This window comes from Paenibacillus sp. EKM212P (genome assembly GCF_011066115.1).
GTDB lineage: Bacteria > Bacillota > Bacilli > Paenibacillales > Paenibacillaceae > Paenibacillus > Paenibacillus polymyxa_B.
The window spans coordinates 744,770-860,112 of sequence record NZ_JAAMNR010000001.1 but is presented as its reverse complement, the minus strand read 5'-3'; the positions used below and the strand labels follow the sequence as shown (position 1 = coordinate 860,112).

Genomic DNA, 115,343 nt, shown 5'->3' with positions numbered 1-115,343 from the left:
AATAAAAAAATGAAAATGATTTCCGTCCAGCTATGAATTTCAAAATTTGACGGAGGGAACGAGATGACAATGGAAGAGAGCAACAGACAGGTACCCTGGCAGGCGTATTACGGACCTAATCTAGGTTATGTGCAGGACCAGTATGAAAAGTATGTAGCGGACCCCGGAACGGTTGACCCGGCTTACCGCGAGCTGTTTGATCAATGGGGTGAGCCGCCACAATCCGAATATTCGGCTGCTTCCATGATAGACAACAAATTGCAAGGCCCCCCCACAAGTGCTTTGGGGCACCTTGATTCAAACACATTGCAGAAAGCGGTTACAGCGGGGAAAATGGTGTGGAATATCCGTGAGTACGGACATTTAGCCGCCCAAATCGATCCGCTGGAACTGGATGCAGAGCAGGATACACGCTTGCTTAATCCAGCATCTTACGGTTTAACTGAACAAGACTTGAAGGCTTTTCCAGCCTCTTTAATATGGGATAACGCTCCTGCGGGAACACTTAACGGATGGGAAGCCATTCAACGGTTACGTGTAGCATACACAGGTCCGATTGCCTATGAATTTAGTCATATTCACAACGAGGAGGAACGCCGCTGGCTGAACAGCTATGCAGAATCTGGCTGGTCCTCCAAGCCACTTACAACACAGGAACGCAAGTCGTTGCTAGGCAGATTGGTAGAAGTAGAACAGTTCGAAGAGTTTTTGCATAAAACATTCGTCGGACAGAAACGTTTTTCCATTGAGGGTAATGATGTGCTTGTCCCTGTTCTCGACGAGATTATTCGTCTAACGACAAATGCAGGAGCAAGTCATGTCCTGATGGGTATGGCGCATCGCGGTCGTTTGAATGTACTGGCTCATGTGCTGGGCAAGCCTTACAGTAAAATTTTCTCTGAATTTCATCATTCGCCGAATAAGGATTTGATCCCGTCGGAAGGTTCCACAGGAATTAACTACGGCTGGACTGGCGATGTGAAATATCATCTGGGTGCTGATCGTTTTGTAAAAGATGGGGGAGCGGTGCAGGCCCGTCTGACATTGGCGAATAACCCAAGTCACCTGGAATATGTAAATCCGGTAGTACAAGGATTTTCACGAGCTGCACAGGAAGACCGCAGTGAGGCTGGTTATCCGAAGCTGGATGTGAGCAAGGCAGCTACAATTATTATGCATGGTGATGCGGCTTTCCCAGGTGAAGGTATCGTGGCAGAATCACTTAATTTCACGAATTTGCGTGGCTTCCGTAATGGCGGCACGGTCCATATTATTGTGAATAATCGTTTGGGTTTTACGACAGAGAGTGTCGATTCACGTTCGACCCGTTATGCCAGTGATTTGGCTAAAGGCTATGAAATTCCAATTGTGCATGTGAACGCGGATAATCCTGAAGCCTGCATTGCAGCGGCACGTATGGCTGGTGAATATCGCAATCGTTTCAAGAAGGATTTTTTGATTGATCTGATTGGTTACCGTCGTTATGGTCACAATGAATCCGATGACCCGGAAACAACACAACCGCTGGTATACCGTAAGGTGAAGAATCATCCGACGGTGAGCAAATTATATGCTCAAAAGCTGATGAAGCAGGGTATAGTGGATGAAGCGTTTAGTGCCGGCCTCATTGAAAAGGTCCAAAACAGACTGAAGGAAGCGCATGAGCATGTGAAGAATCAACCGGAACAAGAGCCGGAAATGACTCCTGTGAAGGCGAAAAAGAATCAGAATTCTATGGTACGTACTGCAGTGGAATTGAAAAAGCTGCGCCAAATCAATGAAAACTTACTCAAATGGCCACAGGCTTTTCATGTATATCCGAAGCTGGATCGAATTTTACAGCGTAGAAAAACCGCTCTGAACGAGGGGGAAAAGGTAGATTGGAGCTTGGCGGAGACGCTGGCTTTGGCCACCATTCTCGCAGACGGCAAGCCTATTCGTATGACAGGTCAGGATGCGGAGCGAGCTACATTTGCTCACCGTAACCTTGTGCTGCATGAGCCTGAAACAGGCCGGACACATTGCCCGTTGCATACATTGCCGGAAGCACGTGCTTCATTCAGTATTCATAACAGTCCATTGTCTGAGGCATCTGTCCTCGGCTTTGAATACGGTTATAACGTCTATTCTCCTGAAACGTTGGTGATTTGGGAAGCACAATTCGGCGATTTTGCCAACTGTGCACAGGTTATTTTCGACCAATTTATTTCGGCGGGCCGTGCCAAATGGAGACAGAAATCCAGTCTGGTGATGCTGTTACCACATGGTAGCGAAGGACAAGGACCGGAGCATACGAGCGCACGTCTGGAGCGTTTTCTCCAGTTGTCCGCACAAAATAACTGGACTGTCGCTAATTTGAGCAGTGCCTCACAGTATTTCCATCTGCTGCGCCGTCAGGCTGCATTAAGCGAAAGTGAGGAAGCCCGCCCGCTTGTGATGATGTCGCCGAAGAGCCTGATTCGTAATAATCGTGTCGCTTCGCCTGCTTCTGAATTCAGCGAAGGAGCATTCCGTCCTGTGTTGGAACAGCCTGGTCTGGGTGCACGTCCGGATCGTGTAGAGCGCATTGTACTGTGCAGTGGCAAGATTGCCATTGATCTCGAAGAAGCATTGGAAAAGGATAAGAATGAGGCAGAAGAGCGTCTGCATATTATTCGTGTGGAGCAGTTATACCCTTTCCCGGAAGAGGAAATTAAGAATGTTTTCAGCCGCTTCCCGCATGTTAAGGAGTTCGTATGGGCTCAGGAAGAACCTAAAAATATGGGGGCCTGGAGTTACATGGAGCCTCGTCTGCGGGAAGTTGTGCCACAGGGAGCGGAAATTCGTTACGCAGGCAGACCGGATCGTTCCAGCCCGGCAAGCGGTTATCAGCAAGTACACAGCCTAGAACAACAGCGAATTATTCAATCGGCGTTGAAGCAGAATTCCAATAACAATATTACACTGGGGAGGTAGCGGCTGTGAGCGATATTATTGTGCCAGCAATGGGAGAATCCATCACGGAAGGAACAATCTCTAAATGGCTTGTGAAGGAAGGGGATTCCGTAGGACAGGGAGATGTTCTACTGGAGCTGGAAACCGATAAGGTCAATCTGGAAATTAGTGCGGAAGAAGCAGGTGTGGTCCAGAAAATCCTTCGTCAGGAGGGAGATACTGTGGTCATCGGTGAAGCTGTTGGCTTGATCGGAAGCGGCAGTGGTGGTGCGGAATCAACCGGTGCTGGAGAAGTAGCGGCGACTCAAGCGCCTGAAGCACCGTCCGTAGCGACTTCACCGTCTTCCGTAAGAGGCGGCGTTAAAGCAGAAGAAAAGTCTGCACCGCCTATTTCATCGAATGTCGACGGGAATGGCCAGACGGCATCACCATCCGCCCGGAAGCTGGCGCGTGAGCGCGGAATTGATCTAGAGCAGGTACAGGGAAAGGACCCGCTCGGACGTGTGTTTCAGGAGGACGTAAAAACGCATAACAGCGCTGAAGTTGCGCGTGCAGCATCTGTACCTGCGTCTCCCGCTACTAGCAAGCCTGCGCCTCCGTCTCCAGCTCAAACGGAGTACAGCAAGCCTGTGGAACGCCAGCGGATGTCTCGACGCAGAGCGACGATCGCTAAGCGTCTTGTTGAAGCACAGCAAACAGCAGCCATGCTCACCACTTTTAATGAAGTGGATATGACCGCCATTCTCGATGTGCGTAAACGCCGTAAAGATAAATTTAAGGAAAAACATGATGTAGGTTTGGGCTTTATGTCCTTCTTTACAAAGGCAGTGGTTGGCGCACTCAAGCGCTTTCCTACCGTGAATGCAGAAATTAACGGCGATGATATCGTACTGAAAAAATACTATGATATCGGGATCGCTGTATCTGCCAAGGAAGGTTTGGTCGTGCCAGTTGTGCGGGATGCCGATCGTCTTGGCTTTGCTGAGATCGAGAAGAGCATTGCAGATTTGGCTGGCAAAGCACGCTCCAATTCGCTTTCTCTGGCCGACTTGCAAGGAGGAACTTTTACCATAACCAATGGAGGTATTTTCGGTTCCCTGTTGTCTACGCCAATTCTCAATACGCCGCAAGTGGGTATCTTGGGGATGCATAAAATCCAACTTCGCCCGATTGCCATCGACGAGGAACGTATGGAAAATCGTCCGATGATGTATATCGCGTTATCCTACGATCACCGTATTATTGATGGTAGCGAGGCGGTTCGTTTCCTGGTAACGGTCAAAGAATTGCTGGAAGATCCGGAATCATTGTTGCTGGAAGGGTAAAATAAATCGGGCAAAAGCAGACTCTTGCGAGTCTGCTTTTTTTCCTGCATAGTTATAACATAAGGCAACTGACATTACAGGCAGTAGATGTAGAGAAGGGCGGGAACTGTTTTGGACAAAGACTTGCGCTATCCGATAGGATCATTCGTTGTTCCAGACACCATTACAGAAGAACAGCTTATCGCATGGATTCACGACATTGCTGAATTGCCTGCACAGCTGCGTCAGGCGGTCGAAGGACTGAACGAGCAGCAGCTAAATACGCCTTATCGCGAAGGGGGCTGGACGATTCGGCAGGTCGTTCATCATGTGGCAGACAGCCATATGAACAGCTATATCCGTTTTAAGCTGGCGCTGACGGAGGATACACCAACGATCAAGCCATATGATGAGGGGCGTTGGGCCGAAATACCAGACGCCAGGGAGCTTCCACTGGAACCTTCGTTGCAATTGCTGGAAGGACTGCATGAACGGTGGGTAACCGTGTTACGATCGTTGGGAGAGGATCAGCTACACCGAACATTTATTCATCCTGAATCGGGCCAGACGATCCGCCTGGAACGAAACATCGGCATCTATGCTTGGCATGGCAAGCATCACACAGCTCATATTACTTCCCTGAGAGAACGAAATGCATGGTGATTTTTAAAATTATACCCAGATGAATATAACGGAATAGAAAAGAAACCTTTAATCCCACTTTAATCGTGGTTTTAAAGGTTTCTTTTCTTATTTCCTCATAAGGCTGATGACTTGGGAGAGTTTGATTGTCCGGGTGCCTCGGAGTCTCCAGACAATGCAGAAACGGAGGTCACCCCTGTGTTAACATGACGATCGAGCCAGTCTACGATGTCACTCATCACCTCGTCGCGGTTTGTTTCATGAAGCATCTCATGGCGACCGTCAGGGTAGAGGCGATATTCGATGTCCTGAAGCTCTAGGCTTCGATACATTTCCACTAGTGACAACACACCTTTACCGAACATACCCACTGGATCACGATCCCCGGCAAAAATATAAACTGGCAGTTTGGGATTGATGTGTTTCAGCGAGGAAGGCCAGTGGATTTCTTGCAATAGCCTGAAAAAATCCAGAAAAAAGCCTGTAGTGCAAATAGCTCCGCATAATGGGTCGTGTACGAACTGATCTACTTCCTCAGGATCACGGGACAGCCAGTCAAACGCCGTACGCACCGGACGAAAGGCACGATTAAAGCCGCCAAAGACCATAGCGTTGAGCAGCATGCTGCGATGATCCATTCCTTGCAGCTTGGCTTGCAGTAGAGCAACTTGCTCTCCGAGTTTTAGGAGACCACGTCGTCCGTTGGTTCCCGATAAAATAAACCCGTGATACGTTTGCCGATCATCATACATAATTTTCTGGGTTAAAAAGGACCCCATGCTGTGACCCAGCAAAAAACGAGACTGATCAGGGAATTCCTTAGCTGCAATTTCGCCTAGCTCCAGCATGCCGTTTGCCATTCGATTAAACGCATTAGCTCCCGGCATACCTAGCTTATCAGGATCACCAGCCGTGCGCCCGTGACCGATATGATCGTTGGCATAAACGCCATAACCGCAAGCAGTAAGCTTTTCGGCCAGTCGGATGTAGCGATAGGACGTCTCGCACATACCATGCGAAATTTGGACAATCCCCTTAATGGGCAAATTCTGATCAGGCAGCCAGCGGTAGGCAAAAAGCTCTGTTCCGTCATTTTCAGCGATGGTGAAGGTGTATTCCCGCATAATTAGACATCACATCCTTTAAGCATTAAGGAAGATAAGATCTAAGTACGGTCATTCCGTCATTCAGCGTGTAACCGCTCAGGTTAGCGGGCAACAGGAAGCAATCTCCAGCTTTACAGGAAAGAGACTCGGTATTATTGTTCCATGTTATGGTCCCACTGCCTTCACAAATCACGAGAATGGTAAAGCTGTCTTCCGTTGTAGAAAGTGCCCAACTTCCATCTACGATACCCTTTTCCACAACAAAATACTCACAGGCTGCCAACTGGAGCCATTTACCAGGCTGTAAGCCGTCCGTTTTCATCGTTGTTGCGCCTGCACCTTCGTAGGAGGTTACATTGAGGGAATCCTCGATATGCAACTCACGAGGCTTGCCGTCCAGTCCGGGGCGATTGTAGTCATATAAGCGATAGGTAGTATCCGAATTTTGCTGGATTTCAGCAACGACAACGCCTGCACACAGTGCATGTACGGTTCCGGCGGGGATGAAGAACGTATCGCCTGCTTCGACTGGAACCTGGCGCAAACTGCCGAGGATATCCCCACTTTCAAGAGCTGTGCGCAGACTCTCGCGGGTTACACCTTCGGTCAGACCATAAATAATCTTGGCATCTGGCTTGGCATCAAGCACGTACCACATTTCAGTTTTTCCTAATTCTCCGGCTGGAAGTCCTGCGTAATCATCTGTCGGATGCACCTGAACGGATAAGTCATCATTACAATCCAGTAGTTTGATTAAAAGTGGGAATCGTCCGCCTTTTTCCGATACACCCTTGGCCCCGAGCCAATCCTGCCCGTAGGTCTCGCGGATTTCATCCAGTCCTTTGCCTGCCAGCTCACCATTGATAACCGTTGTTGTTCCGTTTGGATGATCGGCAATCATCCATCCTTCCCCGATATGTCCTTCTGGTGGGGTTAGACCAAATTGCTCTAAGGCCCGTCCTCCCCAAACTCTCTCTTTGAACTCAGGTTGAAATTGCAGCGGGTATGGCTTTAGCATAATTTCTCTCCTCCATAATGAGTAATGAGTGCGACCTAACAGAATAGGGAAATCAATAACGTGCCGCTGGGGCAATAAACTGGGATGAATAGTGCCCAAACGAGCTTAAAAAATAATATATGTAAGGCGGCTTAAAAAGCCGCTCATAACCTGAGTTTAAAATCCGACATTATTTCTTCTCAACCGCCACTACGAAAGGCGAAGCGGCTCGTTGTAATTGACGATAAATAATGCTTTGACCGCTGGAGACCGGGAGAGCAGAAGCCCATTGAAGAACGGCATCTGCTTCTTCACTGCCTCCGGCGTGTCCTGGATATAACACGGCAGTCAGAATGCCGCGTGGTCGCAGCAATTGTAAGGCAGCATCAAGTGCGACGAGCGTGCTGTCTGTTTGGGTGATGACAGTAGGATCGGCGCCTTCGGAAGGCAAGTAGCCCAGGTTAAACATGACCGCAGCGACTTTGCCATGCAGCATGTCCGGAACGGCCTCCTGCATTTGCTCATGACCTTGTAGCAGTAGCGATACTTCTGCTAATGAAGGAGAAGCGTTTTCTTCCAGTCGACGACGGGCGCAATGCAGTGCTTCTTGTTGGATGTCGAAGCCATAGACACGGCCCCGTTTGCCAGCAGCTTTTGCCAGAAACAACGTGTCTGCTCCTGTGCCGACGGTGGCGTCTATAGCAGTATCGCCTGGCTGCACCCGCGCAGCCACCAATTGATGAGCGTAGCTCAGGACGGATAGGAACCCCATTTAAGGTTGCCTCCAGTATTTTCCCTGCCACGTTTCACGTGACTTTAGTTCATGATCAATGGCATTAAGCACTTCCCATTTTTTAAGCGACCACATGGGTCCCATTAGCAAATCGCGTGGGGCATCTCCGGTTAACCGATGAACGATCATTTCGGGAGGTAAAAACTCCAGCGTATCAACTATCAGCTTAACGTATTCGTCCTTTTCCAGAAAGCGTAGCAATCCCGCTTCATATTGCTTGACCATGGGCGTTTTGCGCATGAGATGCAGCAGGTGGATTTTGATGCCCTGCACATCCATAGCGGCTACCGCCCGTCCCGTATCGAGCATCATTTCATGCGTCTCTTGGGGCAGACCATAAATGATGTGGGCGCACACGCGGATATTCCGCTTGCGCAGCTTTTCCACCGCATCCAGATAGCATTGAGTATCATGAGCGCGGTTAATCAGCTCTGAGGTCGATTCATGGACAGTTTGCAGACCCATTTCGACCCATAGGTACGTGCGTTCGTTTAGCTCGGCAAGGTAATCCACTACATCGTCAGGCAGGCAATCAGGACGTGTAGCGATGGACAGACCGACAACACCGGGCTGCTCCAGAATAACCTCGAAGTATTCTCGCAGTTCCTCAACCGGGGCATACGTATTAGTATAGGCTTGAAAATAGCCAATATATTTGGCGTTTGGCCATTTTAGATGCTGCCGATCCCGAATCGTATTGAACTGGGTGACCAGATCATCACGACGACGCCCGGCAAAATCACCCGATCCGCGTGCGCTACAAAAGGTGCAACCCCCTTTAGCGATAGAGCCATCGCGATTCGGACAGGTAAAACCGGCATCCAGCATGACTTTGAACACTTTATTTTGAAATTGCTCACGCATTTCGTAATTCCAAGTATGGAACCGTTTATCTCCCCACAGGAGAGGAGCAGGCAATAAATCTGTTTTCATGGGTGTACTCCTTTTTTTACGATCACCCTATTGTAACAAAAATCAGTCTTCATTGGGAATCATTTGACCGAACAAGTCAATAAAATGTGCGTATTTTATGGCGTTGCGGATTGAAAAAGGTTACACAATGTGTTATATTGTAAGCGGTACCAGACATACAATAAAAGGACTGTTTTCGATCCTGAAGATAAAAGTTATCCGTTGCTAATGATTATTCTTCAGGGAGGCAGCTATGCTGTTTCTATCGCCTGTTTTAGGGTAAGTGCACGTCGGTTCCATCACAAATAACCCGTGAGGTGATCTTTTATGAATGCGCAGGATAAGACGCGTATGGATAAAGTTACTGTTGAGTTAACCTTTGATGAGGCGTTGGCATTGACTGGTGTCCGTTTTGGGCAGGATCGTCAGATTGGAACGACCGCACGTCAAAAAATCAGAGCGGCTTGCCAAAAGACAATTGATTTTTCACCTGCTGATGGGGTAGACTATGAACAATTAAATTAGTTGGACCCCAATCCAAATATATTGAAAAAGGAATTTCATTTCCGTATCTTCAAGCGGGGGTGAAATTCCTTTTTCCTTGATAACAGAGTATATGGAGGAGTAACATGCGTTTACGCGGAAGAAAAGGAATTCGGGAAAGTCTGGAAGAACAGCAGGACCTAGTCATCTTGGAGCCAGCACAGTATAAGGGGAAATGGCAGCAGCTTTTTGGTAATGATCGTCCCATTCATGTAGAGTTCGGTATGGGTAAAGGGCAATTTATAAGCCAAATGAGCTTCCGGAATCCGGAGGTTAACTATATTGGCTTTGATATGTATGATGAGCTGGTTCGCCGTGCAACAGAAAAGTCTCGTCTGGCCTGGAGTAATTCAGAGGTTGATACGCCGCCTAATATCAAATTGGCACTGGCAAACATCGAACAGATCGAAAATGTTTTTGAACCAGGAGAGATTGAACGCATTTATCTGAATTTTAGTGATCCCTGGCCTAAAGCCAAACATGCACGTCGTCGTTTGACGCATCCGCGTTTTTTGGACAAGTACCGTCAGCTTTTGAACAGCAAAGGACAAATTCATTTTAAGACCGATTCGGAGACACTGTTTGAGTTTTCTCTGAATTCGTTTGCCGATAGTGGTTTGCAGATGACGAATATTTCGTTAAACCTTCATCGTGAGGGGATTAACGAGGAGCATGTCATGACGGAATATGAACAAAAGTTTATGGGCAAAGGTATGAATATTCATCGAGTCGAGGTGCTGATCGGCAAAGATGCTTTGGAAGAGTACGGAAAAACACGCCTTGAAAAGTACGGGAAATAAAAACAGATCAAATGGATAAAATAAGACAGGGTGCTTCCTTATTAGGAAAGCACCCTGTTCGGTTCCAGTATATCCAAAATACTCTGTGCGCTCTGAAGAGGATAATATCGCGCTACATTATGGACGTGCTCCTGTCGCTTGCGGACGATTTCTGGAAAATCGTGTAGCAGTCGGTTCATCCATTTAACGACAACATCCAGCGAAGTAATCGGTTCTCCGAAGCCTTGAGCCGTAAAGTATTGACAATTTTCCTCCTCCTGTCCAGGGAGAGGTTTGTGAAACAGCATCGGAATCCCTTTGGCCAATCCCTCGGTGCATGTCATTCCGCCGGGTTTGGTGATGAGCAGATTCGATACCTCCATTAATTTGTCGATTTCCCGTGTAAATCCGAAGATATGAATATTTGGATGATTAAACCTGGAATCCAACTGCATTTTACGACGAATTTTATCATTATGCCCCAAACAAAAAATAAATTGAATGTTATCTCTCCACTGAGTAAGCGAACGATGTATGACTTCGTCATTCATAAGGCCCCAGCCGCCACCCATAACGAGTACGGTCGGGATGGGTTTAAGTCCAAATTGTTCTCTAATTTCATCGTGCCCAGGATGTTCCCAAAAATTTGGATGAACGGGAATACCGGTCACCTGGATTTTCGAGATGGATACTCCGCGTGCGCGCAGCTTACGCATGACTTCAGGCGTAGATACAAAGTACCGGTCAACCTCGGGACTAATCCATGTTCCATGTGCATCGTAGTCTGTAATGACAGTACAAAGCGGAACATGTAAGCCTAAGCGCTTCAAACGTGAAATTACCGCGCTTGGGATGGGATGAGTACATACCACCAAATCGGGACGAAGCTGCCGGAGAATGTTTCGGGTCTGCGTGTAGAACAGACGGTGCAAAGCGAGCGTTGTAAGACGGTTTAATGATTTTTTGTACTGATGACGGTAAACCAATCCGACTAGACGAGGCTGCGATACAACAGTCTTCTTGTATGCTGTAATAATAAGCGGGGCCATTCTTGGATTCAAAAAACTCCCCAGCTCCAGCACTCTGGTCTGCACATTCGGAGAAAGCTTCCGCAAACTGCTTGAGAGCGCGTAGGCAGCTTGAGTATGTCCGGCACCGAAACCTTCCGATAATAATAACACTCGTTTTTTAGCCACTCTCATTTCACCTGTTCCTGCTGGGATGTTCTCAATCATACCATATCGGCTTTAAGGCCAGAATGCAACCGTTCCTATTGCTGCAGACGTTCCGATGACCGCTCCTGCGAGTACATCCGTTGGGTAGTGAAGACCCAGATAAATTCGAGAAAAACCAACAATTGTCGCTACAGGCAACAGCAGCAATGTTAGCATCGGTGACTGTAGCATGAAAGGCACGGTAGCTGAAAAAATAGCGGTCGTGTGCCCTGAGGGAAAAGAATGGTCCGACAAGGGGTTGCGGAATGTATTTGTACCTGGTAGCGCCAAATACGGGCGAATCCGCGGGTACAGCTTTTTAACGATAGCTACGGGGATGTGACTGACCCCGAGAGCGATGGCTCCCTTCATACCGGTATCTTTCCACGGATTCGGAGCGAGCCACCAAATAAGGAGTGTGGAGGCTATAGTAAAGGTAGCCCCGCCTAAATGTGTGAGATAATAAAGCCAGAAGTTCAAAAAACGGTTGTGTAAGCGTCCGTTGATCCATTTGAACAACTGCTGCTCCAGATTTACAAGTTTTACGACTAGACGTTGCATTTGGTTTCCTCCGGTTGCCGGTTCAGGTCAGTCGGCAAATATTTTGAGTCATTTTGACATAATCAGACCATAAGTAATTATTCTCTTGCTCTCATCATATTTTTAAACGCTGTTCATTTCAAGAATCACTAAAGATTCATAACTTACTTGGTTCAATTCTACACAAAAATGTTAATGGAATATAAGCCAAATTGTATAACTTTCTTTGCGTTCATCCGTCTAATAAGATAGAGTGTTTAGAAGTGGTTGCTAATTGGCCCACAAAAAGGAGGGACCAAAGAAATAAAAAGTTAGCAAATGGATGAAAATAAGACCTAAGCGTCATCAATGAGAAGACCAGCGCCGCATTCCCGGTTCAAACGGGAGTTTGTTGTGTTTTTTTGCTGCTGAGACCGGTTTAAGGGCTTTGACAAAAGATTGAAAACCAACGAAAATCGTAATGGCATTCCTGTGTCAGCCAAAAGGGGGCTGCGCACAGCCAATGAAGAAAGCAAGGGTCGGGTCAAAAACTACAGAAAAGGCGCGCAAAGCGCCGCAACTTGCGCTACACAGATAGAAAACAAACAAACGCAAGATTTTAAGGGGTATAAAAAAGGGGGTAACAAGAGATCATGTTAGACGCTATTTTTGTGACGCTCCAGGTCATACTGGCGGTGATCGCAGTCTATCAGTTTGCATTCTCCTTGTTCGGATTGGTTCGCAAGAAAAGGAAAGAGCACGCGGCTCCAGAAAAATCATTTGCCATTTTAGTCGCTGCCCACAATGAAGAACAGGTTGTCGGAGCATTGATGGAAAATTTGAAGCAACTTGATTATCCGAAGGAACTTTACGATGTGTTCGTAATCTGTGATAACTGCACAGATAAGACTGCGGATATTGTTCGCGCTCACGGCATGAATGCTTGTGAACGTACGAATCCAAATCTGCGTGGTAAAGGCTACGCTATTGAGTGGATGCTCAAGGAATTATGGGCTATGCCGCGCCAATATGATGCCATTGTCATGTTTGATGCTGACAATTTGGCGCATACCAATTTCTTGAGTGAAATGAACAATGATCTGTGCACAGGTGCCCGTGTTATTCAGGGGTACATTGATACTAAGAATCCTGAGGATTCTTGGATTACAGCGGCATACGGGGTATCTTATTGGTACATCAACCGTTTGTGGCAGCTGTCACGTCACAATCTGAACATGGCTAATTTCCTCGGTGGTACAGGCATGTGCTTTGAAACAAATCTGCTTAAGGAAATGGGCTGGGGTGCAACAAGTCTCGTAGAGGATTTGGAATTCACCATGCGCTGCACACAACGCAACGTATATCCAAGATTTAATTACGATGCCAAGGTATATGATGAAAAGCCGTTGACATTCAAAGCTTCGTCCAGACAGCGTCTGCGCTGGATGCAAGGTCACTTCACGGTCGCTCGTCGTTATTTCTTCCCGTTGCTGTGGCAAAGTATCAAGCATAGAAGCCTGATTAAATTCGATATGGCTCTTTATGGTCTAAACGTGTATATCGTACTGCTCACCTTCTTGATGACAGTAGCTATGTGGATAGATATAGCGTTATTTGGTGGACCTAATATCGAAAATATTTATGTACAATTCCCGGCTTGGACTGGTGTTATAGCTGTGGGTCTGAATATTACTACCTTTGTGATCGCGATGATTTTGGAAAAGGTCACGTTCAAAAAAGTATATCTGTACCTGCTGCTATTCCCGGTATATCTGGTCTCGTGGTATCCGATTACGTTCTATGCGTTCTTTACACAGAACAACAAGCAATGGAGCCATACCCAGCACACGCGTGTCGTTCGCCTGGAAGAGGTTCAGAGCAAGCAAGGTTAATTGGACGATGAAATAGGACTGAAGATCGGTGTCATTCATTTTCTATTAAAGTGTTGACACCTCGATTGCACCGTGATAAGATATTCGAGTATGTTAATTGAAAAGTATGGATTAACAAGTAGAAGGTCCGACTTCTCACCTGCCCGGTATTGCCGGCTGGTCATGATCCAATGATTTGTGAATTGAACTTTCATGATGAATTGAGTATCAGACAGGGATGTCGGCTGTGTAGTCGTCATCCCTTTTTTGTGCTTAAACACAATACAACAATAACAGGTTCTGGAGGTGGAGGGTTATTAGTAAGGAACATATGATCAATGATGAGATTCGGGTGAGAGAAGTACGTCTAGTTGGTGCGAATGGGGAACAAATCGGGATTACACCGACGCGTGAAGCTTTGCAAATGGCGATTGACGCAAACTTGGATCTCGTAAACGTGGCGCCTCAAGCGAAGCCGCCCGTGTGTCGGATTATGGATTACGGTAAATTCCGCTATGAGCAACAGAAGAAAGAAAAGGAAGCCCGTAAAAACCAGAAGATCGTTGACATCAAAGAGGTATGGTTCCGTTCCAACATCGAGGAACATGACTACCAAACCAAGTTTCGCAATGTGGTAAAGTTCCTGAATGAAGGGGACAAGGTGAAATGCTCCGTTCGTTTCCGCGGTCGTGAAATTACCCATGCTAATGTGGGTCAAAAAATTCTCGAACGTGTGAAATTGGAAGTTGCTGATCTTTGTACCGTGGAGCGCCAACCCAAGCTCGAAGGACGCAGCATGATTATGATATTGGCTCCAAAGAGTCAATGACAAATTAAGGAGGAAGTTCAATGCCTAAAATGAAAACACATAGCAGCCTTAAAGGCCGCTTCAAAATTACCGGTACTGGTAAAGTAATGCGTTACAAAGCTTACAAAAACCATTTGCTTTCCCACAAATCCAAACGTGCAAAACGCGTTCTAGGTACTAACCCTGAGATGGCACCTGGGGACGTTAAGCGTCTGAAACAAGGTCTTGCTAACCTGAAATAGCACTAGCACTGCAATGAATGAAGTATAAACATTATTTGGGAGGTCTATTGATATGGCAAGAGTAAAGGGCGGATTCGTCGTTCGTCGTCGTCATAAAAAAGTATTGAAGCTTGCTAAAGGTTATTTTGGTTCCAAACACCGCATTTTTAAAACAGCTAACGAGCAGGTAATGAAATCGCTTGTTTACGCATACCGTGACCGTCGTCAGACGAAACGTAACTTCCGCAGACTGTGGATCGTGCGTATCAACGCAGCAGCTCGTTTGAACGGTTTGTCTTACAGCAAATTGATGCACGGTCTGAAATTGGCTGGTGTGGACATTAACCGCAAAATCTTGGCTGATCTTGCAGTCAATGATATTAATGCATTCAACTCTTTGGCAACTGTTGCTAAAGGCAAAATCAACGCTTAATTATTAATAATGAAGGCGTGGAAACCGCGAAAGCGGTAAAAAGGTATCCCAAGCAGTACGCTGTGTAGGGATGCCTTTTTTTGTACATACTCAATGTTACGGAAAAGACTTCGTTTTCTCCAAAATACGAATAAATATGACGTGAGATGGAAGAATGTATGTTTTTTTTAACTTTGTAACGCTTACATTGATGAGATTTTAAAAAAAATTGACCCAAGGTTATTAATTGTCTAGATTTTAGCCGATCATAATTGTATAATCTCTAAAGTAAGTCTTCTGTACGATCTGTCTCGTCAGTAAATGACATGCAATGAGCATGTACATGTTCAAAGAAAAGAGACAGTCCAGGGATCTAACACTAAGGGGGAACAGTATCAGCATGAAGAAAATGTTCAGTATGTCTTTGGTTATGCTGCTGGCGATCTCGGTCATTCTCGCAGGCTGCGGTAACAAAAATCAAGGTGCATCCAACGCAAATGGTGGAGACACAGGTGGTTCTGCCAAAACATCGAATGTCCAAATCGGCATGGTTACAGATGTGGGTGGAGTAAACGACAAATCGTTTAACCAATCTGCTTGGGAGGCACTACAAGCCACTGAGAAAGAATCGGGCGTTAAAGTTAAATACCTGCAAAGTAAATCCGATCAAGATTATATTCCTAACCTGAACCAATTTGTTAAGGGTGATTTTAACCTGACTTGGGGAATCGGTTTTAATCTGGCGAATGCGATTGGACAAGTAGCGAAAGACAACCCAAGCAAGAATTTGGCGATCATTGACAGTGTCGTGGATGCGCCTAACGTAAAATCGGTTGTTTTTGCTGAAAATGAAGGTTCCTTCTTGGTGGGGGTTGTAGCTGGTAAGCTTACCAAAACAAACAAAATTGGTTTTGTGGGTGGACAAGACAGCCCATTGATCAAACGTTTTGAAAAAGGATTCGAAGCAGGAATTAAAGCTGTAAATCCAAATGCAAAATTGGAAGTTAACTACACAGGTGCATTTGATAAGCCGGACCTGGGTAAAGCAGCAGCTGCGACGATCTATAACAGCGGTGCGGATATTATTTTCCATGCAGCTGGCGGATCTGGTACAGGTGTATTTAATGAAGCACTCGCACGTAAGCAACAAGGTCAGCAAGTATGGGTTATTGGCGTAGATAAAGACCAATCACTTGAGTTTGGTGACGACGTAACATTGACTTCGATGGTAAAACGTGTAGATGAAGCTGTAAAACGCGTATCTAAAGAAGTAATTGATGGTAAATTTAAGGGCGGTGTCGAGACACTGGCTCTGAAGGATAATGGTATTGGTTTGGCAGACACATCAACGAAAAACGTACCTAAAGACGTGCTTGATCTTGTAGAACAATACAAGCAAAAAATTATTAAGGGCGAAATTACAGTTCCTTCGAAATAAGTTTTGGCTTGAAGAACATAGAAGTAGCGACAAGGCTGGTTCATAAGACTAGCCTTGTTCTTACGTCTGGAGTTATATGGATTATAACGGGCAAAATCAGCTCATTGGAGCACATACTATAAAGTGTATAAGGGTGATCTCATGGATGCAGCGACCCCCGTCGTTGAGTTAAAGCAAATTACAAAACGATTCCCCGGCATCGTTGCCAACGACTCCATCAGCATCAAGCTGCATAAGGGAGAAATTCATGCCCTTTTGGGTGAGAATGGCGCGGGTAAATCTACGCTTATGAATATTCTTTTCGGACTGTATCAGCCGGATGAAGGGACAATTGAAATCGGAGGTAAACCCGTACAGATTGATAGTCCAAATAAGGCGATTGATCTGGGGATTGGCATGGTGCATCAGCATTTTAAACTCGTACAGCCGTTTACCGTTACCGAAAATATTGTCCTGGGCTCGGAGCCACGTAAGGGTCTGAAAATCAATTATAAAAAGGCTGCCGCAGAAGTACAGCGGTTGTCTGAGCAGTACGGTCTTCAGGTAAATCCGAATGCCAAAATTGAGGATATATCTGTTGGTATGCAGCAACGTGTAGAAATTATCAAAACGCTCTATCGCGGTGCAGATATTCTGATTTTCGATGAGCCTACAGCTGTACTGACACCGCAGGAGATCACTGAGTTGCTGGACATTATGAAGCGCTTGGTCGCTGAAGGCAAATCAATTATTCTTATTACTCATAAACTTAAAGAAATCATGCAAATTGCAGATACCGTTACGATCATTCGCCGAGGTCAGGTTATTGATACGGTCAAGACGTCTGAAACAACACCAAATGAGCTGGCTGAGAAAATGGTGGGCCGTCGTGTGTCCTTTAAAGTGGACAAGCAGCTTGCGCAACCAGGACAAACGGTACTGGAAATGAACAATGTAATTTCTAAAAACAAGGATGGCATTAATGTTCTAAATGAGTTGAACCTGCAGGTCAAGGCGGGCGAGATTTTGGGGATTGCCGGAGTAGATGGAAATGGACAGAGTGAGCTGATTGAAGCATTGACAGGCTTACGCAGGGTGGATGGCGGAAGCATCCGTTTGCTCGGACAAGAGGTGGCCAATCAGCCACCACGCAAAATTTCAGAGGCAGGCGTTTCACATATACCGGAGGACCGTCATAAGCATGGGTTGGTGCTCGATTTTTCTATGAGTGAAAATATGGTGCTGGAGACGTATTACCAGGCGCCTTACAGTAAAAATGGCTTCTTGAACAAAGATGCTATAGAGAAACAGGCCAAAAGTCTTATCGAAAAGTTTGATGTAAGAACACCGGATATTCACACGAAGGCAAGAGCGTTATCTGGTGGGAACCAGCAGAAGGCTATCATTGCGCGTGAAATTGATAAAAATCCAGACCTTCTCATTGCAGCACAGCCTACACGCGGTCTGGATGTCGGAGCTATTGAATTTGTCCAGAAACAACTGATTGCCCAGCGGGACCAAGGTAAAGCTGTGTTGCTCATATCTTTTGAACTGGATGAGATTATGAATGTATCCGACCGAATTGCTGTCATCTATGAGGGCAAGATTGTCGGGGAAGTGCTGCCAGAAGAAACGAATGACCAGGAACTGGGACTGATGATGGCAGGAAGTGCAGTGAAGAAAGGAGTAGAGAATGGCTAATCTATTGAAAATATTCACAAAAGACTCCTTTGTACTGGCGCTGGTCTCTATTATTTTGGGTCTCCTTCTGGGTGCTATTGTGATGCTGATTGGCGGGTATGACCCTATTGTGGCCTATTCTGCTTTGTTTAGCCGTGTATACGGAGATTCTTATAACTTTGGAGAGGCTATCCGTGAGATGACTCCGCTGGTTTTAACGGGGTTGGCATTTGCTTTTGCGGCCCGCGCCGGATTGTTTAATATTGGCGGCGAAGGTCAGTTTCTGGTAGGTATGACAGCTGCTTCGATTGTGGGCATTAAACTCCATGGGTTGCCAGCTATCATACATGCACCGCTAGCTGTGATTGCAGGTGCAGTTTTCGGAGGCTTGTGGGCTGCGATTGCTGGCTATTTGAAGGCCAAACGAGGCGTGAATGAAGTTATTACATGTATTATGATGAACTGGATTGGTCTGTATTTGGCTAATTTGGTGATCAATCAGTTCGCACTTATGGATGGTGAAAATCGTTCTGTGGATATTCAGCCTTCTGCTTCAATTTCCATCGAATGGCTGTCCCAGATGATGGGGAATGCTCGGGTACATTGGGGTACAGTTATTGCAGTGCTGGCGGCAGTCTTTTTCTACATTTTCATGTGGAAAACAAAGCAAGGCTATGAGCTTCGGGCTGTCGGATTTAATCAGGATGCATCCCGCTATGCAGGTATGAATGTAAATCGTAATATCATAAAAGCGATGTTCATTAGTGGAGTTTTTGCCGGATTGGCAGGTGCCTTTGAAGTACTAGGAGTATTCCATTATCAATCTGTCATGGCAGGATCACCGGGAACCGGCTTTGACGGTATCGCTGTAGCTCTGATTGGGATGAATAACCCATTCGGTGTGCTGCTCGGTTCTGTTTTGTTCGGAACGCTTACGTATGGTTCTGCGGGGATGAGCTTTAGCGCAGATGTACCGCCCGAAATTATCCGGGTTGTCATTGGCTCGATTATTTTCTTCATTGCGGCCCAAGGTATTGTACGTTGGGTTGTGAAGCCGCTCTACTCCAAGCGGAAGAAAGAGAAGGTGTTGTAGAATGAGTTGGTTAACACTTGGTGAATTAATCCATACAACGCTCGTTTTTGCGACGGCGATTATTTTTGCGTCTCTCGGCGGAGTTTTTTCAGAAAAATCCGGTGTAACGAACCTCGGGTTGGAAGGACTTATGGTATTTGGAGCGTTTGCAGCGGGTGTTGGCGGATTTTATGCCGAGCAAGCTGGACTAGGAGGCACCTCTGCGGCTTGGGTAGGTGTGCTGTCAGCTGCGGTGTTCGGTATTCTGGTTTCGCTAATTCATGCTGTAGCCTCTATTACGTTCAAAGCCGATCAGGTAATAAGTGGTATAGTTATCAACTTTTTGGCAGCAGGTAGTACACTGTACATGGTCAAGCTTTTATTTGAGGGTGATGGTGACACGGGTCGGATTCAGGGTTTCAACGAAATATCCATCCCTTACCTTGTGGATATCCCGATTGCAGGAAAAGCCTTTTTCCAAGCCTATCCAACGACATACTTAGCCATTCTATTAGTTATTATTGGCTATTTTACTTTGTATAAAACACCGTTTGGCTTGCGTTTGCGTTCCGTTGGGGAGCATCCAGGAGCGGCCGATACAGTGGGTATTAAAGTAAATCGTCTTCGGTATATTGGTGTTATGATCAGTGGGGCGTTGGCTGGGATTGGTGGGGCTACAATCACTCTGACTACAACCAACATGTTCTCGCACAATACAGTTTCGGGGCAGGGATATATTGCTATTGCCGCTATGATTTTCGGTAAATGGAATCCGCTCGGCGCTTTTGGCGCAGCAGTGTTTTTTGGTTTTTCACAAGCCATTCGCAACTATGTGCAGCTGTTCGCATGGTCCCAAAGTATTCCCCAGGAAATTATTTTTATGTTGCCATATCTCTTGACGATTATTGTACTGGTAGCGGCTGTCGGACGTTCGCGTGCTCCGGCCGCTTTGGGTCAACTTTATGATCCAAGCAAGCGTTAAAACTTATAAATAGCTGATGTGTATGTTTTGAAAATGTACATTGGTGTATAAAAAATCTGGTATCTGCATGTGCAGGTACCAGATTTTTTTTATATTGTGCAGGCATTTAAACATACGCCACTGGCATGAATGGAATAGACTGTGCTATGCAGATTGGACGGGACGCTCGGCCCCTGTCAGCTCCGGTCTATTTTGTGGTGGTGATGAGCTATCAAGGAGCCGTTCAATCTGTCCATCCGTTGAGAAAGAAGGAGGAAATACGATGAAACAGGCAGTAACCAGAAAGCAGGTGGAGAAGCTTGTTGGCAAAGTCATCTTTGCTACTCGCAAGGATGGTTCCCAGGTCAGCGGCAAGCTGATTCGCATTTCGGGTAACCGACTGGTTCTTCAACCAAACCGCAAGAAAAAAGTAAACACGAAGGCGATTATTCCTCTGGTGCTGTTTGACTTGCTTGCCATCGGCACAGCTCCATACATTGGTGCCTATGGTGGGGGATATGGTGGCTACGGTCCAGGTTATGGAGGACCAGGATATGGTCCGCAGCCAGGCCCGTATACAGACGGGGGGTACCCCGGCGTAGGATATCCGTATTACCCTAATTTATTTTAGTCATACAAAATCTTGAGCTCGAAAAAGATACTTTTTACAGTGACTTTTCGAGTTCGTGGCATCGGCTCAGAGCTACGTAGCGCAGCATTTGATATTGATGACGTAGATAAAAATGGATCCCCCTGATATTGTCTTCGTCCACCATAACTTTAGCCCGCTTGCAGCGACGCAGTCGTCCGTAGTGTTCGGCATGCTCCAGCAGTTTTTTTCCGTATCGCATACCTTGATGAGCCGAAGAGATTGCGATCAAATCAATGTATAATAGTTCGCCATGCAGCATAACATGAATGAAGCCAACAACCTGTGCATTATCCGGTCTGCAAGCTACAAAAGTGATGCCCCGGTTTAAGCGCCGGGGTAATTCTTTGCGTATTTGTTCCATTTCTGGGGCACTTAAATGCGATAGGGGGACAAGCTCTTGCTCGATGAGACGAAAGATGATGCTGTCATCTTGATAGCTTCGTTTTCGAATCATAAACGGGCCTCCTTTTCTACCCTTTTAACAAGATAAGACGTGGCTTTGGAGGAGTGCACTGTCTCACCGTGTGGTCTTTTTTATAATATGCGGGTACCTCTTACAAGCGTGCGACTCTGAGGTGCTTCAGAAAAGAAACATGAATTTTTATGAAATATGGGTATTGACTATCCCAGATGAGAGACATATAATGTGTCTAAACATTTGAAAGAATGACATGAACTCAACGGCAATGAAGAGGACGAAGTGATTAGGGCTCTTTTGTTCAGAGAGTGAGGCATTAGCTGCAAGCTTCACCAAAATCCCTTTTTAACGAGCTCACCTTGGAGCTGTTTTCCTGAAAAGTATTTGGGCCCGATGATATTAACGGTGCGCTGAATCACCTATTAGGGAAAATCGTACGGTCTACGTTACAGACGCCAGATATGGAGATCCTTTGTGATTTCTGTACCTGCCAAGGTTCGATATTGCGAAATATCGGGCAAACACGGGTGGTACCACGGAAGCTACAGCCTTTCGTCCCTCAGTAACAGCAAGTCTGTTCTAGGGATGAAAGGTTTTTTTGTTTTTACAAATGTCAGATGTATGTAAATTTTGTAAAGGAGGATGACCAATGAGTGCACAAATTCCTGAAGTTAGGTCAACCAATGAATTACGTGAAAAGTGGATGAAGCCTGAAGTGATTACAGGTTCGGAAATTTTACTCCGTAGCCTGTTGCTGGAGGGAGTAGATTGTGTCTTCGGATATCCTGGTGGTGCAGTGCTTTATATCTATGATGCCATGTATGGCTTTAAGGATTTCAAGCATGTCCTCACTCGTCACGAGCAAGGAGCTATTCATGCGGCAGATGGTTATGCACGGGCGAGCGGTAAAGTGGGTGTCTGTATCGCCACTTCCGGACCTGGAGCGACAAACCTGGTAACTGGTATTGCGACGGCTTTTATGGATTCGGTGCCGTTAGTGGTCATCACGGGTAACGTTATATCTTCCCTGATCGGTACGGATGCTTTCCAGGAAGCCGATATCACGGGAATTACAATGCCGATTACGAAGCACAGCTATCTGGTAAGAGATGTGGAGGATCTGCCGCGAATCATCCATGAGGCATTTCATATTGCCAACACAGGGCGCAAGGGACCGGTGCTGATTGATATTCCGAAGGATATTTCTGCAGCCCAGACGTTGTTTGTTCCACAAACGGAACCTGTGACCATGCGGGGTTATAACCCGAAAGTGATACCCAACAAAATTCAACTAGACAAGCTAACTCAAGCTATTTCCGAAGCAGAACGTCCATTCATTCTGGCTGGTGGAGGAGTTGTATACTCCGGTGGACATGAAGCACTTTACGAGTTTGTTCGTAAAACGGAAATTCCTATTACGACAACGTTGCTCGGATTGGGTGGTTTCCCAAGTGGACATGAACTGTGGACGGGGATGCCGGGGATGCATGGAACATACACCTCCAATCAAGCGATTCAACAGTCAGATCTGTTGATCTGTATCGGAGCCCGCTTCGATGATCGGGTAACAGGCAAGTTGGATGGGTTTGCTCCTCAAGCTAAAATCGTCCACATTGATATCGACCCTGCTGAAATTGGAAAAAATGTTGCAGCAGATATTCCTATCGTGGGTGACGTGAAGGCAGTGCTGGAATTGCTGAATCAGGATGTGAAACGTGCGGATCGAGCTGATGCATGGAGAGCGCAAATTCAGCATTGGAAGAAAGAGAAACCTTATTCATATAAGGATTCTGAAACGGTGCTTAAACCACAATGGGTTGTTGAGTTGTTGGATGAAACGACCAAGGGCGGCGCAATCGTAACGACGGACGTGGGACAGCATCAAATGTGGGCAGCACAGTATTACAAATTCAATCAGCCACGTTCATGGGTCACCTCTGGTGGACTCGGTACGATGGGATTTGGTTTCCCTTCTGCAATCGGTGCTCAGATGGCAAATCCCGACAGATTGGTAATATCGATTAACGGGGACGGCGGTATGCAGATGTGTTCGCAGGAATTAGCCATCTGTGCAATCAATAACATTCCGGTTAAAATCGTAATTATCAACAACCAGGTTCTTGGAATGGTTCGCCAATGGCAGGAATTGATCTATAACAATCGGTATAGTCACATTGACCTGGCTGGAAGTCCGGATTTTGTGAAACTTGCCGAAGCATACGGAGTCAAAGGACTGCGTGCTACGAATAAGGAAGAGGCACGTCGGGCTTGGCAGGAGGCGCTTGATACACCCGGACCGGTCGTTGTCGAGTTTGTAGTCAGCAAGGAAGAGAATGTATATCCGATGGTGACGCAAGGTTCGACAATTGATCAAATGCTGATGGGGGACGAGTAAAATGACAACAAAAAATACCATTGCTGTACTGGTAAATGATCAACCCGGCGTTTTGCAACGTGTGTCCGGCCTGTTCGGTCGCCGAGGCTTTAACATTGAGAGCATAACGGTGGGACAATCGGAAGAAGTTGGATTATCCCGTATGGTCATTGTGACTGTAGGGGATGAAAACAACTTGGAGCAGATTGAAAAGCAGCTTTACAAGCTGGTTGATGTGATCAAGGTCATCGATCTCAGTTCCAAGCCGATGGTAGCTCGGGAATTGGCGATGATAAAGGTAAAGGCAGAACCGCCTCAGCGACCAGAGATCATGGGTGTGGTAGAAACATTCAGAGCAGCTGTAATTGATGTTGGAACGACGAGCTTGATCGTACAGGTCATTGGCGATACAGAAAAAATTGATGCCATGATCGAGTTGTTGAAGCCTTACGGTATTCGGGAGTTGACTCGAACCGGGGTTACAGCTATGATACGTGGCAATGCTTAATATGGAACTTTAACGAATTACCGCTTATAGCTTATAGCGCATTAAATTAATAAAGAACCGCCCGCATAAGAGCGGGGGCTCGAAGAGATTTTTAGATACTGATCACGAGGGAAAGTCTCTTGGGGTACCCGCTCATTATGAAGGGTCCAATTAAAAGGAGGAAATTAACCATGGCAGTTACAACGTACTACGAAAAAGATGCAGAACTCAGCGTATTGAAAGGAAAGACAGTGGCCGTTATTGGTTACGGTAGCCAAGGACATGCTCAAGCACAAAACTTGCGTGACAGTGGTGTGAATGTTGTTATTGGTTTGCGTGAAGGCAAATCAGCTGATGTCGCAAGAAACGACGGTTTTGAAGTTCTGAACGTAGCTGATGCAACAAGCCGTGCAGATGTGGTTCAAATTTTGTTACCTGATGAAACTCAAGCTTCTGTGTACAAAAATGAAATTGAACCTAACCTGAAAAAAGGCGCAGCTCTTTTGTTCTCCCATGGTTTCAACGTTCATTTTGGACAAATCGTAGCTCCTAAAGATAGCGATGTATTGCTGGTTGCTCCAAAATCCCCAGGACATATGGTACGTCGTACCTATGTAGAAGGGTTTGGAGTACCGGGGTTGATCGCAATTGAGCAGGACGCAACGGGTCAAGCCAAAGAAATCGGTCTTGCATACGCAAAAGGCATTGGCTGTACACGTGCGGGCGTAATTGAAACCTCCTTCCGTGAAGAAACGGAGACGGATCTGTTCGGTGAGCAGGCGGTATTGTGTGGCGGCGTGAGCGCACTCGTAAAAGCGGGCTTTGAAACATTGACTGAAGCAGGTTATGCTCCTGAGATGGCATACTTTGAATGCTTGCATGAGCTTAAGCTGATCGTTGACTTGATGTATGAAGGTGGATTGGCAACGATGCGTGATTCCATCAGTAATACAGCGGAATATGGCGATTATGTAACTGGACCACGCGTGGTAACGGAAGATACGAAGAAAGCCATGAAGGATGTATTGACTGACATTCAACAAGGTAAATTTGCTCGTGACTTCATCCTTGAAAATCAATCTGGACGTGCATTCCTGACGGCTACTCGTCGTAATGAAGCTAACCATCCGATTGAAGTGGTGGGCGGACAATTGCGTGAAATGATGCATTGGATCAAAAAGTAATAATCTTTTGTACTATGAACTCGACAACATGAATTATTTATAAATATTAATTACAATGCGGCCCTGCTTATTGCGTGAGCCGCATTGTAATTTAAGGGTCCTAATCCTGAGGAGGTGCGTTAGGTTGCGCAAAATATATATATTTGACACAACGTTGAGAGACGGAGAACAGTCACCTGGCGTGAACTTGAATACTCGTGAGAAAGTGGAGATCGCTCATCAGTTGGAGAAGCTGGGAATCGATCGTATGGAGGCTGGGTTCCCGGCTGCTTCTCCGGGTGATCTGGCGGCTGTTAATGCAGTAGCAAAAGCTGTGAAAAATTCGACGGTTATTGGTCTTTCGCGTGCAAGGGAACAGGATATTGATGCGGTTCGCGAGGCACTCAAGGGAGCTCAGGACCCGTGTATCCATATCTTTTTGGCAACTTCTCCTATTCACCGTCAGCATAAGCTGCGGATGGAGAAGGCACAGGTATTGGAAACTGCTCGTGCTGCCATACGCTATGGGTTGAAATATTTGCCTAAAGTGGAGTTTTCTTTGGAGGATGCAGGTCGTACAGAGCTTGATTTTGTGGTTGAAATGGTTACCATGGCTGTACAAGAAGGGGCTTCTGTCGTCAACATTCCAGATACGGTAGGTTACTTGACACCCTACGAGTATGGAAATATATTCAAACACATTAAGGAAAATGTCGTCGATGTGGAGAAGATTCAATTGAGTGCACATTGCCACAATGACCTGGGAATGGCTACTGCTAATACACTCGCTGCCATCCTGAACGGTGCGGATCAGATCGAGGGAACCATTAACGGTATTGGTGAACGCGCTGGAAACACGGCCATTGAGGAAATCGCCATGGCACTGGAGACGAGACAGGAATTTTTCCAGGCCAAAACGTCTCTGCAATTGTCTGAAATTGCGCGCACGAGCCGTTTGGTTAGCCGTTTGACGGGGATGGTAGTGCCGGGCAACAAGGCGATTGTTGGAGCCAATGCTTTTGCGCACGAATCAGGTATTCATCAAGACGGCATGTTGAAAGAGAAAACGACTTATGAAATCATGACACCAGAAAGTATCGGTCTAAAAGAAAGCAAGCTGGTACTCGGTAAGCACTCAGGTCGTCATGCTTTCCGTGAGCGTTTGATCGAGTTGGGCTACGAATTGAGTGAAGAAGATCTGAATCGCGCTTTTGGGCAGTTCAAGGACTTGGCTGATAAGAAAAAGGAAGTTTCGGACGATGATATTTTGGCATTGCTGGAAGAAAAATTGGCCGATGCACCTGAAGTCTTCAAGCTGGAAACGATTTTTGTTACCTATGGAAACAAAGCTACGCCTTCCGCACAAGTGCGTCTGGTTAACGATGAAGGTCAGGTTATCGAGACAGAAGCTGAAGGAAATGGTTCAGTCGATGCGATCTACAATGCGATTGACCAAGCCAGCAGCGAAAGCGTTGTACTTTCAGATTACTCCATCAAGTCAGTTACCCATGGTAAGGACGCCCTGGGTGAAGTCCATGTAGTGCTGACGCAAAACGGACTGTCTGTGCAGGGACGCGGGGTAAGTACCGATATTCTGGAAGCAAGTGCTCGGGCTTACGTAGATGCACTAAATGGTTTGATCGACAAGCGTAAAAATTACAGTAACCGCGTAGATTATAAATCTTAATTTTATCGGACTTAAGAGTTGGATATATACAGGATCGGATGTTTCCGGTCCTGTTTTCTTTTTCTCTGATGAAAAAACCAGCTTATAGGCTGTGCCTATTGAATTGATAGATTCTATATCTTGGTCAAAACCCTGCCATGTATGTTACAAAGAAGGTGTGAAAAATACGGTTGTATAGCTGTATAACAAGAGGAGTGTACGTGATGGCAGACGTTAAAAAGATTGCGGTAATAGCGGGAGATGGAATTGGACCGGAAGTGGTCGCAGAGGCAGAGAAAATTTTGAAACGTACGGAAGAAGTGTTCGGCCTTTCATTTGCAACGGAGCATGCGCTGTTTGGTGGGATTGCGATTGATAAGAAGGGCACACCATTGCCGGAAGAAACACTGGCAGTATGTCAATCTGCAGATGCCGTTCTGCTGGGAGCCGTAGGAGGACCCCAATGGGACAACAATCCAAAGGAACTTCGTCCTGAAACTGGACTGCTGGGCATTCGTAAAGAGCTCGGTCTGTTTTCGAATCTTCGTCCTGCTGTCGTCTTTGACTGTCTCAAGGATGCATCTACATTGAAACCGGAAGTGTTGGAAGGAACGGACCTGATCGTGGTGCGCGAACTGACAGGCGGCATTTATTTTGGCGAGAAGTTCAGACGAGAAAGTCCTCAGGGTGAGGAAGCAGTCGATACTTGTGCATATAATGTAACAGAAGTAGAGCGTATAGTGCGCCAATCTTTCGAAATTGCACAAAAGCGTCGCAAGAAACTTGCATCGGTGGATAAGGCTAATGTACTGGAAACCTCCCGTTTATGGCGTGAAGTCGTTAACCGGGTTGCTGTAGACTACCCGGATGTCGAGCTGGAGCATGTATTGGTTGATAACTGCGCCATGCAATTGCTGCGTCGTCCATCTAGCTTTGACGTCATCGTGACGGAAAATATGTTTGGTGACATTCTCAGTGATGAAGCGGCTATGCTGACCGGATCCATCGGCATGCTCTCCTCCGCATCACTTGGAGAAGGCAGCTTCGGCCTATACGAGCCGGTACATGGCTCGGCGCCTGACATTGCAGGTCAAGGGCTGGCGAATCCCATTGCAACGATTTTGTCCGTTGCTTTGATGTTCCGTCTCACCTTCGGGTACGACAAGGCAGCTGATGCCATTGAGAAAGCGGTAGCTGAGGTATTGGATGCAGGGCACCGTACGGCGGATATTGCGGTGGATAAATCTCAAGCGATCTCGACAACTCAAATGGGAGATCTGATCGCAGCAGCTATTCGTTAAAAGCTCCGTAAATGTACCCGTACTGAAAAAAAGCTTCCTATTATAGTAAGGTTATACAGTACAGCCTTTTCGGCAAATGTTTAGTACAGTAGCTCCTGAGCAATCAGGAGCTACTTGTATATTCGAAAGTTCAAAATGTGAATAAAATGTGAATTTTTAAGCTAGTTTAAAATAATTATAAAAAAGTAATGGTTACAATGTTGACTTTGATTTCAGCGAATGATAACATTTATCAAGTAAGTTGTTCATTACAATACAGATGATTGAGGAAAACACATTCGGTGTTTTTCTTACATATTTTAAAGGAGGATTTCATTATTATGGCAGAAAGATTGGTAGGAAGACCCGCCCCTGATTTTGCATTGGAAACAGTGACTGGAGACGGTCAAGAATTTGGTTCGGTGAAGCTTTCCGATTACCGTGGCAAGTGGCTCGTATTTTTCTTCTATCCACTGGATTTCACTTTTGTGTGCCCTACGGAAATTACAGCGTTGAGCGATGCTGCTGACCAATTCAAAGAGCTGGATACTGAAATTCTGGGTATCAGTGTAGACTCCGTGCACAGCCACAAAGCATGGATCAACACAGCTAAAGAAAACAATGGTCTGGGCAAACTGAACTTCCCATTGGCTTCTGACATCACGAAGAAAACAGCGAGCGATTATGGCGTTCTGATCGAAGAAGAAGGCGTTGCATTGCGTGGCTTGTTCATCATTGATCCAGAAGGCGAATTGAAATATCAAGTGGTTAACCACAACGACGTAGGCCGCAGTGTGGAAGAAACTTTGCGTGTACTGCAAGCTTTGCAATCCGGTGGCTTGTGCCCCATGAACTGGAAACCAGGCGATCAAAATCTGTAATATAAGCTTCACAAGTTGAAATTAAACAAGCAAGCCCCCAACTAGCGGTTACTCTGCCGTTATTGGGGGCTTGCTTGCCTGCTCTGTGCAGCGCAAGATGTGAGGATGTCCTGTTTAAATGAGACAAATAGAGTGAAGTAACAAATAATTATGGAAATGTTGTTGTGTTCTGGAGGAATTTTGCCTGATGAAAGCGAATAAGGTATTGTAGAAGATAAACAAGGCAGAACAGGTTTTGTTCAGAGGAGGCTGAGCCCGGATGAGTTATTGCTGTGGAGCAAGCATGGTAGGAACCAAGGGAACGCTGAAGCATTACCGCACCCAAGTTCATAATGTTCCTTTGCTGTTTTGCCCGGTATGTCGTCGCATTGAAGTTCATTATAAAGTCGAAAATGAGTATGAAATTCTGGCTGAATATGCACATGGAGATGGGGCAACCGAGATTGATTTTCAGGATTATGTCATGGAAGACGATGATACGATATTTGAAAATTGTGTGAATCGTGAAAGTGAAGATGCCTTTGAAATTGTGAAGCGTCAAATTGACATATCTCTGGATTTATTGATGGTAGCCAAACAGATGAATGATGAAAAATGGCAGGGAGAGCTTAAGAGAAGACTGGCCGTTATGAGCCAAAGACGATCCCGACTTCAACATAATAAGAGCGGCAGTTGACATCCTACACACCAAAGAAGCTCTCAATTCTGGAGAGCTTCTTTGGTGTGTAGGGCGCTTGTTCCTAACGTAATCTTTCATTTTGGTAATGTTGCGCAGATATTATGACGAAAGAAAACAGGATAAAAATTTGGATTCGACACTTTTTCCGATTGACTGCGATCCTTAATCTTGTCTATCATAAAATAAGACTCGAATTGGAAAGAGATGGTCGGATTTCTGTGAAACTGTTTTCTACATCATTGAAGGGTAGTCGATAGATGCCTTTCTCTTCTTCAAGATTATTACGCGTCCGAAACGGCCAGTTTGTCATTCCGAAACAAGGGGGAAGCCTGGCATGATCAGTGAATTCCAAGAAGCCTTGCTTGATACCGTGGGAGCTTGTCCTTCCACACAGATCGCCAATAACAAGTATGAAAATGTGCTGGAGAACCTGGATAGTGGTATCATGCTGTTTGACAGTGACGGGGTACTGACCTTTATTAACGTGCAAATGGCGAAATTGCTGGAGCTACCACGGAGTTCGCTAGCAGGTCGCAATTTGATGCAAATTTTGCATCATCCTGAGTTAAGTCGGTTTAAGAAGAAGAAAATCATGCGGATTTATAAAGAAACTATCTTTCATAGAAAGCGCTATCATGAGTTGATTGATGAGTATGGTCGGCATTGGTTGATAACAGTGACCTATGGTGATCAGATGGATGGGGATTTTTTGTTTAGCGTCAAGGATGTGTCGGATTATAAGCAGATTGAGCAGACGGCGTATCAAAACGATAAGCTAGCGATGCTGGGACGCATCTCTGCCTCTATCGCCCATGAAATCCGTAATCCGCTTACCGCAATTCGGGGCTTTATTCAATTGCTTCGGCCACATTTGGTGGAGTTGGGCAGGGACGAGTATGCCCGCATTATATTAACAGAGATTGATCGTGCGAACGACATTATTTATGAGTTCTTAAATTCGTCCAAGCCTTCGGCTCCGCAAAAAACAGCTGTATCTGTGATGGGCTTGCTGAAAGAGGTAGTGATGCTGACAGAAAGCGAAGCATTAATGAAGGGGTGCCAGATTGCATTGGACGAAAATGATGAGCTCATGAAGGTTTCCATTGATGTGAAGCAAATTAAGCAGGTTATCCTCAATATGATTAAAAATGCGATGGATGCCATTGAAAGCATCAGTGGGGAACGAGAGGGCTGCATCGATATCCATACAGTGCTTGAGGGTAATTATGTCCACATTTGTATTGAAGATAACGGATTAGGTATGGATCACAATACATTGGCGCGTTTATTTGATCCTTTTTTTACAACAAAAGAAAGTGGAACCGGATTGGGATTGGCTGTGAGCTATCGAATTATCAAAAATCACGGAGGCTTCATACATGTAGACAGTAAACATGGAAGTGGCACACAATTCAAAATCACGCTTCCTGTAGTTTAATATGGGGAGGTTTTCGCAGAGGGGTCCTGTACATACTATTTCTTTTATGTTGTGCAGCGTTGGGGTATAGGTATCACCTTTTTGGAAAAGGTTGTCTGAAGCGCATAATCTGACAAGATGATGCGCTTTTTTGGTGCTGTAAGCTCGGTTATTTGCGTAAATGCGAAAATGAATTCATGAATTTAAGACAAAAAAATGATTCACCTTTCACAGATTAAATGCTATTATATACCAGAATACAACATTATTTTTGATACTATAGACTTAAACAACGGCTTCCAAAGCTGTCAAACGTCTTAGATGATCGGAATCTCCGATATGCAGGGGGCTGAAGAGGCTGAATGAGTATACGGTTGGAAGTAAAAAAAACGATAGGTATCGGCATTGCTTCAATAGTTTTGTTTGTCTTGGTTCAGTTATTTCACGTAACTTTGAATAAGATATACTCCCATAATATTTTTTTCTTGTTATATCCGATTGTAGGATTTTCCTGTGCTGCGATTTGTTTTTCTATTTTTTATCAATCCTGGTCCGTTTTACTGGAAAAGTTATCCTTGCAGAGACTTCTTATTGCCCCTACGTTTTTGGTGGCTGGCCTGCTTTACCTTGTTCATATTGTTTCGTTTAGTTTCGTAAGCCTGACAGACTTTGCTTTGTCTCCGGGCATTTCGTTATGGCTGCTATTTGTAAATCGTGCCTTTACTTCTGTCTTGCTCTTATGTGTTTGTTTCCTCCCATCTAGCAAGACGAAGTCTGAATACAAGACAGTGGCTTTGTGGGCAGGGATAGGCTGCACTTTGCTGATTCTAGGGGTTATTAAGACATTTGGTGCAGACTTACCGGATCTACGTATACGATACGAAATAGGCAACCTGGGCTGGACATTAAATCTGGCTGTCATGTTACTGCTTGTGCTCACTTTTATTTTCGGGGTGCGAAAATATCGGAAAGCCCGCCCGGCGGAGTTGGGCATGTTGCTTATTGTTCGTGGGATTGGGCTGTGTGTTGTGAGTCAGTTGTTCTATTTATTTTCTGAGCAAATGAGCGATATTAATCACCTTTTGGGACTTTTGACCAACGCGGTAGCATTTTATAATATGTTGAGCGGGCTGGTTCGGTTGATGGTTCTGGTTCCTTATCGTGAAAAGCAGGCAGCAGAATCTGAGTTTAATCACATTGCCTATAATGATGATATAACAGGACTCCCCAATCGTCGTCGCCTTTCCCAACGCTTAGATAGAATATTGCGCAAATCATTGAAATCGGATGAGACAGTAGCGCTTTTAGTGCTAAATATTGATCGTTTCAAGGCGATTAATGATTCGCTTGGACATATGGCAGGGAATTATTTGCTGTATGCGGTAGGCGAACGCTTGGGGCATTTTAGCCATGAAGGGGAAGCTGTCTTTAGCATGGGCGGAGATGAATTTGCCTTTCTTCTAACGGGATACGAAGATACAGATGCTATGAGAAATCGTATTGATGATATGGTGAAGCTGTTCGATCAGCCTTTCGATATTAATGGCGAATCTTATCATGTGATGGTGAGCGTTGGTATAGCTTTATACCCGTTGGATGCGAATCAGAGCGAACAACTTATTCAGCAGGCGGATACGGCTGTCCATAGTGCCAAAGAGCAGGGAGTGAATTTTCAGCGGTATGCTAGCGCGATGCAGATGCGAGCGCATGAAAGACTCCAGCTGGAAAATGATCTGCGGCGAGCACTTGAAAATGAGGAATTTTCATTGGTATATCAACCACGTGTCCACCTGCAAAGTGGCGAGCTAACGAGTTTGGAGGCGCTGGTGCGGTGGAATCATCCTCATCGTGGGATGGTGATGCCGGGCGATTTTATTCCGGTGGCTGAAGAAAGTGGTTTAATTGTGCCCTTGGGGGAATGGGTGTTAAGGGAGGCCTGTCTGCAAAATAAGCAATGGCAGGAGCTCGGGTACCCACCCATCCCAATTTCGGTCAATTTATCCATGCGCCAATTTCAGCAAAAAAAGCTGGTGGATGTCATTCGGGGCATTTTGACCTATACGGAACTTGAAGCACGCTATCTAGAGCTTGAGATTACCGAAAGTATGACCTTTGATAAGGATCGGGCCTTTGAACAGTTGAAAAAAATAAAGGCTATTGGTGTCGCAATCAGTATTGATGATTTTGGAACTGGCTATAGCTCATTGCATTATTTGAAGAATCTCCCGATTGATCGTCTAAAAATTGACCGTTCCTTTGTAAATGAGGTACTGGTCGACAGCAAAAATGCGGCAATTGTATCTACTATTGCCTCCATGGCTCACCATTTGAAGCTGAAGGTTACGGCTGAGGGAGTGGAAAATGAGGAGCAGCTTCATTTTTTGCAGGCACAGGATTGTCATGAGGGTCAGGGATATTACTTTAGTCGCCCCATTCCGGCAGAAGTCTTTGAAAAATTGTTTTTACGTAAACCTATGAATTGGCTGGCTCAGGATAGTATGTAGTATGCTTGCATTTTGCTGAAAGGTAAGTTATACTAAATAACATCCTGATTCAGCTGGTTGACGATAGGTTAAGCGTGTCATACATAAGAATCGAGATGTTATAAAATGCGGGTGTAGTTCAATGGTAGAACTTCAGCCTTCCAAGCTGATAGCGTGGGTTCGATTCCCATCACCCGCTTACTGTTTTAAGAAGTTCGGAACCCTTGCGACGCAGGGGTTTTTGTTTTGTTTGGAGCTAGATAAATGCATTATAGCCGGGGTGCCGACGGGGTATCACGGCTTTTTGCGTTCTTACGAACTATTTTTACATTGCTGCACAAAAATAAAATATAAAATATTTAGCTTAGATGCTATAAATAAACAGATAAAAAGAACTATTTACCAATTACTAAAAAATATGTATAGTCGGATTGTCGGGATTTAACTTAAAAAAGGATGGTGTAGCTGCAATGAGGAAAATTTCTTTTCTGTTTTTAGCATTAACTTTGATGCTGTTTACTTTTTCTGCAAGTTCTACGTTCGCCGCTGCTGATTTTCCAAATACGTCGACGAATGGAATGACTGGTTTTGCCGGACAGGCTAAAAGTGAAAATGGAGCTGCAAAGCCTGCCACAACGGGGGGAAAAGGCGGTCAGGTCATTTATATCAATAATCTAAACGATTTGAAAAACCAGTTAGGGGATTCAACTCCTAAAATTCTGGTAATCGAAAAAAATATTTCTGCCTCCTCTAAAACCGTGGTCAACATTGGTTCCAACAAATCACTCATTGGTTCTTACGCGCAACACAAGCTGGTTAACATTCATTTGAAAACAACAAATAATTCGGGAAATGTGATCTTTCAAAATTTAACTTTTGAGCACAGTGCCAACATTAACGGTAACGATGACATTCAACTTTATCTCACTGCAGGTACAAATTATTGGATTGATCATGTTACATTTGCAGGTCACAGTTATAATGCGAATGGCTCGGATCTGGACAAACTTTTGTACATAGGCCAATCAGCTGATTATGTAACCATTAGTAACTCCAAATTTGCTAATCATAAATATGGTCTCATTTTGGGATACCCTGATGATGGCAATAAAAATTATGATGGCATGCCCCATATCACGATCGCCAATAATTACTTTGAAAACTTACTTGTACGTGGCCCAGGGCTTATGAGATATGGATATTTCCATGTTAAAAATAATTATATCAATAATTTCCAGCTTGCTTACACCATTGCTACGAATGCAAGAATCTATTCTGAGTACAACTACTTTGGAAAAGGTAGTGAAAAGGGCGGTATTCTTGATGATAAAGCCAATGGCGAGTTTAAAGATGTGGGGAGTTTTCCCTCCATCAACAACCAAAAATCGCGTGTAACCAGCTGGAATCCAAGCAAAAACTATAGCTATCAGGTTCAGACTCCTGAATATACGAAAGAGTTTGTAACAAAATATGCAGGTTCGTCCAATACAACTTTGATATTTGGAAAATAACGCGGGTTATTTGCAAATGTGCTGTGATCTGCTATACTGACTGCAAGTAAGTATCCCATGAAAAGGAAGGTAACCATACGTCCGATGAAGTAAGCACACTGATTTTCCCACTTAACTGCACAGTTACTGGCAGGCGGCTGTAAGCTGCAACGGGAGAAGTGTGTCTGAAAATGAATGTAGGGACGTATGCGTTTATTCCGGAACGGGATTTGGCTTATTCGTTTACGGTATTATTTTTCATAAGCGTATGTTCTGAGACGATTCATAACAGTCATTCTATATTCCTTGTATGCAAGCCGCAGCCTTCTGCGGCTTTTTTTATTGCTTCCGGGGTCAAAAAACCGGACTGGGAAAGGATGATCGGTATGAGAACGATTTTGCGTATTCGCAATGTAGTAAAGGATTGGAACGGGACATCTTTATTTGAGAATGTGTCGTTGGATGTGATGGAAGGAGAACGGCTCGCACTGTTTGGAAGAAATGGAGCAGGTAAAACGACGCTATTGCGAATATTACTGGGAGATGAAGCGCCAACCTCTGGTCAAGTAGAGCATGATTTGCCACTGGAAGAGCGGGGCTGGCTGAAGCAGCAGGATACGGTGGATTGGTCTCGAACCGCACTTGAGGCCGCACAGCAGGCCAGCCCTCGGCATTGGCTTCTCAAGCAAGCGTTGGGACAGCTGGAAGCTGACCTAGCCAATGCTGGGAAGGATATGGAGAATCATCTGGAGCGTTACGGCGAGCTGATGGATGAATACGAACGCCTGCAAGGCTTTGCCTGGGAGTCTGAGGTGGAAAAGGCGCTCACTCGAATGGGAATGCCTGTCCAGACGTGGTCCATTGCTTATGGTGACCTGAGTGGCGGACAGAAGACGAGAGTGCGATTAGCCGGACTCATGGTCAGGCAGCCGAAGCTACTGGTGCTGGATGAGCCGACCAACCATTTGGATGCCGAAAGCTTGCTTTGGCTGGAGCAGTGGCTGTCCACGTATCCGGGAACACTGCTGTTTGTATCGCATGACAGAGCCTTTTTGGATCGGGTGGCTACGAGTATAGTTGAGCTCACATCGACAGGTATTGGGCGCTATAAAGGCGGCTATAAGGAATATAAAGCGCAAAAGGAGCGAGAACTGCGAGAGCAGGAAGCCAACTATCGGAAGCAGGAGCTGGCGAAACAGGCGCTGGAGGAAACGATTCGAAATTACAGGGAATGGTTTCATCAGGCGCATCGTGGCGCATCCAAGGTTGAGATGGCCGTTACGCAGAGCTTTTATAAGGCCAAGGCTAAAAAAAATATTTCCCGTTACCATGCGAAAGAGAAGGAACTGGAGCGACTGGAAGCCAATAGAGTAGAGCAACCGCGTGAGGCTGCGTCTTTGCACATGAAATTAAGTGACAGCGGGTTTCAGGCAAAATATTTGCTGCGTGCTGAGCAGGTTGACTTTAGCTACGACGACCGTATCATTGTGAAAAATCTAAATCTGATCGTTGCACGTGGAGACCGTCTGGCTGTTCGGGGGCCCAATGGAATTGGTAAAACCACGCTGCTTCGGTTATTAACAGGTCAACTGGAGCCGCAGACAGGAAAAGTCACAACCAACCCACAGTTGAACATCGGATATTTTTCACAGGAGCTGGAGCAGCTTCCGGAGGATCAAACGTTGCTGGACAGTCTGCTTGCACTCCCGACGATGACTCAAACAGAAGCGAGAACGGTGTTGGGCTGCTTTCTTTTTGCGAAAGAGGACGTATTTAAAAGGATCGGGACACTCAGTATGGGAGAAAAATGCAGGGTAGCTTTTCTGCGTCTGTACTTTAGTGGAGCCAATCTGCTGGTGCTGGATGAACCCACGAATTATTTTGACATTGAAACCCGTGAAATTGTAGAGGATTCTTTGCGCAACTATGATGGAGCACTGGTGCTCGTCTCACATGATCGGGAGCTGGTGAGGTGCACGGCAACTCGGTTACTGGATATGAAGCCGGGGGGCGGATATGAAATCTATGAGGGGACAGCTGACGAAAAGCAAGAAGATGAGCGGAGCCGTCAACGGGAGCCAGAAGACCAGGAGCGGCGTGAGGAACGGCTTCGATTACAATTGCGTCTTACAGAGTTGATGGGAATGACGGGCACGAATGACGAAAACGAGAAGTTGTTGAGCGAAATCAGGCGCATTCGTGCAAATCTGGAGCGGTTGGAAGATCTCGATATCTAAAGAAATGAAACGTATGCCCTGCTTGCCAAAGCGCGGTAGTTTGCATATAATAATGAACAATAGTTCGAATTTTTGAAAATGTCTTGATGGAGAAGAGTAGACAGTGTCCGATTGAACAGGGAGGAAGCGCCGTAGGATTGAGAGCGTTTCTGCAAATACTGGGCTGTTGAAGTTCGCTCCGGAGCAGTTCCTTGAACCTCAGACGTCATGTGAATGGCGAATGTGCAAGTAGGGGATACCGGTTCACGACCGTTACAACGTGTAGAGCGAGACGATGATGCATAGCATGAAAATCACCTGTAACTAGTTGCCGTAAGGCAGAATGCTGGGTGAGCTGAGCTTATTGTCTAACGAGGGTGGTACCACGGTCTTTTCGTCCCTTACCGGGAGAAAAGACCTTTTTTTGTTGTCTGAAAAGCTGGATATGAAGAAAGGGGACTGAACAGGCGATGAGCGAAACCATCCAAATGAAGGAACATTTGCTGGCCTTGAAGGAAGAAGCACTGGAAGTATTGGAGAAGGTGGCAACACCCAAGGAGCTGGCTGATCTACGGGTCAAATATTCGGGAAAAAAGGGCGCATTGACTGAAATCTTGCGCGGTATGGGCAAGCTGAGCGCGGAAGAGCGTCCGGTTGTTGGACAGGTAGCCAATGAGGTGCGCGAGGCGATTGAAGAAGTCGTTAACCGTAAGCAGGACGAGTTCACGAAAGCAGAAACGAATGAGCGTTTGCAAGCGGAAAAGATCGACGTTACGCTGCCTGGACGCGCGTTGCCGCAAGGTGGACTGCACCCGCTCAACAAAGTGATTGAGCAAATCGAGGATATTTTTACAGGTATGGGCTATCGAGTGGCTGAGGGTCCACAGGCAGAGACGGATTATTATAACTTCGAAGCATTGAATCTGCCTAAAAATCACCCCGCACGGGATATGCAGGATTCATTTTATCTGACTGAGGATCTATTGATGCGTACCCATACGTCACCAGTTCAGATTCGTGCGATGGAAGCGATGAAGGGCGAAACGCCTATTAAGGTTATCTGTCCGGGTACGGTTTTCCGACGTGATGATGACGATGCAACACATTCTTTTCAATTCCACCAAATTGAAGGGCTTGTCATTGGAAAAGACATTCGTATGAGTGATTTGAAAGGAACCTTACTTCAATTTGCACGCGAAATGTTCGGAGAATCAACCGAAATCCGTTTGCGCCCAAGCTTCTTTCCATTCACAGAGCCGAGTGCTGAAGTAGACGTGACTTTTGTGAAGAAAAATGGCGAACGCGTATGGATTGAAATTTTGGGTTGTGGCATGGTCCATCCGAAAGTGCTGGAGATGGGCGGTTTTGATCCCGAGGTGTACAGCGGCTTTGCATTCGGTATGGGTGTAGAGCGGATTGCTATATTGAAATACGGTATCGACGATATTCGTCATTTTTATAACAGTGACCTGTCGTTCCTGAAACAGTTTGCGCGTCAATAAACAACTATATCAAGGGAAGTGAACCCATATGAAAGTATCATTCGAGTGGCTGTCCGAGTATGTATCGCTGGATCAGGTAAGCGCGGAGGATCTAGCAGAGAAAATCACCCGTTCGGGCATAGAAATTGATGAGGTCGAGCAGCGCAATCAAGGGATTACTGGCGTCGTTGTCGGCTATGTTAAAAGCAAGGAAAAGCATCCAGATGCTGATAAGCTGAATGTATGTATTGTCGATGCAGGTCAAGAGGAAGATCTGCAAATCGTGTGTGGTGCCAAAAACGTGGATGCAGGTCAAAAGGTTCCTGTTGCAGTTGTAGGTGCCAAGTTGCCGGGAGATTTCCACATTAAAAAGGCCAAGCTACGTGGTGTTGTATCCATGGGCATGATCTGCTCGGCCAAAGAACTGGGCATGAATGACAAGCTGCTTCCAAAGGAATTGCAAGAAGGTATTTTGGTGCTGCCTGAGGATGCTGAAATTGGTATGTCAATTACGAAACTGCTGGCGCTGGATGATCAGGTGCTGGATTTTGATCTGACACCCAACCGTTCGGATTGCCTGAGCATGCATGGAGCAGCATATGAAGTGAGTGCGATTCTGGGACGTGACATTTCGCTGGCTGACCCGGCTAAGGAACTGGTGGAAATTAGCGATGCAGCGGCAGATCATCTGTCTGTGAAGGTAGATACTCCTGAACTGTGCACGCACTATGCGGCCCGTTATATCACAGGTGTAAAAGTGGGGGCTTCCCCGTTATGGATTCAAAACCGTCTGATGGCGGCAGGTGTTCGTCCGATCAACAACATCGTAGATATTACGAACTACGTTATGCTGGAATACGGTCAGCCGTTGCATGCTTTTGATGCGGATAAGCTGGAAAATGGAAATATTGAAGTTCGATTCGCTCGTGCAGGCGAAACATTGATTACACTTGACGATCAGGAGCGTAAGTTGGAGCCGCATATGCTGCTGATTACAGACGGTGTGAAACCCATTGCATTGGCAGGCGTGATGGGTGGAGCCAACTCCGAGGTTACGGATGCGACGGTCAGCATTGCGCTGGAATCTGCGAAGTTTGACGGCGGTACAGTTCGCAAAACATCCCGTCAACTTGGACTGCGTTCAGAAGCAAGTCTGCGTTTTGAAAAAGAGGTTGATCCAGGCGCTGTTGTGCCTGCTGTGAATCGTGCAGCTACGCTGATTCAGCGTTATGCGGGAGGCACTGTACACCAGGGCATCGTAGAATCAGCGTCTGCAAAAGCTGAAAACCGCATTATCAAGCTGTCGCTAGATAAAATAAACCGATATTTGGGAACCGAACTGTCGCTGCTTGAGGTGAAAACGATTTTCGGTAGACTTCATTTCGGATGTGGCGATGCAGAGCAAGGTGTACTGGAAGTTCAAGTTCCTACACGCCGTGGAGATATTACCATTGACGTGGACTTAATCGAAGAGGTAGCTCGTCTGTATGGTTACGACAATATCCCGACCACGCCGATTGAAGGTCCTACAACTCCGGGAGCTTTGACAGCATCGCAATCATTGCGCCGCTCCCTGCGCAGATTGCTGGCTCATGGTGGTTGGCAGGAGACGATCAGCTACTCTTTTGTACATCCGCAAAGTACAGGGTTATTTAATGCCCTGACAGAAGGTAACCATTCGGTACGTTTGGCTATGCCTATGAGCGAAGACCGTAGTGTTTTGCGTACGAGTATCATCCCACAGATGCTAGATACAGCGGTGTACAACATGAATCGCAAGCAAGACAATCTGGCGATTTTTGAGATGGGAACAGTATTTTATACAGAGGAACAAACATTAACCCGTCAGCCGCAGGAAATTCAAGTGCTTAGTCTACTGCTGACTGGGGTACGCCGTGAAAAACAATGGAATATTGGTGCTGAAAAGGTTGATTTCTTTGATATTAAAGGCGCGCTTGAAACGGTGTTTGACTATTTCGGATTGAGTGCTAGCATTCGTTATGTGGCTGACCAACCGCAAAGCTATCACCCGGGCCGTTCTGCTTCGGTATGGCTGGATGTGAATGGAAACTCTCAACGGATCGGTACCATTGGGCAGATTCATCCGGAGCTTCAACAATCTTATGGGCTGAATGATACGTATGTAGCGGAAATTGCGTTGCAACAGGTCGTTGAACACGCCAACTCTCATATTCAGTTCAGAGAGCTGGCTCGCTTCCCATCCGTGGAACGTGACATTGCCCTCGTGGTAAATAAAGACGTTGAGGCAGGTGAACTGCTTCGTGTTATTCACGCTGCAGGCGGAGAGCTGTTGCAGGATGCACGAGTGTTTGATGTATTTACAGGCAGTAAGCTTGGTGAAGATAAGAAGAGCGTAGCTATCTCTCTGACCTATCGTCATTGGGAACATACGTTGACGGATGAAGAGATCAATGCGGCGCATACTCCTGTCGTTACGTCTCTGGAACAAACTTTTGGAGCGGAATTGAGAAAGTAGCAGGAAATGCGGGAAGCCGTATCGAATCTTAGTGACAGAGGTTCGATACGGCTTTTTGGCCTATCTTCATAGAAGCTCTCTTACTCTGATATTTACCCGCTGCGGGGAAGCCGGACTAATAAGGTTGAACGCTTCACGGAAGGCGGGTTACCATAGTACCGGACACACCTTAGAATCAACATACAGTAGTATTGAAGGAGGGCATAATTGTGACTACACCAGATCGTACTCGCGTCACTGTAGAGATCTACGGTACTTCTTATAAACTCGTCGGCAGCAATACCGATTATATGAAGCAGGTTGCCAATTACGTGGATGAGCGTATGCACAGCATTTCTCAAGCTCATTCGCGTCTGGATATGCCCCGAATTGCCGTGCTGGCTGCGGTTCATATGGCAGAAGAAGCTGTACAAATCCAGGAAATTCAGAGTCATATGAACCGCTTAGCAGCGGAACGAGCAGAACTCCGGGGAGATCTGGCGCAACTCCAGACGGCACTAGGAGAACAGCAGCAAAAAAATACAGATCTGCATCAATCTCTTGTTCAACTAAAGGAAGAAAAGGAAGCAACGCAGAAGAAGCTGATGGAAACCGAATCTGTATCAGCCAAAGAGATTGCCCAATTGAAGGCAAAGCTGGAACAGCAGGAGAAAAAAGCGACTGAACTTGAAAATGGACAAAAACAAGCTAAACGTGAATTGGAGGAGTCTCGTCAAGAAGCTTCTCGCAAGCTGAAAGAGCAGCAGGAGGCGGCTAACGCCCGTATCCGACAAATAGAAGAGCAGATGAAGAAGGAAGTAGCTGAAGCGACTAAACAGGCCGAAGCCAAGCTGTCAGCTGCAGAGAAGACTCATCAGGAGCAAAAGCGTACAGAACTGGACAAGCTGCGATCTGCTTTGCAGCAAGAGCATAGTAAGAAGGTAAGCGAATGGCAGACCAAGTGCTCAGGGCTGAATGAGCAGCTGGAGCAGGAACGTAAACAGGCTGAATTGGCGTTGAATGAAGAAAAGCTCCAGCATCAGGAAGCTCAGAAGCGAGCTGATGAAGCTGCACTGGAGCAGGAGATTCGGGTTGAGGAGCTTCAGGAACAATTAGAACAAGTACAAGCAGGCAGTACAGAGCTTGCTTCTCGTCTGGGAGAGGCTCAAGAACAAGCAAGAGTACTGAAGCAACAACAGTCCGAGCTGGAGTCTGTGCTGGAAACACAGCGACAGGCTGCGATAGAGCGAGAGCAGGCAGATACGCTTGCGCGTGAAGAACTGCAAAGCCGATATGATCAATTAGAAGCTGAAGCCAAGGCTACGCAGCAGCAGACGGCTAAGCTGGAGGAAGAACAGCGGCGGATGCATAAGCTGCTGGAGCAAGCTCACGTATCTTCTCGCAAACTGCAAAGTGAGCTGGCTACGCTAGCTGAAAGCGAGAAGTCATGGAAGAAACTCGCAGAAGAACGCCAGTTGGCAGTTGATGAGCTGGAGCTCTCCCTGCTGGAAGCACGTGAACAGAAGGAAGCGATACAGGAGCAATTACAGCACGCAGAGGCTGAGCTCGAAGCTATTAATGATAAATTTGCTTCACAACAGCAACGGCTAGTTCAACTCGAAGCGAGAATCAAGGAGCTTTCACCTGAGCTGATTCGCGTTCAGGATGAGCTTGAGAAAGCCAAAGTCCGAGAGCAAGAGGGAGCTAAGGCGTATCAATTGCTTCAGGAGCAATATGGAAGCATGAAGAGCCGAGCTGGACAGCTGGAGCAGAATATTAAGCAGCTTCAACAGGAAGATCACGAACGGCGGAGTAAACTGGAACGTGCTGAGGAAGAATCTTTAGAGTGGCAACTTAAATACGATCAGTTGAAGGCAGAAGCGGAACGTCTGGAAGCTGAAGATGCTGCCCGTAAGGAAGAATTTGCATCTTGGGAACGGGAAATAGCGGTAACCGTTGAACAAAAGGAACAGCTTCAGGAGGAGACTCGTTTGGCGGTTGAAGCTGCCAAAACAGCGAAAGCTGAACAGCAGTCCATAGAGAAGGAACGAATGGCCTTGCAGTCTGAATTGGACGAAGTGGGTCAAAAATATGAAATGGCGGCGCATCAGCTTCGTCTACTACAAGTACAACAGGACGTAGATCGGGAAAATACGGAGAAGATTTCTACAGAATTACGTCAATTACAGGAAGAATACACTAAACTTCAAACGGAGTACAATGAATGGATTGAACTTATCGAACAGGATCAGTAGATATGGATTAAAAATGTAAGGCAATCCCCGGCTGCTCATCGCCGGGGATTGTTTGCTTATTGTATCCACTCAGAAGTTATATGACACAAAGCTGTCCTTTGGCAGACGAAATCTGCTTCGGGACAGCTTTGTCGGGGTGTCTATTGAAGTTATTTTCCGTCTTTGCGACCGGCTTCAAACGGTGTCGATACCGGAATAAACAGGTCGATAATCCCGATAACCAATGCAGCTAGCAATGCGCCCAGAACGGAAACACTGACATTGGTCACCACATATTGAGCGATCCAGATCACCAGAGCGCTCACAAGAAAACCTACGATACCGCGTCCAAATGGAGAAACGCGTCGGCCGAACACTGCCTCGATAATGTAACCAACCAAGGCAATGACAATGGCAAGAATCAGCGCGCTCCAAAAGCCGCCTACACTAAATCCGGGAACGATCCAGCTTACGACCATCAGCACCAGAGCGGCAACGATGAAACGTACAATGTGCCCGAGAATGCTCACGGAATAACCTCCTTTGTTTTTTGAATTTACAGGGTTAGACAAAGGTTAGTGTGTGGCATGAAGAGCTTTCTTATGTGTAAAACAGAGTTGGCAAATAGCGTAAGTTTGCTGCTTTCGGTATAATATAGATATATGTGAAAGGAGTAGTGAAGTTGGACTCTAAAATTTTTAAAACCCTTGAATATCAAAAAATTCTAAATAAACTAAGTCACTATGCTCAAACGGCAACGGGACAACAGACAGCCCTTCGACTACAGCCCAGCGATGATTTGGAGCATATCAAGAAAATGCTGAAAGGCACAGATGAGGCCTATGCTGCTGATCGACTCAAAGGGGTACCTTCATTTAATGGAGTAGTGGATATCACTCCGGCAGTGAAGCGTGCCCGTATTGGCGGAACGTTAAGCCCGCAGGAGTTGCTTGGCATTCGGACAACAGTTCAAGCCGCACGCCGTATACAGGTATACGTGGCAAGTTTGCATGAGGAAAATCCTGTCGAAACATTGCTGTATTGGAGTGAGCAGCTTTCGGAGCAGAGAGGTTTAGAAAACTCCATTAAAGGCTGTATTGACGAAAATGCAGAGGTGCTGGATTCTGCCAGCACAGAGCTTTCTCAAATCCGTCGGGAGCTGCGCTCGGGAGAAGTGCGTATTCGTGAAAAGCTGGATTCCATGATTCGTTCCTCAACTGTATCCAAAATGCTTCAAGATCAGTTGATAACGATTCGTGGAGATCGGTTTGTGATCCCAGTTAAGGCCGAATACCGTTCTTATTTTGGCGGAATTGTTCATGATCAATCCGGGTCTGGCGCAACATTGTTTATCGAGCCTGAATCCATTGTAGCCATGAACAATAAGCTGAGGGAAACAAGGCTGAGAGAAGAGCGTGAAATTGAAGTCATTTTACAGAAGCTGACCGCACTTGTCGCAGAACAAGCAGATATGTTGTTGTATGATGTGGACATATTGGGCAATCTTGATTTTATTTTTGCAAAAGCGCGTCTCGCCCGTGAAATGAAGGCAACCTTGCCTTTAATGAATGACCGCGGATATTTGAAGCTGAAAAAGGGCAGACATCCCCTAATTCCGTTGGAGCAGGTTGTTCCCATTGATGTGGAGTTGGGCAATTCATACACCTCCATTATCGTTACCGGACCGAACACAGGGGGGAAAACCGTTACTCTGAAAACCATCGGTCTGCTTAGTTTGATGGCGATGTCTGGACTGTTTGTACCTGTAGAGGATGAAAGCCAGCTGTGTGTATTTGATGCAATCTATGCCGATATTGGTGACGAACAGAGCATTGAGCAAAACTTGAGTACATTTTCCAGTCACATGACCAATATCATTAGCATCCTGAAAAATATGACGCCCAAAAGTCTTGTATTGCTTGACGAAGTGGGGGCAGGAACGGACCCCGCGGAAGGTTCGGCTCTAGCTGTATCCATTTTGGAGCATATACATGCCATGGGTTGCCGTATGGTTGCCACGACTCACTATAGTGAATTGAAGGCGTATGCCTATGAGCGTAAAGGAATTATTAATGCAAGCATGGAGTTTGATGTCGCTACATTAAGCCCGACTTACCGCCTTCTGGTCGGTGTTCCCGGACGAAGTAATGCATTTGCTATTGCCGAGCGATTGGGATTGCCAGGGCGTATTTTAGACTATGCCCGTGGTGAGGTAACGGAAGAAGACCAGCGTGTCGAGCACATGATCGCGTCACTGGAGCAGAACCGTTTAACAGCTGAGCAAGAACGGGAAAAAGCGGAGCAGCTGCGTAAGGAAATGGAAGCATTGCGTAGCCGTCATCAGACGGAGTTGGATAAGCTGGAGTCCCAACGGGACCGTATGCTGGAAAAAGCTGAGGACGAAGCAAGAGTTCTCGTGGATAAGGCTCGTAGTGAAGCAGAGAAAATCATTACTGATTTGCGTAAATTGGCTCAGGAAGAAGGGGCCTCGGTTAAGGAGCATAAGCTGATTGCAGCTCGTAGAGAACTGGATGAGGCTGAACCGAAGCAACGCAAGAAAAGTACCGTCAAACGCCCGGCCGCTACACGTACTCGTTCTATCATGGCTGGCGATGAAGTATCCGTTCACAGTCTGAATAAAAAAGGCCACGTGGTTGAACTGTCCGGTACCAAGGAAGCTGTGGTTCAACTGGGGATCATGAAGATGAAAGTCAGTCTGGATGATCTGGAACTACTGCAACCTGCCCAAACAACGACTCCAAGAGTTCAAAAACCAGTGACTGGCGTTAAGCGGACACGGGATGATAACGTACGAAGTGAACTTGATCTTCGGGGGGCGAACGTGGAGGAAGCCTTGATGGAAGTGGACCGCTTCATGGATGAAGCGTTTCTGGCCAATCTGGGTCAGGTACACATTATACATGGCAAAGGTACAGGTGTCCTGAGAACCGGTATTCAGGAGTACCTCCGCAAGCATAAACATGTGAAAAGCTACCGTATCGGTAATTACAATGAAGGCGGCACAGGCGTAACAGTTGCTGAATTGGAATAGCTATGGGTTGCCGGCTTTGCCCGGGAACGCTTGGTAGAACGGGAGGGACGAAGTGAAGATGGCGATTGATGAATTGCTGTCACATCCGTTGGGGATGATGCTGGGTTATTTCTCGGTGGCGGTGCTGGAGCTAATTGTATTTTTGTCGTGTTTTGAGCTGGTAACCCGCTATAAATGCTGGGAAGAGATCAAGCGCGGCAATGTTTCGGTAGCCATGGCTACGGGAGGGAAAATGTTCGGTATTTGTAACGTGCTCCGCTTTGCGATGGAAGCCAAATCTAGTGTGTATGATACGATGATTTGGTCGTTCGTTGGCTTTTTACTGCTTCTTGCGGCGTACTTTCTTTTTGAGTTTCTGACACCAGTATTTTCTATCGATCAACAGATTAAAGAGGATAATCGTGCTGTCGGCTTGTTCTCCATGATTATTTCCATATCTTTATCTTATGTGATCGGTGCCAGTGTAACTTGACACATCTTGTATACTAGAGCTTGGTATACGCTTGGAACGGAAGGATGATTAAGCTTGGAAATGACTATTTGTCCATGGTGTAACATGGAAATTATTTGGGATGAAGAATTAGGGCCTGAGGAAGAGTGTCCTTATTGCCATAATGATCTGAAAGGGTACTCTGACATCACCGATGATGAAGATGAGTCTGTTTCTCCACCTGTGCATAGACATGCTGGTGAGCATGGACATGAAGAGACGAAACATGATCATGTGGCTTCTGTCACCCCGGCGCCCCACTCTCATGGAAAAGAAGACCTAAAGGGTTATCGTACATTGAGTATTCAGCTCGGTGATGATGAGGAGCAGGATATTTTATATGAGGCAGAGGATGAAATCGTAGTTGAAAAACCGGTTGATGCACCGTTGTTGCAGGATAATGAGCTTCATAAGTTGCCTGTGCTGCATACTTTGCAAAAATTTGAAGAAAGCGGTGCGGATCTGATGGCTTATGAACAAGGTGCTGAACAAATACTCGACAGACAAGATGAGGTTCTTGAATGTTCCCAATGTGGAGAGTACATGCTGCATGCGGGTTCGCAAACCGTAACCAGAGAAGGCTTTGAACCGTCGATGTCTCCAGCACTTGGCAAGCCTGTTCTGGATTTGCCGTTCGTCTTGAATGTTTATGTGTGTCCTAGCTGCTTCCATGTCCAGCAGACACTATCAGAGAATGACCGACTGCGGATGCTGGAGAAGCTCAGCGGTATTTCCAACAATTAAATAGCAATCCCCCGGATAGGCCCAAGCTCAATACGGGCATCTTAAATCGAAGAAATCTTTAAACAAGCTGGCTTGAAATAAGCTGATTGGTGATTTTTCGGTTAGGGGGAACTGCATTGAAATCAAACCTGAACGGACAATCCATTCTGCTATTAAGCTTGAATGGATTGTTTGTGTTTGCAGCAGCATTGTCAGGCACATTTCTTAACGTGTATTTGTGGAAAAGCAGGCAGGATTACGCGATGATCGGCTGGTTTAATGTCAGTCAACAAATTGCACTGGGAATTATGGTCTGGGTGGCTGGAAAGTGGGTCAAGGAACATAATAAAATGAATGCCCTGCGCGTGGGGACCGCATTATCCGGCCTATTTTATCTGATCGTGTTATATACGGGAACGCAGGCTGTGAACTACATATGGCCGCTCGGGATGCTGCTGGGTGCAGCATTAGGTTTATTCTGGCTGGCGTTTAATGTGATTTTTTTCGAAGTCACGGATCAGGCAAGTCGTGATCATTTTAACGGATGGGTGGGTCTGCTAGGCTCGTTTTCCGGTATAGTGGGACCTTGGCTGTCCGGTTGGATTATTGCCCGTATGGAGGATGACGCAGGTTACCGCGTGATATTCAGTATTTCCTTGGCCTTTTATGTCGTAGGAGTGGTGCTTAGTTTCTTTCTTCGTAAGCGTAAGCCGACAGGAAATTACAATTGGAAGGAGCCCAAGCAGCGATTGTCACAAAAAGGGAGTATGTGGCGTCCATTGTCGTTATCGCTTGTTGCCCAGGGCATCCGTGAAGGGGTATTTGCCTTCCTGATTACGCTGCTCGTGTATGTAGCTACTCAACAGGAATGGAAGCTGGCGCAGTTTTCACTTATTACATCGGCGGTTTCATTTTTCAGCTTTTGGGCTGTCGGAAAATGGCTCAAGCCACACTATCGTTCGGCGGGTATGCTGTTGGGTGCCGTATTGTTGGTGATCGCGCTTTTACCGTTATTGTGGCGTATGGAGTATAGTACACTACTGATTATGGGGATCGGCACCGCTTTATTTATGCCCTTGTATTTAATTCCCATGATTTCTGCCAGCTTTGATTTAATGGGTACGAGTAAAGGAGATGCCAATCAGAGAGTGGAACTCGTTGTACTACGCGAACTATGCTTAATGGTAGGCCGATTGACCGGAACACTCATTTTCTTGGGTGTCCTAAGTATCAGCAAGGCTCCCACGGCGATGATCTGGTTGTTGATTGGACTGGCATTGATGCCAGTGCTCGGATGGTTTTTTATGCGAAGTGTGCTGAAAATGGAACAAAAGACAAAGCAGAGCAAGTCTCATTCCCACGCACAACGCTGGCACAAGCAAACCGAATAGTTTAAAATACATTTAAAAAAGACCTCCAGACCCACTTATAGGGGAAGGAGGTTCTTTTTGTATTCCATATGTTAAACCATCGGTTCCGTTGTTTCGGGCGAGGGCTTGGTAGCACGGGTCAGAGAATAAAGCTCCATTTCAGGTCGGTGTGTGCCCGTCAGTTCATCAGCCAAAAGTTGTGCGGCCATCATACTCGTGACTGCTCCATTTCCCCCGTAACCCTCTAAAAAGTAGCAGTTGGGAAAACGCGGATGTGGACCAATATACGGCAAGCCGTCATGAGAGGAGCCGAATACAGCAGCCCATGCAAAGTCGATCTGAAATGATATACCCGGAAAAAATTCCTGTAATGTTTGTAGCAGCTTTTGCTGTTGGTGCAGCAGCCTGATTTCACGTTGATTGGCGTCCAGTACAGGTTCGTCTAAACCACCAATAATAATGCGTCCTTCCGGTGTGGAGCGCATATATAGATAAGGACGAGCAGTTTCCCAGATGAGACACTGTTCATGCCACAAGGGAGTATCTCCGATTGGATTGGTGGCGATAGCATATGAGCTTTCCAGAACGGCTCCACGGTCTGTTTTAATCTCTTGTGTTTCATAACCTGTTGCAAAAATGATTTTTTTCGCTCGGATAATTCCACCGCTGGTATGACAAACGACCTCATTATCGTTAAATTCAAAATGCTTGGCTTCCGTATGCTCATATAAGCGTACACCGAGACGGCTGGCAGATCGCAGCAGTCCTTGGGCAAACAAAAATGGATTAACCTCGGCATCTTCGCGTGTATATAAGGCTGCTGGTTTTCGGAAAGGAAATCGGGCAGCAATCTGTTGATCATCCCAGTATTCGACGGGAAATCCAAACCGGGTTAGCTGTTTGTACTCTTCCTGAAGTGTCTGCACATCCTCCGATGTACTTGCATAGTACAGGCTACTTCGGCGTGAAAAAGACGGATCAATTTCCAGCGTGGTAGACAGTTTTTCCAACTGATCCAGAGCATCTTTACTCATACGGTAAAACAGTACACCGTTCATTTCACCAAACGTATTGATGAAGGAAGTTAAGGTCTTATCATTGCTATATTGCAGCAGTCCGTTATTGGCCGAAGAACTTCCATGTACTAGCTTGCGTTTGTCAATAACCACGGCGTCTACCTGTCGTTCTCCCAACAGTCGGGAGCAGATGGATCCACCCATGCCGCCACCTATGATCAATACATCACAATTTAAATCCTCTGCCAAAGGCGGGAAATCCAACATTTTCTCCAAGGTACTGGGCCAATATGTATTCCCGCTTATCAATTCCATATAAATAGCACTCCTCATAAGGTAATATGTAATATTTCTTAGGTGTACATAGTATTTCGCCAAACGGACAAGATAACCAGCGTGCAACAAAACATTCAAGGAGGCACAGAGATTATGCAATCTACGAACATGCAACCCTTGTCAGGCAAAGAGCTGGAGTACATCGTGGACTCCATTTCCAATGAAGAACTACTACTCAAACAAAGTGCGGCGACAGCGGCTTCTATTCAGCACCCAGCCATCCAACAAGCCTGTTTGCAACTGGCAAGAACTCATGAGCACCACTTGAATCTGCTTTCTAATGCTCTTCAACAGCATCAGCAGCTTGCCCCAATGCAACCGCAGCAGTAATTTGGATTTACAATAAAGGAGGTTTGACAGAATGTATTCACAAAATAATATGTCATTTATGCCCGAAGAAGATTTGCTCTATACCATTCTTGCTGATATGAAACGTACAGTGCGCGAGTACACAACGGCGACGACAGAATCCAACTGTCCGTCTGTGCGTCAGATGTTCACCGACCTTACGAATGATACATTGCGTCTGCAAGGTGATTTGTATCATCTGATGAGCCAAAACAATATGTATGCCACTCCGACTAAAGCACTGCGCATCGATTTGGACAAACAGATTCAAGAAGCTCGCAAGACCCAACAAGAATGCCAACAGTTCATTCAGCAAAAGTCGGCATCCGCGGGAGTATATGGCCAATCTATGCATCAGCAAGGCCAGTCTACTCATCAAAACAACCCTTATTATATGTAAACGGGATTTTCCGTTTTTGAAGCAGATTCCCATAACAGCCGTCCATCTGCCGGGTTTACCGGAGTGGACGGTTTTTCTTTGCAGGTTTAAAGTGCGTATTGTATGATGTATAGTAATCTCTTTCGATGGAGGCCTTATGTAGAATGACAGAGCTGAATGAATTGAAATTAAAAGTGCTGGAATTGTTAAAAGAAGATGCAAGAAGAACACCGACTCTAATGGCTACTATGCTGGGAGTTGACGAGCAGGATGTTCGCACCTCAATTAAAGAGCTCGAAGACCAACATGTGATCGTCAAATACGCCGCTGTAGTCAATTGGGACAAAGTCGACGACGAAAAGGTTACCGCTTTGATCGAAGTACAGATTACACCCGAGCGTGGAAGAGGCTTTGAAGGGATTGCAGAACGGATTTATTTGTATCCGCAAGTTAAATCGGTCTATCTTATGTCCGGAGCATACGATTTGCTGGTAGAGGTTGAAGGCCGCAATCTCCGTGAGGTCGCTAACTTTGTGTCGGAAAAACTGTCGCCTATTGATTCGGTCTTATCTACCAAGACTAATTTTACGCTTAAAAAATACAAGCAGGACGGAATTATCTTTGAGGACCATCAGGAAGATAATCGTCTGATGATTTCGCCGTAAAGGAAGATCATGATGAATCTCAAAACAGAAGCATTTACCGACAGTAACAAAGCCATGAGTTCCTATTTGTCCCCGTTGGTGCGCGAGATCCCATCTTCGGGTATTCGTAAGTTTTTTGACTTGGTGGGTGGCAACAAGGATATTATTACCCTTGGTGTAGGCGAACCGGATTTTACAACCCCTTGGCATATGCGGGAAGCCTGTGTCTATTCATTGGAGCGAGGTTTTACCAGCTACACGTCTAATGCGGGAACGCCAGAATTGCGTGAAGCGATTAGTGATTATCTGAATGAGCAATTTGAAGTCCGTTATGATCCCAAAAATGAGATTATCGTAACCGTTGGGGGAAGCGAGGCGATTGATCTTGCTTTGCGTGCGTTAATTGTACCTGGCGACGAAATTCTCGTGCCCGAGCCGTGCTACATTTCATATTCTCCAATCACTTCGATTGGAGGCGGGATTCCAGTAGGTATTGAAACATTTGCTAAGGATGAATTCAAGCTGACAGCTGAGGCGTTGGAGGCAAAAATTACACCTAAATCCAAGGTGTTGATTTTATGCTATCCGAGCAATCCAACTGGGGCTACGATGACTTATGAGGATTGGCTTCCGATTGCCGAAGTCGTGGAAAAACATGATTTGATCGTCATTTCTGATGAAATTTATGCTGAATTGAATTATGGAGAGAAGCATGTCAGTTTTGCCGCTATGCCTGGTATGATGGATCGTACGATTCTGGTCAGTGGTTTTTCCAAAGCCTTCGCCATGACAGGCTGGCGTATTGGATATACATGCGGGCATCCAGATCTGATTGCCGCTATGCTCAAAATCCATCAGTACACCGTAATGTGTGCGCCTTCTATGGGTCAAGTTGCGGCACTGGAAGGCTTGCGGAATGGTTTGGGTGAGAAAGATCGTATGGTAGAAGCCTATAATCAGCGTCGCCGTCTGATGGTTGAAGGGTTCCGGGAAATCGGCCTGGAGTGCCATGAGCCAAGAGGGGCTTTTTACGTTTTCCCTAGTATTCAAAGCACGGGACTCAGCTCAGATGAATTTGCACAGCGTCTTTTGGCAGAGGCTAAAGTTGCGGCTGTACCGGGTAATGTGTTCGGTTTGGGAGGCGAAGGCTATCTTCGTTGCTCATACGCGACTTCTGTTGCTCAGCTGACGGAGGCACTGGATCGGATTGGTCATTTTGTAGAAAAAGTAAGAAAAGAAGGTTAAAATTATTTTTTTATGGGTAATTCATAAAAAATAGTCTTTTATTTCTAAATTTCTATGCTATAATTTGAAATCGGAAGCAGGAAGTTCAATTTTTCAATTGTAGGAGGAATGCTCATGTCATATGTTGGATATAATTCATCTAGTTCAATAGGATACGACATTTCCCTGGAAGATGAAATTTTGTTCCTGCGCAATGAGATGATGCGGACATTTCAGGAAGAGCAGTCCTTCACCTCTGATCTTGTTATCCAGATCAGTTGCAAGCTCGATTTGAAAATCAATGAATATATGAAGCTGTATGGTACGGAATGCAAGGTTTAACCGTATGAAGTCAGCCAAATGTAAGAAGAAGGCCGTCGGGCCTTCTTTTTTTGCGTTCACAACTTATGATATATTAATGGCATGGAAGAGGGGGCGTACATATGAGAGCAGGGCTAAAAAGGCTATCGCCATGGATCATCGGAATGCTTGCACTTGTATTATTGGCTGGATGTGGGGGACGGGACAAGGACAGCTTCTCCATTTTTATTATGGATAAAGGGGATGCCTCAGTCATCCGTGAGGAGTTGGCACAAAAGCTTAAGGATAAGCTAGGCCAACAGGCTCCGACTATTGAGATTTCAGTCAGTCCGCTGTATAACCAGCAGAAGCTGGTTGTAGAATATGCGGCCGGGGAGCATGATCTGTTTCTTTTGCCGGAAGAGGACATGAAGCTGTATGGACAGAATGGCTCGAATCTGCCGTTAGATGATGCTTTTGACAAGAAGACGTACGCTCGGGGCGTGTTCGAGGGCGGCGTATTTAAGAAGAAGGGGCAGGAGGAAGAAGGATCAGATGTAAGCAAGGAAACTCATTTGTTCGGAATTCCGGTGGAGCAGATGAAGATGTTTAAGGAGCTAAAATATAACTCCAAAACATTATTTGCTACCGTGCCGCCTCGTACAAGCAATAAGGAAGAAGCCATCAAGGTGCTGAAAGCACTTACGGAATGATAAAGGGGATGGAATGAAATGGGCATATATACTAGAACAGGTGATGAAGGACAAACTTCTGTGATCGGCGGTCGAGTGTCCAAAGATGATGATCGTGTGGAGGCATACGGTACAATTGACGAGCTGAACAGCTTTGTAGGACAAGCGATCAGCTTTGCCGAAGGGGAAGAGTTTACGGATATTCGGACTCAATTGGAAGAAATACAGCAGGAGCTGTTTGATTGTGGTTCGGATTTGGCGTTTGTTAAAATTAGTGAAAGCAAATATAAGGTGAAAGACGAGCTGGCAGAGCGTCTGGAAGGCTGGATTGATGCATGTCAGGAGGAAAATCCGAAGGTGGAGCGTTTTATTATACCGGGTGGTAGCACATTATCCTCAACGCTTCATGTTTGCCGTACAGTTTGCCGACGCGCGGAACGCCGTGCTGTTACACTAGGTAAACATACGGATGTTAATCCGGCGGTACGTCGGTATTTGAACCGCCTTTCTGATTATTTCTTTGCCGTTGCTCGTACAGCGAATGTCCGTCAGGGTGTGCCCGATGTCGAATATGTGCGCAGCAAAAAAGTGTTCCGCAAATAAGGAGGCAACCGGGAATTTGTGATGAGCTTGTATTATGAACCTATCGTATATACGATCCCTCCTGAGGAGGAGGGCATGCTGTTGAAGACTATTTTACAAAAACGTATGAACATTTCTCGAAAGTTAATATCCAAACTCAAGCTGACCGAGCAAGGTATTATGCTGAACGGGACACGTGTGTACATCAGCGTAAAGGTAAAGTCCGGGGATCGAGTAGAAATTCGCATGGAGCGCGAGCGTTCTGATGATATTTTACCTGAACCCATTCCTTTTGAGATATTGTTTGAGGATGAACATCTGTTAGTGGTGAACAAGGCGGCGGGCATGATTGTCCATCCGACTCACGGTCATTACACAGGAACGCTGGCTAATGGGGTTGTGCATTATTGGCAGGCCAAGGGAGAACTGTTCCGGTTTCGTCCTGTTCATCGTCTTGATCAAGAGACGACGGGTGTGCTGGTAGTAGCCAAAAATCCGTATGTACACCAGCATATTTCTGAGCAGATGATTGCGGGAACGGTGGATAAGCGCTATACGGCTCTGGTGCATGGGCACCCTGAGCTGCAGATAGGAAAGGTAGACGGACCGATTGACCGCAACCCGGATGATCCGCATTTACGTATGGTGACCCCGGATGGTTATCCTGCCCTTACGCTGTATAAGCTGGAGGAAGTGTGGAACGGGGGAAGTCGTATTGGGCTAAAGTTGGAATCCGGGCGTACGCACCAAATTCGAGTGCATATGACTTATATCGGTTGTCCGTTGATCGGAGATAAAATGTATCGGATTACACCTGATGATGCTGCGCAACGTGAGCGATATGATCAGCTTGATGCCAAGATGCCTCGACAGGCTCTGCATGCCTCAGAGCTATCCTTGGAGCATCCTGTTACCAGGGAGCGGCTGACGTTCTATGCTCCTCTACCTGACGATATGGCTGAAATGCAGGAGCTATTAAGAGCGCAATATCTTTCAGAATAAAATATAAATAAGCGATGAAAACCAAATGGAGGTTAATCTAGCGATGAGCCAACTGAAAGTATATCAGTATTCTAAATGCAGTACCTGTCGTAATGCAGTGAAATGGCTGCAAAACAAGGGACATGAGACGGAACTTATTCCTATTTTTGAACAACCGCCCGGCCCGGAGGAATTGGAAGACTTGATTCGCAAAAGCGGGCTGGAGCTGAAAAAGTTTTTCAATACAAGCGGTGAGGTGTACAAAGAGTTAAAGCTGAAAGATAAGCTTGGAGACATGAGCCGTGAAGAGCAAATTTCGCTTTTATCCTCGAATGGAAGATTAATCAAACGCCCGATTGTAACCGACGGTAACAAAGTAACGGTAGGATTCAAAGAGGAAACATTTGAGGGCACATGGGGAGCTCAATAACGCCCAATTAACCCCCACGATATGTTATACTGTGGGGGTTAAATATTATGATGAATGGGAGCAATACAATCTGTGACACAACGCAATGAACAATCCGTAATGCTGGTTGACGGCATGGCCCTGCTATTTCGCGCTTATTATGCAACCGCCGCAAACGGTTATATCCGTCGTACAAAAGCTGGAGTGCCAACGAACGCCATATATGGTTTTATTCGATATTTTTGGGATGCAGTCCAAACGTTTAATCCTACACACGTCATTTGCTGCTGGGATATGGGCGGAACGACATTTCGTGGGGAACATTTTGCTGCGTATAAGGGAAACCGTGCCGACGCACCAGATGATTTGATTCCCCAATTTACATTGATTCGGGAAGTGACGGACAGCCTCGGCATTCCCAACATTGGAGCGGAAGGTTTTGAAGCCGATGATTGTATCGGTACGCTTGCACGCCATTATTCGCAAAATGAGGACATGGATGTAATGATTCTCTCGGGAGATCATGATTTACTTCAATTAGTGGATGATCGGACACGGGTCATTATTATGAAAAAAGGGCACGGCAATTATATGGTATACACCCCGGAGACCCTGCTGACTGAAAAAGGGCTTAAACCACGCCAAGTGGTGGACCTTAAAGGCCTGATGGGGGATGCAAGCGATAATTATCCAGGAGTACGAGGTATTGGTGAGAAAACGGCACTCAAGCTGGTGCAGGAATACGACTCTATTGAAGGCATCCTGGAGAATTTGGATCAATTAACACCCTCGGTCCGTAAAAAAATTGAGAGTGATTTGGATATGCTGCATCTTTCACGCAAGCTTGCTGAAATTCACTGCGGTGTACCTGTAGCATGTGCTTTGGATAGCTGTCTGCTGACGCTGGATCACGTGCAAATTGTAGACAAGTTTGAGCAGCTTGAAATGAAAAGCTTGTGTACATTGATGGGTGTCGCAACCGGATCATAATGAAGCTGTTAGGCTTGATACGGACAATTTAAGTGAAGTAAGTTTATAGGGATGCTGACGCTAGGTGCGTTAGTGTCCTTATTTTTATACCGTTATGTCAAGGGAGTTGTATAGTCATGTGAAGGATTATATACAATTGCGATAAGGGGATTGACCTCGGGCACATTTCAGGTGAATATAGTGGAGAGAGAACCGGATTATTGAAAGGGGACAACAGCAACTATGACAGTATTGGGAGCAATTGAGGCAGGCGGTACCAAATTTGTATGTGGAATTGGCAACGAACATGGGGAGGTACTGGAAAGAGCAAGCTTTCCAACGACCACCCCAGCAGAAACAATGGAGAATGTCATCGCATTTTTTGAAGGCAAGGGCATTGAAGCATTGGGTGTAGGCTCGTTCGGGCCGATTGATCCAATCGAAGGCAGTGATACATATGGCTATATTACAACAACGCCAAAGCCACATTGGGGAAATTACAATTTAATTGGCAAACTGAAACAGCATTTTGACGTGCCTATGGGGTTTGACACGGATGTGAATGGAGCAGCACTTGGTGAGTCTATTTGGGGTGCCGCCAAAGGATTGGACAACTGTCTGTATATTACGATAGGTACAGGCATCGGGGCGGGTGCTTTGGTTGGTGGAAAGCTGATACATGGATTATCCCACCCGGAAATGGGACATATTCTGGTACGTCGTCACCCAGAAGATACTTACGAGGGGACATGTCCTTATCACGGAGATTGTTTGGAGGGACTGGCAGCAGGTCCTGCGCTCGAAAAAAGATGGAAGGTTAAAGGACATGAGCTTTCTGTCGACCACCCAGCCTGGGAAATGGAAGCGTACTATTTGGCACAGGCTTTAATGAGCTATGTATTAATCCTGTCACCGCAAAAAATTATTATGGGCGGGGGAGTGATGAAGCAAAACCAATTGTTCCCGCTCATTCGTACCAAGCTTCAAGAGCTTTTGAACGGATACGTACAGCATTCGAGTCTGACAACAGATATTGAGCAATATATCGTATCTCCGGGATTGGGTGACAATGCTGGATTGTGCGGTGCTCTGGCATTGGCAAAGGAAAAGCTGAATCATTAGAATTTATGGTTGACGGCACTCCAAGGTACGGTTATTATATAGGCAACAGCATAGTACGGCTCAAAAAGGGAAGCACCTTTCTTGCGAATACGCAGGATAGGTGCTTTTTTTGCGTTTTTGTGTTGTGCGGGACTGTCTTTACAATGATAATGAGGGAGGAAGAAATCATGGAGATTGTATTTTTAAATCGCTTGTCCAAACGGAATGAACAGGGCTATGAGGACTTTGCTCAGGTATGGATTGGGCAGCATGAAGGGGGATGGAGTGCAGGCTGGAGCACACAACATGTCCCGGATGAAAGTATAGACGACCTTTGGTATGAGGGCAGCTTGTGGCAGGAATTACTGCATGTATACCGTCATGAGCTAGCGCTCAAAATGGCTGAGGGCTACAGGCCCTTAATCCATGGCGTATTTCATGAGCAAGAAGGATCATCAGGACGAGGACAAACGCTGCAAAAGCTGTATTGCTACAGTGATTTGTTTCCACGTGATGAAGTGTATGAGCAGTTGACAATGTGGAGACGGCAAAAAGCAGCAACGGAACGAAAAGCGCCTTATTTTATCGCTACGAATCGGCTGCTTCGACTCATTAGCGTCTATCTTCCCCATACCGAAGAAGAATTGTTGGAGCTGCCTGGTATGGGGCAGGGTAAGGTGTCGCAATATGGGACGGAGCTATTGGCTATTACGACACAAAATGACCGGACCACGCCATTTCCGTTGAACTGGGTAACAGAGACGCTGGAAGAAGAAGTTTTTTTGTCATGGCTATACAAGCAAAAAGAGAACCAATACAGGCAGGAGCTGAATAAGTTCAGCCTAACTAGAACGATTATCGAAGGCATTTCGGACGGTCTTTCACTGGAGCATATCGGGATGAAGACAGGTTTGCATCGTAGAGAAATGATTGAAGCTGTGGAGCATTTGGACAGGGATGGCATTAATATGGAGAAGCTGATTCGCAAGGAATTGGTGAATGTATCTGAGGAGGAGCAGGCAGCCATCTGGTCTGCTTATGAAGAGTTGGGGGATACGCTGCTCAAGCCCGTCATGCTGAAAGTGTATGGGGAAGAAAAGGCGACAGAAACAGGATTGGATCAAATTTATGAGCGTCTGCGTCTGATCCGTATACGGTTTCGCAATCAGCAGGTACCCGACCGACATGTTGGATAATATAGAACTGATTGGATAAAGCTAAAGTATTAAAGTACATTCAGGGTCCAACATACTAAAAAGCAGCAGCCAGTTCCTCATAGGACACGGCTGCTGCTTTTTATGATCAAGCTTGAAAATCGAAATAGGTATCCAACTCCGTACTTTTTCCCCTTTTCTTTTTAAACCCAGTCTTTCTTGCGGAAAATACAGAACATACTGACACCTAGTGCCACCATAATACCAATGACGACAAAATAGCCATAACGTGTATGAAGTTCAGGCATATTATCGAAGTTCATCCCATATATTCCGGTAATGACCGTCAATGGCATAAATACGGTCGTTATTGCCGTAAACACACGCATAATTTCATTGGCACGATTGGCGATACTGGATTGATAAGCTTCTCGAAGGTTACCCATCAAATCGCGGTAAGTTTCAAAAGTCTCCGAAATTTTCACAGCATTTTCATAAATGTCGCTGAAATATTTTTGCAATTGATCGTCGATGAGTCGCAAATCCCGTTTGTTCAGGGTATTGATGACTTCCTTTTGCGGCCCCAGCACCTTTTTCAGCCACAGAATCTCACTGCGTAAGCCGATGATTTCGTTCAAATGCGACTTTTTCGTATGCATTAGAATATCTTCTTCCAGCTTTTCAATGCGGACCTCAATCCGGTCACCAACCAGAAAATAGTTGTCAACAATCAAGTCGACCAACAGATACATAAAACGGTCAGGCTGGCTGACTTCTTGCTCCCACAGCATAGGCTTGAGGGTACGAAGCTCATTGATTTTCTGCTTGGTCACCGTAATGATAAAATGGCGGCCGAGAAAAATGTTCAAAGCTCGCAAAAATATTTCTTCATCATCAAAACGAATGCTATTTACAACGATAAAATAATGGCTTTCATAAATTTCGATCTTCGGACGTTGTTCTTCTTCACTCAAACAGTCTTCTACTGCAAGATCATGCATGGAAAATAAAGGTTGTAGCACTGCCAAATCATCGACATCGGCATCAATCCAATAAAAACCTTCTGCCGGTGCAGTAAGCGCCATTTCAATTTCTTCGACAGGGGTAAAAACCCCGTTGTTGACCAAACGGATTTTCATATATGTCACTCCTTATGCTCCGTCGTAACGGAAATACGTTTACCTTAAGCATAAGGAATGAACTCAGTTAGCCAGTTAGCCGGTGCGGGTAAGCGTGCATTCTCATCAAAAGCCGGAGACTTTTGGAGCATGCAGAGCCTGGCGTCCCGTCTTTCGGCAAGCTGAAGTCATTCCTATGCTGTTGTTCAGGGATCGCCGCCTACTCGGACTCGGGTCGCCTTCCATTCCGGATTCACCTCTCAAATGTTCTTTTTTAGATTGCCACAGTATCGCAGGAAACACTCAAATCTGCACTACTGCTCCATATTTTTGCCTAATAGCACTTGTATAGTATAACGCTCGGCCTACGGCCTTTCAAGCGCAAAATCATGGGCTAAATCAACAGTAGTGGCAAGAGCTTCAACGAAAGGAGGGATATGATTTAACCTATGGAAAAGGTAGACAAAATGTGATTGCAGGGCACAAATTTACAAGTCCCATCTTGACGAAGCCCAGCCGATGCATTAAAGTGAACAACAAGAACTTTGTGAACCCAAAATGAATATAGCGAAATCTTATCAAGAGCAGGTGGAGGGACTAGCCCGATGATACCCGGCAACCGGCGATTTTAATCGCACGGTGCTAATTCTTGCAGGACGCGCGCTTTGTACAAAGAGCGTTGCCCTGACAGATGAGAGAGGCGCATATGGATACAAATATGACCTTTCTCTAACCAGAGAAAGGTCTTTTTATTATATGCCCGGCATCTCAACAAGACGATTTTCGCAAAACTTACCGAACAAGGAGTGAGTTTACATGCCGATTAAAATCCCAGACACGCTACCTGCCAAGGAAGTGCTGGAGGGCGAAAATATTTTCGTAATGGATGAAAGCCTGGCTTATCATCAGGACATTCGTCCGTTGCGCATCGCCATTTTGAATTTGATGCCTACGAAGGAAACAACGGAAACCCAACTATTGCGCCTGGTCGGCAATACGCCGCTGCAAGTGGACGTCACGCTGGTGCACATGAAGTCTCATGTATCCAAAAATACATCGCAAGAATATTTGAATATGTTCTATAAAACGTTTGACGAGATCAAGAACAGTCGTTTTGACGGCATGGTCATTACAGGAGCTCCGGTTGAACAGCTTGAGTTTGAGGATGTGAACTACTGGGAGGAGATCCGGCAAATCTTTGAGTGGACGAAAACGAATGTAACTTCGACCATGCACATTTGTTGGGCCTCACAGGCAGGTTTATACCATCATTTCAATGTCCCGAAATACGGGCTCGACTACAAATGCTTTGGCGTATTTCCACACACCGTGATTAAACCTAAAGTAAAATTGCTACGCGGCTTTGATGAACTGTTTTATGCCCCTCACTCCAGACATACGGAGGTTCGGCGGGAAGATATTGATCATATCGCCGAATTAGAAGTTTTATCCGAATCCGAGGAAGCTGGAGTGTACCTTGTAGCCACGCTTGACGGTAAACAAATTTTTGTAACTGGGCATTCTGAATATGACCCGCTTTCATTGAAATGGGAATACGACCGCGATGTGGCCAAAGGAATGGATATTGAAGTTCCCAAAAATTATTTTCCTAATGATGATCCTGAGCGCACACCGCCCTCAATCTGGCGGGCGCATGCCAATTTATTATTCTCGAATTGGCTGAACTATTATGTATACCAAGAGACACCTTACGATATCGGGCCCCAGATTTAAAAAAGGGGCTTGTAGTTTACCCTTGTACAGTACCACCTTGCAGTAGCGCAGCAGTATAGTCTTTGACATCCATTTTTGCAGGATTGGTTATAGCACCCACTATGGAAGTTAACAGGAGGATTCATATGAGTGAGAAACAGTGGAAAATCGAAAGTAGATTGGCACAAATCGGTTCAGTAGAGGAGCCAGTAACCGGGGCTGTTAATTACCCGATTTACCAATCTACGGCGTTCCGCCATCCCCGTCTGGGTCAAAGCACAGGATTTGATTATATTCGGACGATCAATCCCACGCGAAAGGTACTGGAAGAGGCTTCTGCTGCACTTGAATCTGGTGATGCAGGCTTTGCATGTAGCTCAGGTATGGCGGCGCTGCAAACGGTATTTGCATTGTTTGGACAGGGAGATCATCTCATAGTATCGCTGGATCTGTATGGCGGGACATATCGTTTGCTGGAGCGTATTTTATCTAAATTTGGTGTAACAGCCAGTTATGTGGATACGAACGATCTTGAAGCACTCGAACAGTCATGTCGACCGAATACCAAAGCTGTATTCATAGAAACACCTACAAATCCGTTAATGATGATTACTGATATTCGAGCGGTGGCTGAATGGGCATCACAACATCAGTTGCTTACCATTGTAGATAATACGCTGCTAACACCATACTTCCAGCGGCCATTGGAACTCGGCGCGGATATTGTGGTACATAGCGCAACCAAGTATTTGGGCGGACACAACGATGTGCTGGCAGGGTTAATCGTAACCAAAGGCAAAGAGCTATCAGCTGAAATTTCCTTTCTGCACAATTCCATAGGGGCCGTGCTTTCCCCGAGTGACTGCTATCAGTTGATGAAGGGGATGAAGACGTTAGCGCTGCGTATGGACCGACATGAGCATAATGCAACAGTGCTGTCTAACTATTTACTGACGCATCCGGCGGTGGCAGAAGTATTCTATCCAGCTCTCGAAGGCCACCCAGGTCGTGAGATTCAAAATAAACAATCCAGCGGAAATACAGGTATCTTCTCCTTTAAAGTAAAGGATGCTCGTTATGTGGAACCTTTGCTTCGTCACATTAAGCTCATTGCGTTTGCGGAAAGTCTCGGCGGTGTTGAGTCGCTAATGACCTATCCCGCGGTGCAGACACATGCGGACATACCAGCAGAAATTCGGGATGCTGTCGGGGTAGATGACAGGCTATTGCGTTTCTCCGTAGGCATTGAGCATACAGACGACCTCATTGAAGATTTGCGTTCGGCGTTGGAAGCGGCACGTCAAGAAGTAGAAGGAGGAGAGCTGCAATGATAGAGGATGCGAGGAGGATCGGGCAGGATTTGAACAAAGAACGGAAGTTCGCTACCAAGCTGCTGCATTTTGGTTCTGAAATTGACAGCGTTACGGGGGCCTCGAGCGTCCCGATCTATCAAGCTTCTACCTTTCACCATCATGATATTTTTAATCCTCCCCAGCATGACTATAGCCGTTCAGGTAATCCGACACGACAAGCTTTGGAGGATTATATCGCTTTATTAGAAGGCGGGGCGTGCGGCTTTGCCTTTGCGTCAGGTATGGCGGCCATCTCCACTACATTTATGCTCTTATCCGCTGGAGATCATGTCATTGTTTCCGAGGACGTATATGGGGGAACATATCGATTGTTGACCTCCATTTTGAAACGGATGAATATCGAAACGACCTTCGTCGACATGACGGACCTCAACCTTGTGAAAGAGGCGTTGCAGGAGAATACAAGGGCTGTATATATGGAAACCCCGTCCAATCCGACACTCAAAATTACCGATGTAGCAGGAATAACCTCTTGGGCACAGGACAACGGACTTTTAACGTTATTGGATAATACTTTTATGACACCTTATTATCAACGTCCGATTGAGCAGGGAGTCGATATTGTATTGCACAGTGCGACCAAGTTTCTGGGCGGACACAGCGATGTGCTGGCAGGACTTGCGGTAGCACGTACCGAATCGCTCGGGAGACAAATCAAGCAGCTCCAAAATGGACTGGGTACCGTGCTGGCTCCGCAGGAGTCATGGTTGCTCATGCGCGGTATGAAGACACTGGAGGCTCGTATGGCTCACAGCGAAAAGAGTGCAGCCAAGCTCGCTAACTGGCTGAACGAGCGTAACGACATTGAGGCAGTATACTACCCGGGTCTGGAAAATCATCCAGGGCGTGAAGTTCATGAGCGTCAATCCAGCGGTTATGGTGCAGTGATATCGTTTGATGTGGGTTCTGGTGAGCGTGCAAAAGAAGTCCTCAGTCGCGTACGTATTCCAATTGTAGCGGTGAGCCTGGGAGCTGTGGAAAGCATCTTGTCGTATCCGGCGATGATGTCACATGCGGCTATGCCCCATAGTGTACGATTGGAGCGCGGGATTACGGACGGACTACTTCGTTTCTCCGTAGGTTTGGAGGATATTGACGACCTGATCAGTGATCTGGATGAGGCGCTGCGCTAGAGCGTTAGCACATCCGCAGCATCTTTGTCGTTTTCACGCCGGGAGCAAATATGTACAGCACTAAACAGCAAGTTTCCAGTATTTCAGGAGGCTTGCTGTTTTCTATAAGAATGATAAGAATGACATGAAGGACAGTGTGAAAAAAGGTACTTTCAATCTTGTTTTGTTATTTCTTGGCTATACGCAATGTTGAGATAAGCTTGGCAGTTGCTTGTTTTCCTAGGTGAAAAGCAGAAAGAAGCGGGAATAAGTATGGTTCCTTACCTAAAGATATGTTAGTATTATCATTAGGTTTTACTATGCTAAATAGCACAGACAACATACAAGGCCAGTCATGAACATACATTACGACAGGGTTCGAACGCAGGTTTGTGAAAGCATTCTCGTTCATAAGTCCTGTCGTTCATTTCGTCGCCCTGTGACAGCGAAGGAGGATACACCATGAGTGTAATCGACCATATTGTAGATAAAGCCCTACGCGGCGAACGCCTGAATTTAGAGGATACCGTTGCTTTGTTCGAATCAGACGAGGTAGAAAAAATAGGTCACGCGGCGAATAAAGTCATGAATCGCATGCACCCCGATCCCATTAAAACCTTCGTCATCGGACGAAATATTAACTATACGAACGTATGTGACGTATACTGTCGCTTCTGCGCTTTTTACCGTAGACCGGGTTCCGATGAAGGTTATGTTTTGCCGGATGAGGTGATCTTTCAGAAGATCAAGGAAACGCAGGAGGTAGGTGGCACCGAAATTCTAATGCAAGGCGGTGTAAATCCCAATCTGCCGTTCAGTTATTATACGGATTTGCTGAAAGCTATTAAGGAGCGTTTTCCCGATATTACGATGCACTCCTTCTCGCCAGCTGAAATTCACAAAATGAAGGAAAAATCCGGTCTATCCATGGAAGACACGATTCGAGCCATTCATGAAGCTGGATTGGATTCGCTTCCGGGCGGAGGCGGAGAAATTTTGGATGACCGCACACGCCGCAAAATTAGCCGTCTCAAAGGCTCTTGGCGTGATTGGATGGATGTCATGCAAACGGCTCACAAGGTTGGGATGAACACAACTGCTACGATGGTTATCGGCTTTGGCGAGTTGATGGAGGAGCGTGCGCTGCATTTGTTGCGTGTTCGTGATGCTCAGGACGAATGCATTGAAAACAAATATAATTCTGAAGGATTTTTGGCCTTTATTCCTTGGACCTTCCAGCCAGACAACACCAATCTGAAGAAGGAACGACAGACGCCAGAAGAATATCTGAAGACCGTTGCGATCAGTCGTCTTGTATTGGATAACATTAAGCATATTCAATCCTCATGGGTAACTATGGGACCTGAAATCGGTAAAAAATCGTTATACTACGGTTGCGATGATTTTGGCAGCACCATGATTGAGGAAAACGTAGTTTCCGCTGCAGGCGCAACGTATAAGGTAAACATCGAATCCATTTTACAGTTGATCCGCGAGACGGGTCACATTCCGGCACAGCGCAATACCCGTTATGATATTATTCGTACTTTTGACAGTGCCAGCAGTATTGAACATGATTTTATCATGCAAAATTAATATCCGTTAATATATTGTTAATTACAAAACGCTTATCCATCACTAATCTATGTATAAGGATTAGTGTAGATAAGCGTTTTTTGATGTGTTACTTTGCTATGTTTTCCATCGTTTCATATACATGATCTCAGCCTGCGGGTCAGCCATTTGGATGACTGCCTTAAAACGCTGCAAATCCAACAGTTGAACGTTGTAAACGATGACCATTTGTTCTTTTTTATCCTCAGATTCGCTTTTAATCTTACCCTCTATCTGTGCAGAGCCTCCAACAGGTGTGCTGTGTATACGCAGCCTGCGATATATGGCATCCTCGACGGTTTGCTGTTTCTTGCTGACAACACAAACCATACGCGTCAGACCGGTAAACATCAGCCGGGTCGTTTCATAGGCGGCGAGGCAGGATAAGGCTGAATAGAGAGCTGGCTCCCAGCCTAGCACAAAGCCGGCGGTAATGAGCAGCAGACCATTACACAGCATAACAATCTGTATTAATGGAATCTTACGGTGTGTTAGCAACAATGTGGATGGACGGCCATCGTCAGATTCGTTAAGTCCTAGTGAATCGAGCAGACCACCATGACGAGCTGCCAGCCCTGCGCCAAGACCGATACAGATTCCGCCGCCCAAAGCGCATACGACCGGATGGCCACTCACTGCCGGAAAAGGCGAAAGAATAATGGCTGAGCCCGAAAAGGCGAACAAGCCGGGTAGTGCTCGAAGCAGCATGGGTTTGTGAGTAGACAGAGAATACAGCAACATGAGTGGCAAGTTCAAAACGAATAGCAGTAACCCAAAATGCTCTTGTGTATAAAGCGACATGAGTCTGGAGATCCCCGTGACGCCTCCAGCGATCATATCATGCGGATGTAAAAACAATTCCAGACCGACGGATGCCGTAATTCCACCAATCACCGTATAAAAGACAGGGAACCTGCTCGCATCTCCTGAAGTGGGCTTTATAAGCCGCCTCATAGAGTTTCGGCATGTTTTACAGCGTGCGGCATAGCCTTCCCTCCTATGGATTGTCGTATCCAGCTTTTGCAGTTATGCCGAGTTACTTTCTTCCTTTCGTAGGCGGGGGTCCTTGAACTTAAATATTTTGTTTAACATATTAAAGATAGGTTTTGACTGCTTTGTCAGAAGTGGTCCAAGAATCGCCAGTATGAGTACATAGATAGCTGCAAAGGGTTGAACAATATCAAGCAAACCGCCTTCCTTGCCCAAGTTGGCCATGATAATCGAAAATTCACCCCGTGCCACAATGGTCAGACCGATATTTGCTGACGCTTTGGGAGATAAGGAGGCCGTACGCCCAGCCAGCATTCCTGCCCAAATGTTACCAAACAACGTGAGGACGACTGCTGCCAGCGCAAGCCATATCGCGTTTCCTCCCAGGGACAGTGGATCGATGGATAGTCCAAAGCTGAAGAAAAACAGGGCACCAAAGAAATCGCGGAAAGGAACAATTAAATGCTCGATTCGTTTGGCATGTTCCGTTTCGGCCAGTACCAGACCGACCAACAGGGCGCCGATAGCTTCCGCCACATGAATCGTTTCCGAAAAACCAGCCACCAGAAACAGAGAGCCAAAAACAACAAGTCCGAATACCTCATTGGAGCGAATACGGAGAATCCGATTTAACAGAGGGACGGCCTTACGGCCGATAATAATGACTGCAAGCATAAAGCCAAGCGCGATTAGCGCTGATAGCAGCACACCCCCGAGCGAGGATGAATCACTAAGAACCAATCCGGAGAGGATGGAGATGTATACGGCGAGGAAAACATCCTCGAACATAATAATGCCCAAAATCATTTCTGTTTCTGCATTGGCAGTCCGCTTGAGATCTACCAGCACCTTCGCAGCAATAGCACTGGATGATATTGTTGTAATTCCGGCGATAACCAGTGTCTCTGCTACAGGAAAGCCGCTCAGGAAGCCAAGAGCCAGCCCCAGTGTAAAATTGATGCCAATATAAATGGTGCCGCCCACGGCAATGGAACGGCCTGATTTAATTAACCGACCTACTGAGAACTCGAGACCCAAGTAGAAGAGAAGAAACAGCACTCCGATTCTTCCCATAAAATCAATAAATGGGGCGCTTTCGATAAAGCGAAAATCAAAATGCCATAGCTCCATCGCATGCGGCCCAACTGCCATTCCGATCAGGATATAAAAAGGGATGACCGAGAAGCGCAGTTTGGAGGAAATAAGTCCAGCTGCAGCGATGAGAGCAATTGCCAATCCAACCTCAAATACCAGATGATCCATCCAATCACCCGCTTCCGTTCATAAGGATTTGTTTAAAGCGTTTTTGCTGATCGCGTTCCCCAACAACGACTACAGTGGCATCATCGTTAATAATCACTTCAGGACCAGGATTTACATATTTCATTCCTTTTTTCTCCACAATGGCAATAACAGTGGCTCCCGAATTTTGCCTTACATCCAGCTCACCGATGGATTTGCCGACACTTGCATAGTGGGATTCCACTCTATACCATTCGATAATAAAATCATCAAACGTCATTTCTACACTTTCAAGCTGTTTGGGCTTATATGTCATACCCCCGATGATGGAGGCTACCAATCGCGCTTCCTGATCATTCAGGGTTGTCATAGAAATACTTTGTTCCAGATCCTCGTAATCAAAGTGATACAACTCGCGCCTGCCATCATCATGAATAATAATGACAATTCGGTCGCCACTCTCTGCATCTATTCGATACTTAATCCCGATTCCTGGCAAAATAGACTCTCGAATATCCATTTATAAAGCCTCCTGTACGATACGTTATTTAAATGAATGGTATGGGAAATAAATCACATACTCTGGGAGTGACATGGAAACTTTCTTTTTGTATTAAATTTTATGAATTAACGTAAAAAACCTGATACATACACTTACGTATTACAGCTATTGGGAAATATTAACAAATAGACATGCGAATGTGGTGATCTGCATGCAAAGGGAGGTTAAGCCACATAACTAGAGGTGAATTTGATGGGGAACAAGTATAATTGCTTCTTTAGTTTGCAAATGACAGGAATAAAAGGCAGACGTAGTTTAGGGATGCTCAATAACAGCACAAGCGCTATCAAAATGACAAAGGGAAGTGATTTGGCCGCAGCGATCACCAGATGAAGTAAAGGGGAGGATTTGCGTATAGCTGGTTTGGAATGGTGTTCCAGACCGTGAGAATCTGTTTCTAACGAGGAAACATCAGCATGAGGCACGACAGAAGATCCCGCAGTAAACTGGAGGGATTGAGTGGTGTCTTCCGCATGAAACGTCACAGGAAGGGACAAAATCTGAACGAGGCTCAATATGACGATCATGAATGTACGCAGCATGTTCAGCATCGTTAACATCTTATCTCCTCCCTCTTGTGAAAAATTCATATTACTATAACCTTAACATACCCCACCCTAAATATTCAAACGTCTTTCGTTATTTCCTATATCACAGTAATTGTTTATAACACGCCAAACCAGCTTTTTGAAACTTGATCATCCTCTTTTGGATATGTCTTTCTGTTTCCAGTCGTTCACTTCGTATAACCCTTTAGAGGCCGCCATATACTGAAAGCAGTGATCGAAAGGAGTGAGCCAATGGAACTGTTTACAGTGTGGACCAATACAGACGGAGATCAGGAAACCAACCGGTTTTATGAAGTGGTCAAAAGTAGAACAAAGGGACTACATATGTCACGGCGCGGATTTCGATTCACTTTCAGACAGCTGGACAACAAAGTGGCATGGACCTGCAAGGGCACAGAAAGCAATTCGGCGTTTGAAAGCTTTCTCCCCTGTGTATACAGCATCATGTCTTCGGCAATAGCGGATTATATTATCGAAGTCAAGGAGTGGGGGATGCTCAATCTCATTCTCACCAAAGCCTGTTCGCTGCTGGAGAAAGAGGATACGGAGCAAATTCGCAGTATGATTCGTTCACTGTTAAACGATGATGGCCCGAGAGGCCGTTTGAAGCGTCATGGTAAGCTGACCACTCTCCTGGAGAAGGATTTTAAGGAGCTTCATGTGATCAATTTGGAAGGACTGATTCAATTTAGGCTCCATGCGTATAAAAAAGAGCTTGAAGAAATCGTCGACTATGCCATGGAAGAATTCTGGGCAGATCGGCAATACGAAGAATTTATGGGGCTGCTTAAATATTTTGTTTTTTTTCAGGAAAGCAAAGTTCCGCTCGTACACGTACTTCACCAAGGCGGACATAATTTTACGATTCTGGATAGTGCCATGGTACCCATACCGACTCCTGATGCAGATGACATCATTGTCGAGATGCCAGGCATTGAACTAGAAATGGAGGTCGAAGATCGAATCGTAAGCACCCTTATTTCGATTTCTCCTGCTTCCATTATATTGCACACAGACGATGAGCACACCCCCATAGTGCGGACACTCCTGCATATTTTTGAAGATAAAGTGAAGCTGAGCAGACTTTATCCAGGTCAGGATGTTCAAAAATAATAATCTTTTCGTATAAACCAATGGATTTCTGGAAAGCCTTTGCCTCAAGGGGAGGTTTTTTATGAGATCCATGTTGGTATGGAAACGGATTTTGGGAACCGTGTTAATTGCAACCTGTCTGGTATTGCCCGGCAATGAAGTTTACGGTCACAAAGAACCGGTCCAGCATAAAAAATGGCAGTCCGCACCTGTTTTGGCTCCACGCGAGGAGCAGGTTATTACGACCATGACGGTCACGGCAACAGGATATACAGCAGGCTATGAATCGACTGGCAAACGGCCAAGTCATCCCGGCTACGGTATTACGTATTCCGGTGTAAAAGTGCGTCGTGACAAGAACACTCTGTCTACGATTGCGGCTGATCCCAAAACGTTTCCTTTGGGGAGCATATTGTACATTCCAGGTTATGGATACGGGATTGTAGCAGATACAGGTTCTGCGATTAAGGGCAATAAAATTGACTTGTATTTTAAAACAACCCGGCAGGTGTATTCTGAATGGGGCAAGAAAGATGTGGATGTTCAAATTATAAAAAAAGGGAACGGAAAATGTACGGAAAAGATGGTAAAATCGCTCCAAAAAGCGATAGAAACGCATAAAACCATTCCGAGTGCGACACTGGATGCTTCCATATAATCCTTGAATATTGTTTTTTCCAACATCACATACTATGTTGCGGGATAAGCTTATCCCACAAAACATACTGGGAGGTTGAGAATTATGCCAAATCAAGGCGGAAGTTCTTTCACGAACAAAGGCTTCAAGGCAAGCACAGGAAATCAGTTCAAAGCGGAATTTGCACAAGACAATACGGTAGGTGTCGTTTCACAAAAGGTAAAGCAGTCTGAACAAAATAAAATTCAAGACAACTTCCAGACACCAAATGAGAAGTATGATGAAGAATTTGCAACAGATCAAGGCGGTACAGGTGCAGTAGCGCAAAAAGTTCAAAACTCCAGTCGCAACAAAATTCAAAACAATGCTCAAACACCGAACGAAAAGTTCGACGAAAACTTTAACACGAAATAAAAAAGCATATACAATCGATAATGCTCCGGATTATATCCGGGGCATTTCGTTTTAAGTGAAAGTGATTAGGTACAATAGGTCTAAGGTTTTATCTCCTTTTTAATTTTTTTTAAGGTGGAATTAAGGTTTAAAGTGCAAAATAAAGTCAGTTAAACAACACCACCTTGAAGCATAGGGTTTGGGAGGAGATATACAATGGACGAATTTAAAAATAATAACTCCGGACGCCGGAACGACAACGATCAGGTTGATACCGATAACGCAACTCGGCAAAACGATTCGAACGGTTCCTCATATTATTATTCTTACGGCCCTTTTTCTTCAGTTCAATCGGACGGACAACGTAAGGAAGGGCAGCCGGTGGAAAAGGATGTTGAGATTACGCCACCGCAGGCAGTGAGACCTCTTCCTCCCTCTTACCATCGGGCTATGCCTGAGCAACAGGATGGTTCGGGTCGGAATGGCGGCAACTGGCAGTTCAAACCGAATAAGCCCAAGTCGCAGGTGAAAACAATATTCTTATCTTTTTTGGCCGGGATGCTGGTCATTACGGTATTGATGTATACAGCTGACCGAACAAATATGTTCACACCCGAGACGGCGTTGACTTCGGCGGCAGCTGAAAGCGGAGAAACGACTAATTCAGGAACCACCAGCTCGACTCCAAGCGCAGTTCCGGCTGTGATGCCTTCAGGTACCGCTGATGTTCAATCTGTTGTGGCCAAGGCTGGGCCGGCAGTCGTTAAAATCGAAACGCTTGCCAAACAAACCAGTGGCAGCAGTGGCAGACAAAGCAGCCCTTATTACAATGACCCGCTGTATCAATACTTTTTCGGTAATCAGTATGGTGACAGTGGCAGCAGCGGTAACAGTAATGAAAATGAAGGTAGCAACAGCGGGCAGCTGACTCCGCTTGGTATTGGTTCCGGTTTTATTTTTGATAAATCGGGTTACGTCCTAACCAACAACCATGTTGTTGAAGGCGCGAGTGTGGTTCAGGTTACAGTAGAGGGAACTAATAAGCCTTACGAAGCCAAGGTCTTGGGCAAAAATGCTGATCTTGATTTGGCGGTACTTAAAATTGAAGGCAAAAACAACTTTCCGACAGTAACTTTGGGTGACTCCGATAACGCTAAAGTCGGCGAATGGATGGTCGCAATCGGCAACCCTGAAGGCTTTGAACATTCGGTAACAGCCGGGGTGCTAAGTGCGAAAGAACGTACGATCACCATTAATAGTGAATCGACTGGAAAACCGACGCAATACAAGCATCTCATTCAGACGGATGCGTCCATTAACCCTGGTAACTCTGGCGGACCGCTATTAAATCTGCAAGGGCAGGTTATCGGTATGAACGTAGCTGTTAGTGCAGACGCACAGGGAATCGGGTTTGCGATTCCGTCCAATACGATTTTGGAAGTCGTCGATAAGCTGAAAAATAACCAGCCTATCCCGAAAGAACCTGTACCTTTCATTGGTGCAAGTCTGTTAAATTTGAGTCCTGAAGTAGCCAAAGAACTGGGTACATCTCTGACCGAAGGCTCGGTTGTACGGGATATTATATACAAATCGCCAGCTTATCAGGCCGATCTGCGTCCTTACGATGTGATTATCGGAGCGAATGGCACGCCTTATAGCACATCACAAGAGCTGATTCAGTTCATTCAAAAACAAAAAGTGGGTACAGCACTGACGCTTAACATCGAACGAGCTGGGCAGAAAAAAGATGTTCAGCTGAAAATAGGCAACAAAAATGACTTTAGCTCGACGCTTCAGCAATAAGATGATAACTCTACAAAAATGAACAAGTGCACGTAAGAAACGGAAGGAAGATCCCTTCCGTTTTTGCTGTATGAAGAAGCAGCCAGATGCTACACGCGTCTACTCCTGCTACAATAGAAGGAAAAGAAGAGATAAAGGAGTTCGATCGTGTATGCGTTCTACTATTCTAATCATTGATGACGATGAAAAAATTGTTTCCATGCTGCGCAGAGGGCTGGCATTTGAAGGCTATGAAGTGCTGACAGCCGCCAATGGAGCAGAGGGATTAAATAAAATGTTGACAGCTGAGCCTGATGTGGTCGTGTTGGATGTAATGATGCCGCAGGTCGATGGTTTTGAGGTATGCCGTCGTATGCGGGAGGGTGGAAGCACGGTACCTGTCCTGATGCTTACAGCCAAGGATGAGGTGGAGAACCGGGTCAAAGGACTTGATCTGGGAGCCGATGATTATCTCGTCAAGCCGTTCGCTCTAGAGGAGCTGCTGGCGCGAGTGCGAGCGCTTTTGCGGCGTAAAACCGAACAACAGGACAATAACGGAAATCGGCTTACCTTCGAGGATTTACAACTGGATAACGAATCCCGCGAAGTGGTTCGTGGCGGCAAACGTTTGGAACTGACGGCCAAAGAATTTGAACTGCTCCATTTGTTCATGCAAAACCCGAAGCGTGTTCTGTCGCGTGATCTGATTATGGACAAAATTTGGGGCTATGACTATAGTGGAGAATCGAATGTGCTGGAAGTATATATTGCCATGCTACGACAAAAAACGGAGCAGGATGGCGGTAAACGACTCATTCGTACAATTCGGGGAGCTGGCTATATTTTAAGAGGTGATGTGTAATATGTCTATTCGGTGGCGGCTGACAGCCTGGTATTCGAGCATCTTGGCTATAGTACTAGTCATTTTTGGTCTGGTTACTTACGGACTAGTATATTACTACACATATAATGAAGTGAAAAGTCAGCTTATGACTCAGGCGCCACAGATTAACAAGCAATTACGCCTTATTATAAAAGGGGGATTGTTTGAAGTCCCCAACCTGGATTTGGGATTAGAGCAGGGACGTGGAATAGATGACTCACAGCTCTATGTACAAATTTACAATTATACGTCTGGTGTAACGAAAACGACCCAAAATATGAAAGACCTCAATATCACCTTCCCTGTTCCATCTACAGCGGCAGGAGCAGTTCAAAATGAGGGAATTCGACGTGTGAACGTAAATGGGGATTCCTTTATGATTATTCAACAGCCGATCAAATCCGAGGAGTTGGGCTTGGTGGTCGGGCTGCTACAGGTAGGACAATTCACGGGCTCTCAGGATCGACTCATGAACAGGTTACAAAATGTGCTTGTATACGGCTCGTTGTTTGCATTACTCGCTGCTGCGACTTCAGGTCTCTTTCTGGCTCGCAAGTCTATGAAGCCGCTGGTCAAGGTCATTGAGGGGGCCAATCAGATTCAATCCAGTAATGATTTGAGTGTTCGAATTGAATATGACGGACCACCAGATGAAATTGGTCAATTAATCGGGACGGTTAACAACATGCTGGGGCGCACAGAGGTGTTTTACAAGGAACTGGAAGATGCGTACGGTGCACAGCGCCGTTTTGTGGCTGATGCTTCCCATGAGCTTCGTACGCCGCTAACGACGATCCGTGGCAACGTTGATTTTTTGCTCAAAATGTGGACTACCGAACCAGGAGAGCGACCGAAGATGGATGAAGAGATGATTCGCGAGCTTTCTATGGAGGCATTAAATGACATGGCGGATGAAGGCAAACGGATGAGCCGTTTGGTGAGTGATATGTTGTCACTCGCGAGAGCGGACACAGGGAAAACGTTCGATAAGACTCCCGTTGCGCTGGAACCACTTGTAAGTGAGGTTGCCCGTCGTGCTCAGTTTTTAGAGCGAACGGCCGAATGGAATGTGGGAGATTTTTCGTTGCTGAATGGTATTTATATGGATGGCAGCAAGGATTATTTGCAGCAAATGCTATTCATTTTCATTGATAATGCATTCAAATACACACCTGAAGGCACAGTCCGATTTGATGCCATTGTTTATCAAGGACAGGTGGGCCTACGGATCAGTGATACGGGCATTGGAATGGACAAGAGTGAGGTTCCCTTTATTTTTGACCGCTTTTACCGGGCAGATGAGTCACGCGGGGTGACAGAGGGAATTGGGTTGGGGCTATCTATTGCCAAGTGGATTATTGATGAACATCACGGGTCTGTGGAAGTGGTTACGCGCCAAGGAGAAGGAACGACATTTGTCATCTGGCTCCCGGTTAGCTTTTCCGCGCCTTTGGAATAGGCTATAATAGGAAGGCAACTACATCATAGAATTGGCCGGTAAAGGCTAGGATGCCCACAGCTACCGAGTTATCGGAGCTGTATACTGTGTCGAAGAAAGCGGGGGCTCATTTTGGAAGTACTCAGAATTTCGCCCCGGGGTTACTGCTACGGCGTAGTCGATGCCATGGTATTGGCTCGTCAGGCAGCCAGAAATCTGGACTTACCCCGGCCTATTTATATATTGGGCATGATTGTGCATAACAGTCATGTCACCAATTCCTTTGAAGACGAAGGGATTATTACACTGGACGGCCCGAACCGTATGGAGATTTTAAGCCAGGTAGAGAGCGGCACTGTTATCTTCACTGCTCATGGTGTATCACCAGAGGTTCGCAAGCTGGCACGAGACAAGGGGCTGACTACGGTAGACGCGACTTGCCCTGACGTCACAAAGACGCATGATCTGATTCGGGAGAAGTCTGCCGAAGGCTATCAGATTGTTTATATTGGCAAAAAGAATCATCCAGAGCCAGAAGGAGCTATCGGTATTGCTCCTGATCATGTTCATCTGATTGAAAAGGAAGAAGAGATCGACAGTCTTACGTTGCCAGCTGGCAAAATTCTTATCACGAATCAGACGACCATGAGCCAATGGGACATCAAGCACATTATGAAAAAGCTGCTGGAGAAGTTCCCGGGTGCTGAGATACACAATGAAATCTGTTTGGCGACGCAGGTACGTCAGGAAGCGGTAGCTGAGCAGGCTGGGCAGGCGGATCTGGTGATCGTTGTCGGTGATCCGCGCAGTAACAATTCAAACCGATTGGCTCAGGTTTCGGAGGAGATTGCTGGTACAACAGCTTATCGTATTTCTGATGTAACCGAGCTGAAGAGAGAGTGGCTTGAAGGTGTAGCCAAAGTGGCTGTGACTTCTGGGGCTTCGACCCCGACACTGATTACCAAAGAGGTTATTACGTATTTGGAGCAGTATGACGCGGCTAACCCGGATACGTGGGAGATTCAGCGAACCATAGATATGAAAAAACTGCTGCCTCCTGTACGAGAGAAGTCAAAAACAACGAAATAGTATGTGATTGATTACAGCCGTTATTCGGATACAACCATCCGGATAGCGGCTTTTTAAATTGTTTTAATTTGTAGATATTTTCCGGTTAACTTCACTAAGTTAAAATATTGAATAAATCGGGATAATTAAGCCTTGACGAGTATAGCTAAAACAGGTATAGTTGCTTTAACGAATAAAAGCTTAAAAGCGAACAAGCGTCTAAGTGTCATAACATTAACCTATATAAAATATGTTTCATAGAGAGGAAGAAAAAAATGATCGTTATCGCTGGTGTTCAAACACCTGAAGAGCATATTCAAGCTATTGTTGAAGTTATTGAGAAAGAAGGATTGCAGGCTCATGTATCAAGGGGATCGGATCGCACGATCATCGGACTGATCGGTAGCGTAGAGCCCAAGCTGGCTGAACATCTGCGTCAAATGAAAGGCGTAGAAAATGTGGTTAAAATATCGAAGTCCTATAAATTGGCCAGCCGTGATTTTCATCCGGAAAATACGGTTATCTCTATTAAAGGTGTAAATATCGGCGGGGGCGAGCTTGTCATTATGGGTGGACCATGTGCTGTTGAGTCTGCTGCACAGATAGATGAAATTGCCGGATTGGTCAAAGCTGCAGGCGCGCAAGTTCTCCGTGGGGGTGCTTTTAAGCCGCGTACAGGGCCATACAGCTTCCAAGGAACGGGTGTAGAAGGTTTAATCATGATGGCTGAGGCGGGGCAAAAGCACGATCTCTTGACCATCACAGAGGTCATGACACCTGAATACGTAGACATCTGCGCGGAATACGCCGATATTCTGCAAGTAGGTACACGTAATATGCAAAACTTTGATTTGCTGCGCAAGCTGGGTACTTGCGGCAAGCCAGTATTGCTCAAGCGCGGTTTCAGCTCGACTTATGATGAGTTCTTGAATGCTGCTGAGTACATCTTGGCAGGCGGCAATCCGAATGTTATGTTGTGTGAGCGCGGTATCCGTACATTCGAAACCTACACTAGAAATACGCTCGACTTGTCCGCGATCCCTGTGTTGCAACAGTTGAGCCATTTGCCGGTCATTTCCGATCCTAGCCATGGCACAGGTAGACGTGAACTGGTTGTTCCTATGACGAAGGCTTCGGTAGCTGCCGGAGCGGATGGTTTAATTATAGAGATGCATACAGACCCTGACAACTCGATGACGGGTGACGGCGTACAATCCCTGTTCCCAGATCAATTTTCAGATTTGCTGAAAGATTTGGAAATATTGGCTCCTGCTGTGGGGAAAACATTTCACACGCCTACTACCATTGCTTAAAACCAATGTTTAACATTAATGCATAAAAGTTTTGCTGCAACGCAGTAATGAGATTTAAATTGCCTAAAAGCCCGATGTTTCGGGCTTTTTGTGCTATTCAAATGTTATCAAGGGCGTAAGCATATCTAACATTAGTTTAAAAAATACCTTACATAGCTATTGACCCGTGTCATGTTTGAGATTTATAATGACGACAGAAAAAAACATTCGATCATGAACATTTCAGGGTTGTATAAGACTTAATGTTCGGAAAAATTGGGAGGAAGAAGACATGTCCGTTGAAAACGTATTGAAAACAATTCAGGAAAATAATATTGAGTGGGTAGATTTTCGTTTTGTAGATTTGTCTGGTCGTGCTCACCATATTTCATTGCCAGCTTCCGAAGTAGATGCAGAAACATTTGTTAACGGTGTTGCTTTCGACGGTTCTTCCATTCCCGGCTATCGTGGGATCGAGGAATCTGACATGGTTATGCTGCCCGATCCAGAAGCGGTTTTTATCGACCCTTTCACTCAGCATCCTACACTGAATATTCTGTGTGACATTGCTACGCCAGATGGCGAAAAATATGACCGCGATCCTCGCGGCATTGCAAAAAAGGCTGAGGAATTTCTGCAATCCGCAGGAGTCGGCACAGCGGCATTTTTTGCACCTGAGTCCGAGTTTTTCATCTTTGATGATGTACGCTACGAAAGCGGCATGAACAGCTCCTCCTTCTTCGTAGATTCCGAGGAAGCAGCTTGGAACACGAACCGTAAGGAAGAAGGCGGCAACCTGGGCTTTAAAGTGGGAGTGAAGGGCGGATATGTACCTGTGGCGCCAGTAGACACCCAACAAGATATCCGTAGTGAAATGTGCCGTTTGCTTGAAGAAGCAGGTCTGAGAATTGAGCGCCATCACCATGAGGTAGCTACGGCAGGCCAAGCGGAAATCAACTTCCGTTTTGATACACTCAAGAAAACAGCAGATAATCTGCTCGTTTATAAATACATTGTACACAACACGGCTCGTCAATATGGTAAAGTAGCAACATTCATGCCGAAACCAATTTTCGGAGACAACGGAAGTGGTATGCACGTTCACCAATCCATTTTTGATGGCGACACTCCTTTGTTCTACGAAAAAGGTGCTTATGCTAATCTGAGCGAAATGGCTCTTCATTACATTGGTGGTATTCTGTACCATGCACCTGCATTGATCGCTTTGACAAATCCAAGCACAAACTCGTTCAAACGTCTCGTTCCTGGCTACGAAGCACCAGTTAACCTGGTATTCTCCAAAGGTAACCGTTCTGCGGCTGTACGTATTCCAGTAGCGGCTGTTACTCCAAAAGGCTGTCGGATCGAGTTCCGTACACCAGACTCCACTGCTAACCCTTACCTTGCCTTCTCAGCGATGCTGATGGCGGGTCTGGATGGTATCAAACGCAAATTGAATCCAATCGAATTGGGCTATGGTCCACTTGACACTAACATCTACGAACTGTCTGACGCGGAAAAAGGTAAAATCCGCAGCGTACCTGGTTCATTGGATGAGGCTCTGGACGCTCTGGAAGCTGACTACGAATTCTTGACTGAGGGCGGCGTATTTACGAAGGACTTTATTGATAACTATGTAGAGTTCAAACGTTCTGAAGCTAAATCGGTGAACATCCGTGTTCATCCACACGAATACAGCCTGTATTTTGACTGCTAATAAGTCGACAGCTTAGCTGCTTTGAATAACAAGCATTAGCTTACGGGTAACAGTTGTTATTCAAAATAGGTCTCCGGTCTTATGCTGGGGACCTTTTAATATTAAAGTGAAAATCACAGAATAAAGATGTTAAATATGTTAACATTCACAACTTTGTCACATCATAAATGAAATTAAAAACATTTTTATACAAGTCTTGAACGCATTTATGAATACTGCTATCATAGCGATAATATCCACACCAGAGTAGAGAAGGGATGGGAAATTGTTGAGTAAGAGAGCCTACAATTTTAATGCAGGACCAGCGGCATTACCGCTCAAAGTACTGGAACGTGTACAAGCTGAATTCGTAGATTTCCAGGGAACAGGGATGTCGATCATGGAAATGTCACACCGTGGAGCTGTGTATGAATCTGTTCATAATGAGGCGCAGGAACGTCTGTTATCTCTGCTGGGCAATCCACAGGGCTACAAGGTGTTATTCCTACAAGGGGGCGCAAGTACGCAGTTTGCAATGCTGCCTTTAAATTTCTTGCGCGAAGGACAGACTGGGAGCTATGTAATGACAGGTAGCTGGTCGGACAAGGCATATAAAGAAGCCAAGCTACTGGGCAAGGCTCATATTGCTGCATCCTCCGCTGATGAGAAGTACATGCGTCTTCCGAATGTGGATTCCTTGGACTTGCCTGAGAATACTGCTTATGTGCATATGACGTCCAACGAAACGATTGAAGGTACACAATTTAAGCAATTCCCGGATACGGGTTCCGTACCATTGATTGTGGACATGTCCAGTGATATTTTTTGCAAGCCTTTTGATGTTACTCAATTTGGATTGATTTATGCTGGCGCACAAAAAAATCTGGGACCTTCTGGTGTGACGGTCGTGATTGCCCGTGAAGAGTTGCTGACTTCCTCACCGGACAATATTCCTACGATGTTGCGTTATAGCACATATGAAAAAAATAACTCTCTCTACAATACTCCCCCATCCTTTGCCATATACATGGTGAATGAAGTGCTGAAATGGATTCAGGAAGAAGGCGGTTTGGAAGGCATTGAGCGTGTGAACCAGCAGAAAGCTGCTTTGCTATACAACCGTATTGACAGTAGCGAAGGTTTCTATCGTGGTTGTGTGGACAGCGCTGATCGCTCTATCATGAATGTAACCTTCCGCCTCGCGAATGAGGATCTGGAAAAACAATTTATTAAGGAATCCGAACAGGCCGGATTTATCGGACTGAAGGGACATCGCAGTGTAGGAGGGCTTCGCGCCTCGATCTACAATGCTGTTCCACTGGAGAACTGTCAAGCATTAGCCGAGTTTATGGACGGATTCAAGCAACGTAACAGTTAATTACGCGGACATATATTTCGATACACGATATTTAAAATCGAAAAAGTAAATGTAGAGCCTTCCCTGAATGTGTATAGGGGAAGGCTTTTAGTGGTGTGGGTTGAAATTTTTGTCGTTTGATGTTCATATCTGTCTGATTTTGTTAAAATAAAAGAATGTGTATGTTTTTAATGTATACACTTTGGTTAAACTGTAGGTTATTTGTCTGATGAATTATGAATTTAAAATGAAGGGAACGAAACGTGATGCCATTACATATTGTGCTTGTCGAGCCGGAAATCCCGGCTAACACAGGGAATATTGCTAGAACGTGTGCTGCAACCGGAACTCATCTACATCTGGTGAAGCCACTGGGCTTCCGAACCGACGATGCCACGTTAAAACGGGCCGGACTTGATTATTGGTATGCTGTCCACATTGAATATCATGAGTCTTTTGCTGAAGTGCAGGAGAAATATCAGGAAGGTCGCTTTTTTTATGCGACGACCAAAGCGAATCAGCGATATAGTGATATTGCATTTCAGGATGGAGACTTCTTGGTATTTGGTAAAGAAACGAAAGGTTTGCCGCCAGAGCTGCTAGCTGCTAATCCAAATACATGCATCAAGATGCCTATGTCAGATAAAGTAAGATCTCTAAACTTGTCGAATTCCGCTGCGATTATCGTATATGAAGCGTTGAGACAAATGGATTTTCCAGGTTTATCGTAAAGAACATCGAGTGAACAAGTATAAATGCGAATAAAGAACCAGGACCTTAGTTGGTAATAAAAGTTTCACCTATATTGCTCAAATCTACATGATAGTGGAACTAAAATAAGGGTTGTATGGTCAAAAATTTGCGAAATTTCTCAGCGAGGGCTAATGATAATTGGCTTTCCGGTCGATAAAAATATTACAGACATTCTGTACCATACTTTGATATGGTTCATGATTTTATGAAAAAATGTAATAAAATTTCCTGTGATCAGCAGGATTCGACAAAAAGACAGCGAATACTACATAAAGAATAGTGTCTTTGTACCTAGTTTTTCGCATGGTAAGAAATTTGTAAGTTATTACTCAATAGGAGAGGTGTACGATCACGATGAAACCTGCCGGTGTGGTACGTAAAGTTGATCAGCTGGGGAGAATAGTTTTGCCTAAGTCACTGCGTAAAAGATATCAAATGAATGAGGGAGATCCTGTCGAAATTTTGGTTCAGGGTGACCACATTATTTTGGAGCGTTATCGTCCAAAATGTGTATTCTGCGGGTCAGTAGAACAAGTGAACGATTTCAAAGACCGTTATATTTGTGCTCAATGCCTGACAGAAATGACACAGTATTCCTCCTAAATGAGGCAAAAGCATCACGACATTCGTTCGTGATGCTTTTTTTCGGATAGAGCCGTACGTCGGCAAGCATATTTAATTTGTTAGCAGACTACACATAGCTATTTATAGAACAAAAAATGAGTAGGGACTGGACGCAAATTACCATCTGACGGTTTGTTTACGACTCGACCGTTAAGTATAAGCGACGAGGAACCGCCTCCGTCCAAATTATAGGCATCTTGAACACCTAGATTGTACATTTTTCCTTGCAGTTCTTCGAGCGTCGCGCCTGAACCCCCGCTTTCATTGTAGCCGTCTACGACAATAATGAGCAACTGATCATCTTTATAGTTGCCAATGACCGTACGTGGGGCCCGCTTGGGGGAGACTTTCCATTTGTCAGGAATAGGCATTTTTTGTCCTCTTTGCAGCAGGACGGGAACGAAGGTAGCACCAAAGGCAGGCTTTAAGCTGTCAAGAGCACCTTGACTGTAAAATTTGCCACCGATAAGCTTGCCATCGTTACTCAGTCCGACGAAGGACAAATCCTTAAAACTGGACTGAAAGCCAGTAAGGTAGTGGCCGTTCAAGACAGTAGTGCTTAATGGATAGCGTTTGCCGTCTCCATCCGCAAAGCCGCCTGCATTGATGCCTGCAATAGCTCCGTGTCTCAAGACTGCACGCATGGTGGTTTCGGAGCCACCCAATTTGTCACTTCCCAAAGACATTTTCATAGCAGTAGGATCTTTAAGTTTGACCTTCATAGCGTAGCCATGATAAATTCCCGGGTTTACCTTAAATAATTCAATGGTAATCCGATTGCTATCTACCCGCTCATAGGGAACCCCCAGTTTGGCGGTGATGCGTCGATCATAGATAATCGCGGGCCGCTTGGACTGCGTAGAGGCAGTCACGACAAGCTGATTCATCGTTTGAGTCGTTTGCTTGTATAGCTCAGAAGTCCGGCGAATTGTAGACAAGGTGTACGCTGCCGTTTGCTTGGCTTCATCAAGCTGCTTGCCTACTGATTGCATTTGTAGAGTGACTTCATCTTTTTGCAGACTCAAAGAAGTAGACCCAGGAAAGCTCAATGAGGGATGCACTAACAAAATATACCCCAACAAACCGATAAAAGGAGCAAGGGCCAACATAAAGAACCGGTTCACTTGTTTTGCGTCTACATTCATTTTAGCAAGTCCATTTTTTTCTGAAGTGTATTGAGTTGCTGCTTGACTTCGTTTAATTGGGTATACAGTTTGTTGCTGTTATCGGTCTTATTGTTTGCATTATCCTTCGTAAAGGTCAGTAGTTCATTGAAGGACTGGACTTTTCCCTGCAATCCGCTAACTTCCTTGGAAAGAGCAGTCAGTTGCTTTTCATAGTCAGATTTGAGTGCTTGAATCTGTTGGTCTGTATGGGTTTGCATCTCGTTTAGCATTTGCTGCTTCAAGTGATTGCTATACAGATAGGTTGCGAGAGCACCTAATATAATAAGAATGAACCAAAATAGCAGAAAAGCCTTTACGGGTAACCCCTTTCTTGAATTGCTCCGCCGAGCTTCGGCAGGAGGACGTTCAGGTGAAGCTTGCATACGATTTTCAACTCCCGTGTAAAGTCAAATTTCCAGTCTTTATTTGCAGTACCAATTCTATCATGGGCCTATTTATTTCGCAAAAGCGAAATAGTCGTATAAAAATATTGGAAAAAGAGATTGCATCGGAAGGAAGTCCTAGGATACAATTTCCTTAAACGTTTTTCGCTTCCTATACGTTCACATTCGCGCAATTTCTACATATGCAATCCCTAATTTTAGAATTATTTTCGCTACTAACTATGTATTTTTTTGTAAACTCAGGAGGTTTAGATATGAGAAAAGTATGGCAGGTGGTCATCATAGATATCCATCCTACAAGTATGCTGGGAACAAAGCTTATTTTGGAAGACCAGCAGGATTTGCTTGTCAGAGGGATGTCTTCCTCCGGAACGGAAGGCTTGGAGCTGGCTTGCTCCATTCGACCGGAAATCATTTTAATGGACTACAGGTTGCCTGAGGGAACGGCGGAACCATTTTTGACACAAATGCGGGCCTTGTCTCCGGACAGCCATATTGTTATTATGACGGATGAGGATAATATTACGTTGTTTCAGCAGCTAATTTCGCTCGGAGCAAATGGAATGTTATCCAAACAGGCATCACCGAGCCAGTTAATCCATCTGATCAATGGTTTGCGCGAAGGATTTGCTTCTTTACCAATGGATTGGATTCGGTATGGAAACTGGCCCTTTATGCCGTTAATGGCATCCGAGCCTTTTGACGAATTGACACAAACCGAAGTGTTTATTATGGAACGTATTGTACAAGGAATTACATATGACAAAATTGCTATCGAGATCGAAGTTAGCCGGCGCTCCATTGATAATTATCTACGTAAAATTTATGCGAAATTAGGCGTGTCCAGCCGGGCGCAGGCGATTGAACGTTATGCCTTATATGCGCGTCAGATGAAGCAGCTATATGCCTGATGCGTCAGCCCGGAGATCATGACCTATTTTTCAGGAGAAGGAGGATGTTCATGCAATATTCCTTTGCTTCACGAACGGCTGCGATGTTGGCTTCTCCAGTGCGTCATATCCGGGAAAATGCGAGAAGACACTCCTTTATATCTCTGGCTGAAGAACTACCTGCACAAGAGCTGTTTCCGGTGAAGCTGCTGGAAGAAGCGGCCCATGATGTGTTTGGCTCCGGCCCTGACGCCCTCCAGTATGGTGAACCGGAGGGCTATTTCCCTTTGCGAGCATGGCTTGCGGGAGAGTGGGAACAGCGTAAAGGAGTAAGAGTACCACCAGGTCAAATCCTCCTCACGACAGGCAGTCAGCAGGCCATTGACCTGATCATAAGGCTGATGGTGGATGAGCGTGATCCGGTATTGGTCGAAAACCCTACGTCTCCTGGATGTTTACAAGTGCTATCTATGCAGGGTGCGCAGATCGTTCCTGTAGAATCAGATGGGGAAGGTGTCATTCCTGATAAGCTTGAAGCTTTAATGATCCGTTATCGACCCAAGCTTTTTTTTGCCACGCCGACGTTTACGAATCCGACGGGCTCCTTATGGAGCGCGGCTAGGCGGCAGGAAATTTTGGACCTGTGCAGGCATCATGAGGTGCTAGTAGTTGAGGATGATTCTTATGGTGAATTGCATTTGAAGCAAAAAAATGAGTTCCATGACAAGAGTCCACATGGTCAGAGTCGAAAATTTGCAGAGACTTACCCCTCTCTATTTGCGCTGGATCATGCGGGTCAGGGCGGCCAAGTGCTCTATATCGGTTCGTTCAATAAAACAGTTGCTCCTGCGCTGAGAACGGGTTGGGCTGCTGGTCCTGCACCGCTGATTGAAGGAATGTACGCTTTGAAGCAGCTGGCTGATATGCAATCCAGTACGATGAACCAACGGCTGCTGTTCCAATTGTTGACCAGCTCGCGTTTTCAATGGCACGAGCACTTAGCGATGCTGAACAAGGAATATTCGACTCGACTTCAATTAATCTTGGAGCTGCTCAAGCGCCCGTTTTGGAAAGACGTGACGTATCATATTCCGTCCGGTGGCATGTATGTATGGGTGCAGTTGCCCGATGGGCTGGACAGCGCATTGCTGCTAAAGGCGGCGTTACCCAAAGGCGTAGCCTTTATGCCAGGTGCGCTATGTGCGGTTGGCAATGAAGGCGCGTCCCATATTCGCCTCAATTTTAGCCATCCGGGCCGTGAGCAATTGCTTATGGGCATGAATCTGATCGGTGAGACGATTAGCGAATTTACTGCGCGGAGCTAGCGAAAACCATCGCCCCATGTCAGTCATCCTCCGCTTCCACAACAACGGTGGAGTAAGTGATTGGCGATTCCGCAATCTGGAGCTGTCCACTGTCCTCGTCAAGCTCTGCATCTATTTCAGCGGCCGTTTTAATGCCATGCTCTTGCAGTACTGCCGCATACTCGTTCAGGGCAGCTTCGCCAAACGGAGTCAGTCGATAGCGGCCACGGGATACGCGCTCAAACCAGCCGTAGTAGTTGTGCTGAAGTACGGCAGCAGCTGTGCTGACGGCTGCTATGCGAGCGAGCTGCGCCGGGGCAGCTTCCCCTAAGCCCTGCAAGGCTGCGGCTACGCGCAGCGCTTTTTCCCGGTAGGCAGTGACCAGCTTGCGTCGGGTGCTGCCGCCGGTATTGTGGTCACCGCTGCGTGCGTGAAATTCCCGCAGCAGCTTTTCCTTGCGCGAGCCGTGGCGTACCGTTGCTGCATTGTGGACATTGTCGCTATGCGCCGCAGGCTTACACAGTACCTCAACGAGCGGCGGCTTCGTTTTAAAATGGGTGACGGTGAGCAAGCCAAGTCCCAGCTGGCGGCACAGTCCGACTAGCTCGTTCCAGCGTTGATTCACGGCCCCTTTTTTGGCACGATTTCGTTCTACAGCTACATATACATTGCTGCTTAGTTTCAAACGCTGCATGCCTTGCAGCACAAGCGCCAGGTTAAACGTCTTTTTGATCTCCACAATCAATGGTGTCTGTTGCCCTGGCTTGATACCCACCAAATCGCAGTTGCGCACCTCTCCTTTGACTTCATATCCCAAGTTCTCAAAAAAGGCTTTCACCGGAGCGTACAGCTCCGTCTCATGCCGAACCGCCATGACTTCTTCCGCTCCTTTATCCCATTATTCCGAGCTTATATTGTACCATAATGCGTCAGGTCCGCGTTGTTGTTGTATATTTTAGCACAGTGTATCCCTTGGTTTTTTTGAAAAAGCAGAGAGACCTGTCACAAAAAATAGGTCAATTCTGAAATCAATCTGCATAGGTATGTATTACACTTTTTTTAAGGGGATTGCATCATATCCTGAAAGGCGTGACGAGTGTAGCCATAATCATCAGGAGTGGAGGATAGTCATTACGCAGTCATGGGAGGAACCGAGCATGAATATTTTTGAACGCGTTGCGGAGTACCGGGCGGAAAACAACCGTCTGGCCTGGAGCGGCACTTTTAGAGAGTATATTGAGATACTCAAGAAAGACCCGACGCCGGCGATGACAGCTCATGCACGGGTTTACAAGATGATTGAATCTTTTGGTGTAGAAGAGGTTGGGGGACATAAGCGATACAAATTTTTTGAGCAGGAGATCTTTGGACTGGATCGAGCGCTGGAAAAGTTGGTGGAGGAATATTTTCATTCCTCAGCCAGGCGGCTTGATGTTCGCAAGCGTATCCTTCTTTTGATGGGACCCGTCAGTGGGGGGAAATCGACACTGGTCACGTTGCTAAAACGTGGTCTGGAGAAGTTTTCAAGAACGGATCAGGGAGCCGTATACGCGATTGAAGGCTGCCCCATGCACGAGGACCCGCTTCATCTGATTCCCCATGAGCTGCGTCCCGATTTTGAAAAGGAGCTGGGTGTACGGATTGAAGGTAATCTCTGCCCATCCTGCCAGATGAGATTGCGCACGGAATTTGATGGTGATATTGAAAAGGTCCGCGTGGAGCGGGTATTTATATCGGAAGAAAACCGGATTGGTATTGGTACGTTCAGCCCTTCTGATCCGAAGTCACAGGATATTGCTGATTTGACGGGCAGCATCGACTTTTCCACGATTACAGAGTATGGTTCGGAATCCGATCCGCGTGCGTATCGGTTTGACGGAGAATTGAACAAAGCGAATCGTGGACTGATGGAGTTTCAGGAAATGCTGAAATGCGATGAGAAGTTTTTGTGGAATTTGCTTTCTCTGACCCAAGAGGGAAATTTTAAGGCTGGGCGGTTTGCGCTCATCAGTGCAGATGAACTGATCGTGGCTCACACCAATGAATCCGAGTATAAAAGCTTTATTGCTAACAAAAAGAACGAGGCGTTGCAATCACGGATGATTGTAATGCCGATTCCTTATAACCTGAAAGTATCTGAGGAAGAAAAGATTTACGCCAAGCTCATTGATCAAAGTGATATGAGACATATCCACATTGCGCCTCATGCGCTGCGAACGGCTGCCATTTTCTCCGTGCTTACCCGCTTGAAGGAGACGAAGAAACAGGGGATGGATCTGGTCAAAAAGATGCGCATGTATGACGGTGAAGAGGTCGAAGGATACAAGGAAGCCGATCTGAAGGAAATGCAAAGTGAGTTTCTGGAGGAAGGTATGTCCGGGGTAGACCCGCGGTATGTCATTAATCGTATTTCTAGTGCATTGATTAAGCAAAATGTAGAATCCATCAATGCCCTGGACATTTTACGAGCAATTAAGGATGGCCTGGATCAACATGCCTCCATCACAAAGGAAGAACGGGAGCGCTATCTGAATTTCATTTCCGTGGCTCGTAAGGAATATGACGAATTGGCGAAAAAAGAAGTGCAGAAGGCCTTTGTGTACTCTTTCGAGGAATCAGCCAAGACGCTGTTTGACAACTATTTGGATAACATCGAAGCTTTTTGCAATTGGGCGAAAATTCGCGATCCGCTCACAGATGAGGAACTCGACCCGGATGAGCGGCTCATGCGCTCTATTGAGGAGCAAATCGGGGTATCGGAAAATGCGAAAAAAGCGTTCCGTGAAGAAATATTAATCCGTATTTCCGCGTATTCTCGCAAGGGACGGAAGTTTGAGTATCATCATCATGATCGGCTGCGAGAAGCCATTGAGAAGAAGCTGTTTGCTGATTTGAAGGATATTGTGAAGATTACGACTTCGACCAAAACGCCTGACGCTAATCAGCTCAAACGGATGAATGAGGTGATTAAGCGACTGATTGAGGAGCACGGCTACACAGGAGCCAGCGCCAACGATCTGTTAAGGTATGTAGGTAGCCTCCTGAATCGGTAAGACGAATAATAAACAAGTACAGTATGGTGAAACCATGGGTTGATCTGGATGGTGTCATACGGTTGTGAGGTATCCGATGAACGTGTTTCGTAGAGGGAATTCGGCAAGCACAGGGGGATTTCAGGTGCTGCCGGATTCTTTTTTTTGTATCATTAAGCAGTTGAGTTTATATATAATTTTTCTGAAATTGCTATGAAAAAAATCATAATCAATCTTCCGCTTTTTTAACATTTTCTAAAAAGTTGCCGATAAATATGGTAATGTAAAATATATGTAAACTATTATTTGGAGGAACTTATGATTCATGTCGTGGAGAGTAGATTAAAACAGATACAATATATTGGTATTACTGATGATGATTTGGCTTTATTGCATCATTATCAGGGACTATTCCAATCTATTGTGAATGAGGTGGTCGATCGGTTTTATGAGCATGTAGAAAAGGTTCCGCATCTTATGTCGATTATTTCCAAATGGTCGAATATTGAACGATTAAAACAAACACAACGTGAATACTGGCTTTCTCTCGCAGATGGAAAAATAGATGATCAGTTTATCGAACACCGTCTTTTTGTGGGGCAGGTACATTCCCGAATCGGATTGTCTTCCGATTATTATTTAGGCACGTACATTGCTTATCTTGATATTGCAGTCGACATTTTAAAACGTTCGGGGATAGAGGATTGGTTTTCTATTGTGCATGCTCTTTCCAAAATGTTCAACCTGGATTCCCAGCTTGTACTGGAAGCTTATCAGGAAAAGGAAAAGGAACAAATCAACGAGCTGGCCGACGAACAAACGCAGGTGCTGACCGTTGTGTCCCGAATTGCGCAAAATTTGACCGGGATGATTGCTGAGCTTAGGGAAAATGCGGATAATATCGCGGAGAGTGCCTGCAACACTGCTTCTTCGCAGGAACATACAGAGGAATTGGTACAGCATTTGAGTGACGAGATTAAGCATATTGAGCAGATGAGCGGTACGATCCGGGAACTGTCCGATCAGACTCATCTGCTGGGACTGAATGCGGCGATTGAAGCTGCCCATGCGCAGGAAGCAGGGCGCGGGTTTCAAATTGTGGCACAGGAGGTGCGAAAGCTTGCATCTAATTCGAAGCAAGCACAGGAGCAAATTCAGCGCAAGGTGCTGGATATTGCCCGTATGCTTGACAGTGTGCAATCCGAAACAGCTGTCACAACAGCCAGTGCCCGGCAACAGGCTTCCAGCTCAGAGGAATTGGCTTCGTTCACAAAGCTGATCGAAAACATGGTGAAGGAATTGGAAATGCTGCAGCACTCCTCGGAAATGCTAAAGGTGTAAGATGTGACTTGAAGGCTATCCTTACGTTGGAGGCTTCACTACTGTAACGATTCAGTCATAGACTTTTTCCATTCTATATGAGCCGCAAGTACTCTTTTCCATAACTCGTCCCGTTCCTGGCGACTGTAGTTAACGAGCGGCTCGCCAAATACATCTGCCAACACTTCCAGCCACTGCGACTTCTTATCCAGTTCTATTTTTTCCAAACTGTGTAGCCCGCGTCTTTTCCAAATACATCCTCTGAGTTCATTCGCCTCTAATGCTTGCCTTTGCCGAATCAGAAACAGGTTAAACCATGGAGATTCCGCTGAGCGGCTATAGAAATGATGTTTCGGCATGAATTCTTCCAAATCCTGAACAACCGCAGGGGCAAAATCAACGCCAACAAATGAAGCAAGTGAGTCATGCTCTAAGCGCCAACCTTTTGTAACAACTCCGGATTCCATAACTTTATAATGAAGAGGGGCTTGTTCATAAGTCCCCATACGGAGTGGAAGAGGTTCATAGGGCATATCGCCTAGCCCGACATCAACAATCCATACTTCATCTTCATGATGCTCATTTAGCAAGTTCACTGTTAGTCCAAGATGAAATGAATTAATGCGTGGTTCAGCTCCCAGAGGTTGTACCCCGGCACGATGCAGAGAGACTTTGTACCCTAGTGAATATAGTAGTGCACTAAAGGCACCATTCAGATGAAAACAATAACCACTTCTCCCATGTAGAATGAGTTGAATGGATTCTCGAAAACCAATGGCTGCCGGCTTCCTTGCGAAAATGTCCAATGTTTGCCATGAAAGATGTTTTACATGAGCCTTATGCAGTTCAACTAAATAGGAAAGGGTAGGAGGCTGAATTTCGGGAATTCCAATTCTGTTTAAATAAGCTTTTATTTCTTCTTTTGTCATGGTGTACATATACAATCACCTCTATTGTTAGTTTCCCAAATTCTCTTCTCGAAACCATGGAGCATTGAGTCTTAGCATCATTGTAGAAGGGGGAAGTGCTGTTTACAATGTTATAAATTTTTGGTTGTACCGGTACAGTCAGCAAGTCGATTGGCTTTAGCGGCATGCGCCTTTCCTGTAGCTGGTTGTTAGAACACAAAAAAACAGACCGCTTCATCGGGTCTGTTTTTTTGTTTAGTTCCAAGCTGACAGATTATAAGAGTGATCTAAGTTCACGTCGGTATTTGTTCAAATGCGCGAACGACGGAATGACTCGCTTGGCAGAACGGAAGCCGCCTATTCTGATATTGCGGACCACATGATAGGGAGAGATCAATAGTGCGTGAAGCAGATGCAAATCATGGGTGCTCAATGGACGATATCGTTGATAGTAATCTATCGCGCGCAGCATCTTTGTCCCATTCCAAAGACAATTCCGATGAAGAAGATGGGAGAGATCTTTCATCCTTACATGTAGGGAGCAATTTTCAAAGTCGATCATATGGATTTTGAGCTGTTTGTCTTTAATCAGATTGGGATAATTATAGTCGCCGTGTATAAATGCGGCGGCTTTTTGCTCCTGAGCAATGGCTTCTCTAACTTTGGGCTGCTGTAGGCGATGGGACACTTCCTCACAAAGAGCTACGAGATGTGCTGTGCCTCTGTATGGGATGAGGCGTTTTTTGTATCCAGCTATTTCATCGCTCAAGCCTTCATAACGGATTCTGGATGGCGGAGCTTCAGTGACAGGAAAGCCCACGGCACTGGAATGGAATTTGGCTAAAGTAGCAATTCCCTTTTTGAAGTCTATTCTTTTTGTGAATTCTGGTCTGAGTCCATGAACCCAATTGGTTAATGTATACGAAACACCTTCATAGGTCATGTAAGCCGCTTGTTGTACTGTTGGATAGACCTTTTGGCTGCGTGTAAACCCGCGCTCATCCAAGTAGGACAAGACACGTGTAATAAAACGGATCTCTTCTTCCGGGAATTTGTAGGGTTTTAAGCAATAAGTCGTATTAGCGGTCTCAATCTTGTGAATGTCCTTCATTTGACGGCTACGCTGAATTTTGATTCCGTACATCTGCTCAACGTTCGATAAAATCGACATTTTGCTCCTCACTTTCTTTTATACATGAGCCCACTCCTGCAAAATATGGATGATTTGTAATCGAAGAGGCCACGACTGATCCCAATTGTCCAGGATTTCGCGATCTCTTGAACGATTCGGGTGTCGGGAAGCATGCCAGGCTTCTCGTGGTAGTTTATATAAAGCTGTAACAATCTTCCGTTCAGTACGGCTTAGCGGTTTGCGTTTTTGGTATCCCTTCAGCAAGGATTGCACAAATTCAGGGTTGAATTGAGTCGTATTCATAAGGGCCTTTGCCAAATCAGCATAGGCTGAGCCGATCTTAACCCGATCCCAATCAATGATTTTGAGATGACCGTCATCCGAAATAATGACATTTGGGGTAGTGATATCACTGTGTATCAAGGAGGGATGCCGATGTTCCATCCGAAGCAGCCTTATAATGGATGCATCCTGCAAATCCTTCCATGCTCGCCTGGATAAACGTTTGCAGTCTTCGCCGTGAGCATTGTACCAGTTGCGGTACGTTTTATCATGGCGACTGGTTTTTGTCATTTTTTTTTGAAAAAGACGATCCTGGTTTTTCCATATCCGCAATTGTTGAATGGCCGGAGGGGACTTTCCTTTATCCATCTGATGCAAGCCGGTGGAGGTGGCGTGAAGTGTAGCAAGTGCCCGCCCCAGTTTTTCGAAATCTTCAGCGGTCTCCAGTCCCCGTCCTTTGATCCACTGACTTACATAAAATGGCGTCCCCTGATATAGAGTCCATAACTTGCCGGAATGAGTGGGGAGCCATGCGGGCATGTAAGTATACTTTCTCTTTTTCAAAAGCCTGATATGGCTCGCAGCTCGTTCCATCTGTTGAATCGTATTTGAACGGACCATCTTTGTACGACTAAAGGGCTTTAGTGCATAAGTTTCTTTTTTCGTTTTCACCTTGATCACTGCATTTTTTCGGTATAATGATGAGACTAAGCTTGATTTTAACGGGATCAGGCCGAAACGACGGGTGATTTTGCGAATCTGTGCTTTAGTATAGGATTTCGCCATAAGAACCTCACTTGACTTTGGATTGAAGAAAAAAGGTAATCCTCTGTTAGTTATCAGTCTATTCATGAAGAAATAATAGGTGCAGTTTTATGGAGCCATCTTCGTTCTTTTCCTGTGTCACATTGGTCAAAAAAACGGAGCAGCGAAAGTTCGCTGCTCCGTTTTAATTAGCTCTGTACTTAGTTACCCTAATTATGACCTGGGTAATTAATATTCGTTGTCATCATCATCGTCGTCTGTATCCACGATTGCGCCAGATGATGCATGGATATCAAGCTCAACGGTTCCTTCGTTGGTGAGTACCTTTACCTCGTAGATGAATTGTCCATCTTCCTTATCCAATTTAGAAGACAAAAGGGTACTCCCGGGCACGTGCTTAAGCGCAATTTGTCCAGCCTGTTTTTCAGTCAGGGTGATGTCATTTGGCTTGTTAAGGGAGGACTCGTCATTCGAGTCATGATCAAGCTCAGAATGGGAACGGATGGTTTTCCCAGTATAAGCATCAACATCTATATCCCAATCTTTATCCCCTTGCTGGAGATCCACCTCATAGTAGACTTTTCCGTTCTTGCGCTCTAGTTCGACATCTTCAACTTGTGCATTATTCCCCACAGCCTTCTTGGCAATGTTGGCAGCGGCGGTCGCTCCAATAAGGCCCGTAGGTTTAGCGGCCCATACGGCATTCGCTGAGACACCCGTAACTGTAACTCCAAGCAGAACCGTGGCTGCCATAATTCCTAATGTATAGTTTTTTTTCATTACATTGTTCCTCCTTGTGCTATAAGCATGAATACAGCTTATCTCTTAAACATGAGAGGAACATAATAGAATCATGAGAAAACCATGAGAAAACATGAGCTGAGATGATCATCAAGTCGTCATGATTCGTTGTGCTCCTGTTTTTCTTTTTCCCACGTTATAGAGTCGATAGAGCCCGATACTGCATTGACCTGTACCACTGCTTCACGCCCATCTTTTACCTCAACCTCAACCAGATAATAGAGGCCTTTGTCGTTGCGGTGAAGCTCAATATCATCGGATGTTCCGTTAACTGCTTTGGCAGCAAGCTTGGCTGCTTCTTTCTCTGTAATAACGAGAGAAACCGGGTTAGGTTTATTAGCTGGATTCGATGTGTCTCTGGTTGGTGAGTTACCGGGATTGTGGTCTTGGGGCTCCTGCTCCACATCTGTATAAGCTTGTGTCCGCTTAATGGAGTCGATGACACCGTCATAGGCATTGGCTTTTATATCGTACTTCCCTTTGGCGCGTTCCAGCCTGATCAGATAAAAATCACCCAAGCGTTGGGATTCGAGCACCTCGCCGGGATACTGATGCAAAACGGATTGGATGACGGCCTTTTCTTCCAATGGAGAAGCTGCTAACGACCGTGCCCAAGGCCACTGTAAAAGACAAATTGTAATCAATACAGCCGCCAGCGTACCCCCAATCATCCACACATAGATGGCTTTCATCGTTATTCCCTCCTTTGGCTTATTATTTTGGAACGGTAGGGAGGATGATCGTTGCCGTTGTTCCGCTCCCCTCTACACTTTCTAGCCCAATTTGAGCATGTATAGCTTGTGCAATTCCTGTAGCCAATGATAAGCCTAGTCCAGTCCCACCTTCCTCGCGGCTTCTGGCTTCATCCACACGATAGAAGCGGTCGAATACCTTAGATAACTTTTCTTCCGGGATTCCAATTCCTTGATCTGTGATTCTTATGCAGGGTTGAGCTGTATCGCCTATCGTATCAATCATCAGGTGTATCGGCTCGTCACTGTATTTGCGTGCATTATCCAAAAAGATAAATAGGAGCTGCTTCAGCTTATTTTCATCGGTATAGCCAATGCAGTCTGCCTGTACATCCAGTTGAATTTGTCGGGCGAACGCATTTTCAAATGTAGCTTTTAATTCTGTCGCTATTCTGGTCAGGTGTACAGGCTCCAGCACGGCATTCCACTGTTCTTCGTTTCTGGCCAACAGAAGAAGCTGCTCTGCCATGTCCTTCATTCGGATCGCCTCGGAATGGATCGCTTCAACGGATTCGGCAAAAATCTTGGGATGCTGCAACCCCCGCCGTTTGAGCAGGCTGGCATAACTTTCAATAATGGTGAGGGGTGTCTTCAATTCATGGGACGCATTAGATACAAATTGTTCTTGCCTGACGAAATTCCGCTCCAGCAGTTCAATCATGTCATTAAATGTTTCACCCATTTCGACCAGTTCGTCGCGTGATGATGAATGGAGCGGAAGACGTTTAAATTTCCCGCTGCGCTGAATTTCTTTCATCGTGCTAATCATAGATGTAATTGGATGTGTGATCAGTCTGCCTAGCAGTCTTCCCGATACCACGACAGGAATGAGCGCAATTCCAGTGACAGCAACAAGTACGATTCTGAGTACCTGTAGCGTCTGCATCGTCGGTTGCAGACTTTCGGTCACCTGGAGATTGACAACCTCGCCATTGGTCCAAATCATGGGGAGCGATACAAGAATGTAACGGTTGCTTTCATAGGTAATGATGCGAACCTGCCGTGTTTCATCAAAAACGCCCTCCATCAAGCTAAGAGATTGCTCGGAAGAAGAGGTGATAGGGGGGAGAAAGTCGCCTTCTGGCCTAATCAGCCGAAGCATGCCATCCAGCGGTACATAGGCTCGGAGAAGATCCTCAGCGGCTACGGATACCGAAGCGCGTTGAATGCCGCGAATCATGTTCTCTGCTGCGGCCTCTACCTGGTCCTTTCGACTGTCTATCGAAAGTTGGCTGAATAGGAAATAGATCGAAAAATTAATGGCTACAAGTAAGACCGCGAATAATAACGAGGTGTACGTATGGATTTTGTTTTGTAGCTTCATAAAGATTCCTTCAGTACATAACCAATTCCGCGTACAGTATGGATCAGCTCAGGGAGCTGGCGCGTAGGGTCGATTTTATTGCGCACGTAGCGAATATACACATCGACCACATTGGTATCGCCCATATAATCTATGCCCCATACATTCTCCAGTAATTGTTCACGGCTAAGTACCTGCCGCTGGTGTCTGAGTAAATGAACGAGCAAGTCAAACTCTCGCGGTGTAAGCTCAATGTTGTGCTCTCCTCGAAGAACTTCACGAGTACCTTCATGGAGACGTAAATCCCCGGCACTAAGCGATTTATCTACCCCTTGTGGAGCCATGTCTTTCGTTGCACCCACTCTGAGTGCGGCCCGTACACGTGCAAGCAGCTCTTCGATCACAAACGGTTTGGTAAATAGTCATTGGCTCCCAAATCGAGTCCCTCGACCTTATCTGCAATGGAACTTTTAGCCGTCAGCAAAATGATAGGGACATTCGCATCATGCTTACGAATTCTCCGAAGCAGCTCGATGCCATTGAGACCGGGAATCATAATATCCAGCAACACTAGATCCCAATTGCCTTTGCAATACGTCTCTAGCCCATCAATTCCATTTTTTTCTTTACTTACTTGATAGCCTTCAAATTGAAGTTCGATCTCTAGAAGCCGGGCAATCTTCTCTTCGTCTTCTACGATCAAAATAGATTGTTTCATGATTATGCCCTCCTGTAGGCGAATAGCCGATACGGAAGTATTTTAGCATATACGGACAGGTAAGACACTTCAAAGCGCAGGGCAGTGAGGGAAGAGATATTTATACTGCGTTATATTTTTTGACACTAAAAAGGGATAAAATGTAATAATAGCGCTATGATTTTGTTTTTTTATCCTTTATGCACAATAAATAAGCCTTTGTTTTGGTCAGAACGAACATTGTTTATGTTAGGAAAGTTGCAGTAACATAAGTTAAAACTATTCACCAGAACCGAAATAAGGGCAGACCGCGGGCTTGCCCTTTGTCGCCAGGAGCGTAAAATAAAATGAAGCGAAAGCAGGGATTCAAAATGCATAAGCTTGGGATGATTACGATTGGGCAAGCCCCTCGGTCAGATGTGGCCCCTATCGTAGAAAGGGCGTTGGAAGGACGGGCAGAGCTGGTACAGGCCGGTGCGCTGGATGGGCTCTCATTGGACTATATACAACAGCATCTATCACCGTCACCGGGAGAATATGTATTAACCTCGCGCTTGACGACCGGGGAGTCGGTGGTCATTTCACGCGAAAAAATCCAGCCGCTGCTCCAGGAAAAAATCACACATTTGGAGGAGCAAGGCATACGTACGATTTTGCTACTCTGTACCGGTGTGTTTCCTGGATTACATACCCAAAGCGCTTTTCTAATTGAGCCAGATCAAGTGCTTCCTCCTGTACTAAAGGCCATGTCCAGCGGAAGAAGACTGGGTCTCATTGGACCGCTCGAAGAACAAAAGAATAACCTCAAGCTTAAATTCAGTCCTTATGGATTGAATCCAGAGTTTGCGGCGGTCTCGCCTTACAGTGGCAGTGAGGAAGAATTTTGCCGAGCAGCCGGACAGTTCAAGAATCAAGCCGATCTGATCGTGCTGGATTGCATGGGCTATACGGAAACGCATCGAGAGCTAGCGGCGCATTACTCAGGGATTCCCGTTGTATTGTCCAATGCCTTGATTGGCAAACTGGTATCGGAAATGGTGTAAGGAGCTAAAAATTGGAGGTAAGAACTATGAGTCACCAACGTATTGAAATCAGTAAAAATGTATTGCAAAAATGTTTGGGACTTACCGCTGGGGAGACGCTTCTGGTCGTAACCGACGATGATAAAAAAGAATTGGGCGAGTCCATATATGAGGCTGGCAAGGCACTGGGGGCAGAAGCAGCTATTTTGACGATGAAGGTTCGCTCCAAATCGGGCGAGGAGCCTCCAGTCCCTGTTGCCGAAGCCATGCTTCGCTCCAACGTTGTCGTATGTGTCACCCGGTATTCGCTGACACATACAAGTGCCCGTAAGCAGGCCGCAGCTGCTGGAGCACGCCTGGCGACCATGCCTGGCATGACAGACGATATGTTCATGAATGGAGCAATCGCAGCTGATTATCCGAAGGTCAAGGCGCTGACCGAAGAGGTAACCGCATTGCTGACTGCTGCCAAGCAGGTACGGATTGAAAAGGATGGATATAGCCTGAACTTTACCATAGAAGGGCGCAACGGCGTTCCCAGCACAGGTATGTATTTGAATCCTGGCGAATCGGGCAATCTGCCTTCCGGTGAAGCGTATATTGCTCCACTGGAAGGAACGGCACAGGGTCAGATTGTGGTGGACGGTTCTGTAGCAGGAATCGGTGCCTTACAAGAGCCGCTGCTGCTGACGGTGCAAAATGGCAGATTAATCGCCGCAGAAGGGGAAGCCGGACAGTCCCTGTTGGATATGCTCGGCGAAGGCGATGGTAGAATGCTGGCCGAATTTGGTATTGGAACGAATGATAAAGCCCGCATTACAGGTGTTGTGTTAGAGGACGAGAAAGTGTATGGCACGATTCATGTCGCTTTTGGCAGCAATAATACCTTCGGGGGAACTGTCGCTGCGGGTGTACATATTGACGGAGTCGTACAAAAACCGGATGTATATCTGGATGATCGTCTAATGATGAAGGCTGGTCAGTTGCTAGAGAGATAAAAGGGAGGAAGTTATCATGCTTGGAATGATCAGAGTGCTTACCATGCAGGACAAAGCAGCTATCGACCTTCATGGCCGGGTCATTGAGCAGCGCTACGGGCTGCCTGTCACCAGTGTATGTATCCCTGATCAGCCGAAAGGAATCTACGATGATATCACAGACCGGGAAGCGGTGCCTAAAATTGTGCTTGCGGCGCAACAACTCGTTGAACAAGGCTGTACGTCTATCGGTATTAGCTGCGCGGCTGATCCGGCGCTAGAGGAAACTCGTCAAGCTGTATCTGTACCTGTATACGGGGCGGGGTCTTGTGCGGCACTCTTGGCTCTGACATCGGCCAGCCGTGTAGGCGTGTTGACCATTTTGGAGGAGGCTCCGCCGCTGATTCGCCACATTTTGGGCAATTCCTATATCGGTACAGAGCGTCCCATAGGTGTGCAGACGACACTGGACTTGAACACTCCACAAGGTAAAGAGGCGGCTATGGTAGCAGCGTTGCGGCTTCAGGAGAAGGGAGCTGAGGTAATCGTACTTGCCTGCACAGGTTTTGTAACGATGAACTTTGCGCCAGAGCTGGAGCGTACACTGGGTATTCGGGCTATTGATCCGATTGTGGCGTTGGGTGCAGCCGTGTCGGTACGCTAGCAGTTGCTTCGTGTGGAGAACAAGCAGGATAGTTCTTAAACCTCATTATAAATAGTTGAATATTAAAATAAACCGCCTTTTCCAGAAAAGGGCGGTTTATTTAGGTTCCATTGAGCTCCTAAAGATAGGAATGGGCTGGTGTGGATAGACTTGACCAAGCGGTAAAAGGTTTTGTTTTGTACACTTTTTTGGTACACTATCCTGAAAATTAGATGAAGTAAGGATTTTGCAAAATAAATAGCAGGGTGGTCTGTCTTTATGAAAATACCGGGTGTAACAGTTCAAGAGCTCATGGCAATACCCGTGTTGAAGGAGGCGAAGGTATTAAGCGGAGAACAGGGGCTAAGCCGGGTTGTCCGGTTTATTGACATTATGGAAGTCCCTGACCTGAAAGGCTGGGTCCGGGAAGGTGTATTGTTGATGACAACGGCTTATTCGATCCGTCATGAGCCTGAGGTATTGTGCCAAATTATTCAATTACTGCATCAGGGCGGAGCGGCGGCGCTTGTGATCAAGCCTACCCGCTTTCTCACGGAAATCCCTCATAGTGCGCTGGAAGAAAGCAATGCCTGCGGCCTTCCTGTGATTGAGATTCCAGCCGATATTCCCTATACGGATATTACGCAGCGTGTCATGGATATGGTGTTGAACCGACAGGCAGAGCTGCTGCGACGTTCGGAAGAAATCTATCGAACGTTAACGACGATGGTGCTGGAGAACAGTGGCATACAGGCTGTAAGCGATAATATAGCAGAGCTTTTTAAAGCTCCGGTTGCTTTGATTGATAATGGAGGTCAAGCCATTGTCACTTCACCACAAGAATGGGAGTGGGCGAAGGTACAAGATGCTCGTCATTTTCCCATTAGTGTGGATAAACGTACAGTTGCCAAGTTGGTTATTGCCCGCAATGAGCTGGATGATATGGAGCAGGTTGGTATTGAGCAGGCACGGCTGGTGATGGCGTTGGAATTAATGCGTGAAAAGGCGGTAGAAGATACGGAAAGCCGACTACGGGGGAACTTTATAGATGAGCTAATGACACCTCCGTTGCCGCTGCGGCATGAGGTTGAGCGGAGAGGCCGTCAATTGGGATTCAATCCGGAATATAGCTGGGAGGTGGCTGTACTGGAAAGTGCTGCGGCTCCGCCAGAAGAGATTCTTTCTGGGTTATTGAGTATGGAATCGACCCGACGGCGTGTGGTGTCTCATATTGAGTTTCGTTCAAATCGTGCGATATTATTTCTGCCGACTCTTCAGCCGAATGATCATCAGAACGCACCTGGCTCTGATCAGGAAACGTCCTGGAGTGATACGCTGAAAAACTGGTCAACTGAAAAAGCCTGGGGTACCGCCGATTATTATTTAGGCATCGGAAGTGCCAAAAAGTTATGGGAGCTGCTGCAAAGCTACAATGAAGCACGTCGTGCCATTACTGTAGCCCAGCGGCTGTATCCTGATCAACGTGTATGCAAATACAGCGATATAGAGATGCACTATATGCTTGGAGAAGCGATGGACAAAGAGGAATTTTCAAATGTGTTTGAACGCAAGCTGGGGAGACTTCAGCAATATGATCGCTCACATGGCAGTGACTTACTCAAAACGTTATTTTATTATTTGGAAAACAGGGGCAGTCTGGTAGATACAGCCAATTATCTTTTTATACATCGTAACTCAGTAAAATACAGATTGGAACGGATACGTGATATGACGGATTTTGATCTTAACGATTCACGTGAGCAGTTTATATGTCATACATGTCTGATTCATTATTATTTGCGGGAACATAGGTAGCTGGAGCGGTTTCTTTATGCAGGGAGGGCAGGACATGGATAAAAAAATACTGATAGCGGACGATGAGGCGAGCATTCGAAATGCGCTGGCTTATGCATTAAAGCGAGAGGGTTTTTTGGTGGAAACCGCCGGTGACGGGGAGGACGCCTTGGAAAAAGTGCGTTTGTTCCACCCGGATGTGCTCATACTGGATGTGATGATGCCCAAACTGGGCGGATATGAGGTGTGCCGCCGTTTGGAAAGTCGGAAGGGCATCGGTATTTTATTGCTGACGGCCAAAAACGATATCGTTGATAAGGTACTCGGGCTGGAGCTGGGTGCGGACGATTTTATGAGCAAACCGTTTGACCTGAGGGAGTTGCTCGCTCGTATTAAAAGCATTGGTACGGAGACTGGAGCGAGAAGGAGCGCCTGCCCCGGAAGGAACAGAAGTTGTCCTCGGCCCATTACGGGTACGTCCGTCCAGCCGAACGGCTGAACTTGGAGCCAGAGCGCTGGATCTGACCCCCAAGGAGTTTGATGTGCTGGCGCTGTTGGTGTCCCATGCCGGGAGAGTGTATACACGGGACGAGCTGCTAGAGCAGGTATGGAGCTTTGATTATGTGGGCGGAACGCGTACGGTGGATATTCATATCCAGCGCTTGCGCAAGAAGCTTGAGCCACACCAGGCGATATTGCAGACCGTGTATGGTATCGGCTATAAGGCAGAGAAAATGACGTGAACGAACATCATTCACTCCATCAGCAAGGAAGCTTGCGGTCCACCGACCAACAGAAGCGCAAACGCAAACCTACAGGCTTGAGCCTGCGTTGGAAATTTCCGCTGGTACTGGCGGCTTTGCTGGTATTTACTGTCGGTGTACTGAGCTGGCTTGTGCTTACTGGCATTCGTGCTAACCAGACAGACCAAATGGAACGCAGCTTAAAGCGTCAGGCCGAAATTGTAGAAATGCGTGTAAAACAGTCTTACCTGTTGGGAGTGCGCCAATCACCGGAAGACTTTATGAAGAAGCAGGCACCTCAACTCGCAGTGGAACTCGGCATATCCAGTAATATGCGCGTTATTTTATATGATGGTCAGGGGCATGAGGTTGGCAATTCTCTACCGCTGGCTTTTAGAACAGATGTCAGCCAGGCACTCTCCTATGCGATCCAAGGCAAAATTGCGTATATTACGGAAGGAAGCGCAATCACTTATTTGGCTCCGCTTCAAGGTCCAAACGGCTTACTGGGAGTAGTACAGCTTCACAGCTCAACAGAAGCGCAGCAGCAGTTCTACCGGGCCATTGCCCACTTGTTTCTATGGACGGGGGGTGCGGTGCTGGTATTGAGCTTTATTTTGGGTTTAGGCTATGTCAGACGCCAGACGAGGGACATCGGACGACTGACTCGCGCTTCCGAACAGATATCGGCAGGGCATTATCCGGAAGCCAGACTGCTGCGGCGGCAGGATGAGCTGGGAAGACTGGATGAAGGAATGCTACAGATGAGTCATGTGATCCGGGAGAGCATTACGGCGCTGGAAAACGAAAAGTTCCGGCTGGAAGAAGCGGTTCAGCGTTTGAGAGAGCTGGAGCAGCAGCAAAAATCTTTTATTGGAAATATCAGCCATGAACTAAAGACCCCATTAACCTCTATTCAAGCTTATGCTGATTTACTGGATATGTATGGGGATGATCCTGAACTGGTGCGTGAAGCGAGAGAAAGCATCAGTAAGGAAACAAAACGGTTGTACGAGCTTGTCGAGGACTCGCTGCGGCTATCTGTGCTGGATAAATATGATTTTGAATTGCATACGGAGGCTGTGGAACTGCATTTGTTACTGGAAGATGCAGGGAGCCGTATTCGAGGAAAAGCGGCAGCGCGTAGACTGAATTTTTCGATAGATACCGTTCCTGTCCAGGTGTGGGGAGACCCTAAGCATCTGATGCATATTGTACTGAATTTGCTGGATAATGCAGTGAAGTACAATCGGGACGGTGGATGGATTACGTTATCGAATCGGGTAGAACAGGACACTGTGATGGTGTATGTACGTAATTCCGGTCCATGTATTCCTAGGGAGCAATGGAACATGATTTTTGAGCCGTTCGCTACCTTAAGTCGTGATCGATCTCGTCAGGACAGCGGTACGGGACTCGGTCTTCCTTTGGCGCGCAGACTAGCGGAGCGCATGGGGGGAGAGTTGCAGCTTACAGCTTCAGATCATAGTGGGTTGGAAAATGGCAAAGGCCATACGAATGAAAGTGGTAATGAATTTTCGCTTAGACTTCCCCTCTTGGTTCACGATAGCTCCCTGTAAACGGCCGATTGTTAGCACAGGGCTAGAATAGTGTCTTGTTTACAACTTGGAAACAATTCGATGTATTCATGAGATGTTCGGGCATTAAACTGGGGGTATCGTTAACAAGGAGGCCGTTGTACATGATAAAGAAAAACATAGACAGCTACAGGCAAAAGAACGGCTCCACTCATCGCGAAGATTCCCGTACAAGAGTTTTCAGACAGAAAGCCACGGGGGTGCTCATGACCGGCTTAATCGCCGGGGGATTGCTCAGCGGTTGCGGCATGAAGAGTGCAGGAGAGACAAATCCAGCATTCGGTATGAAACCGGGCCAACAGCTTACAGTGATTGACACGGATACAGCCCAGAAGCAAGTAACGGACGAGCTGGTGGTATCGTCTATCGACAGGCTGGGGGATGTCTACGCGAGGTCTTGGCTGAGCGACGAAGAGCTGATTGTGGAGCGTAAAACCCAGCTGTGGATTCATAATGTAGAGACAGACAAGGAGCGGATTTTAACACCAGGTCGTAAGGCTCCACAGTTACTTGCTGTGGTATCACCGGATCAGCGCCATGTCTTTTTTACTGAAGGTAGCACCAGCAGCAAATATGATATCCAGGGCTACATTTTGGAACTAAGCAGTGGTAAGATTACATCGATTGGCAAGCTGGATATGACTAACGAAGTGAGCTGGAGCGATGAGAATGACCTCATTACAGGCACACCGGATGGTAAAATCCAGCTGATTGGTCTGGACGGCAAGGCTGAAGAATTGAGTTTTCAAGATCCGAATCGCTCTGAATTGATGTCTCATGTCGAAAAAGTGGGTAACGCCATATTTTATACAGGCAGTGATAAACAAGGGTATCCGGTGCTGAATCGGTTCACCCTCAATCATCCTCAGGCTGTGACCATTGCAGAGGGTGCCATGTCCTTTGCCGTGTCGCCTGACGGTAAGTCTATTGCCATTGAAAAGCGGAAATGGAATACATCCGAACCAGCCCGTATGATCATTTTGGATGAACAGGGCAAAGAGAAAGGAATCGTCGGTCAAGGTACTTTAATGAGTCGTGGAAGCTGGTCCAGTGACGGGTCCAAGCTTGCTTTTTCCATTTATGATGAGGATCAGCAAGGCATGAGAGGGCTGTATGTGTTTGACCAGTCCACGGGTAAAACCACTCCCGTTACGACCGATATCCAATCCTATGACAGCCCAACGGTATGGAGCCCATCCGCCCGGTTTTTATCCATGTACCAGAACATTTCGGAAGGTGGAAAACAGCCCAATCAAAGCTACATCGTCGAATTTAAGAGGAAGTAGTTTCATACGTCCATCCAGTCCGTAAGAAATGGTGATAGCTTAGAACTGTTATTAAGTAAGTAGTAAAAAAGGTGCATATCCGTTTTTTGGATTGCACCTTTTTAAATTAGGATGGCTATTGATTTTATATATCTATACAAACTTGCGATGATGTTTTTTACCGTCATATGAGAATAAGGCGAGCTTACCCTCAATCATGGTTTCCAAATGAACGGCGCGCCCCCACAGCTGATATACATACGGAAGTGTGCGCTCCATATATTTTAAATCCAGCTCAATGCCTTCGTACTGGTGCTTGAGCTTCAACTCGCCCGTATGCAGGTAATCTCCATCCTCGACGACGATATAAGGGGAGCCTCCATTCACACGTGAAAACACAAGCTGATCCCGTATGTTTTCCCAGGATTTATCGGTAATTTTCCAATCGGGTCCCCGTTTCTCAAACACGTACAGATCCAAATCCTCTGTCAGTTTCTTGGTCATGTAATTGCGTATAAAAGAGGTGTCCGAGTCGAATTCTCGCACCTCGAACATTTTAGCGCGACCCTCGCCTGGTTTGCGTCCTTGTCGCTCTTGTTCCTCACGGGTTGGGTTATCCCATCGTTTTTCAATATCCTCAAATATTTTCAGCCCCAAATAGTACGGGTTTAGGCTTTGCTTGGAAGGCTGTACGACAGAAGCGTTCAGCATCGCAAATTCAACGGTTTCCTCCCCGGTCAAATCCAGTTCCCTTACAATCCGCTGGTGCCAATAGGAGGCCCAGCCTTCATTCATGATTTTGGTCTCCATTTGGGGCCAGAAATACAGCATTTCGTCCCGTAGCATCGTCATAATATCCCGCTGCCAGTCCTCCAGCACCTCCGAGAATTCCTGAATAAACCAGACGATATCTTTTTCAGGTTCCGGTGGGAACTTGCGTACCTTGATGCCCTCGGTCTCGGCGGGATCATGCTGCTTCACTGTGTCCAGTGACCACAGATCATCGTAAGGCCCAGGGGGACGGTGGCGTTTTCCGGGTTCTTTCTGTTCCCGAATTTTGAGCTCCATGTAGCGCTGCTTATCCAGATGCCTTGGTTTGATGATCTGTGGATCCACATGCTCTTGTATCGCCAATACAGAGTCAATGAAGGATTCCACAGCCTTTGAACCGTATTCCATTTCATAGCTGTTGATTCGATCTGCTGTGGCCGACATACTCTCCACCATATTGCGATTAGAAGCTGAAAAGCGGGCGTTGTGTTTGAAAAAATCACAGTGTGCCAGCACATGGGCGACAATTAGTTTATTCTGCACCAAAGAATTTCCTTCCAGCAGGAAGGCATAGCAGGGATTGGAGTTAATGACCAGCTCATAGATTTTGCTCAATCCAAAATCGTACTGCATTTTCATCTTGTGAAACGTTTTTCCAAAACTCCAGTGGCTGAAGCGCGTGGGCATACCATAGGCTCCGAACGTATATACAATATCCGCCGGACAAATCTCATACCGCATCGGGTAGTAGTCGAGCCCGAATCCATCTGCAATCTCCATAATTTCTGATATCGCATATTCTAGCTCCTTCTGGTCGGTGCTCATCCCACCGTTCCCCCTTCCCGTTTGCGAAAAAAGGTACGTAAGGCTTGGTATACCTCACCTTTTTCCTTGATGACATAGTACATAAACTGATCCTTTTTAATATTCTTGTAGGCTGACATCAGCGTGCTGCTGCGATTATATTGATTCACTTCTCCATAGCCGAACATATTGCTTCGCTTTATAAGTTCCTCGATTAGCTTCACACACCGCTCATTGTCCGAGGTCAGGTTATCGCCATCCGAGAAATGGAAGGGATATATATTGTAGCTGGAAGGAGGATATCGTTTGTCGATAATCTCTAGTGCTTTCAGATAAGCCGAAGAGCAGATCGTGCCGCCACTTTCTCCGCGGGTAAAAAATTCTTCCTCCGTAACCTCTTTAGCCTCGGTATGATGCGCGAGAAAGACAATTTCCACCTTTTCATACTGACGGCGCAAAAAGCGGGTCATCCAGAAAAAGAAGCTGCGAGCGCAATATTTTTCAAAAGAGCCCATCGAGCCTGATGTGTCCATCATGGCTATAATCACCGCGTTAGATTGGGGAATGGTCTTCTCTTCCCATGTTTTGTAGCGAAGATCGTCCGGACTAATATGATGAATGCCCGGTTTCCCCTCACGGGCGTTGCGGCGCAGATTTTCGAGAATGGTTCGTTTCTTGTCAATGTTCGCTTGCATGCCTTTTTTACGTATATCATTGAACACGATAGATTCAACCTCAATTTGATCCTTATCTTTTTGCTGTAAATTCGGTAATTCCATTTCCTCGAACAGCATATCTTCCAGTTCTTCTATGCTGACTTCCGTTTCCATAATATCGTGTCCCGGCTGGTCGCCGGCTTTCTCACCTTTACCAGGCTTCTGGGAGGCAGGATCACGTCCGATGACATCCCCCACCTGACTATCTCCATCCCCTTGGCCTACATGCTTTTGCTTTTGATAGTTATAAATGAAGCGATATTCATCCAGACTGCGAATCGGCACTTTAATAATCTGTTGACCGTCCGACATAATAATATTTTCTTCCGTTATCAGATCGGGCAGATTTTGCTTAATGACATCTTTGACCTTCTGCTGATGACGTTGCTGGTCCTGGTACCCTTTGCGATGCAGCGACCAATCTTCGCGGGATACGACGAATGAATATGGCTGGCGTGGTTCCGGCATTATTAGGCACCCCCCAAGTGGATACACGGCACAGTTTGGCCTTGTTGGTTATTAAGTATATTCACGGGGATGAACGATATGTGATGGAACTCGATTTAAATTCTGCCCGTTTGCTTTTATAATGAAAGTAAAAAATGTAAAAAAAGAATGGAGAACCTTGGGTTATGGAAGAAATTGCAGTACTTATAGTAGACGATGAGCAGGGACTGCGGGATATGCTGACAACGGTGTTAAAAAAAGAAGGGTTCCTTCAAGTCAAGCATGCTGCAACAGGTCGGGAAGCGCTGCAAGTCGTGATGGAATCGCATGTGGATGTGATTGTACTTGATGTTATGCTGCCTGATAACGATGGGTTTGAGGTATGTCGCCAAATGCGCCTATATACGGATGCCCCTATTCTTTTTTTGACGGCAAGGGATACAGACCTAGACAAATTAATGGGGTTTGGTATCGGAGGGGATGACTATATTACCAAACCGTTTAACCCACTGGAAGTCGTTGCCCGTATGAAGGCTCGAATGAAATATCGGAAAGTTTCGACAGTGGCCATGAAACCGACCTTACGAACTTTAGATTTTGGATATTTCCGACTGGAACTGGAATCCGGTGTGTTGTTTGTGGAGGACAAGCAGGTCGAGTGTCCGGCACGTGAATGGCTACTGCTGGTATTTTTGTGCAAGCATCCTAATCGTATTTTCAGTGTACGGCAGCTTTACGAGGCGATATGGAGCGAGGCCTACTTGGGTGATGAGAAGACTGTAGTGATTCATATCTCCCGTTTGCGGAAAAAAATTGAACCTGATCCCAAGCACCCCCAATTTTTAATCAATGTAAGAGGACTTGGTTATAAAATGATGATGTCAGTCAAGATGGAGGAGCAAGAATGAACTCTCTGGTTAAGATGTCCTTTCGTTTTATGAAAGTAACGTTATGCTTTGTACTGGCCTATGTCCTATGTTTTGTTATTTGCACGATCTTATATATTTTTATAAAAAGTATATTTGGAGCATCTCAAAATATAAATATTGATCTATTCTGGACAGGACTTGGTATCGTGCAGAGTGTTGTGTTCATAGCTGCCTACGGATGGTATATAGGCAAACCTTTGGTGTATGTAATTAAATGGATTGGAAATATTGCGACGGGGGAATTCCAAGCGCCGCTAAGTGAACTGGAACTGCCGGAGGGCAAAAAGAATCAGAAAAATAGTTATAAACCTCCGTATCAATTGTATAAAGAAGTTTTTGAACAAATGAGCATCTTATCGGCACAATTGCGCAGCAATGAGGAAGAGAGAGTGGAAATAGAGAAACGAAAGCAGCAGTGGGTAGTAGGTGTAAGCCATGATCTCAAAACACCATTATCTTATATTGAGGGATATGCGGCCATGCTAACTGCTCAAGAGTATGACTGGTCTGATGAAGAAAGAAGAAGCTTTAGTATGAGTATCAGTGAGAAAGTGACTGAAATGAAGCAGTTGATTCAGGATTTGAATGCTTCTATGCAGCTTAAGGAAAGTCCATTGCCAATCCAATTGGAGAAGGAGGACATTGTGGAGTTTCTCCGTAGTGCGGTCATAGATATTGCTAACCATCCTTCGGCCGAGCAATACGAATTTTCTTTTACGTCCATGGAGGCGGCTTGTATTATGTCCTTCGATAGCAAGTTATTAGGCAGAGCGCTGCAGAATTTTTTGATTAACGCAATCATTCATAATCCTCCAGGTACACACGTTTCCATGGAAGTAAACAAAGCGAACGATAAGCTTCTTATTTCTATCGAAGATGACGGAATAGGAATGAATTCTAATGAGTTCATGCAGGTATCTCACTCCCAAGGGCATGGAATACCTATTGCCAAAAGCTTTATTGAAGCGCATAACGGAACACTTCATATCCTTCCAGGCAGTAAAGCGGGTACAAGGATGGAGATTTCACTGCCGCTAAACATCTAACTTTTTAACATCTAATCTCACATTTTGCAGTTTGCTCGATTTTTTTGCCTGTTGTTTAGGGACTGTTTACCTGATGTTTACTTTACTTCAGTAAACTGTATGTAACTAAGCTTCAGCATTAGAAGTCGAGAGGAGATCAGGAAATGTCTGAATATGTAATACATACACAGCAGCTAACTAGGCGTTTTGGAAAACGGGAATTTGTAAAACGAATAAATCTCCAGGTACCCGGACAGCAGATTTATGGATTCTTAGGACCTAATGGGGCGGGTAAAACAACCACGATTCGTATGCTGCTTGGGCTGATTAAATCCACCTCCGGAGAAATTGAGATTTTCGGGAAAAAGCTAAAGGATCAGCGTATGGAAATATTGAAGGATGTTGGCTCCTTGGTTGAATCACCTGCCTATTATGCCCATTTATCTGCATATCGAAATTTGGAAATCGTCACAACCATGCGTGGACTTCCGACCCGAAGAATTCATGAAGTGCTGGATTTAGTGAGATTAAGCAAGGATGCGTATCGTCCGGTAAAGGGATATTCCTTGGGGATGCGACAAAGACTGGGGATTGCTATGGCGCTTATTGCGAACCCCAAATTATTGATACTTGATGAACCGACGAATGGTTTGGACCCGTCTGGTATTCAGGAAATTCGGGAGTTAATTATGAGCCTTCCTGGCGCTTACGGAATGACGGTACTGGTTTCGAGCCATTTATTAAGCGAAATTGAGCAGATTGCAACCTATGTAGGAATTATTAATCAGGGTGAAATGATTTTCCAGGGAACGATGAAGGAACTCACCGCCAAAAGCAAGCCTCAATTATTCATTGAAACCCCAGATCCTGTTCTGGCTGCCGGTGCACTGATTCAGTATGGATGGACGGCCGGAGCTGAATCGATTGAACAAAATGAGGTCGTGACTCCTATTGTAGATCGGCAACAATCTTCGGAGATGATCAAGGTGCTTGTGGAACACAATCATCCCATTTATCGGGTCACAGAGAAGAAAAAAACCTTGGAGGAGATATTCCTGGAACTGACAGGTAAGGAGCGAAGCTTATGATACTCCGGGTTATAAAGGCAGAGGGTTTTAAGCTGAAGAAAATATGCTGGTGGATTCCTCTTATACAGGGGTGTGTACTTACAGGCATGACTGCCGTGGAATGGTATCTTTACTTTCGGCAAGGACCAGGAGGTGTCTATGCTGGTTTTGCCGTTATGTTTATGTTCCTTTCGTTTGTGATGCTGCTTGGCGGTACACTTTTGGCGAGCATTATGGCCGGTACAGAGCATGATACTCAAACATGGAAGCAGCTTATGGCCATGCCTGTTCCCAGAAGCTATATCTATTTATCCAAAATCGTATGGATCGTGATTCTGCAGTTGGGTACTGCCTTGATCACTGTAGCAGGTATGAGCCTCATCTGGGTGTTATATACAAGCGAACCCATTCCTTGGCGGATCATGCTGTTACAGCCGATTAATGCAAGCTTGGCTACCCTACCAGTACTTGCAATTCAACTTTGGCTGTCTACGCTTTTCACTAATCAGGCATTCCCATTAGCGTTTGGTATATTCGGTTCTATTGCAAGCTTGTTTTTGGCACGCACAAGTATTCTGTGGATTAAAATATTGCCTTGGTCGTACCCTGCATTATCAAGTCCTCTGATGAAGGAACACATGATTTGGGTGATCGTTGCTTTAAGTGCAGGAGTCATCTTTACGGGACTTGGTACACTACAGTTTACCAAGCATGAATTCAAATAGAGAGGAAAAGATACATGGGCTCTATTTTACGCGTGGAGACAATAAAGCTTCAATGGATCATGGTTTGGATTCTCATTATATTGGATGCGATCATAAATTCTTTAATGGGAGTCCTGGAACTGAATGATTTGAAGCAGTTTTTTTCACCCAGTTGGTTAACTTTATATACTTATTCAGCGCAATTTCACTCTATGTTTTTTTATCCGCTCTATTGTGGAATTATTGCTTCTCTTTTGTGTGCGTACGAGCACCGGGATGGAGGATGGAAGATTTTATTGAGCAGCCCGTATCCTCGTCAGCAAATTTATTATGCAAAATATATATTGCTCATTCTCATACTGGGTCTGGATCAGCTTATATTTATAGTAGGCTATTTTGTAAGTGGAAATATAGCAGGTGCTCCAGGAGAGATCCCTTGGTCTGTCGTTCTTTCTACCGGTTTGGGAGGGTGGCTCGGGATTTTTCCCCTGGCAGCACTACAGCTTATGCTCTCGATAAAAATTCGGAATTTTGGAGCTTCTCTGGGAATGTCCATTTGTTGTGTGGTTCCTAATATTGTCATAACAGGCTTTCACTCTTCCATAGGTGCGTGGTTTCCTTTTACGATTCCTTATTATATTATGATGCCGCAAACAGCGACTTATGCACCCAGAGTTGAGCCTTATAGTCTCGGACTGATTGTCATTTTTACGTTTTTAGCCTATCTGTATGGTGGAAGAAAGATGTTTGTGAATAGGGACTGGTTGTAGTTAGGATAGCATGAGGATGTAATCCCAACCGATCTCTTTGTTCTCAGAAACACTTAATAAAGCAGCTGCAATCCCAGCAACGCCTTCAAGCATGCCCGCTTTTGTCAGCCAAGTTAAAGAGCCATCTGACCTTGGCTCGGGGTCCAGATATCCAAGTGGGCTATCCATTTGAAAGCGATCAAGCAGACAATTCGTTAACTGTTGAATAAGCGGGAGAAACGCAGGCTCTTTACTATGACACCACATTCGCCAAGAGATGGTAAGTAATCCGGCAAGACCGTGACAGAGTGCAGAAGAGTCCATTTCCCGCTTAGCTATCTCATAGGAGATTGCACCGACACAAGCTTTCACAGCCAATTTTTGCAGTTCCTCATTATGGAGAGCCTTTCCGGCAAGAAATAGGGTACAGGCAATGCCGGGGGTACCGTAACACCATGCTTCTCTTGCTCGTTCCAAATCAAACCGTAGAGAGCCTGTTTCAGCTTCGAATGGAACAATATGAGGCCAGTAGCTACCATATTCATCTTCATATTTATACTTAAGCAACCATTCCGCAATGGTTTCAATCGCTTGATATTGGCCTTTTACTTCAATTCCAGCACTGTAAGCTACAGATAATAAAGCCAACGGTCCAGGAATACCGTGTGCCATTCCACAATTAAAATTGCCCAGAGGATAGTTACGTTTATCCCGGTCTAAAAATTGAAACTTTTGCGGAGAGTACCAGCCTGGGACATAATGATTGTGAATATGTATGGGATGTGTAAGATCGGTGAGAAATCGAAGAATAGGCTCAACGAGAGGAGTACAGATAGGATTGTTTGTGTTCATCAAAATATATCTTCCAATCCCGGATGCTCCTGAAATCGTATCAAAGGCTTGCATGGGCATACCTTCGCACAGACTTAATTGTTCTGTATTTAACTGAAGCCATTGTTCTGTCTGAGGAATCATCCATTGATGGATTTGCTGTAAAAAATTGCTGTAGTTTTCTCCATGATTAGAAGCCTCTCTTACGGAAGAAGCGATGCCTGCCCAGCCACTGTAAAGAGAGAGATCGTTAAGACCATTTTTAGCAAGCGAGGATTGGATCTGAGCCATGTTCAAATGTATGGCTTTATTCCAATCATACGAAGGGTCTGTAGCACGCCATTGCGATAGTAAATGAATGTTACCAGGATAACCATGCGAAAGTGAAGTTTCTCCCCATGGGTGGTACTTTGTTTCTGGCGAAACATTGTGTTCCGCATGGACTGCTGCATAGACGGATTCGGGCTCGCATAGACGTAAAGCAATTTTTTTACTAATATCTCTTGCACGAACTTGGTCGGATTGTTGTATAACAAAACTATTAATTTTCATATGAAAGCCTCCATTATTTTTTTCTTCATTATATTGTCACTAAAATCTAGTGTGTTGTCCTTAAAAATACTAAAAAATAATGAAGGTTTATCTTAAATGTACTCGTTGAAATTAAGACAAATGTAAGAATTATATAAAGTCTAGTTAAGATTATATAACTTACAATAAAATTGTAAAAAATAAAAAGGAGGTAACAAGATGAAAAATCAATTTGATCTGGACTTGCAAGTAGCCAAAAATGAGGTTGCTCCAAAAGGGGTTCAACCAGCCAGTGGTCTTATCTGTACTCCTTCATGTGCAACAGGTACTTTGAATTGTCAAGTTAGTCTTACCTTCTGCAAAACGTGTTAATAACGAAAATACATGGAAAAAAGGCACGGTTTCTATAACCGTGTCTTTTCCAGTTATGAAAATGAGGGAAGGATTTATGGTTGAAGATTTGAAGGGGAGATCAGTTGAAATCAGTAAGTATATAGCACAAAAGCTAATAGACCTATCATATACAGAAAAGATAGTTAATCATACAAACAACCTTTCACCTTCACGTGGAAAGTCCCCTTGGAATCCTGGCTCGCTTGCCGATGGAATTCCGGGTGTGTTTGTGCTGTTGTCCGAATGGGGTTACCTGGAGCCTGATCAAAATTGGGCAGAGCATGTGCATAGTCAGTTACGGTACTTAGATGCTAACTCTCTATTATTATTGCCTCGTATTTCTCTTTATTATGGAACAACAGGAGTAGCTTATGGCATATTATTAGCTTCCAATAACAGAGCTAATTATAACAATTTAATCTCTCAGCTTAATAAGTATATTGAAGTAAAGTGGGGGGATTTACCTGGAATTGGCACAACTACAGAGTTCAGTAGGCAAATGGATATCATCAATGGACTGCTTGGAGTGGGCAGATACACTTTGGAGGTTGCTGAAGACAAGACGATGTGTGATCTGTCTCGTCAACTATTAGACACCATTACGCACTTTATACCTGAATATATATATTTGTCGTCAAGGGAAGATTCGGCTTCAATCTATCTAGGTTTGGCGCATGGTATCACCGGAGTACTTGCACTACTTGTCACTGCCCTACAAAAAAAGATCAAAGTTGAAGGACTACATGAGGCTATAAAACATATAGCCGATTTTTTGCTTATTCAAATTCAGGAGGATCAATATGGCTGGTATTGGCCTGTAAACTCTCAAGCGTGTTCAATGAACAAGAGAGAGAAAAAAGTAGGGATGAGAGAAATTGAAGGCTGGTGTCATGGAACCTTTGGAATAGCTTGGACATT

General features: G+C 45.7%; 103 protein-coding genes, 1 tRNA gene, 2 pseudogenes and 1 riboswitch (1 of these 107 cut by a window edge). Of the genes and pseudogenes, 79 read left to right on the top strand and 27 right to left on the bottom strand.

The window, feature by feature from the left end; all coding sequences use genetic code 11:
• The first annotated feature begins 63 nt into the window (after positions 1-63).
• The 3 genes from G9G54_RS04020 to G9G54_RS04010 all read left to right on the top strand — a co-directional run bounded on the left by G9G54_RS04020 (position 64) and on the right by G9G54_RS04010 (position 4,901).
• Complete coding sequence (locus G9G54_RS04020) at positions 64-2,955, top strand: 2-oxoglutarate dehydrogenase E1 component (RefSeq protein WP_165176185.1); 2,892 nt, start codon at positions 64-66, stop codon at positions 2,953-2,955.
• A gap of 5 nt (positions 2,956-2,960) precedes the next feature.
• Positions 2,961-4,259: a 2-oxoglutarate dehydrogenase complex dihydrolipoyllysine-residue succinyltransferase gene (odhB, locus tag G9G54_RS04015; RefSeq protein ID WP_165176183.1), complete on the top strand. Its 1,299-nt coding sequence runs from the start codon at positions 2,961-2,963 to the stop codon at positions 4,257-4,259.
• A 111-nt stretch (positions 4,260-4,370) separates the two neighbouring features.
• Entirely contained in the window at positions 4,371-4,901 is a 531-nt protein-coding gene (locus G9G54_RS04010) for a YfiT family bacillithiol transferase (protein WP_165176181.1), read from the top strand.
• A 95-nt stretch (positions 4,902-4,996) separates the two neighbouring features.
• Here G9G54_RS04010 and G9G54_RS04005 read toward each other — a convergent pair whose 3' ends face one another.
• The 4 genes from G9G54_RS04005 to G9G54_RS03990 all read right to left on the bottom strand — a co-directional run bounded on the left by G9G54_RS04005 (position 4,997) and on the right by G9G54_RS03990 (position 8,709).
• Positions 4,997-6,004, bottom strand: a complete 1,008-nt coding sequence (locus G9G54_RS04005; protein ID WP_165176179.1) for an alpha/beta fold hydrolase — start codon at positions 6,002-6,004, stop codon at positions 4,997-4,999.
• 25 nt (positions 6,005-6,029) lie between these two features.
• Positions 6,030-7,004 carry a type I phosphomannose isomerase catalytic subunit gene (locus G9G54_RS04000; RefSeq protein ID WP_023987749.1) on the bottom strand — a complete coding sequence of 325 codons (975 nt, stop codon included), beginning with the start codon at positions 7,002-7,004 and terminating at the stop codon, positions 6,030-6,032.
• Positions 7,005-7,173: 169 nt separating this feature from the next.
• Positions 7,174-7,755 (bottom strand): class I SAM-dependent methyltransferase, encoded by a 582-nt coding sequence (locus G9G54_RS03995; RefSeq protein ID WP_165176177.1) that lies wholly within the window; start codon positions 7,753-7,755, stop codon positions 7,174-7,176.
• Positions 7,756-8,709, bottom strand: a complete 954-nt coding sequence (locus G9G54_RS03990; protein ID WP_061829120.1) for a TIGR01212 family radical SAM protein — start codon at positions 8,707-8,709, stop codon at positions 7,756-7,758.
• 306 nt (positions 8,710-9,015) lie between these two features.
• On the opposite strand from G9G54_RS03990, the gene G9G54_RS03985 reads away from it, so the two are divergent.
• A complete protein-coding gene (locus tag G9G54_RS03985) occupies positions 9,016-9,213 on the top strand; it encodes a hypothetical protein (RefSeq protein WP_013309373.1) in 198 nt (65 codons plus the stop codon).
• A gap of 104 nt (positions 9,214-9,317) precedes the next feature.
• Positions 9,318-10,031 carry a tRNA (guanosine(46)-N7)-methyltransferase TrmB gene (gene trmB, locus G9G54_RS03980; RefSeq protein WP_013309374.1) on the top strand — a complete coding sequence of 238 codons (714 nt, stop codon included), beginning with the start codon at positions 9,318-9,320 and terminating at the stop codon, positions 10,029-10,031.
• A 41-nt stretch (positions 10,032-10,072) separates the two neighbouring features.
• Here trmB and G9G54_RS03975 read toward each other — a convergent pair whose 3' ends face one another.
• Both G9G54_RS03975 and G9G54_RS03970 read right to left on the bottom strand, forming a co-directional pair.
• Positions 10,073-11,206, bottom strand: a complete 1,134-nt coding sequence (locus G9G54_RS03975) for an MGDG synthase family glycosyltransferase (protein ID WP_446723015.1) — start codon at positions 11,204-11,206, stop codon at positions 10,073-10,075.
• Between the two features lie 51 nt (positions 11,207-11,257).
• Positions 11,258-11,785: a phosphatase PAP2 family protein gene (locus G9G54_RS03970; RefSeq protein WP_061829122.1), complete on the bottom strand. Its 528-nt coding sequence runs from the start codon at positions 11,783-11,785 to the stop codon at positions 11,258-11,260.
• Positions 11,786-12,396: 611 nt separating this feature from the next.
• Here G9G54_RS03970 and G9G54_RS03965 point away from each other — a divergent pair.
• The 9 genes from G9G54_RS03965 to G9G54_RS03925 all read left to right on the top strand — a co-directional run bounded on the left by G9G54_RS03965 (position 12,397) and on the right by G9G54_RS03925 (position 20,816).
• Positions 12,397-13,635 (top strand): glycosyltransferase family 2 protein, encoded by a 1,239-nt coding sequence (locus G9G54_RS03965; protein ID WP_069291469.1) that lies wholly within the window; start codon positions 12,397-12,399, stop codon positions 13,633-13,635.
• 310 nt (positions 13,636-13,945) lie between these two features.
• The gene (gene infC, locus G9G54_RS03960; RefSeq protein WP_013309378.1) at positions 13,946-14,443 is read left to right on the top strand and encodes a translation initiation factor IF-3; all 498 of its coding nucleotides are present in this window, start codon (positions 13,946-13,948) and stop codon (positions 14,441-14,443) included.
• Positions 14,444-14,463: 20 nt separating this feature from the next.
• Positions 14,464-14,664, top strand: a complete 201-nt coding sequence (rpmI, locus tag G9G54_RS03955) for a 50S ribosomal protein L35 (protein ID WP_013309379.1) — start codon at positions 14,464-14,466, stop codon at positions 14,662-14,664.
• 52 nt (positions 14,665-14,716) lie between these two features.
• Complete coding sequence (gene rplT / locus G9G54_RS03950; protein WP_007429517.1) at positions 14,717-15,076, top strand: 50S ribosomal protein L20; 360 nt, start codon at positions 14,717-14,719, stop codon at positions 15,074-15,076.
• Between the two features lie 379 nt (positions 15,077-15,455).
• Positions 15,456-16,493 carry a BMP family lipoprotein gene (locus G9G54_RS03945; protein ID WP_061829124.1) on the top strand — a complete coding sequence of 346 codons (1,038 nt, stop codon included), beginning with the start codon at positions 15,456-15,458 and terminating at the stop codon, positions 16,491-16,493.
• Between the two features lie 141 nt (positions 16,494-16,634).
• Complete coding sequence (locus G9G54_RS03940) at positions 16,635-18,173, top strand: ABC transporter ATP-binding protein (protein WP_165176173.1); 1,539 nt, start codon at positions 16,635-16,637, stop codon at positions 18,171-18,173.
• A complete protein-coding gene (locus G9G54_RS03935) occupies positions 18,166-19,245 on the top strand; it encodes an ABC transporter permease (protein ID WP_039269736.1) in 1,080 nt (359 codons plus the stop codon). Before G9G54_RS03940 ends, G9G54_RS03935 begins: the two co-directional genes overlap by 8 nt.
• Before the next feature lies 1 nt (position 19,246).
• Positions 19,247-20,206 carry an ABC transporter permease gene (locus G9G54_RS03930; RefSeq protein ID WP_010349245.1) on the top strand — a complete coding sequence of 320 codons (960 nt, stop codon included), beginning with the start codon at positions 19,247-19,249 and terminating at the stop codon, positions 20,204-20,206.
• A gap of 262 nt (positions 20,207-20,468) precedes the next feature.
• Positions 20,469-20,816 (top strand): hypothetical protein, encoded by a 348-nt coding sequence (locus G9G54_RS03925; protein WP_023987757.1) that lies wholly within the window; start codon positions 20,469-20,471, stop codon positions 20,814-20,816.
• Positions 20,817-20,850: 34 nt separating this feature from the next.
• Here G9G54_RS03925 and G9G54_RS03920 read toward each other — a convergent pair whose 3' ends face one another.
• Positions 20,851-21,291: a GNAT family N-acetyltransferase gene (locus G9G54_RS03920; protein ID WP_165176171.1), complete on the bottom strand. Its 441-nt coding sequence runs from the start codon at positions 21,289-21,291 to the stop codon at positions 20,851-20,853.
• Between the two features lie 613 nt (positions 21,292-21,904).
• On the opposite strand from G9G54_RS03920, the gene ilvB reads away from it, so the two are divergent.
• The 15 genes from ilvB to zapA all read left to right on the top strand — a co-directional run bounded on the left by ilvB (position 21,905) and on the right by zapA (position 43,603).
• Positions 21,905-23,650, top strand: a complete 1,746-nt coding sequence (gene ilvB / locus G9G54_RS03915) for a biosynthetic-type acetolactate synthase large subunit (protein WP_061829126.1) — start codon at positions 21,905-21,907, stop codon at positions 23,648-23,650.
• A 1-nt stretch (position 23,651) separates the two neighbouring features.
• Positions 23,652-24,137 (top strand): acetolactate synthase small subunit, encoded by a 486-nt coding sequence (gene ilvN / locus G9G54_RS03910; RefSeq protein WP_023987760.1) that lies wholly within the window; start codon positions 23,652-23,654, stop codon positions 24,135-24,137.
• A gap of 170 nt (positions 24,138-24,307) precedes the next feature.
• Positions 24,308-25,300: a ketol-acid reductoisomerase gene (gene ilvC, locus G9G54_RS03905; RefSeq protein WP_013309387.1), complete on the top strand. Its 993-nt coding sequence runs from the start codon at positions 24,308-24,310 to the stop codon at positions 25,298-25,300.
• 124 nt (positions 25,301-25,424) lie between these two features.
• On the top strand, positions 25,425-26,966 hold the full coding sequence (locus G9G54_RS03900) for a 2-isopropylmalate synthase (RefSeq protein WP_165176169.1): 1,542 nt from the start codon (positions 25,425-25,427) through the stop codon (positions 26,964-26,966).
• 203 nt (positions 26,967-27,169) lie between these two features.
• A complete protein-coding gene (leuB, locus tag G9G54_RS03895) occupies positions 27,170-28,246 on the top strand; it encodes a 3-isopropylmalate dehydrogenase (protein ID WP_165176167.1) in 1,077 nt (358 codons plus the stop codon).
• Positions 28,247-28,566: 320 nt separating this feature from the next.
• Positions 28,567-29,106 carry a peroxiredoxin gene (locus G9G54_RS03890; RefSeq protein WP_023987763.1) on the top strand — a complete coding sequence of 180 codons (540 nt, stop codon included), beginning with the start codon at positions 28,567-28,569 and terminating at the stop codon, positions 29,104-29,106.
• A 259-nt stretch (positions 29,107-29,365) separates the two neighbouring features.
• Positions 29,366-29,782, top strand: a complete 417-nt coding sequence (locus G9G54_RS03885) for a hypothetical protein (protein ID WP_013309391.1) — start codon at positions 29,366-29,368, stop codon at positions 29,780-29,782.
• A 337-nt stretch (positions 29,783-30,119) separates the two neighbouring features.
• Entirely contained in the window at positions 30,120-31,223 is a 1,104-nt protein-coding gene (locus G9G54_RS03880; protein ID WP_165176165.1) for an ATP-binding protein, read from the top strand.
• 341 nt (positions 31,224-31,564) lie between these two features.
• A complete protein-coding gene (locus tag G9G54_RS03875; RefSeq protein WP_165176163.1) occupies positions 31,565-33,706 on the top strand; it encodes a bifunctional diguanylate cyclase/phosphodiesterase in 2,142 nt (713 codons plus the stop codon).
• A 107-nt stretch (positions 33,707-33,813) separates the two neighbouring features.
• Positions 33,814-33,884 (top strand) — tRNA-Gly (locus tag G9G54_RS03870).
• Positions 33,885-34,194: 310 nt separating this feature from the next.
• Entirely contained in the window at positions 34,195-35,196 is a 1,002-nt protein-coding gene (locus tag G9G54_RS03865) for a polysaccharide lyase family 1 protein (RefSeq protein WP_238807778.1), read from the top strand.
• A 365-nt stretch (positions 35,197-35,561) separates the two neighbouring features.
• Entirely contained in the window at positions 35,562-37,412 is a 1,851-nt protein-coding gene (gene abc-f / locus G9G54_RS03860; protein WP_165176729.1) for a ribosomal protection-like ABC-F family protein, read from the top strand.
• Positions 37,413-37,861: 449 nt separating this feature from the next.
• The gene (gene pheS, locus G9G54_RS03855; RefSeq protein WP_269321413.1) at positions 37,862-38,893 is read left to right on the top strand and encodes a phenylalanine--tRNA ligase subunit alpha; all 1,032 of its coding nucleotides are present in this window, start codon (positions 37,862-37,864) and stop codon (positions 38,891-38,893) included.
• 28 nt (positions 38,894-38,921) lie between these two features.
• Entirely contained in the window at positions 38,922-41,369 is a 2,448-nt protein-coding gene (pheT, locus tag G9G54_RS03850) for a phenylalanine--tRNA ligase subunit beta (RefSeq protein ID WP_165176159.1), read from the top strand.
• Between the two features lie 209 nt (positions 41,370-41,578).
• Positions 41,579-43,603, top strand: a complete 2,025-nt coding sequence (gene zapA, locus G9G54_RS03845) for a cell division protein ZapA (protein WP_165176157.1) — start codon at positions 41,579-41,581, stop codon at positions 43,601-43,603.
• A 149-nt stretch (positions 43,604-43,752) separates the two neighbouring features.
• Here zapA and G9G54_RS03840 read toward each other — a convergent pair whose 3' ends face one another.
• Positions 43,753-44,112, bottom strand: coding sequence for a phage holin family protein (locus G9G54_RS03840; protein WP_023987773.1), 360 nt, complete (start codon positions 44,110-44,112; stop codon positions 43,753-43,755).
• A gap of 152 nt (positions 44,113-44,264) precedes the next feature.
• On the opposite strand from G9G54_RS03840, the gene G9G54_RS03835 reads away from it, so the two are divergent.
• The 4 genes from G9G54_RS03835 to G9G54_RS03820 all read left to right on the top strand — a co-directional run bounded on the left by G9G54_RS03835 (position 44,265) and on the right by G9G54_RS03820 (position 49,238).
• Positions 44,265-46,634, top strand: a complete 2,370-nt coding sequence (locus G9G54_RS03835) for an endonuclease MutS2 (RefSeq protein ID WP_069291476.1) — start codon at positions 44,265-44,267, stop codon at positions 46,632-46,634.
• 58 nt (positions 46,635-46,692) lie between these two features.
• Positions 46,693-47,106 (top strand): DUF350 domain-containing protein, encoded by a 414-nt coding sequence (locus G9G54_RS03830; RefSeq protein WP_013309402.1) that lies wholly within the window; start codon positions 46,693-46,695, stop codon positions 47,104-47,106.
• 54 nt (positions 47,107-47,160) lie between these two features.
• Positions 47,161-47,868 carry a hypothetical protein gene (locus tag G9G54_RS03825; protein WP_068940106.1) on the top strand — a complete coding sequence of 236 codons (708 nt, stop codon included), beginning with the start codon at positions 47,161-47,163 and terminating at the stop codon, positions 47,866-47,868.
• Between the two features lie 116 nt (positions 47,869-47,984).
• Positions 47,985-49,238: an MFS transporter gene (locus G9G54_RS03820; RefSeq protein ID WP_165176155.1), complete on the top strand. Its 1,254-nt coding sequence runs from the start codon at positions 47,985-47,987 to the stop codon at positions 49,236-49,238.
• A 71-nt stretch (positions 49,239-49,309) separates the two neighbouring features.
• On the opposite strand, the gene G9G54_RS03815 is transcribed toward G9G54_RS03820, so the two are convergent.
• Positions 49,310-50,548, bottom strand: a complete 1,239-nt coding sequence (locus G9G54_RS03815; protein WP_165176153.1) for an NAD(P)/FAD-dependent oxidoreductase — start codon at positions 50,546-50,548, stop codon at positions 49,310-49,312.
• Positions 50,549-50,662: 114 nt separating this feature from the next.
• On the opposite strand from G9G54_RS03815, the gene G9G54_RS03810 reads away from it, so the two are divergent.
• From G9G54_RS03810 to G9G54_RS03755, 12 genes are all read left to right on the top strand, one after another.
• The gene (locus G9G54_RS03810; RefSeq protein ID WP_061829136.1) at positions 50,663-50,899 is read left to right on the top strand and encodes a hypothetical protein; all 237 of its coding nucleotides are present in this window, start codon (positions 50,663-50,665) and stop codon (positions 50,897-50,899) included.
• A gap of 31 nt (positions 50,900-50,930) precedes the next feature.
• Positions 50,931-51,317: a spore coat protein gene (locus tag G9G54_RS03805; RefSeq protein WP_029516490.1), complete on the top strand. Its 387-nt coding sequence runs from the start codon at positions 50,931-50,933 to the stop codon at positions 51,315-51,317.
• Between the two features lie 143 nt (positions 51,318-51,460).
• Complete coding sequence (locus G9G54_RS03800) at positions 51,461-51,961, top strand: Lrp/AsnC family transcriptional regulator (RefSeq protein ID WP_165176151.1); 501 nt, start codon at positions 51,461-51,463, stop codon at positions 51,959-51,961.
• Between the two features lie 12 nt (positions 51,962-51,973).
• Positions 51,974-53,185 (top strand): aminotransferase class I/II-fold pyridoxal phosphate-dependent enzyme, encoded by a 1,212-nt coding sequence (locus G9G54_RS03795; protein WP_061829137.1) that lies wholly within the window; start codon positions 51,974-51,976, stop codon positions 53,183-53,185.
• A 114-nt stretch (positions 53,186-53,299) separates the two neighbouring features.
• Positions 53,300-53,506 (top strand): aspartyl-phosphate phosphatase Spo0E family protein, encoded by a 207-nt coding sequence (locus tag G9G54_RS03790; protein ID WP_061829138.1) that lies wholly within the window; start codon positions 53,300-53,302, stop codon positions 53,504-53,506.
• Between the two features lie 101 nt (positions 53,507-53,607).
• Positions 53,608-54,177: a hypothetical protein gene (locus tag G9G54_RS03785; RefSeq protein WP_165176149.1), complete on the top strand. Its 570-nt coding sequence runs from the start codon at positions 53,608-53,610 to the stop codon at positions 54,175-54,177.
• An 18-nt stretch (positions 54,178-54,195) separates the two neighbouring features.
• Positions 54,196-54,759 (top strand): cob(I)yrinic acid a,c-diamide adenosyltransferase, encoded by a 564-nt coding sequence (locus tag G9G54_RS03780; protein WP_165176147.1) that lies wholly within the window; start codon positions 54,196-54,198, stop codon positions 54,757-54,759.
• Between the two features lie 21 nt (positions 54,760-54,780).
• Positions 54,781-55,740, top strand: coding sequence for an RluA family pseudouridine synthase (locus tag G9G54_RS03775; RefSeq protein ID WP_165176727.1), 960 nt, complete (start codon positions 54,781-54,783; stop codon positions 55,738-55,740).
• Between the two features lie 43 nt (positions 55,741-55,783).
• Complete coding sequence (locus G9G54_RS03770) at positions 55,784-56,149, top strand: arsenate reductase family protein (protein WP_069291482.1); 366 nt, start codon at positions 55,784-55,786, stop codon at positions 56,147-56,149.
• Positions 56,150-56,221: 72 nt separating this feature from the next.
• A complete protein-coding gene (locus G9G54_RS03765) occupies positions 56,222-57,118 on the top strand; it encodes a 5'-3' exonuclease (RefSeq protein WP_080710677.1) in 897 nt (298 codons plus the stop codon).
• Between the two features lie 222 nt (positions 57,119-57,340).
• Complete coding sequence (locus G9G54_RS03760) at positions 57,341-58,219, top strand: ROK family protein (RefSeq protein ID WP_165176145.1); 879 nt, start codon at positions 57,341-57,343, stop codon at positions 58,217-58,219.
• Between the two features lie 167 nt (positions 58,220-58,386).
• Positions 58,387-59,394, top strand: coding sequence for an HRDC domain-containing protein (locus tag G9G54_RS03755; protein ID WP_165176143.1), 1,008 nt, complete (start codon positions 58,387-58,389; stop codon positions 59,392-59,394).
• A 161-nt stretch (positions 59,395-59,555) separates the two neighbouring features.
• On the opposite strand, the gene corA is transcribed toward G9G54_RS03755, so the two are convergent.
• Positions 59,556-60,491, bottom strand: coding sequence for a magnesium/cobalt transporter CorA (gene corA, locus G9G54_RS03750; protein ID WP_023987788.1), 936 nt, complete (start codon positions 60,489-60,491; stop codon positions 59,556-59,558).
• 551 nt (positions 60,492-61,042) lie between these two features.
• Positions 61,043-61,168: riboswitch (SAM riboswitch) on the top strand.
• Between the two features lie 118 nt (positions 61,169-61,286).
• On the opposite strand from corA, the gene metA reads away from it, so the two are divergent.
• From metA to mqnC, 4 genes are all read left to right on the top strand, one after another.
• On the top strand, positions 61,287-62,204 hold the full coding sequence (metA, locus tag G9G54_RS03745; protein ID WP_061829145.1) for a homoserine O-acetyltransferase MetA: 918 nt from the start codon (positions 61,287-61,289) through the stop codon (positions 62,202-62,204).
• Between the two features lie 125 nt (positions 62,205-62,329).
• Complete coding sequence (locus G9G54_RS03740; protein ID WP_043882120.1) at positions 62,330-63,514, top strand: PLP-dependent transferase; 1,185 nt, start codon at positions 62,330-62,332, stop codon at positions 63,512-63,514.
• Positions 63,511-64,689 carry an aminotransferase class I/II-fold pyridoxal phosphate-dependent enzyme gene (locus G9G54_RS03735; RefSeq protein WP_165176141.1) on the top strand — a complete coding sequence of 393 codons (1,179 nt, stop codon included), beginning with the start codon at positions 63,511-63,513 and terminating at the stop codon, positions 64,687-64,689. The genes G9G54_RS03740 and G9G54_RS03735 overlap by 4 nt, the downstream gene beginning before the upstream one ends.
• Before the next feature lie 441 nt (positions 64,690-65,130).
• Positions 65,131-66,264, top strand: coding sequence for a cyclic dehypoxanthinyl futalosine synthase (gene mqnC / locus G9G54_RS03730; RefSeq protein WP_165176139.1), 1,134 nt, complete (start codon positions 65,131-65,133; stop codon positions 66,262-66,264).
• Between the two features lie 96 nt (positions 66,265-66,360).
• On the opposite strand, the gene G9G54_RS03725 is transcribed toward mqnC, so the two are convergent.
• The 4 genes from G9G54_RS03725 to G9G54_RS03710 form a co-directional block, all read right to left on the bottom strand.
• Positions 66,361-67,224: a YitT family protein gene (locus G9G54_RS03725; RefSeq protein WP_165176725.1), complete on the bottom strand. Its 864-nt coding sequence runs from the start codon at positions 67,222-67,224 to the stop codon at positions 66,361-66,363.
• Between the two features lie 84 nt (positions 67,225-67,308).
• Positions 67,309-68,535: a cation:proton antiporter gene (locus G9G54_RS03720; RefSeq protein WP_023987794.1), complete on the bottom strand. Its 1,227-nt coding sequence runs from the start codon at positions 68,533-68,535 to the stop codon at positions 67,309-67,311.
• 4 nt (positions 68,536-68,539) lie between these two features.
• Positions 68,540-69,034, bottom strand: a complete 495-nt coding sequence (locus G9G54_RS03715; RefSeq protein ID WP_013309426.1) for a cation:proton antiporter regulatory subunit — start codon at positions 69,032-69,034, stop codon at positions 68,540-68,542.
• Positions 69,035-69,240: 206 nt separating this feature from the next.
• Positions 69,241-69,636, bottom strand: coding sequence for a hypothetical protein (locus tag G9G54_RS03710; RefSeq protein ID WP_069291487.1), 396 nt, complete (start codon positions 69,634-69,636; stop codon positions 69,241-69,243).
• Between the two features lie 240 nt (positions 69,637-69,876).
• On the opposite strand from G9G54_RS03710, the gene G9G54_RS03705 reads away from it, so the two are divergent.
• The 12 genes from G9G54_RS03705 to G9G54_RS03650 all read left to right on the top strand — a co-directional run bounded on the left by G9G54_RS03705 (position 69,877) and on the right by G9G54_RS03650 (position 82,639).
• Positions 69,877-70,758 (top strand): putative sporulation protein YtxC, encoded by an 882-nt coding sequence (locus G9G54_RS03705; protein WP_165176137.1) that lies wholly within the window; start codon positions 69,877-69,879, stop codon positions 70,756-70,758.
• A gap of 61 nt (positions 70,759-70,819) precedes the next feature.
• Positions 70,820-71,395 carry a 3D domain-containing protein gene (locus G9G54_RS03700; RefSeq protein ID WP_061829151.1) on the top strand — a complete coding sequence of 192 codons (576 nt, stop codon included), beginning with the start codon at positions 70,820-70,822 and terminating at the stop codon, positions 71,393-71,395.
• A gap of 84 nt (positions 71,396-71,479) precedes the next feature.
• Positions 71,480-71,788, top strand: coding sequence for a hypothetical protein (locus tag G9G54_RS03695; protein WP_069291489.1), 309 nt, complete (start codon positions 71,480-71,482; stop codon positions 71,786-71,788).
• A 195-nt stretch (positions 71,789-71,983) separates the two neighbouring features.
• Complete coding sequence (locus G9G54_RS03690; protein ID WP_061829154.1) at positions 71,984-73,570, top strand: S1C family serine protease; 1,587 nt, start codon at positions 71,984-71,986, stop codon at positions 73,568-73,570.
• Between the two features lie 151 nt (positions 73,571-73,721).
• The gene (locus tag G9G54_RS03685; protein ID WP_013309432.1) at positions 73,722-74,411 is read left to right on the top strand and encodes a response regulator transcription factor; all 690 of its coding nucleotides are present in this window, start codon (positions 73,722-73,724) and stop codon (positions 74,409-74,411) included.
• 1 nt (position 74,412) lies between these two features.
• Positions 74,413-75,891 carry a sensor histidine kinase gene (locus G9G54_RS03680; RefSeq protein WP_165176135.1) on the top strand — a complete coding sequence of 493 codons (1,479 nt, stop codon included), beginning with the start codon at positions 74,413-74,415 and terminating at the stop codon, positions 75,889-75,891.
• Between the two features lie 111 nt (positions 75,892-76,002).
• Complete coding sequence (locus G9G54_RS03675) at positions 76,003-76,959, top strand: 4-hydroxy-3-methylbut-2-enyl diphosphate reductase (protein ID WP_013309434.1); 957 nt, start codon at positions 76,003-76,005, stop codon at positions 76,957-76,959.
• A 254-nt stretch (positions 76,960-77,213) separates the two neighbouring features.
• Positions 77,214-78,251: a 3-deoxy-7-phosphoheptulonate synthase gene (gene aroF / locus G9G54_RS03670; RefSeq protein WP_013309435.1), complete on the top strand. Its 1,038-nt coding sequence runs from the start codon at positions 77,214-77,216 to the stop codon at positions 78,249-78,251.
• 271 nt (positions 78,252-78,522) lie between these two features.
• Positions 78,523-79,947 (top strand): type I glutamate--ammonia ligase, encoded by a 1,425-nt coding sequence (gene glnA, locus G9G54_RS03665; protein WP_071640069.1) that lies wholly within the window; start codon positions 78,523-78,525, stop codon positions 79,945-79,947.
• 265 nt (positions 79,948-80,212) lie between these two features.
• Positions 80,213-81,304, top strand: a complete 1,092-nt coding sequence (gene serC, locus G9G54_RS03660) for a 3-phosphoserine/phosphohydroxythreonine transaminase (protein ID WP_185156269.1) — start codon at positions 80,213-80,215, stop codon at positions 81,302-81,304.
• A gap of 245 nt (positions 81,305-81,549) precedes the next feature.
• On the top strand, positions 81,550-82,014 hold the full coding sequence (trmL, locus tag G9G54_RS03655) for a tRNA (uridine(34)/cytosine(34)/5-carboxymethylaminomethyluridine(34)-2'-O)-methyltransferase TrmL (RefSeq protein ID WP_061829161.1): 465 nt from the start codon (positions 81,550-81,552) through the stop codon (positions 82,012-82,014).
• Between the two features lie 376 nt (positions 82,015-82,390).
• Positions 82,391-82,639 carry an AbrB/MazE/SpoVT family DNA-binding domain-containing protein gene (locus tag G9G54_RS03650; RefSeq protein WP_013309439.1) on the top strand — a complete coding sequence of 83 codons (249 nt, stop codon included), beginning with the start codon at positions 82,391-82,393 and terminating at the stop codon, positions 82,637-82,639.
• A 98-nt stretch (positions 82,640-82,737) separates the two neighbouring features.
• Here the strand turns inward: G9G54_RS03650 and G9G54_RS03645 are convergent, their stop codons facing one another.
• Both G9G54_RS03645 and G9G54_RS03640 read right to left on the bottom strand, forming a co-directional pair.
• A complete protein-coding gene (locus tag G9G54_RS03645) occupies positions 82,738-83,805 on the bottom strand; it encodes a phosphodiester glycosidase family protein (RefSeq protein ID WP_165176131.1) in 1,068 nt (355 codons plus the stop codon).
• Positions 83,802-84,209 carry a hypothetical protein gene (locus G9G54_RS03640; RefSeq protein ID WP_013309441.1) on the bottom strand — a complete coding sequence of 136 codons (408 nt, stop codon included), beginning with the start codon at positions 84,207-84,209 and terminating at the stop codon, positions 83,802-83,804. The genes G9G54_RS03645 and G9G54_RS03640 overlap by 4 nt, the downstream gene beginning before the upstream one ends.
• A gap of 275 nt (positions 84,210-84,484) precedes the next feature.
• Between G9G54_RS03640 and G9G54_RS03635 the strand changes: the two genes are divergently transcribed.
• Positions 84,485-85,141, top strand: coding sequence for a response regulator transcription factor (locus G9G54_RS03635; RefSeq protein WP_069291493.1), 657 nt, complete (start codon positions 84,485-84,487; stop codon positions 85,139-85,141).
• 50 nt (positions 85,142-85,191) lie between these two features.
• A complete protein-coding gene (locus G9G54_RS03630; protein ID WP_165176129.1) occupies positions 85,192-86,445 on the top strand; it encodes an aminotransferase-like domain-containing protein in 1,254 nt (417 codons plus the stop codon).
• Between the two features lie 19 nt (positions 86,446-86,464).
• Here the strand turns inward: G9G54_RS03630 and G9G54_RS03625 are convergent, their stop codons facing one another.
• Entirely contained in the window at positions 86,465-87,298 is an 834-nt protein-coding gene (locus tag G9G54_RS03625) for a DUF2161 domain-containing phosphodiesterase (protein ID WP_165176127.1), read from the bottom strand.
• Positions 87,299-87,581: 283 nt separating this feature from the next.
• On the opposite strand from G9G54_RS03625, the gene G9G54_RS03620 reads away from it, so the two are divergent.
• Positions 87,582-89,477, top strand: coding sequence for a PrkA family serine protein kinase (locus tag G9G54_RS03620; protein ID WP_165176125.1), 1,896 nt, complete (start codon positions 87,582-87,584; stop codon positions 89,475-89,477).
• A 297-nt stretch (positions 89,478-89,774) separates the two neighbouring features.
• Positions 89,775-90,797 (top strand): globin-coupled sensor protein, encoded by a 1,023-nt coding sequence (locus tag G9G54_RS03615; protein WP_165176123.1) that lies wholly within the window; start codon positions 89,775-89,777, stop codon positions 90,795-90,797.
• A gap of 38 nt (positions 90,798-90,835) precedes the next feature.
• Here the strand turns inward: G9G54_RS03615 and G9G54_RS03610 are convergent, their stop codons facing one another.
• The 7 genes and pseudogenes from G9G54_RS03610 to G9G54_RS03580 form a co-directional block, all read right to left on the bottom strand.
• Complete coding sequence (locus tag G9G54_RS03610) at positions 90,836-91,714, bottom strand: arylamine N-acetyltransferase family protein (RefSeq protein WP_165176121.1); 879 nt, start codon at positions 91,712-91,714, stop codon at positions 90,836-90,838.
• 244 nt (positions 91,715-91,958) lie between these two features.
• A complete protein-coding gene (locus G9G54_RS03605) occupies positions 91,959-92,855 on the bottom strand; it encodes an aminoglycoside phosphotransferase family protein (RefSeq protein WP_165176119.1) in 897 nt (298 codons plus the stop codon).
• Positions 92,856-92,873: 18 nt separating this feature from the next.
• Positions 92,874-93,950 (bottom strand): phosphotransferase, encoded by a 1,077-nt coding sequence (locus G9G54_RS03600; protein WP_446723012.1) that lies wholly within the window; start codon positions 93,948-93,950, stop codon positions 92,874-92,876.
• A 141-nt stretch (positions 93,951-94,091) separates the two neighbouring features.
• Positions 94,092-94,643, bottom strand: coding sequence for a PepSY domain-containing protein (locus G9G54_RS03595; protein ID WP_165176115.1), 552 nt, complete (start codon positions 94,641-94,643; stop codon positions 94,092-94,094).
• A gap of 119 nt (positions 94,644-94,762) precedes the next feature.
• On the bottom strand, positions 94,763-95,356 hold the full coding sequence (locus G9G54_RS03590) for a PepSY domain-containing protein (protein WP_165176114.1): 594 nt from the start codon (positions 95,354-95,356) through the stop codon (positions 94,763-94,765).
• A gap of 22 nt (positions 95,357-95,378) precedes the next feature.
• Entirely contained in the window at positions 95,379-96,740 is a 1,362-nt protein-coding gene (locus G9G54_RS03585) for a sensor histidine kinase (protein WP_165176112.1), read from the bottom strand.
• Positions 96,737-97,437: pseudogene (locus G9G54_RS03580) on the bottom strand (response regulator transcription factor). Before G9G54_RS03580 ends, G9G54_RS03585 begins: the two are co-directional and overlap by 4 nt.
• 326 nt (positions 97,438-97,763) lie before the next feature.
• Between G9G54_RS03580 and G9G54_RS03575 the strand changes: the two are divergent.
• The 7 genes and pseudogenes from G9G54_RS03575 to G9G54_RS03545 all read left to right on the top strand — a co-directional run bounded on the left by G9G54_RS03575 (position 97,764) and on the right by G9G54_RS03545 (position 105,479).
• Positions 97,764-98,459, top strand: a complete 696-nt coding sequence (locus tag G9G54_RS03575; protein WP_165176111.1) for an AroM family protein — start codon at positions 97,764-97,766, stop codon at positions 98,457-98,459.
• 26 nt (positions 98,460-98,485) lie between these two features.
• Entirely contained in the window at positions 98,486-99,436 is a 951-nt protein-coding gene (locus tag G9G54_RS03570; RefSeq protein WP_165176109.1) for an aminopeptidase, read from the top strand.
• A gap of 16 nt (positions 99,437-99,452) precedes the next feature.
• On the top strand, positions 99,453-100,079 hold the full coding sequence (locus G9G54_RS03565) for an aspartate/glutamate racemase family protein (protein ID WP_165176108.1): 627 nt from the start codon (positions 99,453-99,455) through the stop codon (positions 100,077-100,079).
• Positions 100,080-100,337: 258 nt separating this feature from the next.
• Positions 100,338-101,873 carry a PucR family transcriptional regulator gene (locus G9G54_RS03560; RefSeq protein ID WP_165176106.1) on the top strand — a complete coding sequence of 512 codons (1,536 nt, stop codon included), beginning with the start codon at positions 100,338-100,340 and terminating at the stop codon, positions 101,871-101,873.
• Between the two features lie 34 nt (positions 101,874-101,907).
• A pseudogene (locus G9G54_RS03555) lies at positions 101,908-102,595 on the top strand (response regulator transcription factor).
• A complete protein-coding gene (locus G9G54_RS03550) occupies positions 102,592-104,175 on the top strand; it encodes a sensor histidine kinase (RefSeq protein ID WP_165176104.1) in 1,584 nt (527 codons plus the stop codon). Before G9G54_RS03555 ends, G9G54_RS03550 begins: the two are co-directional and overlap by 4 nt.
• Before the next feature lie 122 nt (positions 104,176-104,297).
• Positions 104,298-105,479: a PD40 domain-containing protein gene (locus G9G54_RS03545; protein WP_165176103.1), complete on the top strand. Its 1,182-nt coding sequence runs from the start codon at positions 104,298-104,300 to the stop codon at positions 105,477-105,479.
• Positions 105,480-105,611: 132 nt separating this feature from the next.
• Here G9G54_RS03545 and G9G54_RS03540 read toward each other — a convergent pair whose 3' ends face one another.
• Positions 105,612-107,054 (bottom strand): SpoVR family protein, encoded by a 1,443-nt coding sequence (locus G9G54_RS03540; protein ID WP_165176101.1) that lies wholly within the window; start codon positions 107,052-107,054, stop codon positions 105,612-105,614.
• Positions 107,051-108,217 (bottom strand): sporulation protein YhbH, encoded by a 1,167-nt coding sequence (gene yhbH / locus G9G54_RS03535; protein ID WP_025723949.1) that lies wholly within the window; start codon positions 108,215-108,217, stop codon positions 107,051-107,053. The genes G9G54_RS03540 and yhbH overlap by 4 nt, the downstream gene beginning before the upstream one ends.
• 164 nt (positions 108,218-108,381) lie before the next feature.
• On the opposite strand from yhbH, the gene G9G54_RS03530 reads away from it, so the two are divergent.
• From G9G54_RS03530 to G9G54_RS03510, 5 genes are all read left to right on the top strand, one after another.
• Positions 108,382-109,104 carry a response regulator transcription factor gene (locus tag G9G54_RS03530; protein ID WP_165176099.1) on the top strand — a complete coding sequence of 241 codons (723 nt, stop codon included), beginning with the start codon at positions 108,382-108,384 and terminating at the stop codon, positions 109,102-109,104.
• A 29-nt stretch (positions 109,105-109,133) separates the two neighbouring features.
• Positions 109,134-110,171 carry a sensor histidine kinase gene (locus G9G54_RS03525; protein ID WP_238807691.1) on the top strand — a complete coding sequence of 346 codons (1,038 nt, stop codon included), beginning with the start codon at positions 109,134-109,136 and terminating at the stop codon, positions 110,169-110,171.
• Between the two features lie 143 nt (positions 110,172-110,314).
• Positions 110,315-111,238 (top strand): ABC transporter ATP-binding protein, encoded by a 924-nt coding sequence (locus G9G54_RS03520; RefSeq protein ID WP_165176096.1) that lies wholly within the window; start codon positions 110,315-110,317, stop codon positions 111,236-111,238.
• Positions 111,235-111,942 (top strand): ABC transporter permease, encoded by a 708-nt coding sequence (locus G9G54_RS03515; protein ID WP_165176095.1) that lies wholly within the window; start codon positions 111,235-111,237, stop codon positions 111,940-111,942. Before G9G54_RS03520 ends, G9G54_RS03515 begins: the two co-directional genes overlap by 4 nt.
• A gap of 14 nt (positions 111,943-111,956) precedes the next feature.
• The gene (locus G9G54_RS03510) at positions 111,957-112,691 is read left to right on the top strand and encodes an ABC transporter permease (RefSeq protein ID WP_013309463.1); all 735 of its coding nucleotides are present in this window, start codon (positions 111,957-111,959) and stop codon (positions 112,689-112,691) included.
• Here G9G54_RS03510 and G9G54_RS03505 read toward each other — a convergent pair whose 3' ends face one another.
• A complete protein-coding gene (locus G9G54_RS03505) occupies positions 112,692-114,053 on the bottom strand; it encodes a lanthionine synthetase C family protein (protein WP_165176093.1) in 1,362 nt (453 codons plus the stop codon).
• Positions 114,054-114,251: 198 nt separating this feature from the next.
• Here G9G54_RS03505 and G9G54_RS03500 point away from each other — a divergent pair, with 198 nt between their 5' ends.
• Together G9G54_RS03500 and G9G54_RS03495 are read left to right on the top strand one after the other, a co-directional pair.
• Positions 114,252-114,404 carry an FDLD family class I lanthipeptide gene (locus G9G54_RS03500; RefSeq protein WP_103048208.1) on the top strand — a complete coding sequence of 51 codons (153 nt, stop codon included), beginning with the start codon at positions 114,252-114,254 and terminating at the stop codon, positions 114,402-114,404.
• Positions 114,405-114,459: 55 nt separating this feature from the next.
• Positions 114,460-115,343, top strand: the 5' portion of a protein-coding gene (locus tag G9G54_RS03495; RefSeq protein ID WP_238807689.1) for a lanthionine synthetase C family protein. 400 nt of this gene lie beyond the right edge of the window; 884 of the gene's 1,284 nt are visible here — the first part of the coding sequence; its start codon is at positions 114,460-114,462; the stop codon falls past the right edge of the window.

Coding starts and splice junctions, on each gene's coding strand:
- G9G54_RS04020 (WP_165176185.1), top strand. CDS start 64: ATGACAATGGAAGAGAGCAACAGACAGGTACCCTGGCAGGCGTATTAC.
- G9G54_RS04005 (WP_165176179.1), bottom strand. CDS start 6,004: ATGCGGGAATACACCTTCACCATCGCTGAAAATGACGGAACAGAGCTT.
- G9G54_RS04000 (WP_023987749.1), bottom strand. CDS start 7,004: ATGCTAAAGCCATACCCGCTGCAATTTCAACCTGAGTTCAAAGAGAGA.
- G9G54_RS03995 (WP_165176177.1), bottom strand. CDS start 7,755: ATGGGGTTCCTATCCGTCCTGAGCTACGCTCATCAATTGGTGGCTGCG.
- G9G54_RS03990 (WP_061829120.1), bottom strand. CDS start 8,709: ATGAAAACAGATTTATTGCCTGCTCCTCTCCTGTGGGGAGATAAACGG.
- G9G54_RS03985 (WP_013309373.1), top strand. CDS start 9,016: ATGAATGCGCAGGATAAGACGCGTATGGATAAAGTTACTGTTGAGTTA.
- trmB (WP_013309374.1), top strand. CDS start 9,318: ATGCGTTTACGCGGAAGAAAAGGAATTCGGGAAAGTCTGGAAGAACAG.
- G9G54_RS03970 (WP_061829122.1), bottom strand. CDS start 11,785: ATGCAACGTCTAGTCGTAAAACTTGTAAATCTGGAGCAGCAGTTGTTC.
- G9G54_RS03965 (WP_069291469.1), top strand. CDS start 12,397: ATGTTAGACGCTATTTTTGTGACGCTCCAGGTCATACTGGCGGTGATC.
- infC (WP_013309378.1), top strand. CDS start 13,946: ATGATCAATGATGAGATTCGGGTGAGAGAAGTACGTCTAGTTGGTGCG.
- rpmI (WP_013309379.1), top strand. CDS start 14,464: ATGCCTAAAATGAAAACACATAGCAGCCTTAAAGGCCGCTTCAAAATT.
- rplT (WP_007429517.1), top strand. CDS start 14,717: ATGGCAAGAGTAAAGGGCGGATTCGTCGTTCGTCGTCGTCATAAAAAA.
- G9G54_RS03945 (WP_061829124.1), top strand. CDS start 15,456: ATGAAGAAAATGTTCAGTATGTCTTTGGTTATGCTGCTGGCGATCTCG.
- G9G54_RS03940 (WP_165176173.1), top strand. CDS start 16,635: ATGGATGCAGCGACCCCCGTCGTTGAGTTAAAGCAAATTACAAAACGA.
- G9G54_RS03935 (WP_039269736.1), top strand. CDS start 18,166: ATGGCTAATCTATTGAAAATATTCACAAAAGACTCCTTTGTACTGGCG.
- G9G54_RS03930 (WP_010349245.1), top strand. CDS start 19,247: ATGAGTTGGTTAACACTTGGTGAATTAATCCATACAACGCTCGTTTTT.
- G9G54_RS03925 (WP_023987757.1), top strand. CDS start 20,469: ATGAAACAGGCAGTAACCAGAAAGCAGGTGGAGAAGCTTGTTGGCAAA.
- G9G54_RS03920 (WP_165176171.1), bottom strand. CDS start 21,291: ATGATTCGAAAACGAAGCTATCAAGATGACAGCATCATCTTTCGTCTC.
- ilvB (WP_061829126.1), top strand. CDS start 21,905: ATGAGTGCACAAATTCCTGAAGTTAGGTCAACCAATGAATTACGTGAA.
- ilvN (WP_023987760.1), top strand. CDS start 23,652: ATGACAACAAAAAATACCATTGCTGTACTGGTAAATGATCAACCCGGC.
- ilvC (WP_013309387.1), top strand. CDS start 24,308: ATGGCAGTTACAACGTACTACGAAAAAGATGCAGAACTCAGCGTATTG.
- leuB (WP_165176167.1), top strand. CDS start 27,170: ATGGCAGACGTTAAAAAGATTGCGGTAATAGCGGGAGATGGAATTGGA.
- G9G54_RS03890 (WP_023987763.1), top strand. CDS start 28,567: ATGGCAGAAAGATTGGTAGGAAGACCCGCCCCTGATTTTGCATTGGAA.
- G9G54_RS03885 (WP_013309391.1), top strand. CDS start 29,366: ATGAGTTATTGCTGTGGAGCAAGCATGGTAGGAACCAAGGGAACGCTG.
- G9G54_RS03880 (WP_165176165.1), top strand. CDS start 30,120: ATGATCAGTGAATTCCAAGAAGCCTTGCTTGATACCGTGGGAGCTTGT.
- G9G54_RS03875 (WP_165176163.1), top strand. CDS start 31,565: ATGAGTATACGGTTGGAAGTAAAAAAAACGATAGGTATCGGCATTGCT.
- G9G54_RS03865 (WP_238807778.1), top strand. CDS start 34,195: ATGCTGTTTACTTTTTCTGCAAGTTCTACGTTCGCCGCTGCTGATTTT.
- abc-f (WP_165176729.1), top strand. CDS start 35,562: ATGAGAACGATTTTGCGTATTCGCAATGTAGTAAAGGATTGGAACGGG.
- pheS (WP_269321413.1), top strand. CDS start 37,862: ATGAGCGAAACCATCCAAATGAAGGAACATTTGCTGGCCTTGAAGGAA.
- pheT (WP_165176159.1), top strand. CDS start 38,922: ATGAAAGTATCATTCGAGTGGCTGTCCGAGTATGTATCGCTGGATCAG.
- G9G54_RS03830 (WP_013309402.1), top strand. CDS start 46,693: ATGGCGATTGATGAATTGCTGTCACATCCGTTGGGGATGATGCTGGGT.
- G9G54_RS03815 (WP_165176153.1), bottom strand. CDS start 50,548: ATGGAATTGATAAGCGGGAATACATATTGGCCCAGTACCTTGGAGAAA.
- G9G54_RS03810 (WP_061829136.1), top strand. CDS start 50,663: ATGCAATCTACGAACATGCAACCCTTGTCAGGCAAAGAGCTGGAGTAC.
- G9G54_RS03805 (WP_029516490.1), top strand. CDS start 50,931: ATGTATTCACAAAATAATATGTCATTTATGCCCGAAGAAGATTTGCTC.
- G9G54_RS03800 (WP_165176151.1), top strand. CDS start 51,461: ATGACAGAGCTGAATGAATTGAAATTAAAAGTGCTGGAATTGTTAAAA.
- G9G54_RS03795 (WP_061829137.1), top strand. CDS start 51,974: ATGAATCTCAAAACAGAAGCATTTACCGACAGTAACAAAGCCATGAGT.
- G9G54_RS03790 (WP_061829138.1), top strand. CDS start 53,300: ATGTCATATGTTGGATATAATTCATCTAGTTCAATAGGATACGACATT.
- G9G54_RS03785 (WP_165176149.1), top strand. CDS start 53,608: ATGAGAGCAGGGCTAAAAAGGCTATCGCCATGGATCATCGGAATGCTT.
- G9G54_RS03780 (WP_165176147.1), top strand. CDS start 54,196: ATGGGCATATATACTAGAACAGGTGATGAAGGACAAACTTCTGTGATC.
- G9G54_RS03775 (WP_165176727.1), top strand. CDS start 54,781: ATGAGCTTGTATTATGAACCTATCGTATATACGATCCCTCCTGAGGAG.
- G9G54_RS03770 (WP_069291482.1), top strand. CDS start 55,784: ATGAGCCAACTGAAAGTATATCAGTATTCTAAATGCAGTACCTGTCGT.
- G9G54_RS03760 (WP_165176145.1), top strand. CDS start 57,341: ATGACAGTATTGGGAGCAATTGAGGCAGGCGGTACCAAATTTGTATGT.
- G9G54_RS03755 (WP_165176143.1), top strand. CDS start 58,387: ATGGAGATTGTATTTTTAAATCGCTTGTCCAAACGGAATGAACAGGGC.
- corA (WP_023987788.1), bottom strand. CDS start 60,491: ATGAAAATCCGTTTGGTCAACAACGGGGTTTTTACCCCTGTCGAAGAA.
- metA (WP_061829145.1), top strand. CDS start 61,287: ATGCCGATTAAAATCCCAGACACGCTACCTGCCAAGGAAGTGCTGGAG.
- G9G54_RS03740 (WP_043882120.1), top strand. CDS start 62,330: ATGAGTGAGAAACAGTGGAAAATCGAAAGTAGATTGGCACAAATCGGT.
- G9G54_RS03735 (WP_165176141.1), top strand. CDS start 63,511: ATGATAGAGGATGCGAGGAGGATCGGGCAGGATTTGAACAAAGAACGG.
- mqnC (WP_165176139.1), top strand. CDS start 65,131: ATGAGTGTAATCGACCATATTGTAGATAAAGCCCTACGCGGCGAACGC.
- G9G54_RS03720 (WP_023987794.1), bottom strand. CDS start 68,535: ATGGATCATCTGGTATTTGAGGTTGGATTGGCAATTGCTCTCATCGCT.
- G9G54_RS03715 (WP_013309426.1), bottom strand. CDS start 69,034: ATGGATATTCGAGAGTCTATTTTGCCAGGAATCGGGATTAAGTATCGA.
- G9G54_RS03710 (WP_069291487.1), bottom strand. CDS start 69,636: ATGTTAACGATGCTGAACATGCTGCGTACATTCATGATCGTCATATTG.
- G9G54_RS03705 (WP_165176137.1), top strand. CDS start 69,877: ATGGAACTGTTTACAGTGTGGACCAATACAGACGGAGATCAGGAAACC.
- G9G54_RS03700 (WP_061829151.1), top strand. CDS start 70,820: ATGAGATCCATGTTGGTATGGAAACGGATTTTGGGAACCGTGTTAATT.
- G9G54_RS03695 (WP_069291489.1), top strand. CDS start 71,480: ATGCCAAATCAAGGCGGAAGTTCTTTCACGAACAAAGGCTTCAAGGCA.
- G9G54_RS03690 (WP_061829154.1), top strand. CDS start 71,984: ATGGACGAATTTAAAAATAATAACTCCGGACGCCGGAACGACAACGAT.
- G9G54_RS03685 (WP_013309432.1), top strand. CDS start 73,722: ATGCGTTCTACTATTCTAATCATTGATGACGATGAAAAAATTGTTTCC.
- G9G54_RS03680 (WP_165176135.1), top strand. CDS start 74,413: ATGTCTATTCGGTGGCGGCTGACAGCCTGGTATTCGAGCATCTTGGCT.
- aroF (WP_013309435.1), top strand. CDS start 77,214: ATGATCGTTATCGCTGGTGTTCAAACACCTGAAGAGCATATTCAAGCT.
- glnA (WP_071640069.1), top strand. CDS start 78,523: ATGTCCGTTGAAAACGTATTGAAAACAATTCAGGAAAATAATATTGAG.
- trmL (WP_061829161.1), top strand. CDS start 81,550: ATGCCATTACATATTGTGCTTGTCGAGCCGGAAATCCCGGCTAACACA.
- G9G54_RS03650 (WP_013309439.1), top strand. CDS start 82,391: ATGAAACCTGCCGGTGTGGTACGTAAAGTTGATCAGCTGGGGAGAATA.
- G9G54_RS03645 (WP_165176131.1), bottom strand. CDS start 83,805: ATGAATGTAGACGCAAAACAAGTGAACCGGTTCTTTATGTTGGCCCTT.
- G9G54_RS03640 (WP_013309441.1), bottom strand. CDS start 84,209: ATGCAAGCTTCACCTGAACGTCCTCCTGCCGAAGCTCGGCGGAGCAAT.
- G9G54_RS03635 (WP_069291493.1), top strand. CDS start 84,485: ATGAGAAAAGTATGGCAGGTGGTCATCATAGATATCCATCCTACAAGT.
- G9G54_RS03630 (WP_165176129.1), top strand. CDS start 85,192: ATGCAATATTCCTTTGCTTCACGAACGGCTGCGATGTTGGCTTCTCCA.
- G9G54_RS03625 (WP_165176127.1), bottom strand. CDS start 87,298: ATGGCGGTTCGGCATGAGACGGAGCTGTACGCTCCGGTGAAAGCCTTT.
- G9G54_RS03620 (WP_165176125.1), top strand. CDS start 87,582: ATGAATATTTTTGAACGCGTTGCGGAGTACCGGGCGGAAAACAACCGT.
- G9G54_RS03615 (WP_165176123.1), top strand. CDS start 89,775: ATGATTCATGTCGTGGAGAGTAGATTAAAACAGATACAATATATTGGT.
- G9G54_RS03610 (WP_165176121.1), bottom strand. CDS start 91,714: ATGTACACCATGACAAAAGAAGAAATAAAAGCTTATTTAAACAGAATT.
- G9G54_RS03605 (WP_165176119.1), bottom strand. CDS start 92,855: ATGTCGATTTTATCGAACGTTGAGCAGATGTACGGAATCAAAATTCAG.
- G9G54_RS03600 (WP_446723012.1), bottom strand. CDS start 93,950: ATGAATAGACTGATAACTAACAGAGGATTACCTTTTTTCTTCAATCCA.
- G9G54_RS03595 (WP_165176115.1), bottom strand. CDS start 94,643: ATGAAAAAAAACTATACATTAGGAATTATGGCAGCCACGGTTCTGCTT.
- G9G54_RS03590 (WP_165176114.1), bottom strand. CDS start 95,356: ATGAAAGCCATCTATGTGTGGATGATTGGGGGTACGCTGGCGGCTGTA.
- G9G54_RS03585 (WP_165176112.1), bottom strand. CDS start 96,740: ATGAAGCTACAAAACAAAATCCATACGTACACCTCGTTATTATTCGCG.
- G9G54_RS03575 (WP_165176111.1), top strand. CDS start 97,764: ATGAAGCGAAAGCAGGGATTCAAAATGCATAAGCTTGGGATGATTACG.
- G9G54_RS03570 (WP_165176109.1), top strand. CDS start 98,486: ATGAGTCACCAACGTATTGAAATCAGTAAAAATGTATTGCAAAAATGT.
- G9G54_RS03565 (WP_165176108.1), top strand. CDS start 99,453: ATGCTTGGAATGATCAGAGTGCTTACCATGCAGGACAAAGCAGCTATC.
- G9G54_RS03560 (WP_165176106.1), top strand. CDS start 100,338: ATGAAAATACCGGGTGTAACAGTTCAAGAGCTCATGGCAATACCCGTG.
- G9G54_RS03545 (WP_165176103.1), top strand. CDS start 104,298: ATGATAAAGAAAAACATAGACAGCTACAGGCAAAAGAACGGCTCCACT.
- G9G54_RS03540 (WP_165176101.1), bottom strand. CDS start 107,054: ATGAGCACCGACCAGAAGGAGCTAGAATATGCGATATCAGAAATTATG.
- yhbH (WP_025723949.1), bottom strand. CDS start 108,217: ATGCCGGAACCACGCCAGCCATATTCATTCGTCGTATCCCGCGAAGAT.
- G9G54_RS03530 (WP_165176099.1), top strand. CDS start 108,382: ATGGAAGAAATTGCAGTACTTATAGTAGACGATGAGCAGGGACTGCGG.
- G9G54_RS03525 (WP_238807691.1), top strand. CDS start 109,134: ATGAAAGTAACGTTATGCTTTGTACTGGCCTATGTCCTATGTTTTGTT.
- G9G54_RS03520 (WP_165176096.1), top strand. CDS start 110,315: ATGTCTGAATATGTAATACATACACAGCAGCTAACTAGGCGTTTTGGA.
- G9G54_RS03515 (WP_165176095.1), top strand. CDS start 111,235: ATGATACTCCGGGTTATAAAGGCAGAGGGTTTTAAGCTGAAGAAAATA.
- G9G54_RS03510 (WP_013309463.1), top strand. CDS start 111,957: ATGGGCTCTATTTTACGCGTGGAGACAATAAAGCTTCAATGGATCATG.
- G9G54_RS03505 (WP_165176093.1), bottom strand. CDS start 114,053: ATGAAAATTAATAGTTTTGTTATACAACAATCCGACCAAGTTCGTGCA.
- G9G54_RS03500 (WP_103048208.1), top strand. CDS start 114,252: ATGAAAAATCAATTTGATCTGGACTTGCAAGTAGCCAAAAATGAGGTT.